Raw genomic sequence first — 114588 nt, 5'->3', positions numbered from 1 at the left:
CGGCGATGAGGCCATGACAGGCGACATGGATGTTGCCTGCCTGGCCGCCATCGCCGGCAAGCCGGCTCCTACAAGGGGTGCAGAGTCAGGCAGTGGCAGCCATGGCGTGCCGGCGATGGTGAACGTCGAGCTGGTCCTTGATCACGCGCAGCACCTTGGCTTCGTGCTCATGGATGAAGAAGTGACCGCCGGCCAGCATGTCCACGGAAAAACTGCCGTAGGTTTCCTTGCTCCAGCCGATCAGCTGTTCGGTGGTTGCGCGATCCGCCTTGCCGCCGAGCACGTGCACCGGGCATTTCAGCAGCGGACGCTGGATCGGCTCGAAACGGCCGCACAGCAGGAAGTCCGCACGCAGGATTGGGAGCGTCAGGCTCATCAGCTCTTCATTGGCCAGCACTTCTTCACTGGTGCCATTGAGGGTGCGCAGTTGCTCGATCAGCTCGGCATCGGTTTTCGGATCGGCGAAACCCTGATCGTAATCAGCCCGCATTGTCGGTGCAGCGGTGCCCGAAGCGAACAGCGCCACTGGTTCCGGGCAACCCAGCGAGCGCAAGGCATGGGCCATTTCACAGGCCAGCAACGCGCCGAGACTGTGACCGAACAGGGCGTACGGCGCCTTGAGCGTGGCTTTCTGTTCCTGGGCGAGTTGCAGCGCCAGGCGCCGCATGTCGGTGTGCAACGGCTCGCCGAACCGCGCGCCACGGCCCGGCAGTTCCACCGGCTGCAGCTTGAGCCACTCCGGCAGTTTGCGCCGCCAGCGGCTGTAAACCATGGCGCTCGCGCCTGAATAGGGCAGGCACAGCAATGTCAGCTGGGTCACCGGGCTTACCTCGAAAAGTTGTCTGTAAAGAGAACGGATGAGGTCCGCCGGGAATTAGTCGACGGTGATGACGCCTTCGCGGGCAAGCCTCGCTCCTACGGGACGCACTGAAGCCTGTAGGAGCGAGCGGGCGGCGATCCGACTTGCCCGCGAAGAAGACACAGAGAAGTCACTGAATGAATACTTACCTAAGGTGGCGATAGCTGGGAATTGCCGAGCCCAGCACCACCGCCCCCGCCGCAATCGCCACCCAAAACCCGCTACGCGCGCCAAACGCATCCACCAGCCAACCCGAGCTGGCCGCGCCAATCGCCACGCCGATGCTCATCCCCGTCACCAGCCAGGTCAGGCCTTCGGTGAGTTTGGCCGGCGGCACGATGCGTTCCACCAATGCCGTGGCGACAATCAGCGTCGGCGCAAAAGACAGACCCGCGACGAACACCGCCAGCGCCAACCCGACAATATTGGTCGCCAGCAGCAACGGCAACGTGGTCACCGCCGTCGCCACCCCACCGTACAGAAACAGTCGCGGCAGCGGCACTTTCGAGCGCAACGCGCCGAACGCCAATCCGGCCAGGCATGAACCGATGGCATACACCGACAACACAATGCTCGCCGCCGCCGGTTGCCCTTGATGCTGGGCGAAGGCCACGCTGACCACATCGACCACGCCGACAATGGTGCCCATGGCAACCATCAACAGCATCAGCAACTGAATCTCGCTGGAACGAATGATCGAGCCCTGATGGTGTTCTTCATGGGGATGAATCGCCGGTTCGGTGTCCCGTTGCAGGACGAACGCCGTGACGCCAATCGCCAGCATCAACAGTGCCGCCAATGGCCCCGCTTCGGGGAACACCACCACGCACAAGCCTACCGACAGCGGCGGCCCGACAATAAAACAGACTTCGTCGAGCACCGATTCCAGGGCGTACGCGGTTTGCAGTTGCGGCTGACCGCGATAGACCTCGGTCCAGCGCGCCCGCACCATCGCCGACATGCTCGGCATGCAACCGGCCAGCGCGGCGAACACAAACAGTGTCCATTGCGGCGCCTGCAAACGCGTGCACAACAACACCAGCAACAACGCACCGCCACCGATCAGTGCCGACACCGGCAAGATCCGACGCTGCCCGAAACGGTCCACCAGCCGCGAAACCTGCGGCGCGCAAAACGCCGTGGCCAAGGCAAACGTCGCCGCCACCGCACCGGCCAGTCCGTAGCCGCCCTGCAATTGCGAGAGCATGGTGATCAGGCCGATGCCGGTCATGGAAATCGGCATGCGCGCGATCATCCCGGCCAGCACAAAGGCTCGGCTGCCCGGGGCTTTGAACAGTTCGCGGTAGGGGTTGGCCATGGCTCGGCTCTCGACAAGGGCCTGCAAGTTGCCATATGGCCGCTTAAGGTGGAAGGGGCGAAATGTTGGTTGAATGTGAAGGCCCTATCGCCAGCAAGCCGGCTCCTACAGTGAAACGCGATCAATTGTAGGAGCCGGCTTGCCGGCGATCGAACGTTAACGCGGTCCGCCTGCTTAAACACTCAGGCCCTGTAGGCCACACACCTACAAGCACTAAACAAAACCGCACCGCCCCTGGAAAATCGTTTGTTGCCACTCATTACATCCCCACCTAACATCCCTCCTCAACGGGTACAGCGGAGCTGTCCAACAAAACCCGAATTCAAGGAACCTGAATGAGCCAGCGCATCCACCGCAGCATCGACACCCCACTCCGATCCGGCCTGAACCGCGATGAACTGTGGGAAGGCCCCGACAAAGGCCTGATCAAATGCTGGGAAATCGGCCGCCAACGCGCCGCCCGTTTTCCCGAAATGGCCCAACAATGCCTGGCCGGTGAACTGCCGGTGCTGGGCTGGAAAGGTGGCGTCAGCCGCAGCCTGAAGAAACTCGAAAAGTACGGATCCCTCAAGTACCTCGCCCAGTGGCAAGGTTTGCGCGGGGAAGACCTGGACGTTGACCTGGCTGAAGAACGGGCATTGACCTGTTCGCGGACCGGGATGGTGGTGACGTTTACGCCGGATCGGGCGAAGTATTTCAATCAGGTCATGGAAGCGGAAGCTTGATCTGCCTCGGAACTCACCGAAAACCGCTCGCGATACGCTTGAGGCGTCACGCCCATCGCCCGCAGGAAACTGCGCCGCAACGTCTCTTCGCTGCCAAACCCACACTGCACCGCGACCCGTTTGATCGGCACGCCGGTATCGCTGAGTAACCGCCGCGCCGTTTCGACCCGAATCAGTTCGATGGCCCGCGCGGGCGTCTGGCCGGTGTCGGCGCGGTAGTGACGGACAAAGCTGCGCTCGCTCATGCCAGCCTGCAAGGCGAGGGTTGGAACGCCCAGATCCATGGTGAGGTTTTCGCTGATCCAGGCGTGAAGATCGTCGAAACGGTTGCCTTCCTTTTGCAACGACAGGGTCACGCTGAATTGTGATTGACCGCCCGGACGCTTCAAAAACACCACCAACTGCTGCGCCACTTCAAGCGCCATGGTGCGACCGAGGTCCTCTTCGACCATGGCCAGCGCGAGGTCGATACCGGCGGTGACGCCGGCCGAGGTCCAGACCGGGCCGTCATTGATAAAGATCGGATTGGGTTCGACACGCAAACGTGGGTGTTTTTGCGCCAACAGTTCGCAACGGGTCCAGTGAGTAACCACCCGCCGGCCATCGAGCCAACCGCTGGCCGCCAGCAAAAATGCCCCGGTACACACCGATGACACCCGCCGACACCCCGCCGCATGCTCACGCACCCAAGCCACCAGCGCCTCATCCTCCGCCGCCGCATAAACGCCCCAGCCGCCGGCAATGATCAGTGTGTCGCTGCCCTGCCCGGGCAATGATTCGGCCAGCAGCGCCAAGCCCGCCGACGACATCACCGCCCCACCGCAGCTGGCAATCACCGTCGGCGCGTAAGGCGGCGGCCAGCCTTTCTGGCGGGCAATGTCATTGGCCGAGGCGAATACCTGCAGCGGCCCGGTGACGTCGAGCAGTTGCACGTTGGTGAAGGCAAGCACATGGATAGTCTTGGGCATGTTTGGCGTAATTCGTGGGGTAATTGGCGTATACGCCAAATCCTACGAGCCTACAGTGAAGCCGTCCACCCACTTCACGAGAAAAACACCATGACGTTGCAGATCGGTTTTCTGTTGTTCCCGCAGGTTCAGCAACTGGACCTGACCGGCCCTTACGACGTACTCGCCTCGCTGCCGGACGTGAAGGTGCATTTGATCTGGAAAGACCTGATGCCGGTCACCGCGAGCACCGGCCTGGTGCTCAAGCCCACCACCACATTCGACGATTGCCCGGCGCTGGATGTGATCTGCGTTCCCGGCGGCAGCGGTGTCGGGCCGTTGATGGAGGATGAGCAGACGTTGGCGTTCATCAAGGCGCAGGCGGCCAATGCGCGGTATGTCACCTCGGTGTGCACCGGCGCGCTGGTACTCGGCGCGGCAGGTTTGCTCAAGGGCAAGCGCGCCACCACTCACTGGGCGTATCACGAATTGCTTGGACCGTTGGGTGCAATCCCGGTGAAGGATCGGGTGGTGCGCGATGGCAATCTGCTGACCGGTGGCGGGATCACCGCCGGGATCGACTTTGCCCTGACCCTGGCGGCTGAGTTGTTTGATAAGGACACGGCGCAATTGGTGCAGTTGCAGCTGGAGTACGCGCCGGCGCCGCCGTTTGAATCTGGCAGCCCGGAATCAGCGCCTCAGAGTGTTTTGGCAGAGGCTCATCGGCGTACGGCGCCATCGTTGCAGCAGCGGACGCAGATCACCGAACGGGCCGCAGCAAATCTCGGTTTGTAGGTAATCAACTGTAGGAGCCGACTTGCTGGCGATGGCGGCGGGTCAGCAAACACGTTTATCGCCTGAACGGGCGCTATCGCCAGCAAGCTGGCTCCTACAGTTGATGTGTGTGATGGCTGAATCACTTTTCTACGGGCGAAAAAAAACCCGCCAGAGGCGGGTTTTTCCCAAGACCATTGTCGACTCCCTGTCGGTAGCGAATCCTTGCTGATGGTCGATCATCCGTGATCCTGAAGCGCTTCCTGTGCTTCAGTTGATGTGGCTAGATTACGCATCGGATCCAATGTGCAATAGACGACATAGCTACCATCGCGTGTAAGACATTCGCTATACCAGCCCTTCCGAAAACCCTTAGGCGCCTCAGGTGTCGAGCGCTCAAGCCCCGAGTTTCGCGGCCTGCAGCGGAGCTACGGCAGACAGCGCCTGCGCCATGGTGATCATTCTTCCTGTCTCACCCGGGCTTTGGCGGTATCAGCCAAAAACTGTTCAATGTTGTTCATCTGTTCCTCCCAGCCCCTGCTGTCCATCCGGAAAGCCTTTTCCCGACGCGACTGGGGGACGTGATCGAAACCGGACTCGGACACCTTGAGCAACGTACCTTCCTCATGGTCCTCCAGCTCGAACTTCACCAGCGTGGTGGGTTCCTGGGAATAGTCGACATCCGCGCGCACCGCGTAGGGGTGCCAGCGAAACGAAAACACTCGCTCCGGCTCGACCCGCTCCACCAGCACATTCCACAAAACGTGCTCATAACCGGGGTAAGTGACCTGCCCCTGAGTCCACTCACCGGCGACAAAACGCTTGCCTTCCAATGCCACGCCAAACCACTGCCCGAACGCTTCGGCATGGGCCAGCACACGCCAGACCTGCGAACGCGGCGCTTTAAGCAGGATCTTCCTTTCGATGCGATCTGATGCTGGGTTCATAAGTCACCTCCTGTACTGAACAGTAGGCCTGTGTGACCACAAGTCCAACCCTAAAGTTGTACCAATCGGGCCTCTCAATCAACCTGCCTGAAATATTCGGCCGCACATCCGCGCCAAAGTTCGGCGCTGAGAACAAGAGTCAACGGGCGGGAGCTGCTACCGTTTGCAGGGACGACATTGACCGGACAAGGAAGATTCATGCCCCCCTCACTCACGGAACGTTATCGCGGCGCCCTGCTGGGCCTGGCTTGCGGCGATGCCGTCGGCACCACGGTCGAGTTTCAGCCACGCGGCTCGTTCAGGCCCCTGACCGACATGGTGGGCGGCGGCCCATTCAACCTGAAACCCGGGCAATGGACCGATGACACCTCAATGGCGTTGTGCCTGGCCGAAAGCCTGCTGAGCAAAAACGGCTTCGATGCCGCCGACCAGATGGGCCGTTACCTCAATTGGTGGCAATCGGGTTACCTCAGTTCCACCGGAGAATGTTTCGACATCGGCATGACCGTGAGCGAGGCCTTGGCCCGGTATCAGCAAACCGGCGAACCCTTCGCGGGTTCAACCGATCCCTATACGGCAGGGAACGGTTCGTTGATGCGGCTGGTGCCGGTGGTTTTGTATTACTTCCCCGACCGCGACCGGATCAGGGCGTTTTCCACAAACAGTTCCCGCACAACCCACGCGGCGCCTGAAGCCGTTGAGTGCTGCCAGTTGTTCGCCGAGCTGATAGGTCACGCGTTACAGGGCGCGGCCAAAGCGGATTTACTCAGCTTGCCGGCGACTACATTCCTGGAACTCAAAGTCGCAGCCATCGCGCGTGGCGATTACCTCGTCAAACCCGAAAGCGCTATCCGAGGCAGCGGTTACTGCGTCGCCTCGCTGGAAGCGGCGCTGTGGTGTTTTCACCACACCGACAGTTTCGAAGCCGCCATCCTGAAGGCCGCCAACCTGGGTGATGACGCCGACACCACCGCCGCCATCGTCGGGCAGTTGGCCGGGGCTTTCTACGGTGTCCAGGACATTCCCGAACGTTGGCTGGCGAAGTTATACCTGCGCGAAGACATCGAGGCTTGCGCTGATCAATTGCTCAAGGCTTCAGGCGCTGACACCGCAAGTGAATGAGGCTTCGCTACACTGCACCTCTTCTTTTCCTGCCACAGCGAGTTTCCCCATGTACTCACGCGTGCTCCTGGCGCTGACGCCGTTGTTGTTCACCACCGTTGCCCATGCCGTCGATTGCGACAATGCCACCGACCAGGCCACGATGAATCAATGCGCGGCGCAGCAGAACAAGGCGGCGGACAAGGAGTTGAATGCGCTTTACCAGCAGATCACCGCTCGGTTGAAGGACAGCCCCGAGAGCAAGAAGCAGTTGATTGGCGCACAACGGGCGTGGATCGGGTTCCGGGATGCCGAGTGCAAGTTTTCGGCGTCCGGGGTTGAGGGCGGGAGTGTTTATCCGTTGATCTACAGCAATTGCATCACGGACCTGACCAAGGCTCGGGTGGAGACCTTCAAAAATTATTTGAAGTGCCAGGAGGGGGATATGAGTTGCCCGGTGCCAGGGCAGTAATTTCTCGATTGGCTTCATTGGCCTCTTCGCGGGCAAGCCTCGCTCCTACAAGGGATCACCGAAACCCGTAGGAGCGAGGCTTGCCCGCGAAGGCGTCCTTTCAAACGCCGCGATTACCGGACGAAAATCTGCGCCGTGGTAATCGCCATATCCCCACCCGGCAACTTGATGCTGCCCACCGGTTTCAGGCTGTCGGCATCAAAAATCGCCACATCGTTAAACGTCCCCGCCAGGTAAATCTTGCTGCCGTCCTTGTTGAAGGAAATGCAGTAGTAGGAATGATCCAGCGTCGCCGACTGGAGCATTTTCTTTTCCTTGATGTCGTACTTCGCCAGGCGATTGAGCACGCCGAACATCAGGTTCGGGTCCTTCGGCGAGCGCATGCCGCTGAAGTAGATTTCCGTCAGCGGGCCGAAGTCGGTGGTTTCAGTCTTGCCGGTTTTCAGATCGATGCTGAACAGCCCGTACAGGTACTCGGCGGTCAACGGATCCTGCTTCTTGTCCTTGAACTTTGCCGCGGTGTAGAGCAGCGAGAAGTCATGGCGATAGGTCTGCTGGTTCCACACGTAGAGCACGTCCGGTGCGCTGTAGTTCGCCCGTTTCCAGTGACGGCTAGGGATCAACACGTCGAATTTTCCGGTTTTCACATCGACTTTGTAGACGTCCGCCCCGGCAACATAAAGCGTACCGTCGTCGCCACTCTGCATGATGGTCAGCTGCCGTGGCGCCGGGAAACTGCGCACGGGTTTGGCATCCATGCCGGCGTCGGTGGCGTAGACATCCAGTCGCGGCTGCTGAACTTCGTAGCGGTCATTGAGCATCAACGTCGGGTTGGCAACGGTGAACAGTTCCTTGCCGTCATGGCTGAGGGTGAAGGCGAACATCGACTTCGCTTTCTCCCCCGGCTTCTGGGTGATGCTGGCGTGGAACACCTGTTTGCAGCTGTCCAGTTCGACGCCGTAGACATCCGCGTAGTGATTGTTCAGCACGTAAGCGGTCTTGCGGTCCGGCGACAACTGGACGGTGCCAGGACCAAAGGCATCGGGCATTTTGCAGGTCTTGAACAGCGTGTCCGTGGCCAGGTCGATCACGTGCAGGTTGTTCGGGTAATTGGTGGTCAACATGTACTCGTGACCGTCTTGCAGAGCAGTGTTTTCATCGGCCAGAACAGTGAGCGAACAGGTGCTCAGGACGGCAAACGCGGCCAAGCCGCAGGCTTTGATGCTAGGCATGCTGGAATCCTTCTTCTCTGTCCGATCACTTGTCTTTAGGGAAGACAGTGCCAAGGTTGCGCCAGTTGTCGTTGGACGCCTGGGCATCCTTGTTCCAGTCCGGGTAGGTGCTCATCATGTCCGGCACCTGGGCCGGCCACCAGCAAGGGTCGGAGCAACCATAAAGGTCGGCTTCCATCGGCTGGCACAGCGACGACACACCGCCAAACGCATCGATTTCCCAGCCCGGGTCGGTGGTCGAAGCGCAGCCCGCGACAGAGCTCATCGCCACCACTTCTTCGATGCGGTTCTCGGCCGCGGCTTCATCGAGTTTCAACGCTTTGTTATTGATTGCCTTGAGATGTTTCATATCAGTGAGCCTTGCGCGGAGTGATGTAGCTGCTGATAAACGCAGGGTTGTTGGCCATGATCCGGGTGTAGACCTCGATGCCGAAGTCGACCCAGTCACGCATCAGTTCGCAGTAGTGATAGGTCGGGTGGGTCGGGTCGCCGTAACGGGCGTAACTCTCGTGGTAGCAGCCGCCGGAGCAGAGGTTGCGGATCTGGCAGTCTTCGCAACCGGTGTTGGTGCGGTCCAGCCGCTGGGACAGGAAGTCGTTCAACTCCACCTGTTTCACACCGCTGTGCACGTTGCCGAAGGTCGGCAAGGACGAGCCAGTGAAGCGGTGGCACAGGTTCAGTTCACCCTTGTGATCCACCGCCAGCATCTTCAGGCCCGCGCCGCACGGCAGGGCTTTTTTGTGGCCTTCGTGGATGTCGGTGATCAACTGGTGAAGGTTGGAAAAGCCGATGTTGCGGTGCTCCAGCGCCGCTTCCAGATAACGCCGACCGAGCTTCTTCATGTTGGCGAAGACTTCGATCAGCTCATCGCTGGTCAGGTTGAAGGTGCTGATGTCGCCGGAAGTCACCGGAGCAAAGCCGACTTCGGCAAACCCCAGTTCGTTGAACAGGTGGTCCCAGATGGTTTCGACGTCGGTGACGCCGGTGGTCAACGTCACTCGCGCGCCAACCGGACGACTGTTGTAGCGCGACAGCAGCATCTCAGCCTTGCGCCGCACCACATCATAGGTGCCCTGCCCGCCCACGGTGATGCGGTTGCGGTCGTGCACGGTTTTCGGCCCGTCGATACTGACGGAGAGCCCGAAACGGTGAGCGTTGAGGTAGTCCACGGTTTCTTCGGTGAGCAGCGTGGCGTTGGTGGTCATCACGAACTCGACGAACTTGCCGGCCTCGCGAAAACGTTTCTCACAGTAATCGACCATGTACTCGATCAGCTTGCGATTGCTCAGCGGTTCGCCGCCGAAGAACACCACGGTGAAGCGCTCTTCGTCCGGGGATTCGCGCAGCAGCATTTCCACTGACGCAATCGCCGTTTCAACGTCCATTTTCTTGCCCGCCGACGGCTTGTCGAGGTCTTCCTTGTAGCAGTAGGTGCAGCTCAGGTTGCAGCCGGTGTTGACGTTGAGCACCACGGTATTGATCGCGGTGCGCTCGACCCGTTTGGTGCCGATGTCCGGGGTCAGCGGCGAGCCGTCGCTGACCAGTTCCAGCGAGATCAGCTCGCGCAGGGTCTCGGTGATTTCTTCGCCGTTGAAACGTGCGGCCAGGCGCTGGATCAGGTCGTCCGACGAACAGCCTGGACCGCGCAAGGTATCGATGATGGTGCCCGTCAGCTCATCGCTGGCGAACAGCGAACTGCTGGGAATGTGGAACAGCATGCGGTCGGCGTCGACGTGCACTTCGTGCAGATTCCGCTCAACCAGATTCAAAATAGCGCCCATTGCAACCTCCTGTGCAGACCTCTTTTACGAGGCCTGCGGTCATTCCAAAAAGTGTCTGAAACGGTTAACGGTCAGCCAACTCATGGAATGGGTGGATTGTTCCAGCGTTGCACGGTGACGATCATGTGGCCCTCGCCGGTCAGGGATTTCCCTGCGTCGTCGACGGCGGCGATCACCTTGAGGTTGCCGGCATTGTTGGTGGACATTTTGCGTTGCGGGTTCGGCCCGGCATCGCCCGGTGTGAACACGCCGCTGTCAGCCTGCATGGTGCCGGCGAACTTGACGTCTTCGTCTTCCTTGGCGCGGTCGTCGAAGGCTTCGACTTTCCATTGCGCCGGGAACACGCCGATGCGATACGGTTTGCCGTCAGCGCCCTTGCCCCAGGCTTCGGCGTCAAAACGGCCCTGGACTTTCGGCGTCGAACCACCGCCCTCGCCGATCCGCGCCACCGAGAACTCGGGCACGACTTTGACTTCGGCGATTTTGCTGTAGACCGACAGGGTCGGGCCTTTCAGCGCGCCGACGGTGACGTTGCGCAGCCCCGGTTGGGCGTTGGCGGCAGCCTTGAGCTTGACGCGAATACGCTGCGGACTTTGCTCCAGCACTTCGACCACTTCCACGCCTTTGCCGAAGTTCGGTTTACCGCTGAGACCGCTACCGATCAGAGTGACTTCCGTTTCGGCGCCAGCCTTCAAGTAACCCGGTTGAACGGCCAGCAAACGACTGCTGCCCTGCTTGGCCGCGACGAAGTCCAGCCCCCGCTCATCGTGCTCGGCCTCGAACATCCGGCCTTGCATCGCATTGCCTTGGGCGGCGAACACCTGGCGCATGGTCACACCGTCGATGGTCACGTTGCCGCGCCATTCGTAGCCGGTGTAGAGAATCGCGCTGCCGTCGCCATTGAACGGCGTGCCGTCGGCGTATTGGCCTTTGACGCTGACCTTGAAGGTGTCATCGCCAGCGGTGGTCACGCTCATCACCCCGGCCAGTTCACCTTTGCCCGGCAAGTGGCCGCTGAAGCTCCAGTCACCGGCAAACGCTTCGGCTTTGGGTGCTGCGCTCAGCCATTTTTTCCAGGCCGGGTTGTCCAGCGGATAACGCTTGGCCAACAGCGGCACCATGTCTTTGCGGGCAATGTCGAACCAGTCGCGGTCGCGGGCCAACGCCTGGTATTCGAGGGACGGCCATTGACCGAGGTGGAAGTTCACCAGGCGCTCCCATTCCTGGGCCGGGCGCCGTTGCAAGGCGACCCGCGCACCGGAGTGGCAGCGACCGCACATCTGGCTGGTCTGGTCGTCGAACTTCTCGACGGTATTGAGTCGACGCTCCAGCGCGTAACGCACGCCGTCCGTCTCGCTCGGCGCCAGGCCCTGGGTGTCGGCCAGGTATTTGACCAGCGTACGGCGGTCGTCATCGCTGATCTGCAAACCGTGCATGGTCTGCATCCGGGCGATGCTCATCAGCCAGCCTTCCGGGGTTTTGCGCTGGTGGCTCATGCGGCTCAGGGCGTTTTCGGCTTCAGGGGTGTGACAGCCCTGACAGGTTTCCTTGAGGATGGTCTGGGCGTCGCGGGCTGCCAGGCTGTCAGGCGAATGCAGCGCCACACAGGCGGCCACGGCCAGCAGACTGACGCTCAGGCCTGATCGGAGTTTTCTCTTCATCAACGTCGAACCTCGCACGGTGCTTTCTTATTTTTGTGGCTTATCGTTTTTATGGTTTCTGCCGCCGGCGGCGCACCGCAGACGGAGGCAAGAGAAACGTCTGCGATGAGCAATACACGGAGCGTGCCAGCTTGCCGATTACCTTTTTTATCAAGCGCTTGCGTGAAGTTGACTGCGATTGGCCATGCTTGATCGAGAGCGCGTGCGTCTAATATCGCGACAGTTGTTGCAGTCTGAGACAAGCATAGATGCCTTAACCGGGACAGCTCATCGCCCGACGATTGACGACAGTCCCGTGCGGGGGCGAAATGGTTGTTCACCAATTGCCGTTCAGGGGATAACGAAATGGCAAACATCACTGTCCTGGCGGGGGACTTTCTGCAGGGTGACGGAGAGTACAGAGACGGCGTTTTCACCTTGAGAACGTCGCTTCACCCGTGGCCCGGCATCACCCTGCCACTCTCCTCGTTCAAAAGCGTGGAAGTCGCCAACGAAGAGTCGATCAACAACATCAAGGACGCCATCGGCTTCGGCGTCGCCGGCGCCATGCTGCTGGGGCCCATCGGCGCTATTGCCGGTTTCATGCTGGCCGGAAAAGAAACCGAAGTGACCTTTCTGGCAACGCTGAAAGACAACAAAAAACTGCTGGCCGCCGTGGATGGCAACACATTCGACGAGATTTCCCGGAAAATAGCAGCCTGATTGCCGGGCGCGGGCCGCACCGGCCTTCAACGGTGCGGCTTGACGTCGGTTCAGATGGAATAGGTGGGATGAATGCTCTTGTGCGCCTCGATTTCCTGGCGCATGTCCGCCACCAGCGTGGCGATGGCATGGGGACTGTCCAGTGTCCATACCGGAACGTGGGTGGCGATCAGGTCCACTTTGCCCGTCATGCAGTCACAGACCCGGATCGTCAGGGACTGGTCCGCTTCCATGTTGCAGGTGCAGACGGCGGGTAGAAAACTGTGTTCGATGATGCTTTGAATTTCCAGGGTTGAAAGGAACATCGCAACCTCCCTTACGCCAGATGTATAGCAGGGGAAATACTCCGTCATTTCACCACCGAGCCTGAAAATTCTATTCCCCAAAAGTGAGGGGCTCAAGGGCGCAACCCGGTTGCTCGTCGTCTCGACGGGTGGTCATCGGCGCTCAAGTTATCGCGCTTTGCGTCGATAACCTGCCTACACCAAACGTTAAGGGAATGACGATATGGCAATTTCTTTGAACGCAGCCTTGATCCAGCCATCGGCCGCTCAGCTCAGCCAGTCCAGCCAACCATTGACCGCGAAAACGCTGAGTGAAGACCTGCTGAAAACAGCGGTCAACATCAATCCGGCAGCGATTTACCATCCAAGCGATGAAGCCCCGGCACCCGGTCCGACCATGGAATCGATCGAGACCTGGATCGGTCGATCCCAGTCACCTGACTTCCCGCAGGTTGCCGAGCGGCACAAAAACGCCCATCAATCGCTGAAATACTCCTTCGAAGAGTTCCAGTCAGCGTTGGCCCACGCCTATCCGGATCTCGCCGACAAAAAATTTGGCTTCACCATTCAAGCGGATGGAAGCCTCAAAGCCCTCAACAGTTCAGGCCAGCTCAGCTCTTCCGATATGAATCGGCTGAACAATCTGCTGAATGCCTCCAGTTCGCTGAAATCGGCAGCGAGCAGTTACCGCGACGCCTCCATCGATCTGGTGGCCGCCGACTCCGTATGGGGTGGCAGCTACGTGGGCGGGTACAACCTGAACAAGGAGAACTTCGCCAGCACCATCGATCTGGGCGCCCTGTTCTTGAAGAAAGGCTCGGTGCCAAACGCTGAAACCCTCAACGGCTTCTTCTCTTCCCAGTTGTGGAGTAAAGGCGAGCGGATGACGCAGGAGACGGAAACGGTGATGCTGGCCGAGCGCAATAAAGTCGACGTGAAAGCCTGATTCCAAACAGGCCCGGATTGCCCGAATCAGCTCAGGTCACATCGTTGGCCTGAGCTGCAAAACCCGTCTCTTGAATCTCAGTCGCCGTCGCGATTTGCGACAACACGACAGAACCCGACGGCCCCGAATTTCATCCCACGCCCGCCACCAAAGGGCTGTCCGGCCCTTCCGGACAGTTGGCACAGCCATTGCGAAAGCCTCGTTCTCACGAACAACAAGAGGCCTCGCCATGACGCTCCCCTACCTGCTTCCCGCCACCTCGGCGTTCATCCAGCGCGCCCCGCGCATGCTTATCGGCGGCGACTGGGTCGAGGCTGCCGACGGTCAGACCATGCCACTGCACAACCCGGCCACCGGCGAAGTGCTGTGCGTGGTGCCGCGGGCCACGCCCGAAGACGTTGACCGTGCGGTGCTCGCGGCGCGTCAGGCGTTCGATGATTCCGCCTGGACCCGCACCCGCCCCCGCGAGCGGCAGAATTTGCTGTGGAAACTCGCTGACCTGATGGAACGCGACGCCGAACTGCTGGCGCAGCTGGAATGCCTGAACAACGGCAAGAGCGCGGCGGTGGCCCAGGTAATGGACGTTCAGTTGTCCATCGATTTCCTGCGCTACATGGCCGGTTGGGCGACCAAGATCGAAGGTTCCAGCGTGGAAGTGTCGTTGCCGCTGATGCCAAACGATCAGTTCCACAGTTTCATTCGTCGCGAAGCGGTGGGCGTGGTCGGCGCTATCGTCGCCTGGAACTTCCCGCTGCTGCTGGCCTGCTGGAAACTCGGCCCGGCCCTGGCCACCGGTTGCACCGTGGTGCTCAAACCCGCCGACGAAACCCCGCTGACCGCCTTGAAACTCGCTGAACTGGTGCTGGAAGCGGGTTACCCCGAAGGCGTGTTCAACGTGGTCACCGGCACTGGCATCACCGCCGGTTCGGCGCTGACCCACAACCCGCTGGTGGACAAGCTGACCTTCACCGGCTCCACCGCCGTCGGCAAGCAGATCGGCAAGATCGCCATGGATTCCATGACCCGCGTCACCCTGGAACTGGGCGGCAAATCGCCGACCATCGTCATGGCCGACGCCGACCTGAAGACCGCTGCCGCAGGCGCTGCCAGTGCGATTTTCTTCAACCAGGGTCAGGTCTGCTGTGCCGGTTCGAGGCTGTATGTGCAGCGCAAGCATTTCGACAATGTGGTGGCGGACATCGCCGACATTGCCAACGCCATGAAGCTCGGCAACGGGCTGGACCCGAGTGTCGAGATGGGGCCGCTGATCTCGGCGCGCCAGCAGGAACGGGTTTACGGGTACATCGAAAAGGGTCGGGAAAGCGGAGCGACGATTGCCTGCGGCGGTGAACAATTCGGGCCGGGATTCTTCGTCAAACCGACAGTGATCGTTGATGTCGACCAGAAGCACTCGCTGGTGCAGGAAGAGATCTTCGGGCCGGTGCTGGTGGCCATTCCATTTGATGATGAAGCCGATGCGTTGCGCATGGCCAACGACAGTCCCTATGGGCTTGGCGCGAGCATCTGGTCGAATGATCTGGCGGCGGTGCACCGGATGATCCCGCGGATCAAATCCGGTTCGGTGTGGGTCAATTGCCACAGCGCCCTGGACCCGGCGCTGCCGTTTGGCGGGTACAAGATGTCTGGGGTCGGGCGGGAGATGGGGTATGCGGCGATTGAGCATTACACCGAGTTGAAGTCGGTGTTGATCAAGCTTTGATTTTCAGCGTTCTTTAGGCCGCCTTCGCGGGCAAGTCGGATCGCCGCATCGCTCGCTCCTACAGGTTTTCGCGCCCTTGTAGGAGCGAGGCTTGCCCGCGAAGAGGCCAGCCCAGTCACCACAAATTCAGGGCTTGAACCCCTGCCCCAACAACCAACTGCGAACCATCCTGCCCTGCTCCATCGTCAACCCGGCTAATGCTTGTTCCGCCGGTTCAGTGCGCAACCGCCGCACAAGAGGCGCCAACTCAACCCCCTGCACATGCCAGATCCCCAACGGCTGATCCGCTGTGATCACCACCTCGGCCTCATCCACAAACCCATCCTTCAACACCGGCGCCCGCTCGATCCGCAGCGCAGCAAAATCCGCCTCGGCATGCGCCACCTCGGCATCCGGCCACTGCCGCCGCGCCTGCCAGAATGGTTGATCCAGCCAACGCTGCTCATCGGCATAAAAATCCCGCCCGATCCGCGCAAAACGCAAAAACAACTGCTCTACCCGCTGCTGATGAAAACGTTGGGCCAACGCCGCCCGCTCAGGTTTTCGCAACAACGTGTTGATCACCGTCGGCGCCTGCAACGCCGAGGACAAGGACTGAAAGATGCCATTGCCCGACAGCGGGTCCACCGCCATCGCCGCATCGCCGACCCGAATCCAGTTTTCGCCGCACACCTGCGGGCTCAGAATCGCGGTGCTGCTGCGGGCGTGCAGCTGTAGATCGACCTCATGTTCGACACCAAAGAACTCACGCGCCAACGAGGAACCCTGGCGCTGCTGGCGACAGTATTCGAGCAACTGCGCCTTGCCCGGCAGCTCGGCGCTGGCCACGTCCACCGTCCACTGCCAATAACACTGACCGTCCGCCCGTCGCGCCATCCACGCCCAGCCATCCGCAAGGCTTTCCACGGCACTGGCGGTGTTGCCCGGCGCGCCTTGCCAGCGATTGAGCAGGCTGACCGTCTCCGGCCCGCGCAGCCCCTTGCCGAGTGCCGGTGCCTGGCGTCCGCGCGCCTCCACCAGAAAATCGGCAACCAACGCTTCGTGCCCTTCGATCTCGACCCGATGTCCCTCAGCCGAGGTCTGAACGCTCAGCACCCGACCTTCAATCAGCTCAACGCCCGCCAGGCGCAGGTCCTCGCGCAGACCTCGATCAAAGCTCGGACGGTCCAGCAGGAATTCGATGTTTTGCGCATGCTGCTGACCGTTCCACGACACCTGGCGCTGCGACGGCAACGCCGCATCCGCCAGCGCCTGATGCAGACCGGCACCGCGCAAGGCCTCCAGCACCCGCAGCGAAACGCCTTCCAGCGCGGCGAACCGGCGCCACTCGCTGACCAGCGTCACGGGGTAACCGAGCCGTCGCAAGCCCAAGGCAACCGCCGCCCCCGCCGGCCCCGCACCCAGAATCAGGATCATGCTCCGAAGCGCCGTTCAGGACCGCGATAACGGGCATTCTTGCGCAGCCAGTCGATGATCTGTTCGTTGCTCGCCTCGGGCTGTGAAACCAGGAAACCGGCAATGTGCCCGCTCAACGCCGCGCAGCCCAGACTGGCACCGGACTGCCCCGGATACGTCCCGTGCACGCACGCCGCGAAATCCGCCTGAGCGCTGTTGAGCCAAGACCATTCCTGTTCGGCGCAACGCGCATCGCCGGTCACTCGCAGCACCTGTGGATAATTCGCCGGGAACACGCCCTCGCCCTGCGCCGGGCTCGACGCACACAGCAGAATGCCTTGCGCTACCGCTGCCGCGCAGGCTTCGCGCAATAGGCTGCGGTCCTGGCGCAAACCAAGGCTCAGATTGATCAGCCGTACGTCCTGCGCCACCAGCCAGTCAATCGCCGTGGCGATCTGCAAGGCGCTGGTGACGCCACGCTGGTCGAACACCTGAGCCACGCAGAACACAGCCGAAGGGGCCCGATGACTGATGGCTTCGATCACCGCGCTGCCGTGGCCGAGCGGGTCGTCGCGCAAGTCACTTTCGGCCAGGCCGTCCGCCAGCAACGAGAACCGTCGCCCGGCGATCACCTGCACCCGCTGCGCCGCCGAATGGCCGCTGTCCACCACACCGATTCGCAGTTCAGACTTCATGCTGCACCGTTTTCGACGTGAGCACGCCGTCGAGCAATTCGAAGCGCAGGTCGGCATCGGCCAGGGTTGAGGGGCGATGACTGATGAGGATGCGCGTGCGTCCGGTAAACAGTCGGTCAATGGCCTCGATCACTTCACGCTCGGTGGCTTCATCCACCGCCGAAGTGGCTTCGTCGAGCACCAGAATCAGCGGGTCCTGCAACAGTGCCCGGGCGATGGCGATGCGCTGTTTCTGCCCGCCGGACAACTGCTGACCGCGTTCGCCCAACGGACTGTCGAGGCCTTCGGGCAAAGAGTCGATCAGGCTGTCGAGTTGCGCCAGCCGTGCTACTTCGGCGATTGCTTCGCGGCTGGCATCGGGCACGGCGTAAGCCAAGTTGTCGGCGAGGCTGCCGCGAAACAGCACGATGTCCTGACTGACCACGGCAATCCGCCGGCGCAACTGGAACAGGTCCAGTTCCCGCAGGTCGACCTCGCCGAGCAGCACCCGCCCGGACTGTGGATCGTGATGCCGTTGCAGCAAATCGATCAGCGTCGATTTGCCGACGCCAGAGCCGCCACTCAGGGCGACTTTCAAACCGTAGGGAATCCGCGCTTCGATGCCGCGCAAGGTGCTCGGCCGACCAGGGTGGCTGAAGTGCACGTCGTCGAAACGCAGTTCGCCAGAGGTCGGCATTGGCCGGGGTTCAACGGGGGTCAACACGGTCGGTTCTTCACCGCGTAATTCCATAACGCGGCCGAGACTGACCGTCATCCGCTGAATCGCCACGTAGAGTCCAAGCAGGCTCTGAACCGGCCCGACTGCCATGCCCAAATAAGTGGAAAACGCGATCAGCGCGCCCAGTTGCCAGGTCCCCTGCACCACCCAATAACCGCCAATCAAAAACGCACAGGCACGGGACAGCGAGGTCAGCGTGCCCGGAACCGCCTGGGTGAAAAACTCGGTGACTTGCAGGCGCAGCAATTGACTCATGTAGCCTTGCCCCAACGCCTCCAGACGCCGCGACTCACGTTGCTGCTGACCGGCCGACTGAATGAATTTCATCACCGGCAGGGTCTCGACCATGAACGACGACATGTCCGCCGAACGCTCGCGCAACTGGCGCACATCGCGCTCGACCTTGCGCCGCATCCAGCGCAGCCAGAGCACGTCGAGGGGAATCAGCACCAACGCCAGCAGCGACAACTTCCACGACAACGTCAGCAGCATCGCCACGGCGACCACCAGGCCGATCACGCTCGACACTGCCGAGAACAGCGAGTCCACGGCGAAGCGCTGGATCTCGGCGACGTCGCCATCGAGGCGCGACATCAAATCACCGATGCGCCGTTGCCCGTAGAAGCTCGGCGACAGGGTTTGCAGATGCCGATAAAGGTCGTCGCGCAGCGAGAACAGAATCCGCCCGGACAGCCGCGTGTGCAGGTAACGATTGATCCCCGAGAGCGCCGTGCCGAGCAGCCCGGCGACGATCATCAACCCGGCGATCAGCACCAGCATGGGGAAGTTGCGGGCCAGCAAGCCATCGTCGATCAACAGCTTGGTCAGCCAGGGTTGCACCAGCACCAGCGACGAGGCGCAGACCGACAGACCGAGCAGTCCGGCAATCGCCAGACGATGCGGGCGCACAAAGCTGTAGAGCCAGCGCAACGCCGCTTGCAGGGCTTCGGGATTCTGGCTGTCGATCAGCCGAACGATCAGGCGCTGCATCACGAACGCAACTGTTTGAGCTTGCGGTACAAGGTTGCGCGGCTGATGCCCAAGGCGTCGGCGGCGGCCGAGACGTTGCCCTGATGGCTGTCCAGGGACTGGCGAATCAGCTCCAGTTCGTTTTCGCGAATGCTCCCGGATGCAGGCCGCTCACTGGCGTTCAGTTCATCGAGCATGCTGTCGGGCAAGTGATCGAGGGTGAGGACGGTGTCCCCCGGTTCGCGCATGGCCAGCGCCGTGCGCAAGACCATTTCCAGTTGGCGGATGTTGCCCGGCCAGTGGTAACCCGCGAGCAAGCGGTTCAAGTCGTCATGCAGGAGCATGGCCGGTGCGTCTAGCCTGGCCAACAGACGACCGACCAGCGCGCTGAAATCGTCGCGTTCGCGTAGGGCCGGCAACATCACGCTGATGCCGTTGACCCGATAGAACAGGTCTTCACGGAAGTGTTTTTCTTCGACCAGACGTTTGAGGTCGCGGTGGGTCGCGCAGATCAGGGCGACGTCGATGTCCTGTTCTTCGCCAGCGCCCAAAGGCGCGACTTTACGGTCCTGCAATACGCGCAGCAGACGCGCCTGCAAGGCCAGCGGCATGTCGCCGATTTCGTCGAGAAACAACGTGCCGCCATGGGCCTGTTGCAAACGCCCGATCATGCCGCCGCGACGGGAACCGGTGAACGCGCCTTCACGGTAACCGAACAGTTCCGACTCGATCAGGCCTTCGGGGATCGCCGCGCAGTTCACCGCGACAAAGGGCTTGTCGCAGCGGCTGCCGGCCATGTGCAAGGCGCGCGCGATCATTTCCTTGCCGGTGCCGGTTTCGCCGAGCAGCAACACCGGCAACTCGTTGGCCAGCCCCTGACGGGCCATGCGCAGGGCGCGGGCATAACGGACGTTGCTGCCGGCCAGGGAATCGAGATCCGGTTGAGGTTTGGCGGTTTTCGCCGGGCTGCGCGGCGGCGTGCTGACGTTGATCGAGCGCTGCGGTGCGCGCAGGGTTTTATAGAAAAATTCGCCTTTGGCGGTCTGCAAACTGCCGACGCCGCCCTGATGCAAACGCGACAACAGTTGCAAGCCATCGACGCCGAGAAACTCTTCGCAACGGCGACCGACCAGCGCCGAGCGTTCGGCATGGAGCAACTGACACGCCTGGGCGCTGACCGCAAGAATCTGCCCGCCGAGGCTTACCGCCAGCAAACCCTGCCAAGGGGATTCGAGGTACTGCCGACGGCTGTGGAACGCCAGCACGATCTGGTCAGGGAAACTGGCGTTGAACACCCGGCTTTCAATCTGGCTGACCGCCATGGCCAACAGCGCGGTGCTGTCGTGAACGCGGCCGAGCGGGCCTTCGCGGGTCAGGTCGAGGACGCCGAGGATGTCGCCTTGCGGGCAATAAATCGGCACTGAGGTGCAGGAGAAATCGGTCAGGCGATCAAGGTAATGCTCGCCGCAATCGATCATCGTCGGCCGGGCTTCCACCAGTGCGGTGCCCAGTGCGTTGGTGCCGCGAGCGGCTTCGCTCCAGCAAGCCCCAAGGGTGATGTCTTGCAGGCCGCTGCCCTTGAGGCGATCGGCACGGCCTTCGACCGCGAGGATGGTCGCGTCGGAATTGGCGAGGATGATCAGGCCTTCCTTGCCCTGGCGGTCGGCCAGGTAATCGATCGCCGGCAATGCCGCGTCGATCAGCAGGCGATTGTTCGCCAGCAACACGTCGAGGCTCGCGCTCGATTCCAGCGCCAGTTCATGTTTGCTGTTGAAATGCACGCCATGGCTGAGGCTGCGTCGCCACGATGCATCGATTTCCGCCCGCAACACGCCATCGGGGACTTCACCCTCAAGATGGAGTTTTTCCCGGGCGAGCCGGGCTTCACGGTGCAGCTTGGGGGAAGTTGTTTTTATTAGCGTCATCAAGCGCTCCGGATCGGTCCGCCCTGCGCTTTTTTAAGTTCAGCGCCCTGCCGCAATCTTTACGTTAACGTCAGGGCGATGGCAAGTGTGTTTCATCCGTTGCACCGCGTTATCGTTCTTCGCGAGCAGGCTCGCTCCCACAATGGCAGGTGTTGACCGAAAATCTTCAATTCCACTCGTTCAATTGTGGGAGCGAGCCTGCTCGCGAAGCGGTCTTCCATACAACCCAATGCTCAGAACTGCCACACCTCGGGCCCGACAAAAAACGCCCGTGCATTGTCCTCAAGACTCTCCAAGTGATACCCACCCTCCTGCACAATCAGGCATGGCAACCCAAGGCTGCGAATCCGCTCACCCAGCCGCGCAAACCCTTCCCGCGTCACCGCCACTTTGCTCTGCGGGTCCAGCTCGAAAATGTCGAAACCCAGGGACAGCACCAACACCTCGGCCGCGAAATCCTTGACCGCCGCCAGCGCCACCTCCAGTTGCCCAAGAAAGTGCGCCTCACTCGAACCATGGGCCATCGGCAAGTTCAGGTTGAACCCCTCGCCCGCCCCGGCACCGCGCTCATCCGCAAACCCGGCAACCCCCGGATAGAAGTTGGTCGGATCGCCATGCACCGAGACATACAGCACATCATCGCGGTCGTAGAAAATCTCCTGAATCCCCTGACCGTGGTGCATGTCAGTGTCGAGCACCGCAACGCGTTCAAACCCGCCGCGCAACACCTGCGCCGCCACCGCCGCGTTGTTCACATAGCAGAAACCACCGGCCGCTTCGGCTCGGGCGTGATGCCCCGGTGGACGGCACAACGCGTAAGCCGCCGGCTCGCCATCAAGCAACGCCTGCGCCCCGGCCACTGCGCTTTGCGCCGACCAATAGGCCGAACGCCAGGTCTGTTCACCCACCGGGCAACTGCCATCCGCGAGATAACGTGCGGCCTGAGCCAGGATTCCGCGCAGAGCGTTTGGCTCACGGACGAAGATGTTCGACATCACTTCGTCGCCCCAATCCTCGGGGATTTCCTTCCAGCGCTGATGCGCTTCCTGGAGAAACGCCAGGTACGGCGCACCGTGCACCGCCAGCAGCGGATCAAGTCCGGCATCCACCGGCTGCTCGACTTTGAAGCCCAGCGAGCGAGACGCCTGCACCAGTCGCTGCGCACGCTCCGGCACTTCCTGCGGCGTGCGCATCTGTCCGCGGGAGTAATAGCTGCGTGGATGGTGAAGCAATTGTTCGGGATGGAAAAAACTGCGCATGGGATTGATACCTGTCAGTTAACGTAAATCTTCAAACCGGGCATGTTCAATTGTGGGAGCGAGCCTGCTCGCGAAGGCGGTGTGTCAAACAACATTGGCTTCGACTGACACGCCCTCATCGCGAGCAGGCTCGCTCCCACAGGGGTTTGGCGTTTATTCAGCTTTACCGGCGCGGGACAGCACGGCGTTGAGCAGCACGTCGGTGCCTTGCCGCACGTCTTCCGGCAGCACGTCTTCCGCTTCGTTATGACTCAAACCGCCCACGCACGGGATGAACACCATCGCCGTCGGACAGAACCGCGCCAGGTGAATCGCGTCATGCCCGGCACCGCTGACAATCGATTGCTGAGCGTAGCCCAGGGCATCCACAGCGTACTGCACCGCCGCCACGCAGTCCGCGTCGAACGGTGTCGCCGGGCTGATCCAGTGCGGGGTGATCGTCAGGTTCAGGCCGCGACCGTCGGCAATCGCCTGCAGCCGCGCGCGCACTTGCTGCTCCATCGCGTCGATGGCGTCGTCGCGGTGATGACGCAGGTCGACGGTAAAATTCACCAACCCCGGAATGGTGTTGCGCGACGACTTGTTGATGCTCAACTCACCGACGGTGGTCAGGCCCTCCGGGGCGAAATCGGTGGCCAGACTTTCAATCGCCTGAATCATCCGCGCCACGCCGTACAGCGCGTCCTTGCGCAGTGGCATCGGCGTAGTGCCTGCGTGAGCGGCCATGCCTTCGACCCGCACGTCGAGCCAGCGAATCGCCTGGCCGCCGCTGACCACGCCGATGCTCTTGGCGTTGTCTTCAAGGATCGGGCCTTGTTCGATGTGGGCTTCAAAATACGCATCCACCGCGCCGCCCAACGGACGCTCGCCGGCATAACCGGTACGCTTCAGCTCATCACCGACGCTGATGCCATCGACATCCCGCACCGCCAGCGCCGCGTCCAATTGCATGATGCCGGTGAACACCGCCGAGCCAAACATCGCCGGGGTGAAGCGCGCGCCTTCTTCGTTGGTCCACACCGCCACTTCCAGCGGCTTGCGGGTCTGGATGCCGAGGTCGTTGAGGCACCGCACCACTTCGAGGCCGGCGAGCACGCCGTACACGCCGTCGAAGCGTCCGCCTTCAGGCTGTGTGTCGAGGTGGCTGCCCATCATCACGGGCGCAGCGTCCGGGTCAGTGCCGGCGCGGCGGGCGAACAGGTTGCCGATGGCGTCCACGCTCAGGGTCATGCCGGCTTCGCGGCACCAGTGGGCAAACAGTTCGCGACCTGCTTTGTCTTCATCGCTCAAGGCCAGTCGGCAACTGCCGCCACGGGCGGTCGCGCCGATTTCGGCCATCGCCATCAGACTCGCCCACAGGCGTTCGCCATTAATCTTCAACATGAGGTTCTCCAAGACAATTCAAATCCCTGTAGGAGCCGGCTTGCCGGCGATGGGGCCTTCAAGACATGCACTAATCTTTCGGACGCCATCGCCGGCAAGCCGGCTCCTACAGGTTCGGTTGTGCGTAATTGATCGGTGTCAGGCGTTGGCTAGTTCGACGCGTTCAGCGCTGGCATGGCGACGGGCAAGGGACAGGACGCAGATCAGCGAAGTCGCAGCAATCAGGCTGTAGAACAGCGCCATCGGCCACCATTGACCGGCGAATTTATGCGCCAGCAGCGTGCCGATCAGTGGCGTCAAACCACCGGCCACGGCGCCACAGATCTGATACGCCAGTGAAATCGCCGTGTAGCGCACGCGGGTCTCGAACATGCCGCTGACGTACCCGGCGATCACCGCGTAGAACGACGCCATGCACACCACCGCCAGCGCGATGCCAAGGATGATCAGTGGTGCCTGGCCCGAGCTGACCAGCACGAACATCGGGTACGGCGAGGCCATTGCCAACAACGACACCAGGCACAGGAAACGCGTGGCGCCGATTTTTTCCGCGAGCCACGCCGCCAGCGGCTGAATGCAGAACTGAATGATCGCCACCACAAACAGGCACTCGAGGATCAGCGAGCGCGGCAACTGCAGTTGCTGGGTGGTGTAGGCGATCATGAAGGTGTTGGTGAAATACACCCCGGCAATCCCCAGGGTGTTGGCGCCGATGCACAGCAACAGCGGGCGCCACGCGGTGCGCAGGACTTCCATGACCGGCGCCTGCTCTTTACGCGTGCTCTTGGCGGCAAGTTCACGACTGGCGAGGAATTCCGGTGACTCGTTCACGCCCAGTCGAATCGCCAGCCCCACCAGCAACAGCAACGAACTGGCGAGGAACGGCAGGCGCCAGCCCCAGCTCATCAAGTCTTCTTCCGGCAAACGGGTGACTGCGCTGAATGCCAGCAGCGACAGGATCAAACCGGCCGGGCTGCCAAGTTGCGCGAAGGACGCAAAGAAATTGCGCCGACCTTTCGGCGCATGCTCGCCGGCCATCAAGACCGCCCCGCCCCACTCGCCACCCACGGCAATGCCCTGGACGATGCGCAGCAGAATCAGCAGTACCGGCGCTGCGGCGCCGATCTGTGCATAAGTCGGCAGCAAACCGATGCAGACCGTGACCACGCCCATCATCAGCAAGGTGATGATCAGCGATTTCTTGCGCCCGATGCGGTCACCGATGTGGCCGAAGATGATCCCGCCCAACGGCCGCGCAAAGAAGCCCACGGCGAAGGTGCCGAACGCGGCCATGGTGCTGAACAGTTTGTCGTCGGAGGGGAAGAACAGCGCGCCGAACACCAACGCGGCGGCGGTGGCGTAAATGTAAAAGTCGTACCACTCGATCATGGTGCCGATGAAGGCTGCGGCTGCCGCACGGCGCGGCTGGGAAGAAGCTGGGGGCTTCATGGTTCGGACTCCATTGATTGTTTTTTTGGCAGGAGAAAAGCAGTAAATCCAAGGCACTCTGACGGCGCCTGTCTGGGAGTGATTTATCGTCCCGGGGCTATGATTAGTCAATTTTCTATTTATTATGCGTAGTATTACGACAGCTTATAATCGAGAGCCACATGGCCGAACGCGATGTGCAACGCCTGCTCAATGACCGACTGGACTGGAACCTGCTGCGCACCTTTCGGGTGATCGGCCAGGAGCTGAGCATCAGCCGCGCCGCCGCCCGCCTGCACCTGACGCAACCGGCCGTGAGCCAGGCATTGAAGCGTCTGGAAGAACAACTCGGCCGCCAACTGATCGCCCGTCGCGGGCCACGTTTTGCCCTGACCGAAGTCGGCGAGCAGATCTTCGCACTGGCCGGGGAAATCTATGGGCAGATGTCCCAGGTCAGCAGCGTGCTGGAGCAACCGGCCGACGAAGTGATCGGCAAGGTGCGCCTGTTGATCATCAGCCGGATCTACTCGGAACGCTTCGATGACTTCCTCGCGGACTTCCATCGGCAGCACCCGCGGGTCGATCTGGAGGTGGACGTGATGCGCAGCTCCGACATCGTCAGCGCGCTTCAGGAAAAAACCGCGACGCTGGGGCTGAGCCTCAATCGCCGTCCGCAACCGCGCTTGGAGCAACGGTTGTTCCTGCGTCAGCGCTATGCGTTTTTCTGCGGCAAGCATCATGCGATGTTCGGCCAGCAGAACGTCGACCAAGGGGATTTGCAACGGGAGAATTTCGTCAGTTTCACCAGCGACCAGATCGGCGGCATGCTCTCGCCGCTGACGATTTTTCGCGATCAGCAGGGCTTCAGCGGACGCATCGTGGCGTCGTCACCGAGCCTGGAAGAAGTGCGGCGACTGGTGATCGCCGGGTTCGGTATCGGCTGTTTGCCCGAGCACGTAGTGGCGGCGGACGTCGACGCCGGATTGCTCTGGCGCCTGCCGCCCCACGAAGGGATTGCCGACGTGGACATTCATTTGCTGTGGAACCGCGAGCAGCGCATGAGCCGGGCCGAGACGATGTTCATCGAGAGCCTGCAACGCTGCCTGACGGCTTAGACGCGCAACACCTGCGCGACCGGTTCACCGGCGCGCAAACGTTCGAGCAAGCGCGGTTCGGCATGATCGGACGCCAGCGCCTGCTCGATGACACCGGCCGCGGTGTGCCAATCGAGAAACAGCACGCCGTTGTCGTCCGCCAGCACCAGATCACCCGGCTGCACCGTGACGCCTGCACAGTGAATCGGCTGGTTGATCTGGCTGTCGCCGCGACCGTGCAGCTTGGTGGTCAGCAGGCTCGTGCCGCGAGCGAAGACCGGTAATCCGCCCTCACGCAGCTCCAGCAAATCAGTCACGGCGCCGTCGACCACGATGCCCGCCGCCCCGGCACAACTCGCAGCACAACTGGTCACCGCGCCGACCGGTGCGTGTTGCCAGTCGCCGCCGGTGTCGATCACCAACACGTCGCCCGGCTTTATCAGCGCCAACGCCTGGTTGACGGCAATGGCATCGGCGCCCACCAATTTCAGTGTCAGTGCACGGCCCACCAGTTTCACATTGGGCACCATCGCCCGCAGTTGCGAATCGGCAAAACCCGCCTCCAGAAAATGGCCAAGGGTTGGAAAGCTCACCGCTTTGAACTGCTCGATCAACTGTGATTTATCCATGCTGCGGCTCCCTGGCAATCACCTCGGCCACACAGTCGATTTCCAGCGACACGCCCCACAATGCCACGCACACCGTGGTTCGCGCCGGCGGCGCATGGCCGAGAAACTCGCGATACACCGCGTTGAACGGCTCCAGTTGCGCGGGATCGGTGAGGTACGCGTTGACCTTGATCACGTGGCTGAAACCCGAGCCGGCTTCAATCAGGATCGCCTCGAGATTGCGCAAGGTTTGCCGCACCTGTTCGGTGAAATCGGCGGGCTGCTCATCGAGTGTGCTTTGGGCCGGAATCTGCCCGGCGGTGAACACCAGATGGCCGCTGACCACCGCTTGAGAGTAAGGCCCGACCGGGCCGATGAAGCCCGGAGCGGATTGAATTCTGCGCATGCTGTTGAGCTCCATGAATCACGCCGCAGCCGATTTGAAAGGTTTGCGAACGGGTTGATCGGCGGCCGGACCCGCCGCCGGGATTTCGCTGATGTCGCGCTTGAACGTCTCGGTCAGCAGCAACAGCGCCAGCAAGGAAATCAGCGCCGCGCCGATCATGTACCAGGCCACCGACGAGCCTTTGCCGGTCGCGGCGAGCAACGCAGTGGTGACGATGGGCGTTGCGGCGCTGCCGAGCAGGCCGGACAGCATGTAGCTGATCGACAGTCCCGAATAACGCACGCGGGTGCCGAACAACTCCGCCAGGAAGGTCGCGATCGGCCCGTAGTTGGCGGCGAATGCCGTCATCAACAGCAAGTAGCCGAAGATCACCAGCGACAGCTCCTTGGTGTCCATCAGCCAGAACATCGGGAACGCGACCAACGCCTCGGCAACGATGCCGGCGACAATGATCGGCTTGCGGCCGAACCGGTCCGACAACGCGCCGAACACCGGCAGCATGACGATGCACCAGGCGCAGGACAGCAGCACCACGCCCAGCATCACGCTGCGACTGAAACCGAGATTCTGCGTGCCGTACGTCAGGCCGAACGCGACGATGATGTTGAACGACGCGCCGGTCGACATCGTCGCAATACCGCCGAGCACCACTTGCTTCCAGTACTTGCGGAAGACTTCGGCCAGCGGCATTTTCACCTGCACTTCCGCTTCCTTGACCTTGTTGAAGGCCGGGGTTTCCGCGATGTTCAAGCGGATATACAAACCCACGGCGATCAGCAGCACGCTGGCCAGAAACGGAATGCGCCAGCCCCAGGCCAACAGGTCTTCAGGCGACAGCCACGCGGCAATCAACAGAAACGCCAGGTTGGCAATCATGGTCCCGGCCGGGACGCCGATCTGCACCCAGGAACCGTACAGGCCGCGCTTGTTGGCCGGCGCATGTTCCACCGCCATCAACACCGCCCCGCCCCACTCACCGCCCAGCGCCAGGCCTTGAATCACCCTCAGCAATAACAACAGGATCGGCGCCCATATCCCGATGGCCGCGTAATTGGGTAACAAGCCGATCGCGAACGTGGCGGCGCCCATGGTCAACAGCGAAATCAACAACATCGACTTGCGACCCAAGCGGTCACCGAAGTGCCCGAACAACGCGGCACCGACTATTCGGGCGACATACGCTGAAGCGAAAGTACCGAACGCCAGCAACGTACCGATCAAGGGCACGAAGTCCGGAAAGAACACCTTGTTGAATACCAGCGCCGAAGCGGTGGCAAACACAAACAGGTCGTACCATTCAACCGTGGTGCCGATGACACTGGCCACGGCGACTTTTTTCATGCTGATTGCAACTTCCGGTGGGGCACCGGACTTTTCTGCGGACGATAGATCGCTCATCACTGACTCCAGGAATTCTTCAAGAACTCGTTTATTTAATTGTTTTGACTGGCAGTAAATCGTTTGAGAGTGAGGGATTGTTGTTATGTATCGCCCAACTGAGTGGGCGAGTTTTTATATTCAGTAACCCAGTAATCGGTCCGCGTTATTCAATAAAGATTCGCCGGCATTTAAGCGGCGAAAGTTCTCCGCAACTTGTTCGGCAATGCAGTCGTGGGAGGCCGCCGAAGCCATGTGCGGTGTGATCGTCACGCCGGGCATTGTCCAGAGACGGTGATCAACCGGCAGTGGTTCTTGCTCGAAAACATCCAGCAGCGCGCCACGCAGTTTTCCTCGTTTCAGGGCGTGTTCGAGGTCGTCGATATTGAGATGACCACCCCGGCCGCAATTGACCAACGCAGCGCCATTGGCCAATTGTTCGAAAGTTGAATGACCAAGAATGCCGCGAGTTTCGCTGGTCAGCGGCAACAAGTTGATCAGCAACTCCACACCCTCAAGAAACGGTTTCAGGTTTGCCGCACCGGCGAACGTCTGCACGCCGTTTATCGTCTTGTCACTGCGCGCCCAGCCACGAACGTCATAACCGGAAGCGGCCAGATCCTGAGCGATGGCGCTGCCCAGCGATCCCAGCCCCATCACACCCACCTTGAATTGCCCCGCCGCCCGTTGCAGTGGCCGTTCCCAGCGCTGCTCCTGTTGCTGCAACAGCACATGATCGAAACCACGGTGATAGTGAATCACCGCCCAGCGTACGTATTCGGTCATGCCCTGACGGTGACCGGGATCGACCACCCGGCACACCGGCAGATCCGGGCAGGACGGGTCGTGATCGAGGTGATCGATGCCGGCCGCCACCGAGTGAATCACCTGAAGGTTCGGTAACGCGGCGAGGCTGCCCGGCAAAGGGAACCAGCACGCCGCAATCTGCGCATTTTTGGCCAGCGGATCATCCGCCAGCACGGTGGTGAGCTGCGGTGCGCTGCGGGCGAACGCGGCTTGCAGTTGTTTGAGCAGCAAGGTGTCGCGGGACAGCAAAACCACGGTGTTCATGACAGATAGGACTCACGCTGGGATTCGATCAGGGTCAGTGCGGCCTCCCAGGCCAGGTCGATGATGTTGTCCTGCTCATCGCGGTCAAACTGCTCGGCAGTGTGTGCACACACTTCCGGCGACGGGTAATGCAACGCTGAACCGCCGGCCAGCGCCGCCACCTGCGCCTGACAGGCCCGCTCCAGAAAGTGGATCTCCTGGAACGCCTGGGCCACGCCGGAGCCGCCGACCAGCAAACCGTGATTGCGCAGGATCATTGCCCGGTGCGGCCCCAGATCAGCAATCAACCGCTCGCGCTCATCCAGCGACAACGCAATGCCTTCATAGGTGTGATACGCCAATTTGCCGTAGAACTTCAGCGCGTGCTGACTGATCGGCAGCAAGCCCTGTTTCTGCGCCGCAACGGCCATGCCGGCGGCGGTGTGAGTATGGATCACGCAATTCAGGTCCGGACGGGCCATGTGGATCGCCGAATGAATGACGAACCCTGCGGCGTTGACCCGATGACCTTCGTAATGCGGGTCGACGACTCGCCCTTCCTGATCGATGCGCACCAGATCCGAGGCGCGCATGCGGTCGAAAATCACCCCGTAGCGGTTGATCAGAAAGTGATGTTCAGGCCCTGGAATCCGCAGGGTGATGTGGGTGTCGATCAAATCGGTCATGCGAAAGTGCGCGACCAGCCGATACAGCGCAGCCAGTTCGCAACGGGCCTTCCATTCAACCGGGCCGATGTGTTCAGGTTTACTCACGAATACACCTCTTTAGCAGCGTGGGTGACGACCGGGTTGGCGCGCAGGCGGGCCAGCCCGCAAACACCGATCAGGGACAGGGCCGAGAGCAAGGTGAAGAACACCGCCAACGGCAGCCATTGTCCGGAAAACTTGCTCGCCAGCAGCGTGCCGATCAGCGGCGTGGTGCCGCCGGCCAGTGCACAGCTCAATTGGTAAGCGATGGAAATGCCCGAGTAGCGCAGGTGCACCGGGAACGCCTGGGTCATGTAACCGGCGATCACCGCGTACAGCGCCGAAAGGATCACTACCGCGAGGGCGATGCCGAGGGTCATCAACAGAATGTTTTGCGTGCCCACCAGCAAGAACATCGGGTACGGCGTGACCATGCACAGCAGCGCAACGAGCTTGAGAAAACGACCTTCGCCTATGCGCTCGGCGAGCAGTGCGCTGAGCGGTTGCGAGAGCAACTGAATGACGGTCACCAGGAACAGGCAATCGAGAATCGTCGAGCGTGCGATGCCCTGATACTGGGTGACGTAGGTGATCATGAAAGTGTTGGTGAAGAAGAACCCGGCCGAGCCGATGGTCACTGCGGCGGCAGCGAACAGGATCTGCCGCCAGCACGTGCGGATCACTTCCTTGACCGGGTACCTGGCGGTTTCGTTGTTGTCTCGCGCCTTGGCGAATTCCGGCGACTCATGAACGCCGGAGCGGATCATCAGGCCGACCATCATCAGCACACCACTGGCGAGGAACGGCAGACGCCAGCCCCAGGCAAGGAAGTCTTCGGGTTCGAGTGATGTCACCAGGCGAAAAGCAATCAACGCCAGTAACAAACCGGCCGGGCTGCCGAGTTGGGCGAATGACGCGTAGAAGGTTTTGCGCTTGGCCGGCGCGTGTTCGCTGGCCATCAACACCGCCCCGCCCCACTCGCCGCCGACGGAAATGCCCTGGATCAAACGCAGCACGATCAGGCCGATCGGTGCCCAGATGCCGGCGCTAGCGTAACTCGGTAACAGGCCAATGCCGGCAGTCGCCACGCCCATCAGCGCCATCGTCACCAGCAACATTTTCTTGCGGCCCAGACGATCGCCCAGATGTCCGAAAACCATGCCGGCCATGGGACGGGCGATGAAGCCGACGGCGAAACTGCCAAAAGCCGCCAGGGTACTCATCACCGGGTCGCTGCTGGGAAAGAACACTTGCCCAAGCACCAACGCCGCCGCGGTGGCGTAAATGTAAAAGTCGTAGAACTCGATGGTCGTGCCAATGAAGGCAGCGGCCGCCGCTCGACGCGGCTGTGCGGTGGTGTGCATGCAAGGACCCTGTGTATTTATAGTTTTGGGCAGGTACTGAAGGCTGTTTGCGGTTGCGCTCTGTGGCGCTTGTGGGCTTTATCGCTTCCATGCCAGAATTAGTCAATTTTCATATTCTTATCTTTACTATTAGCGCTGCTACTACATGGGATTGTCATGACTTCCACTAACCCCTGGGTGGGCCGACGTTTTCTGAATGATCGCCTCGACTGGAACCTGCTGCGCACCTACCTTGTGATCGGCCAGGAAGGCAGCATTAGCCGTGCCGCAGCGCGGTTGCACATCACGCAGTCAGCCGTCAGCCAGGCGTTGAAACGGCTGGAAGAACAACTGGAATGTGTGTTGATTGCCCGTAGCGGGAGACGGTTTGACCTGACGGAAACCGGGGAAGAAGTCCTGCGCATTGCGACGGATATCTACGGCGACATTTCGCGATTGGGCACGGTGGTGGAGAGTCGTCACGATGACGTGGTGGGCAAGATCCGCATCCTCACCGTCAGCGGTGTGCAGGCGCGGCATTACGACGAGTTCCTCGCCGATTTCCATGAAACCCACCCGAAAATCGAGCTGGAAGTCGAGGTGATGGGCAGCTCGAACATCATCAGTTCGTTGCTGCAAAAGACCGCGACCATTGGCGTCGGCCTGTGTCGTTTACCGCAGCCGCGGCTGGAACAGCGAGTGCTGTTCCGCGAGCGTTATGCGTACTTTTGCGGGCAGCGTCATCGGCTGTTCGGACAAGAGAATCTGACGCTGGAACAGCTCGCCGCAGAAAACTTCGTCAGTTTCACCAGCGACCAGCTCGGCGGAAATCTTTCGCCGCTGACGCTGTTTCGCGACCAGCAGGGTTTTACCGGCAAGATCGTTGCTTCATCGACGAGCTTCGAAGAGATTTACCGATTGATTTGCGCTGGCTACGGGATTGGCTGTCTGCCCACGCATTTGGTGAAAAGGGATGTCGAGCAAGGGTTGCTGTGGCGGTTGCCGCCGGAGGATGGGGTGGTGGATTTTGATATTCAGTTGCTGTGGAATCGCGAGCAGAAGATGAGTCAGGCGGAAACCGTGTTCCTCGAAAGCTTCCAGCACATGCTCAGCATTCGTGAGCCTGTGCTGTGAAGCCTTGATCGATTAAACGTGAGGATCACCGGGTGGTTTGCTCGGCGTGGCATATTGCGGTTTCAGGTGGCCGTCCTGATCGAGTAACCAGGCGTCCATGATCTGTCGCACCACAGGCCCGGCGACGCGACCTCCGGCCTCGCCGTTTTCGATCATCACCGAGATGACAATCTTCGGGTGCTCGGCCGGCGCGAAGCCGACAAACAAGGCGTTGTCGCGGTTCCGCTCCAGGGTTTTCGCCCGGTTGTAGCGCTCACCCTGTTTGATCGCGACCACTTGCGCGGTACCACTTTTCCCGGCGATGCGGTACTGGGCGCCTTGGGCCGCCGCTCGGGCGATGCCGCGAGCGTCGTGCATGACCATTTGCATGCCATGGTTGACCTGTTCCCAGTCACGCGGGTCTTTCAACAGGATGTTTGGCATCGGATGCTCATCCACTGGCGTCACACCATCCACGGTCTTGGCCAGATGCGGACGGTTCCATACACCTTTATTGGCGATCAGCGCGGTGGCTTGAGCCAGCTGCAGCGGCGTGACCTGCATGTAACCCTGGCCGATGCCGAGGATCACCGTTTCGCCGGGGAACCACGCCTGACGGCGCGTGGCGCGCTTCCAGGCCTGAGACGGCATCAAGCCGGCAGACTCTTCGAACATATCCAGCGAGACCTTCTCGCCAAGCCCGAACATCGCCATGTAGTCGTGCAGGCGATCGATGCCCAACTTGTGCGCCAGGTCGTAGAAGTAGGTGTCGTTGGAGCGCATGATCGCTGCGTCCATATCCACCCAACCGTCGCCGCTGTGGTTCCAGTTACGGTACTTGTGATCGAAGTCCGGGAGCTGGTAATAACCCGGGTCGAAGACGCGGGTTTGCGGGGTCACGACACCCGCATCCAGGCCGGCAATCGCCACTTCGGGCTTGATGGTCGAACCCGGCGCGTAGAGACCGCGCAGCACGCGGTTGAACAGCGGCCGGTCGATGGAGTCATGCAGTGCCGCGTACTCCTTGAAGCTGATCCCGGTCACGAACAGGTTCGGGTCAAAGCTTGGCTTGCTGACCATGGCCAGCACTTCACCGGTCGATGGATCGAGCGCGACCACTGAACCGCGACGATCACCCAACGCTTCTTCGGCGGCTTCCTGAAGTTTGACGTCGAGGCTCAGGACGATGTTTTTACCAGGCACCGGATCGGTGTGCTTGAGCACTCGCAGCACGCGACCCTGGGCGTTGGTTTCGACTTCTTCGTAACCGACGTGGCCGTGCAATTCTGATTCATAAAACTTTTCAATCCCGGTTTTTCCGATGGATTGGGTGCCTCGATACTCGACAGTATCCAGGGCCTTGGATTCTTTCTCGTTGATTCGACCGACGTAGCCGATGGAATGGGCGAAGTGCGCGCCCAACGGGTAATGGCGAACGAACTGCGGCTCAACGTCGATTCCGGGCAGGCGGAATTCGTTGACGGCGAGTACGGCGATTTGCTCTTCGCTGAGTTCGTAGAACAGCGTGACGGGCACAAAGGGGTGGCGCGCCTGCTTCATCGCCTTGTCGAACAGCGTCCGGTCCTCTAAGGGCAGGTGCAGGAGATTGACCACCTCATCCAGTTCTTCTTTGACGTCAGCAGCGCGTTCACGGGTGATGGTCAGGTTGAAACTGGGGCGGTTGTCGGCGAGGACCACGCCGTTGCGGTCGTAGATCAATCCGCGCGTGGGGGTGATGGGCAATACGTGGACGCGATTGTTTTCGGAGATGGTCGAGTGATAGTCAAACTCGACCACTTGCAGCACGTACATGCGCACCACCAGTGCGCAGGTGATAGCGACGACGAACAAGGCGCAAGCCATCAGTCTTTTGTTGACCAGGCGCGTCTCTTTTTCGTGGTCCTTGATCGGGATCGGTTGAGGCATTTCTGCAGCTGCTCTTTAACTAAAAAGGGGCGCCGATCCGTAGGCTTGAAATCAGTCCGTTAAAAAAACGAGCTGCACCATACCAAAAACCGTGCGGTCACTTTAGTGCGATTTCCTCTAACGGTTGTCCTTGAGGGCCAAAACGACGGTTGGTTTTTTCTGACTCGTGCGATTTGTTCAAAATTGATATTCCGATTCATGCATTTTTCTTGCAGATAGGCCTGTGGATACTGGGTGCATGTCATTCCCTTTTTGGAGTCTTTTCATGCACCCACGATTTACACGATTGCTCGGTTCGAACGGTTTTTCCATTGGGCTGGAGCTGCCACTGGATAACGATTGGTCCAGCGACGGCCAGCGCCGACGAATTGCCGAGGATCGCCCTTTCGGTGTTCCGGATCTGAAGCAACATGCAGCGATGGCGAGGCTGGCGGACAAGGCTGGGTTCCGTGCTCTGTGGGTCCGCGATGTGCCGGTTTACGACCCGAATTTCGGCGATGCCGCACAGGTTTTCGAAACCTTTTCCTACCTTGGGTACCTGGCCGGAATTACCGACAACATCATGTTGGGTACGGCGGCGGTTGTACTTCCATTGCGTCAGCCTTGGCTCACCTTGAAGTCAGCAAACAGTGTTGATGAGTTGAGCGATGGGCGTTTACTGCTTGGCGTGGCCAGTGGTGACCGGCCTATGGAATATCCGTTGTTTGGGGTCGATTACGATCAGAGGGGAGAAATATTTCGCGATACGGTGGAGTTGTTGCGCGACCAGGGTGAAGGCCGTCTGCCTGAAGGTGCGCACTTGCTTCCGCAGCGCGATGAAGCGGCTCCATTGTTGGTGGCAGGTCTTGGCCAGCAATCACCTGCATGGATTGGTGAACACATGGATGGCTGGCTCGCCTACCCGGGTACGCCAGATGAACATCGGCGCCGGGTCGGGTTGTGGCGCGAGGTGGGTGGGGATAAGCCTTACATCAGCTTCGTCCACCTTGATTTGGCCGCCAATCCTCACGCCCCGATGCGACGTGTGCGTTTCGGCGGCATTTGCGGGCGGTTGGCGCTGATTGATGAGCTTCAGGCATTACGTGAAGCCGGGGTACAACATGTTGGCCTGCATGTGCGTCGTAGCGAACGCCCGGTTGCCGAGGTTATTGAAGAGATTGCTGAATACGTTCTGCCAATGTTTCACTGACAATGCAGTGCCTTACAGGGCAGCCAGTGTGGCTGCCCTTATTTTCGCCACTTTCCTGCGGGCAAAACAAAACCCCAACTGCTTTCGCAATTGGGGTTTCGGAATTTAATCTTGACGATGACCTACTCTCACATGGGGAAACCCCACACTACCATCGGCGATGCATCGTTTCACTGCTGAGTTCGGGATGGGATCAGGTGGTTCCAATGCTCTATGGTCGTCAAGAAATTCTTGAGCTGACGCGTCTTGCGACGTTCCAGCGAATTGGGTATGCGATAGTTTGTGTGTTGCTCTCGAACTTTCGGTTCATTGCGTCTTCACACACCGCAATCTGATGCTCTTTCGAGTAGTCAAATTGCTTGGGTGTTATATGGTCAAGCCTCACGGGCAATTAGTATTGGTTAGCTCAACGCCTCACAGCGCTTACACACCCAACCTATCAACGTCGTAGTCTTCGACGGCCCTTCAGGGGACTCAAGGTCCCAGTGAGATCTCATCTTGAGGCTAGTTTCCCGCTTAGATGCTTTCAGCGGTTATCTATTCCGAACATAGCTACCCGGCAATGCCACTGGCGTGACAACCGGAACACCAGAGGTTCGTCCACTCCGGTCCTCTCGTACTAGGAGCAGCCCCTCTCAAATCTCAAACGTCCACGGCAGATAGGGACCGAACTGTCTCACGACGTTCTAAACCCAGCTCGCGTACCACTTTAAATGGCGAACAGCCATACCCTTGGGACCGGCTTCAGCCCCAGGATGTGATGAGCCGACATCGAGGTGCCAAACACCGCCGTCGATATGAACTCTTGGGCGGTATCAGCCTGTTATCCCCGGAGTACCTTTTATCCGTTGAGCGATGGCCCTTCCATACAGAACCACCGGATCACTAAGACCTACTTTCGTACCTGCTCGACGTGTCTGTCTCGCAGTCAAGCGCGCTTTTGCCTTTATACTCTACGACCGATTTCCGACCGGTCTGAGCGCACCTTCGTACTCCTCCGTTACTCTTTAGGAGGAGACCGCCCCAGTCAAACTACCCACCATACACTGTCCTCGATCCGGATAACGGACCTGAGTTAGAACCTCAAAGTTGCCAGGGTGGTATTTCAAGGTTGGCTCCACGCGAACTGGCGTCCACGCTTCAAAGCCTCCCACCTATCCTACACAAGCAAATTCAAAGTCCAGTGCAAAGCTATAGTAAAGGTTCACGGGGTCTTTCCGTCTAGCCGCGGATACACTGCATCTTCACAGCGATTTCAATTTCACTGAGTCTCGGGTGGAGACAGCGCCGCCATCGTTACGCCATTCGTGCAGGTCGGAACTTACCCGACAAGGAATTTCGCTACCTTAGGACCGTTATAGTTACGGCCGCCGTTTACCGGGGCTTCGATCAAGAGCTTCGCGTTAGCTAACCCCATCAATTAACCTTCCGGCACCGGGCAGGCGTCACACCCTATACGTCCACTTTCGTGTTTGCAGAGTGCTGTGTTTTTAATAAACAGTCGCAGCGGCCTGGTATCTTCGACCGGCATGAGCTTACGGAGCAAGTCCTTCACCCTCACCGGCGCACCTTCTCCCGAAGTTACGGTGCCATTTTGCCTAGTTCCTTCACCCGAGTTCTCTCAAGCGCCTTGGTATTCTCTACCCAACCACCTGTGTCGGTTTGGGGTACGGTTCCTGGTTACCTGAAGCTTAGAAGCTTTTCTTGGAAGCATGGCATCAACCACTTCGTGTTCTAAAAGAACACTCGTCATCAGCTCTCGGCCTTAGAATCCCGGATTTACCTAAGATTCCAGCCTACCACCTTAAACTTGGACAACCAACGCCAAGCTGGCCTAGCCTTCTCCGTCCCTCCATCGCAATAACCAGAAGTACAGGAATATTAACCTGTTTTCCATCGACTACGCTTTTCAGCCTCGCCTTAGGGACCGACTAACCCTGCGTCGATTAACGTTGCGCAGGAAACCTTGGTCTTTCGGCGTGGGTGTTTTTCACACCCATTGTCGTTACTCATGTCAGCATTCGCACTTCTGATACCTCCAGCAAGCTTCTCAACTCACCTTCACAGGCTTACAGAACGCTCCTCTACCGCATCACCTAAGTGATACCCGTAGCTTCGGTGTATGGTTTGAGCCCCGTTACATCTTCCGCGCAGGCCGACTCGACTAGTGAGCTATTACGCTTTCTTTAAAGGGTGGCTGCTTCTAAGCCAACCTCCTAGCTGTCTAAGCCTTCCCACATCGTTTCCCACTTAACCATAACTTTGGGACCTTAGCTGACGGTCTGGGTTGTTTCCCTTTTCACGACGGACGTTAGCACCCGCCGTGTGTCTCCCATGCTCGGCACTTGTAGGTATTCGGAGTTTGCATCGGTTTGGTAAGTCGGGATGACCCCCTAGCCGAAACAGTGCTCTACCCCCTACAGTGATACATGAGGCGCTACCTAAATAGCTTTCGAGGAGAACCAGCTATCTCCGAGCTTGATTAGCCTTTCACTCCGATCCACAGGTCATCCGCTAACTTTTCAACGGTAGTCGGTTCGGTCCTCCAGTTAGTGTTACCCAACCTTCAACCTGCCCATGGATAGATCGCCCGGTTTCGGGTCTATTCCCAGCGACTAGACGCCCTATTAAGACTCGCTTTCGCTACGCCTCCCCTATTCGGTTAAGCTCGCCACTGAAAATAAGTCGCTGACCCATTATACAAAAGGTACGCAGTCACCCAACAAAGTGGGCTCCCACTGCTTGTACGCATACGGTTTCAGGATCTATTTCACTCCCCTCTCCGGGGTTCTTTTCGCCTTTCCCTCACGGTACTAGTTCACTATCGGTCAGTCAGTAGTATTTAGCCTTGGAGGATGGTCCCCCCATATTCAGACAAAGTTTCTCGTGCTCCGTCCTACTCGATTTCATGACTAAGAGATTTTCGCGTACAGGGCTATCACCCACTATGGCCGCACTTTCCAGAGCGTTCCGCTAATCTCAAAGCCACTTAAGGGCTAGTCCCCGTTCGCTCGCCACTACTAAGGGAATCTCGGTTGATTTCTTTTCCTCAGGGTACTTAGATGTTTCAGTTCCCCTGGTTCGCTTCTTAAGCCTATGTATTCAGCTTAAGATACCTAACTTATGTTAGGTGGGTTCCCCCATTCAGACATCTCCGGATCAAAGTCTGTTTGCCGACTCCCCGAAGCTTTTCGCAGGCTACCACGTCTTTCATCGCCTCTGACTGCCAAGGCATCCACCGTATGCGCTTCTTCACTTGACCATATAACCCCAAGCAATCTGGTTATACTGTGAAGACGACATTCGCCGAAAATTCGCGATTAAACTCACAAATTTTACCTTAGCCTGAATAAACACCAGTGAAAGTGCTATCCAGTCTATCTTTCTATCACATACCCAAATTTTTAAAGAACGATCTAGCCAAAGACTAGAAATCAACATTCACCACCATCACGATGGAATGCTCATTTCTAAGCTTTATACAATCAGAAGCAGTAGTGGTGGAGCCAAACGGGATCGAACCGTTGACCTCCTGCGTGCAAGGCAGGCGCTCTCCCAGCTGAGCTATGGCCCCGTATTGCTACAGGATCCCACACAAAAATTGGTGGGTCTGGGCAGATTCGAACTGCCGACCTCACCCTTATCAGGGGTGCGCTCTAACCAACTGAGCTACAGACCCAATTTCGGGCTGCTTCTTATCGTCTTCTTCAATGAATCAAGCAATTCGTGTGGGAACTTATGGAGCAGCTGATGTCGTCGATTAAGGAGGTGATCCAGCCGCAGGTTCCCCTACGGCTACCTTGTTACGACTTCACCCCAGTCATGAATCACACCGTGGTAACCGTCCTCCCGAAGGTTAGACTAGCTACTTCTGGTGCAACCCACTCCCATGGTGTGACGGGCGGTGTGTACAAGGCCCGGGAACGTATTCACCGCGACATTCTGATTCGCGATTACTAGCGATTCCGACTTCACGCAGTCGAGTTGCAGACTGCGATCCGGACTACGATCGGTTTTATGGGATTAGCTCCACCTCGCGGCTTGGCAACCCTCTGTACCGACCATTGTAGCACGTGTGTAGCCCAGGCCGTAAGGGCCATGATGACTTGACGTCATCCCCACCTTCCTCCGGTTTGTCACCGGCAGTCTCCTTAGAGTGCCCACCATTACGTGCTGGTAACTAAGGACAAGGGTTGCGCTCGTTACGGGACTTAACCCAACATCTCACGACACGAGCTGACGACAGCCATGCAGCACCTGTCTCAATGTTCCCGAAGGCACCAATCCATCTCTGGAAAGTTCATTGGATGTCAAGGCCTGGTAAGGTTCTTCGCGTTGCTTCGAATTAAACCACATGCTCCACCGCTTGTGCGGGCCCCCGTCAATTCATTTGAGTTTTAACCTTGCGGCCGTACTCCCCAGGCGGTCAACTTAATGCGTTAGCTGCGCCACTAAGAGCTCAAGGCTCCCAACGGCTAGTTGACATCGTTTACGGCGTGGACTACCAGGGTATCTAATCCTGTTTGCTCCCCACGCTTTCGCACCTCAGTGTCAGTATCAGTCCAGGTGGTCGCCTTCGCCACTGGTGTTCCTTCCTATATCTACGCATTTCACCGCTACACAGGAAATTCCACCACCCTCTACCATACTCTAGCTTGTCAGTTTTGAATGCAGTTCCCAGGTTGAGCCCGGGGATTTCACATCCAACTTAACAAACCACCTACGCGCGCTTTACGCCCAGTAATTCCGATTAACGCTTGCACCCTCTGTATTACCGCGGCTGCTGGCACAGAGTTAGCCGGTGCTTATTCTGTCGGTAACGTCAAAACAGCAAAGTATTAATTTACTGCCCTTCCTCCCAACTTAAAGTGCTTTACAATCCGAAGACCTTCTTCACACACGCGGCATGGCTGGATCAGGCTTTCGCCCATTGTCCAATATTCCCCACTGCTGCCTCCCGTAGGAGTCTGGACCGTGTCTCAGTTCCAGTGTGACTGATCATCCTCTCAGACCAGTTACGGATCGTCGCCTTGGTGAGCCATTACCTCACCAACTAGCTAATCCGACCTAGGCTCATCTGATAGCGCAAGGCCCGAAGGTCCCCTGCTTTCTCCCGTAGGACGTATGCGGTATTAGCGTCCGTTTCCGAGCGTTATCCCCCACTACCAGGCAGATTCCTAGGCATTACTCACCCGTCCGCCGCTCTCAAGAGAAGCAAGCTTCTCTCTACCGCTCGACTTGCATGTGTTAGGCCTGCCGCCAGCGTTCAATCTGAGCCATGATCAAACTCTTCAGTTCAAACATCTTTGGGTTTTTAAGAAACCCTAAACTTGGCTCAGCAATCGTTGGTTACATCTTTGATTTCTCGCGGAGTAACTTGTGATGCTGATAATCTTGTTGACTATCAGTCTGACCCCACAAGCACCCACACGAATTGCTTGATTCAGTTGTTAAAGAGCGGTTGGTTAAGATCTTTCGTCTCAACCGAGGCGCGCATTCTACAGCGTCCTCTGTATCTGTCAAGCGGTTATTTTCAGAAGTTTTCAAAGTTTCCTTTGCAACTTCAACCACTTGCGCTTCCGATCTCTCGTTAGCGGGAGGCGAATTCTACAGCGTTACTCGCTGCTGTCAACACCTCTTTTTCTCCGCTTTCGACCGAGAAGATCGAACCGTCAATCAAGCCGCACAACACCGCTTAACCAACTCCTTCTGGGCTTCGATAACCTGAAGCAACTCGCTGTCGAAAACTGCGTAACTCTTTGTTTACCAAGGAGTTTTCCGTTTAGACTGCGCCGGAAGTGGGGCGAATTATAGACTTCCAGAATCTGCCGTCAACCCCTAATTTAGCCTTTCTATCAGGATACTCAAAATCAATGCTTATATATAGACGCGAACACCTTGAATGCGCAGTATATTGCCCAACACTAGAACAATACGTTCGTTTCCTGCCTTGGACGATGCCACGCAATGAATGACCAGCCCCGCAGCCTTGCCTCGACCCTGTTCTCGGTTGGCCTGCTATTGATAGCCATGGCGTCGATCCAGTCCGGAGCCTCCCTGGCCAAAAGCATGTTCCCGGTTATCGGTGCGCAAGGGACAACGACCCTGCGGTTGATTTTCGCCAGCGTAATCATGCTGGTACTGCTGCGCCCATGGCGCGCGAAGCTCACCGCGAAATCCTTGCGCACCGTCATTGTCTACGGGATGGCACTCGGCGGCATGAACTTCCTCTTCTATATGTCCCTACGCACAGTCCCATTGGGAATCGCAGTAGCGCTGGAGTTCACCGGGCCGTTGGCGGTCGCTATTTATGCCTCACGTCGCGCGATCGACTTTTTATGGATCGCACTGGCCGCCATCGGGTTGCTGTTGTTGATACCCACGGGAGCTACGACTGCCGGTATTGATCTGGTCGGTGCGGGTTATGCCTTGGGGGCCGGAGTCTGCTGGGCGTTGTACATTCTATTCGGCCAGAAGGCCGGCGCAGACAATGGCGTACAGACTGCTGCACTGGGCGTCATGATTGCCGCACTGTTCGTAGCGCCTATCGGTATTGTGCATGCCGGCGCCGCACTGCTGACGCCATCGCTGATTCCCATAGCGATCGGCGTCGCCCTGTTGTCCACTGCCCTGCCCTATACGCTGGAAATGGTCGCCCTGACTCGAATGCCAGCCCGGACCTTCGGCACGCTGATGAGTATTGAACCCGCGTTCGGTGCCCTGTCAGGTCTGTTGTTCCTCCATGAATACCTCTCACTGTCACAGTGGATGGCCATCATGTGCATCATTCTGGCTTCCGTCGGCGCGACCATGACCATGAGCGGTGCCGCCAAACCCGCGGTTGCGGCGGATTGATACAGGATTTGACGAAGGTCTGGTATTTGCCGCGCATTTAGGCCATGTTTAGGCCCGCAACCCAGTGTCAGACATGGATTTTTCACGATAGGGATATAAGAACGCTTCAAGCTAAAGCGAACACGGCCAGACCCGGGCGCAAAGATCCGGGAACGCTATAAGGACAGCAATGAAACGAATTTTGATACTGATCGCCGTACTTGCAGTTGCGGGCTGCGCGGCGACTTCGGAAACTCATACCAAACGTGGCAAGAAAGGATTGCATATCAACTGTTCCGGGCTGTCGTCATCCTGGGACAAGTGCTACACCAGCGCAGCCAACTCCTGTGCGCCCAAGGGATACAAGGTCATCGCGAAATCAGGGGATGGCGTGGAAGAACCTGGCGATTATCCGTTTGGTCTCAACCCGGCCGGCTATACCAGCCGCAGCATGATCGTCATCTGCAAATAGGCCGTCTCTTCAGGTCCGCGGACCGGCGATCTGACGGCTGATTTCATCGTAACTGGACTTCAGTACTGTGCGCTGGATGTCAGGGGTAGCGAGCATTCGCGCCACAACCAACGCACCGATGCATTGCGACAGAATCGCCCATGCCAGGCTGTCGCTCTCCAGAATCCGCGCCCAGCTCTCTTGCAACCGACAAATCCAGTTCTCCGCCTGCTGCCGGACCAGCACGTCTGAACGGGCTATTTCGGCGCCCAATGCCGGCAAGGCGCAACCCGACTCCGGGTGTTCGACATGGGACATGCTCAAATAATGCTTCAGGCAGCGCTCGAGCCTGTCACGGTCCTGATCCGCCCCTAATCGCTCCAGACTTTGAACCAGCTCACGCTCGACAATTGAAGCGAACAGCTCATCCTTCGACGAAAAGTGGCTGTAGAAAGCCCCACCACTCAAGCCGATCGCTTTCATCAAGGCGTCGACACCGACTGTTGCGAAACCCGACTTCTTCGCCGACAACGCACTGCTTTCCAGCAGCTTCTGTTTGGTTTCCAGTTTGTGATTGGCCGAGTAACGCATTGCCTTGCCCTCTGTATTGATCATCTTGACGCCTGCCGAATCGTAGCATAACGTTCGTTTAGTTAACGATCGTTTAGCAAAGAGAGCACCTCATGAATAATAAGAAGGTCGTACTGGTTGTCGGCGCCGGTGATGCTACTGGTGGAGCTATTGCCAAACGTTTTGCTCAAGAAGGATTTGTCGCCTGTGTCACCCGGCGCAGTGCAGACAAACTCCAGCCATTGGTGGACGCCATCAAAGCCGAGGGCGGTGAAGCCCATGGTTTTGCCTGCGATGCGCGCAAGGAGGAGGACGTGATTGCGCTGGTCGAGCAGATTGAAAGCCAGATCGGCCCCATCGAAGCGTTTGTGTTCAACATCGGCGCCAATGTGCCGTGCAGCATTCTCGAAGAAACCGCTCGCAAGTATTTCAAGATATGGGAAATGGCTTGCTTCTCAGGCTTTCTCAATGCCCGTGAAGTGGCCAAGCGCATGGCCAAGCGTCAGCGGGGCACGATTCTGTTTACCGGCGCAACCGCCGGCCTGCGGGGTGCCGCCGGATTTGCAGCATTCGCCGGCGCCAAGCACGGCATTCGCGCACTGGCTCAAAGCATGGCCCGCGAACTGGGGCCGATGAATATTCACGTCGCCCACGTCGTCGTCGACGGCGCTATCGATACCGACTTTATCCGCGACACCTTTCCCGAGAAGTACGCCACCAAGGATCAGGATGGCATCCTCAATCCCGAGCACATTGCCGAGAACTACTGGTACCTGCACAGCCAGCCCCGTGACGCCTGGACCTTCGAGCTGGACCTGCGCCCCTGGAGCGAACGCTGGTAAGCCCTCCCCAATAACAATAAACAGAGCGCATTGAACATGAGCAAAACCGTTGAGTTCTACTTCGACCTCGGCAGCCCTGCCACCTACCTGGCCTATACCCAACTGCCGAAAATCTGCGAGCAGACAGACAGCCGACTGGTCTACATCCCGATGCTGCTGGGCGGCGTTTTCAAAGCCACCGGCAACGCTTCCCCCGCGACCATTCCGGCCAAGGGCCTCTATATGTTTCAGGACCTGGACCGCTACGCCAAACGTTATGGCGTGCCACTGAAGTTCAATCCGCACTTTCCCATTAATACATTGATGCTGATGCGCGCCGTCACTGGCATGCAGTTACGCCATCCCGAACGCTTTCAGGCATTCATCGATTGCCTGTTTAAAGCGCTTTGGGTCGAGGGACGCAGCCTCGATGACCCGGCGACCGTCGCTTCAGTGTTGACGCAGAACGGCTTTGACCCCAACGAAGTGCTGGCCCTGACCGCCGATGAAGACGTCAAGGCAGCGCTCAAGGACAACACCGAGAAAGCGGTGCAACGCGGCGTGTTCGGCGCCCCCAGCATGTTCATCGATAACCAGCTGTTTTTCGGCCAGGATCGATTGGACTTCGTCATTGAAGCCCTGCGTTAAATCTCGATGACTAACCGCCCTTGAGCCGCCCCGGAAACCAGCAGCTCATGGGCGGCCTCGGCGGTTTGCAGGGTGAACGCCCGAGGATCCATTAACGACTTCAGCTTGCCCGCCTCGATCAAGCGAGCCGCCTCACGAAGAATCTCCCCGTGACGCTCGCGCCCCACACCGGTGAGCAACGGCAACAACGTGAACACGCCGGAATAGGTAGCCCCACGAAACGAGAGCGGCGCCAAGCTGTGTTGCCCCCAACCGAGGCAACTCAACACATGACCGTGATAAACCCGTACAGCCTTGAATGACGCATCCAGGGTCTCACCGCCCACCGTGTCGTAGACGATATCGAAGCCCTCCCCATCCGTGTGTTGCGCTACATATTCCTCGACCGAAGACTGGCGATAATCGATAAACGTCGCGCCGAAGCCTTCGATGATTGCCTGATGCCTGGCAGAACCGGTGGCAAACACCTGGGCACCGAAGGCGCGGGCTATTTGCACCGCCACATGCCCCACACCACCCGCACCGCCATGTATCAGAACCTTCTGCCCCGAACGAACCCGCGCCCGGTCCACCAACCCTTCCCACGCCGTAATCAACACCAAAGGCAACCCCGCCGCCTCACGCATGCTCAAATTGCCTGGCTTGCGCGCCAGCAGTCTGGCATCGACTGCTGCGTACTCCGCCAACGAACCCTGCGCCCCGCCAATTCCGGTGGCCATGGCATAAACCTCATCGCCCGGCCGCCATCCACTGACCCCCTCCCCCAATGCCTCGATGGTTCCCGCCAGATCAATGCCCAACACCGCCGGTAATGGTTGACGCGCATGGGCGGCCTGGCCCGAACGGATTTTTCCGTCCAGTGGATTTACCCCGCTGGCTTTGATCCGGACCAATACCTGCCCCGCTTCCGGCACCGGCCGTTGAATGGAAGCCAAGCGTAGCGGCGCGTTGGCCGAGTCGACAATCAGAGCGCGCATTTCAAGTGAGTCAGTCATTTCGCATATTCCCGTCAGAGGTGGCTGTGGGATAAATCTTCGGCCAACCGACTCATGCTGATAAGACGCTAAATAGCTATAGTGACCATGCCTATTTGGCATCAACGAGAAATTCCGTGGACAAACTCAATGCAATGGCGATCTTCGTAAGGGTCGTCGAGCGCGGCAGCTTTTCTGCCGTTGCCCGAGAGATGCAGACCAGCCAGCCCACCATCAGCAAAGTACTCAAGGCGCTGGAGGCCGGGCTGGGCGGAAAACTGATTGCCCGCAGCACCCGTCAGCTTTCCCTGACGGATGAAGGCCAGCGGTACTACAACGAATGTCGACAAATCCTCGCAGCCGTCGATGCGGCCGAGCACAGTTTCCAGTCCGGCAGGGAGCGCATTGCCGGTCACCTGCGCATCGGCTCCTCGGTCAGCTTCGGGCGTTTACAGATTGCCCCGCGCCTGGCGCAATTCCTTGAGCGTCATCCCGACATAGAAATCGACCTGCAACTGAGTGATCAAAACCAGGACCTGGTCAGCGAAGGACTGGATGTCACCTTCAGAATCGGTGAGCTGAATGACAGCGGCCTGATCGCCCGCCACATAGGCATCACCCACCGCGTAACAGTCGCAGCGCCCGCCTACCTCAAAAAACACGGCCAGCCACACACACCGGCAGAACTGGGCGGGCACAACTGCCTGCAGTTCAATCTGTTGAACAGTCAGAATCTATGGGTTTTCGAGAAAAACAATCAACGCCACGAGGTGCGGATCAAGGGCAATGCGCAAAGCAACAACTCGGAGGCGATTCGCGAGATGGTGCTGGGGGGACTGGGGATTGCGTTGTCGCCGGTGTGGCTGTTCAGCGAAGACTTGAAAGCCGGGCGAGTGACTGCGATTTTGCAGGACTACATCGCGCAGTCACTGCCGATGCATGCCGTGTCCCCGGCGAATCGTCGCCAATCCGCCAGGGTCAAAGCCTTTGTCGACTACATGAGCCAGGCGCTGGAAGCAGCGCCTGAACTCAAGCCGATCAGATAGCAGCGGTTCGAGTGTTCAGCCACTCAAGGGCTGCACCGTCGACCAGTGGGCTCAAGCGTTCGCGCACTTCGGCGTGATACGCGTTGAACCACTGTTTTTCGTCCTGAGTCAGCAACGACGCTTCCAGGCAACGCGTGTCGATCGGGCACAGGGTCAGGGTTTCGAATTTCAGGAACTCACCGAATTCGCTTTTGCCCACTTCACGGTTCAACACCAGGTTCTCGATCCGCACGCCCCAGCGACCCGGACGATAGGTGCCCGGTTCGATGGAAGTGATCATGCCCGGCTGCATCGCGGTTTGCGGCGCAGCAACAGCTTGATAGGCAATCACTTGCGGGCCTTCGTGAACGTTGAGGAAGTAGCCGACGCCGTGCCCGGTGCCGTGACCGTAATCAACGTTTTCCGCCCAGATCGGCGCACGGGCGATGGCGTCCAGCAACGGCGACAAAATGCCCCGAGGGAATTGCGCACGGGACAGCGCAATGACGCCTTTGAGCACTCGCGTGCAATCGCGCTTCTGCTCATCGGTTGGCGTACCGACCGGCACCATCCGCGTGATGTCGGTGGTGCCGCCCAGGTATTGGCCGCCGGAGTCGATCAGCAACAGACCGTCGCCCTCGATCACCGCGTGCTCTTCTTCGGTCGCGTGGTAATGCGGCATCGCCCCGTTGGCGTTGAACGCGGCAATGGTGTTGAAACTCAACGACACGTAATCCGGACGACGCGTGCGCGCTGCGGTCAGGTGTTCGTCGATGGTCAGTTCGGTGATGCGTTCGCGGCCCCACGCCGACTCCAGCCAGGCGAAGAATTCGCACAGCGCCGCGCCGTCCTGTTCCATGGCCTGACGGATATGCTCGGCATCGGCCAGGCTTTTCTGCGATTTGGCCAATGTCGTCGGGTTCAGGCCTTCGACCAGTTTCACGCCGCTGTTCAGGTTATCCAGCAAACCGGCGGTGACGCGTGCCGGATCGACTTGCAGGCTCGCGCCGTTCGGCACTGCGCGCAAGGCATCGGCCACTTCGCTGTAATCGCGCAGGGTCACGCCGTCCTGTTCGAGGATCGCGCGCAGCTCGGCGCTGACTTTGCTCAGGGCCACGAACAGGGTCGCCTGCTGTTGACTGATCAACGCGAAAGAGACAAACACCGGATTGAACGACACATCGCCGCCACGCAGGTTGAACAGCCAGGCGATGTCGTCCAGGGTGGCAATGAAATGCCAATCGGCGCCGCGCTCTTTCAACACCTCGCGCAGGTTGGCGAGTTTTTCGCCACGGCTGACCGTCGCCTGAGGCGGCAGGTGCTGATAGATCGGCTCGTTCGGCAGCGTCGGGCGATCGCTCCAGACTTCGCTCAACAGATCGATGTCGGTGCGCAGACGGGCGCCGCGCTCTTCGAGCTTGCTACCCAATGTACGTGCCGAGGCCACGGCCATCACCGCACCGTCTACCGCGACGACGCCGCCTTCAGGGGTTTGCTCGGCCAGCCAGTCCAGCGGGCTGGGTTGACCCGGTTGCAGCTTGACCAGTTCGATGCCGCTGCCTTTAAGCTCCTTGGTCGCTTGCTCCCAATAACGGCTGTCGGCCCAGACGCCGGCGAAATCCGGCGTGACGATCAGCGTGCCCACCGAGCCATGAAAGCCCGACAGCCATTGCCGTCCTTGCCAGTAGCCCGGCAGGTATTCCGACAGGTGCGGATCGGCCGACGGCACCAGCAGGGCGTGAATGCCCTCCCGGCTCATCAGCTCGCGGGTGTGCGCCAGGCGCTCGGGCACCGACCCATTGATCGAAGGCTGCGTACTCATCATGTCTCCTGCTAATCACTTCATCATTATTGTTGAGTGCCGATCAACGTCGGCACTTAAGGCCTTATTGCCAGAATGCCGGGGCACTGGCGCAGGCCGCTTTAATCAGTTGTGCCGCCTGGTCGATGTCCTGCTCGGTCGTGAAACGCCCCAGGCTCAAGCGAATGGTGCGGCTTGCCGAGCGGGCGTCATGCCCCAGTGCCAGCAGCACATGGGACGGCGCATTGCTCGCGGAATTACAGGCCGAGGTCGCAGAAAACGCAATCGATGCGCTCAACGCCGCGGAATTGAACTCGCCTTCACTGAAGGTCAGGCTCAAGGTGTGAGGGATGCGCTGGGTCGCGCTGCCATTGAGGCGAACGCCGGGAATGCCCGACAGGTGTTCGAGCAAGCGCTCGCGCAGACGCGCAATCGTGGCTTTTTCTTCATCGAACAGTTGCGCGGCCAAGGCGAACGCCACGCCCATGGCGGCAATCTGGTGAGTCGCCAGGGTCCCGGAACGCAAGCCGCCTTCATGGCCGCCCCCGTGAATCTGCGCCTGCAAACGCTGTTGTGCGCGAGGCCCGACATACAGCGCGCCGATGCCTTTGGGACCGTAGATCTTGTGCGCCGAAAACGACATCAGGTCCACCGGCAATCGCGCCAGGTCGATGGCCACTTTCCCCGCGCCCTGGGCCGCATCGACATGGAACAACGCCTCGCGGGCCCGCACGACCTCACCGATGGCCGCGATGTCATTGACCGTGCCCAACTCGTTGTTGACCAGCATCAGTGACACCAGAAAGGTGTCCTCGCGCATCGCTTCGCTGACGGCTTGCGGGGTAATCAGACCTTGCGCGTCGGGCACCAGATACGTCACGGCAACACCGGCATCCTGCAATTGCCTTGCGGTGTCGAGAATCGCCTTGTGTTCTATCTGGCTGGTGATGATGTGACCACCGGGCACCCCGCGAGCCTGGGCCACGCCCTTGAGGGCGAGGTTATTCGATTCGGTGGCGCCGGAGGTCCAGACGATCTGGTCCGCTTGCGCCCCCACCAGCCCGGCGACTTGCTGTCGCGCCTGCTCGACCGATTGCCGGGCCTGTTGGCCGAATGCATGGGAGCTGGACGCAGGATTGCCGAAGTTCCCGGCAAACCCCAGACACTCGACCATGACCTTGATGACCCGCTCGTCCACCGGCGTGGTGGCGGCGTAGTCGAAATACAACGGACGTTTATTCATAAAAGACTCGCAGAGCTTGTTCCGGGATCAGGTGCTGGCACCCGTGCACCAGCAATACCTGATCGGATGCGTTAAGAAAGTACGACTTCACTTGAAAGTGCGTAGGAACGCTCCTGAAGTCGAGCTTAACAGGCATCGGGCAACCGGTTGAAGCAATGCGTCAGCTAAAGCTTTCCAGCATCAACGGATACAGCGAAACCACCAGCAACGCGGCCATGCCCCAATTGAACACGCGCAACCAGCGGCGGTCCTTGAGCACATTGCGCAGCAGCGTGCCGCACGCGGCCCAGACGCCGACGCTCGGCAGGTTGATCAGGGCGAAAACCGCCGCAATCACGATGACGTTGGTGAAATAGCCCTGCATCGGCGTGTAGGTGCTGATTGCACCGATGGCCATGATCCAGGCCTTGGGGTTGACCCACTGAAACGCGGCCGCGCCGAGGTAGCTGATCGGTTTGCTTTCACCGTTCTCGCCGTCTGATACCGGCCCGGAATGCGCGATCTTCCATGCCAGGTACAACAAATACGCCGCGCCAACGTAACGCAGCACGGTGTAGAGCAACGGATAGCTTTGAAACACTGCACCCAGCCCAAAACCCACCGCCACCACCAGTACGAAAAAGCCGCAGGTTATGCCAAGCATGTGGGGGATGGTGCGGTTAAAGCCGAAGTTCACGCCCGATGCCAGCAACATCGTGTTGTTCGGGCCGGGGGTGATCGAGGTAACGAGAGCGAACAGGGCGAAGCCCAGCAGCAGATCGAGCGAGAGCGTCATTGGTGGCAGTCCGTCAGGGTCAGTCAGGTATTGACCCTATCGCACGCCTGCCGGGAAACCCATGGACAGTTGGGTGAAACTTCGAGCAGTACAGTCGCTCAGCTTGGGCGACCGTGCAGTTGAACAGTGCGCTCGGCGTTCATTTCGCCTTGTTTGTCGAAGCTGAAGGATTTCTGCGGTTGGCCGAGCAATTCAGCTTTTTTCGCGTGGTACTCATCGAAGGACAAACCGCGACGATTCAACGACTCCAACGCCAGTTCCCGGGTTTCCTCGGCGGTGTAGGGCCGCAGTTCCGGGGATACGTGGCTGGCACATCCGGCGAGAACGGAGACGGCGAGCATCAGGAAAGTGGCGAGTAGAGGTTTCATGGTCTGGCGTCCTGGCATCTGGGTTCGGGGCAATGAACACAGGCTACTCGCGCCTTTGGATGGGCAGAAATCAACGCTCTCGATAGTGGGTATTGAAGCCGAATTACCACACCTTGTAGGAGCCGGCTTGCTGGCGATGACGACCGTAAGAACACCGTATGACTCACGGGCCTCATCGCCGGCAAGCCGGCTCCTACAAGGGCGTTCATATTTCCAAATGATCTATAAATATCCTGCAATGATCTTTTGAGGAATAACAAACAGCCTTTATAACAACCCCATCGCCTTACACAACTGTTGCCCACGCAACTGTTTGCCAGGCAACAGTCATTCAACAAACAGTCCTTAAAATCGAACAGCACGCAGTCATCAATACGCTGCAAGCCACGTAAATCGTGGGCTCGAAGGATTGGTACAGCTCTTGCTCAAGCCCTGTGACTACTCACTGCTCGCTGAGCAACTGTTTAAAAAGGAACTGATCATGTCGCGTCCATTGAAAGTCGTTGCCCTCTCCGGCGGTACCTGGCGTCCGTCCCGCACGTTGGTGCTGACCCAAGCGCTGTTGGCCGAACTGGCCGGGCAATTGCCGATCGAGAGCAAGCTGATCGAACTGGGCGACATCGCCCGGCCACTGGGCGCTGCCCTGTCACGCCAGGAACTGAGCGCCGACATCGAAGCCGAGCTGCAAGCCATCGAAAACGCTGACCTGCTGATCGTCGCCGCGCCGGTCTATCGCGGTTCCTATCCGGGCCTGCTTAAACACCTCTTCGACCTGATCGACTTGAACGCGCTGATCAATACGCCGGTGTTGCTCGCCGCCACCGGTGGCAGCGAACGGCATGCGCTGGTGCTCGATCACCAGCTGCGCCCGCTGTTCAGTTTCTTCCAGGCGCTGACCCTGCCGATCGGCGTCTACGCCACCGAAGCCGATTTCGCCAATTACCAAATAACCAGTGAGCCCTTGAAGGCCCGCATACGCCTTGCTGCAGAACGCGCCGCGCCGTTGTTCGGCGTGCACCCCAAAAATCTGCTGAAAATCGCTTAAGGATCTTTTCATGGATGTTTTCTGGTTTCTGCCGACCCACGGCGATGGCCATTACCTGGGCACCACCCAGGGCGCTCGCCCGGTGACGCTCAACTATCTGAAACAAGTGGCGCAGGCCGCCGACAGCCTCGGCTACCACGGCGTGCTGATTCCTACCGGGCGTTCCTGCGAGGATTCCTGGGTCATCGCTTCGGCGCTGGTGCCGCTGACCGAACGCCTTCGTTATCTGGTGGCGATTCGTCCGGGGATTATTTCGCCAACCGTCTCGGCGCGTATGGCCGCGACGTTGGATCGTCTGTCCAACGGCCGCTTGCTGATCAACGTGGTCACCGGTGGCGACCCGGACGAAAACCGTGGCGACGGGATCTTCCTCGATCACAGCGAGCGTTATGAAGTCACCGACGAATTCCTGCAGATCTGGCGTCGCGTGCTGCAAGGCGAAGCGGTGGACTTCGAAGGCAAACACCTGCAAGTGCAAAACGCCAAGGCCCTTTATCCTCCGGTGCAAAAACCCTATCCACCGTTGTACTTCGGTGGTTCGTCCGAAGCTGCCCATGAACTCGCCGCCGAGCAGGTTGATGTCTACCTGACCTGGGGCGAACCACCGGCCGCCGTGGCGGAAAAACTCGCTGATGTGCGCGAGCGCGCAGCACGCAACGGGCGCACGGTGAAGTTCGGGATTCGCTTGCACGTGATCGTTCGCGAGACGGCCGAAGAGGCGTGGAAAGCCGCCGACAAACTGATCGAACACATCAGCGACGAGACCATCGCCGCCGCGCAAAAGTCATTCTCGCGCTTTGACTCCGAAGGCCAGCGGCGCATGGCGGCGTTGCATGCCGGACGACGCGACAATCTGGAAATCGCCCCCAACCTGTGGGCCGGTGTCGGCCTGGTGCGCGGCGGTGCCGGTACGGCGCTGGTGGGTGATCCGCAGCAAGTGGCGGCGCGGATCAAGGAGTACGCGGACCTGGGGATCGAGAGCTTTATCTTCTCCGGTTATCCGCACCTTGAAGAGGCGTATCGCTTTGCCGAGCTGGTGTTCCCGCTGTTGCCTGAACCGTACGCGAGTCTGGCGGGGCGTGGCGTTACCAACCTCACCGGGCCGTTTGGCGAAATGATCGCCAATGATGTGCTGCCCGCCAAAGCCACGGCCTGACCCACCTACTACCTGTAGGAGCGAGGCTTGCCCGCGAAAGCGTCCGGACATTCAACATGGATGTTGGTTGATACGACGCCTTCGCGGGCAAGTCGGACCGCCGCACCGCTCGCTCCTACAGGGAATCGGTGTTGAATTTATTGAGGACCCCCCGCGTGACTGCCAAGCCGCTAAGCACCTTGATTTCCCCCCTGCAAACCGCCCGCCAGTTGGCCGCCGAGTTTGCCTTGACCGCGGTCGAGCGCGACGAACGTGGCGGTACGCCGAAAGCCGAGCGTGATGCCCTGCGCCAAAGCGGTCTGCTCGCGTTGAGCATTCCCACCCAGTACGGCGGCCTCGGCGCCAGCTGGAGTGAAACCCTGACCATCGTGCGCGAGTTCGCCAAGGTCGACAGTTCGATTGCCCACGTCTTCGGTTTTCATCACCTGATGCTCGCCACCGTGCGCCTGTTCGCCCGACCCGAGCAGTGGCAGCCGTGGTTCGAACAGACCGCGCGCAAGAACTGGTTCTGGGGCAATGCCCTCAACCCGCTGGACACCCGCACCGTGGTGAAAAAACTCGGTGGCTGGCGCGAGTTTTCCGGCAAGAAAAGTTTCTGCTCCGGCGCCAGCGATTCGGAAATGCTGATCGCCTCGGCGGTGGATGAAAGCGCTGGCGGCAAGTTGTTGATAGCGGCCATCCCCAGCGGTCGCAGCGGCATCACCCTGCACAACGACTGGAACAACATGGGCCAGCGCCAGACCGACAGCGGCAGCGCTTCGTTCGAACGGGTGCGGGTCGAAGAATCGGAACTGCTGCTCGACCCGGGTCCGCTGAGCACACCGTTCGCCTGCCTGCGGCCATTGATCGCGCAGCTGACGTTCACGCACATGTTCCTTGGCATTGCCGAAGGTGCCTTTGAAGAGGCGCGGCAATACACCCTCACCGAAACCCGGCCGTGGCATAAATCAAGCGCCCAGGATGTGCGTCAGGACCCGTATGTGCTGGGCCATTACGGCGAATTCTGGGTCGCGCTCGAAGGCGTTCGCTTGCTGGTGGAGCGTGCCGCCGACCTGCTCGACAAGGCCTGGGCGAAAGGCCCGAACCTCAGCGCCGAAGAACGTGGACACCTCGCCACCGCGATTGCCACGGCCAAGGTCGCCGCCACGCGCAACGGCCTCGAACTCTGTAGCCGGCTGTTCGAAGTAACCGGTGCGCGCTCGACCCACGCCTCGCTGCGGCTCGACCGCCACTGGCGCAACCTGCGCACGCAAACCCTGCACGACCCGGTGGATTACAAACTCCATGAACTGGGCGACTGGGCGTTGAACCAGTCCCTGCCGATTCCGACTTTCTATTCATAGCCTTCTCATGGAGCCTGCCCCATGCAACTGCTGACCTTACCGCCCTCGCCCGCCCTGGCCACGTCGATCCGCGCCACCGCGCAAGTGTTCGAAGACCCGAAATCCCAGGCCTTGCTCGCGCATTTGCAGCAGGTCGCGCCGAGTGAAGCCAGCGTGCTGATCATCGGCGAAACCGGCACCGGCAAGGAGCTGGTAGCGCGGCATATCCACAACCTCAGCGCCCGGCGCAACCGCCCGTTCGTGGCGGTGAACTGCGGAGCGTTCTCTGAATCCCTGGTCGAGGCCGAGTTGTTCGGCCACGAAAAAGGTGCGTTCACCGGTGCCTTGAGCGCCAAGGCCGGTTGGTTCGAAGAAGCCAACGGCGGCACTTTGTTCCTCGATGAAATCGGTGATCTGCCGATGGCGATTCAGGTGAAGTTGCTGCGGGTGTTGCAGGAGCGCGAAGTGGTGCGCCTGGGTTCGCGCAAAAGCATTCCGATCAACGTGCGCGTGCTGGCGGCGACCAACGTGCAACTGGAAAAAGCCATCAACGCCAGGCATTTCCGCGAGGACCTGTATTACCGCCTCGACGTGGTCAGCCTGGAACTGAGCCCGCTGCGTGATCGCCCCGGCGACATCCTGCCGCTGACCCGTCACTTCGTCGAAGCCTACAGTCAACGCCTCGGCTACGGCACCATCACCATCAGTAAGGAAGCCGAACTGAAACTGCGCAGTTACAGTTGGCCGGGCAACATCCGCGAACTGGAAAACGTCATTCACCACACCTTGCTGATCTGCCGTAACGGCGTGATCGAGCGCGATGACCTGCGCCTGTCGAACATGCGCATCGAGCGTCAGGACGACTATCACAGCCAGCTCGACGACTCACCGGAAGCCTTGCTCGACCGCGCGTTTCAAAAGCTGTTCGAGGAACAGGCCGGCGCGCTGCACGAGAAAGTCGAAGACGCCTTGCTGCGCGCGGCTTACCGCTTCAGCCATTACAACCAGGTGCACACCGCCGCGCTGCTGGGCTTGAGCCGCAACGTGACGCGCACGCGCCTGATCAAGATCGGCGAACTGGCGGTGAACAAGCGCCGCCCCACGGAAAACGTGCAGGGCGAGCGCTTGATGCAGCTGTCGATTTAGCCCACTAAATTGCAGTGCAACGCGTTGTCGTGGCTGCGTTCCAGGCTGTGCAGCACCTGGAACGAGCCGAACGTCACGGTTTTCGCCTGATGGGCGCGGATCAGTTGCCAGAAGTCCTGCTCGCCGCTTTCAAAACTCTGAAACGCGGCTTCCCCCGCCTCACGCGTTTGCCATTGCAGGTAATTGAGCACCCGCCGGCCATCGTCGCTGGCCTGGATGCTCGCACTGAGAAAACCGCTGTAACGCTGAGCCAGGCGTTCGGTCTGTAACGACAGCGCCGACACCAGGGCGGCCTGTTGATGGGGTTCGATCTCGAATTCGATCAATTGGGTGAAGCTGCGATTTTTCTCTGGCGCTTGCATGAAGAGTCCCCACTGACGTGTAAGCCGGATCTTGCGATCCGAAGGCCTGCAGGGTAAAACCTCGAGTTAACTAGAGGTCAAGGGGCATTTTTCACATGATCACCTCGCAACAACTGCATAAAGAGCTCACCGTCGGCCAGGTCGCCGCCCGCAGCGGCGTGGCGGTCACGGCGCTGCATTTTTATGAAGCCAGGGGTTTGATCAAAAGCACGCGCAATCAGGGCAACCAGCGACGTTATCCGCGTGAAGTGTTGCGGCGGGTGGCGTTGATCAAAGTGGCGCAGCGCTTGGGGGTTCCGCTGGCGGAGATTGGCGAGGCGTTGAAAACCCTGCCGGATAACCGCGCACCAACGGCGGCGGACTGGAAGGTGTTGTCGGCGCAGTGGAGTCGAGAACTGGATGAGCGGATCAATCAGTTGACCTTGCTGCGGGACACGCTTAATGGCTGCATCGGCTGTGGGTGTTTGTCGATGGAGGCGTGTCCGTTGCGTAATTTTGGTGATGTGTTGGGGGATCGGGGGCCGGGGGCGCAGCTGCTGGAATCGGGGGTTGATCCGGAATAGCGGTGCGGCCTTCGCGGGCAAGCCTCGCTCCTACAAGTACGGCGGTGCTTTTGTAGGAGCGAGGCTTGCCCGCGAAGGCGTCCTCAAAAATGGCTAGAGATCAGAAGCCCGGCGCAATCTGACCTTTGTAGCGGGTCAGGATGAACTGCCGCACTTCATCGGAATTCAACGCCTTGGCCAGTTTCTGCAAACCCGGGTCGTTGATGTTGTCCGGGCGGGCCACCAGGAATTCGATGTACAGGCTCTTGCCCTTCTCGACGATCAACGCGCTGTTGGTGTCGATCCCCGCTTCCAGGGCGTAGTTGGCGAACACGAACGCCAGGTCCACCTGACTCACCGAACGCGCCAGCAACGCACCTTCCAGTTCACGAATCTTCAAATGCTTCGGGTTTTCGGCGATGTCGCGCTGAGTCGCCAGGGTGTTGCTCGGGTCCTTGAGTTTGATCAGTCCGGCTTCGTGCAGCAGCACCAGTGCGCGGCCAGTGTTCACCGGGTCGTTGGGGATGGAAACGGTGGCGCCATCCATCAGTTCGGCGATGTTTTTGATCTTGGTCGAATAGGCCCCGAACGGTTCGATGTGCACACCGACGACCGGCACCAGATCGGTGTGACGGGTCTTGTTGTAGTCATCGAGAAACGGACGGTACTGGTAATAGTTGGCGTCGAGGTTCTTCAGTGCAAGCTGCTGGTTGGGCTGGATGAAGTCAGTGAAGACCTTGATGTCCAGGTCCACGCCTTCCTTGGCCAGGGTGGGTTTGACGAACTCGAGGATCTCCGCGTGCGGCACCGGCGTGGCGCCGACGGTGAGTTTTTCGTTGGCGTGAACGCTCAACGACACAAGGGCAGCCAGAATGGCCAGGGTCTTTTTCATGTTGTGCTCCTAGGCAGATTGAGTGGCCGTCGTGGGGCGGACGTAAGGCCTGAGTTTTTTTGTTGAATCGAATGTTTATCGTCGGCTGTAGCGCGCCACCAATCGGTCGCCGGTCATTTGCAGGGCCTGGACCAGGATCAGCAAAAGCACCACGGTGACCACCATTACGTCGGTCTGGAATCGCTGGTAGCCGTAGCGGATCGCCAGGTCGCCCAGGCCACCGCCGCCAATCACCCCGGCCATCGCCGTGTAATCCACCAGCACGATTGCGGTGACGGTGACCGCCGCCAGCAACCCGCCGCGAGCCTCGGGCAACAAGGTATGGCGGATGATTTGCCAGGTGGTGCCGCCCATGGCCTGGGTCGCTTCCACGACGCCGCGATCGACTTCGCGCAAGGCGGTTTCCACCAGCCGCGCGAAGAACGGCGTGCAGCCAACCACCAGCGGCGGAATGGTCCCCGGCACGCCCAGCGAAGTGCCGACCAGCAGCGTTGTCAGCGGAATCAACACAATCAGCAAAATGATGAACGGCAGCGAACGCAGCATGTTCACGATCACCGACAACACCCGGTAAACGCCAATGGCTTCGTGCAACTGGCGCTTACCAGTGAGGAACAGCACCACCCCCAGCGGCAACCCCAGCAGCACAGTAAAACCGAGGGCGGCTCCAAGCATGCTCAAGGTGTCGAGACAGGCCTGGCCGATGTCGGCCCAGTAAATGTTCTTGAACCATTCAGCCATGATCAGGACCAGTCGTGACGCGGCGGTTTGACGCCGTTTAGCAGCCAGTTGCCGACCACGTGGTATTTCCAGCGCACCGGGTCATGCAGGGTGTGCACCCGTGCGTTGCGCCAGTGCCGGTCGAAGTTGTGCTTCTTCAAGGTCGAACGGGTGCCACCGAGTTCGAACAGTTTATTGGTGGCTTCGATGGCGATTTCGGTGGTCAGCACCTTGGCTTTGGCCACCGCGAGGGACGCTCGGGCAACGTTGTCTTCATCGGGTGCCGGGCGCGCCGCATCCAGCGCCCAACCGGCACGTTCCAGCAAGGCTTCGGCAGCTTCCAGGCGAATCTCCAGGCCTCCGACCTGAATGATGGTCAGCGGATCTTCACTGGCCTTTTCCACACCCGCATCGATCCACGGCCGGGCGAATTGCTGCACGAAGGCGATGGTGTCACGCAGCGCTGCGCGGGCAATGCCGGCGTCGATGCCGGCTGTGGTCAATTGCGCGAACGGCCCGGCCAGGGTCGGGCTTTCATAGGAGCGATAAGTCGGGAACACGTTGAACGCCGGGACGTGCAGGTCCTCGGCCAGCACCGTGCCGCTGGACGTGGTGCGCTGACCGATGCTGTCCCAGTCGTCGACGATCACCAGCCCTGGGGTGCCGCGTTCGACGAAAGACAACTGGCCCCTCTGCTCTTCATCCAGCGCCAGCACCGCCAGCCAGTGGGCGTAAAGCGAACCGGTGCAATAGCCCTTGCGACCGTTGATCACATGCCCGTCGCCATAACGGCGAATGGTCGCCTGAATGTCCTGCACGTTTTTGCCGCCGGTTTCCGACAACGCATTGGCAAAGCGATGACCTTGCAGTGCCAGGCCGAAAAAATGTGCCTGCTGCTCGGGCGTGCCTTGCAGGCGGATGTCTTCCAGCAGGCAATAGTGGTTTTGCGGGATCTGCCCCAGCGACGGATCGGCCGCCGAGATGATCGCAATGACCTGCGCCAGCACCGCGTAGGACACCTGCGCGCCACCGAACTCCTTCGGCACGCTGATGCCCCACAAGCCACTGTTGGAATACAGGTCGACGATCTCGGCAGGCACCTGGCGCGTACGGTCGCGCTCGGCGTCCTGTTCCAGCAAGACCGCGGCGACGCGCTCGGCCACACGCAAGGCTTCGGCTTCATCGGCGATCCGATGGGCGGCCGGCGGGTTGATCGGATAAACGGCAGATTCAGGCATACAGGTCTCTCGGCAACAGTGTTTACCGGAGGACATTGCAGCTTCTGTGCCTGACCGCCCGGCCCCGTGTTTTCGGGCAGTTGCGGGAGTTTTCAACGGTTATTCAGTGAGAAACCCGAGCATTCTGTTGCTTCACTGTTTACGGCTGAACAGTCGCGCTGCTGTTCGTCGGGCACTCGGTTGTGTAACAGATGCTGACCTATAGTCATCCGGCCGGAAAACGGCAAAGGACTACTTTCAACTCAAAACAATAGACAGGGAGAATCGTCATGAGCGTCAAACCCATTCCAGAGGGTAATCACAGCATCACCCCTTATCTGGGCATTCAAAAAGCGGCCGAAGCCATCGAGTTCTACAAGAAAGCCTTCAGCGCAACCGAAGTCATGCGTCTGTCCATGCCCGACGGCAGCATCGGCCACGCCGAACTGCGCATCGGCGACTGCCTGATCATGCTTGGCACGCCGTGCGATCAGGGGCCGTTGAGCAATCCGGACAAGTCACCGTCCGTGGGCTTGCACCTGTATGTGAACGATGTGGACAAGTCATACAAACAGGCGATTGCGGCGGGCGCCACGGTGGTGTCCGAGGTCAAGGATCAGTTTTACGGCGACCGTTCAGGAACGTTGAAAGATCCCTATGGGCATTTGTGGTTTCTGGCCACGCGCAAGGAAGATTTGACCCAGGCGCAGATTGAGCAGCGGGCCAAGGAGATGTTCAATCAGGGTTGAGATTTTCTGTGAGTATCAGGGCCTCTTCGCGGGCAAGCCTCGCTCCTACAAAAGCACCGCCGGACCTGTAGGAGCGAGGCTTGCCCGCGAAGGCGACCTCTGAGACAACACACTTCATGAACAAGCGCACCACGCTTTGCGCCTTGCCGTAGCCGCCGAACAATTTCAGGATGCAGGCAACTACAACAAGGAGTCATCCCATGTTCGCCGGATTCCTCAAAGACCAGCGCCACGTCAACGGTGTGGACATTGCCTACCGCATCGGCGGCAGCGGGCCGGGCCTGCTGTTGCTGCACGGTCACCCGCAGACCCACGTCATCTGGCACAAGGTCGCCGAACAACTGGCCGCGCACTTCACCGTGATCGCCGCCGACCTGCGCGGTTACGGCGACAGCGGCAAACCGCTGGCCAACGACCATCACACCAATTATTCCAAACGGGAAATGGCCAAGGACAGCCTCGAGCTGATGAAGTCCCTGGGCTTCGAGCAATTCTCCGTGCTCGCGCACGACCGTGGCGCCCGGGTTGCCCATCGCCTGGCGCTGGATCATCCGCAGGCTGTGCAACGCATGGTGTTGCTCGACATCGCGCCGACGCTGTCGATGTACACGCAAACCAATGAAGCCTTTGCCCGCGCCTATTGGCACTGGTTCTTCCTGATCCGCCCCGCTCCGTTGCCGGAAACCCTGATCGAGGCCGATCCCGAATCCTATCTGCGCAGCGTGATGGGCAGTCGCAGTGCCGGGCTCAAACCGTTCACCGCCGAGGCCTTTGGCGAATACCTGCGTTGCCTGAAACAGCCGGGCACCGCACGCGGGATCTGCGAGGACTACCGGGCCAGCGCCAGCATCGATCTGGATCACGACCGCGCCGACATCGACGCCGGTCGTCATCTGAACTTGCCATTGCTGGTGCTGTGGGGCGCCGAAGGCACGGTCGGCCGCTGCTTCGAACCGCTCAAGGAATGGCAACACGTGGCCACCGACGTGCGCGGCAAAGCGCTGCCCGCCGGCCATTACATCGCCGAAGAAGCCCCCGAACTGCTGCTCGCCGAAGTGCTGGCTTTCCTGCGCTGACACCTGCACCGCGCTGCGGGGGTGTCGTTGTGGTCAGGGTCAACGCAAAAAAATGTGGCAGCGAGCTTGCTCGCAATGGCGGTGTATCAGTCGCCATCAAGGGTGACAGACACGGCCTCATCGCGAGCAAGCTTGCTCCTACAGGGTTATGTGTTCGCGGGAACGCGAAACATTTACTTTCATATCCTGGTTCGGGATTTCTGATTCTCATTCGTCTTATATAGATGCAGGCGGTTCGCGTAGGCAAAAGCCACGACCGTACTTTTCATGGACCCCACGCTGGGAAGCCCACAGCAGAGGCCCTCAAATCGATACAAGACCTTAATCATGTCGAAGAAATCCCGCTCAAAACTCTGGTTTCTGGTCCACAGCTGGCTGGCCCTGCCCATCTGGTTTTTTGTGCTGATCGTCTGTGTGACCGGCACGCTGGCGGTAATCAGCCAGGAAATCGTCTGGCTGGCCAACCCGCAGATGCGTGCCAGCCAACCTTCCGATGATGCGCCGCTGTTGAGCTATGACCAGCTCATCGCCGCGATCAAGCAGGCCGAGCCGCAGATCCTGGTCGAGAGCATCAGCCGACCTGACGAAACGCATTTCGCCCTGGACGTGGAAGTCACTTACCCCGACGGTCGCTCGGTGGTGGTTTACGTCAACCCGTACAGCGGCGTGATTCAGGGTACGGCTCCGCAATTCAACTTCAGGGCCTTCACCCGCGCCTTGCACGGCTGGTGGCTGGTGCCGTTCACCAATGGCTACAGCTGGGGCTGGTACCTGGTGTCCTTCCTCAGCCTGCCATTGCTGGCTTCGCTGATTACCGGGCTGGTGGTCTACAAGAAGTTCTGGAAAGGGTTTCTGCGACCGACCCTGCGCCTGCGTCACGGCGCGCGGATTTTCTGGGGCGACTTTCACCGCCTCAGCGGCATCTGGTCGATCTGGTTCATCGCGGTGATTTCCATCACCAGCACCTGGTTCCTGATCGAAGCGTTCATGTTCGATAACCAGATTACGATTTCCACCGCCCCGGTGGCGCCGGTGGTCCCGCGTGAGAGCGTGCCCCTCACCGCCGACGGCTCGCCGGCACCGATGATCAGCCTGGAAACAGCAATCCGTGAAGCGAAGGCACGTATTCCCGGCCTCGAAGACAGCTTTATCAGCCTGCCCGCCAATGCCTACAGCTATCTTTCGGTGGGCGGCCGCAGCTGGTATCCGCTGATGTTCCAGACTGCCGAAATCAACCCATATACCGGCGATGTCGCCGTGACCCGCCTGCTCTCGGACCGCTCGGGGCTGGAGCTGGTGACCGAATCGATGCGGCCGCTGCACACCGGCGATTTCGGCGGGATCTGGATCAAGCTGATCTGGTTCTTCTTCGGCCTGCTCCTGAGCATGATGGTCCTCAGCGGCCTGCTGATCTGGACCAAACGCACTGCGTTGGCCACAGCTAACGCCCTCAAGCGCAGCAACAAACGCCCTCGCGCTGCCGATGCCACTCACGTCACGAGCCACGACACCACGGAGGTCAGTCAATGAGCCTGTTCGCCGCCGAAAAACCGGGGTCCAGACTGAGCCGCTTCTGGCACAAATGGCGCTTCCACATCAACGTTTTGCTGTTGCTGGTGCCGCTGGGTTTCATGCCCAAGTACTTTGCCGATGCCGCCCTCTTTCGCGGGGACACTGGCCTGGGCGAACGGGAAATCGGTGAAGTTCAGGTCGGGCCTTGGAGCCTGCGCCTGGCGGAATTTCGCAACGAAGCACCGCGACCCGATGGCCCGGCCGGGTACATGAAGAGTTTCAACGCGGCGCTGTGCGACAGCTGCCGCGAGCAGGTCAAGGCGACTTACCTGCGCATCGGCAAACCGCGCAGCCTGCGCGCCGCCGGGGTGATTTTCTTCGGCACGCCCTACCGCATGGGCGCCATGCTGCCGATCCCGGAAAAAACCAGGGCCGACGCCGAGCTGTGGATCACCATGGAGGGCTGGGACGGTGCGATGCATCAAGCGTCCATCCCGCTGAGCCAGGCATCCCCCGCCACCCTCGAGTGGCTGAACAACCAAGGAGGCAAACCATGAGCAACGCATTTCGCCCTCTCCACGCCGTGTTGCTGGTGCTGTGCGCCGGCTTCAGCGCCAGCGCCCTGGCCCACAACCCGATGTGCGAGTGCAAGGCCATCGACGCCGAGCAGATCCAGTGCACCGGCGGTTTCTCCGACGGCAGCGGCGCACCGGGCGTGACCCTGGATGTGATCGGCTACGACGAAACCATCCTGGTGCCGGGCAAGCTCGGCGCCGATTCCAAATTGACCTTCAAGAAGCCCAGCGCCGAATTTTATGTGCTGTTCGATGCCGGTCCCGGCCACGTCGTCGAGATCGACCAAGCGGACATCCAAGCCCCATGAGTACGCCAACTACCCATGTCGTCCGCCCGGCCGGTGCCGGCCATGAAACCCTGTATGTGTTGCTGCTGTGCCTGATGATCCTGGCGGTCGCCGGTTCGGTGGTCGCCTGGCGCCACGAGTCCCAGGAAATCGGCACCGTCAGCAGCCATCAACTGGATGCCCGCCGCGACCTGAGCGCCTCCGAGCAAGGCATCTACGCCGACCTGCGGGTGACGCTGGACGAGATTCACCTGCTGCGTCAGGAACAGCAAACCCTGCCGACACCCGAAGCCCTGGCGGACGAAGGTTTTGCGCCGTTTGCCCAGGACGCCAGCTCCGTCAGCCGTGGCGCTCATGCCTGGCAATTGCTCGACGCCAAGGCGTATTTCGGCCAGAGCCAGACGTACGCCGTGGCCGGCTCGTTTCTGATGCGCCTGACCGTCGGCGACGATGCGCCAGACATCTGGCTCAACCGTGGCGCCGAACTCAAAGCCCCGGCCGACCTCACGGACGCCGCGCTCGAAAGCGCTGGCTGGCAGCAGATCGTCGCGCAATTCGATGCCGGCGTGACCCGCCAGCACCGGCACTGAACCCTCGCCTTCACCCGAGAGAAGACCGCTTTCCCATGCCTATTTCATCTCAACGTTCATTCTTGCGACCGCTGCTGATCGGCCTGCTTGCCTTGCTGCTGACGCCACTGGCCAGCGCCGACGAAGCCAAGCGCCTGCGCATCGGCATCACCCTGCACCCTTATTACAGCTACGTGGCCAACATCGTCGGCGACAAGGCCGAAGTGGTGCCGCTGATTCCGGCCGGCTTCAACCCGCATGCCTACGAGCCCCGCGCCGAAGACATCAAGCGCATCAGCGGGCTGGACGTGATCGTGCTCAACGGCGTCGGTCATGACGACTTCGCCGATCGCATGATCGCCGCCAGCGAAACGCCGAACGTGGCCGTGATCGAAGCCAACGAAAACGTACCGCTGCTGGCCGCCACCGGTGTTGCCGCACGCGGTGCCGGCAAAGTCGTGAACCCGCACACTTTCTTGTCGATCAGCGCCTCCATTGCCCAGGTCAACAACATCGCCCGGGAACTCGGCAAGCTCGACCCGGCCAACGCCAAGACCTACACCCAAAACGCCCGCGCCTACGGCAAACGCCTGCGGCAGATGCGCGCCGATGCCCTGGCGAAACTGACCCAGGCGCCGAACGCCGAACTGCGCGTGGCCACGGTTCACGCGGCGTACGACTACCTGCTGCGTGAATTCGGCCTGGAAGTGACCGCCGTGGTCGAGCCGGCCCACGGCATCGAACCGAGCCCGAGCCAGCTGAAAAAGACCATCGATCAACTGCGCGAACTGGACGTGAAAGTGATTTTCTCGGAGATGGATTTCCCCTCCACCTACGTCGAGACCATCCAGCGTGAATCCGGGGTGAAGCTGTACCCGCTGTCGCACATTTCCTATGGCGAATACACCGCCGACAAGTACGAAAAGGAAATGACCGGCAACCTCAATACCGTGGTCCGGGCGATTCAGGAGTCTGGCCAATGACTGCTAAAGAAACACTCAGTGAGTCCCCTGTGGGAGCGAGCCTGCTCGCGAAGGCGTCGAATCAGCCGACATCATCGTTGAATGACACACCGCTATCGCCAGCAAGCCGGCTCCTACAGGGTGCGGGGCCAACCTTGGGATTTGCGGAGGTTAGTTTGACGCTGGGGCGCACGACGATCCTTGACCAGGTCACCTTCCAGGTCCAGCCCGGCAGCGTGCATGCGCTGGTCGGTCCCAACGGTGGCGGCAAGAGTTCGCTGATCAAGACCCTGCTCGGGCAGATGCCGCATCAGGGTCGCTTGAGCCTGCAATGGCCCGGCGAACCCGGCACCATCGGCTACGTGCCGCAAGCGCTGGAGTTTGATCGCGGCTTGCCGATGACCGTCGACGATTTCATGGCCGCGATGTGTCAGCGACGCCCGGCGTTCCTCGGGTTGAGCAAGCATTACGCGGCAGCGATTGGCGAAGCGCTGGAACGGGTCGGCATGCAGGACAAACGCAAGCGGCGCATGGGCGCCTTGTCCGGTGGCGAGCGTCAGCGCGTGTTGCTCGCGCAGGGGCTGATTCCGGCGCCGCAATTACTGGTGCTCGACGAGCCGATGTCGGCCCTCGATGAGGCGGGCATTCAAGTGTTCGAACGGTTGCTCGGCGACTGGCGTCAGAGCGGGATCACCGTGCTGTGGATTGAGCATGATCTGGAAGCGGTCGGTCGACTGGCGGATCGCGTTACCGGGCTCAATCGCCGGGTACTGTTCGATGCCACGCCGAAACAGGCGCTGACCCCGGAGCGTTTGCTGACCCTGTTCTCGACCCATCCACGGAGCGCTGTCTGATGAGTTATGAAGCCTTTCGTTTGATGGTTCAGGGCTGGGCGTCTTCGGGTTATCTGCCTGAGGCGCTGGCGTATGGATTTGTGGTCAACGCGCTGCTCGCCGGTTTGCTGATCGGCCCGGTGCTGGGCGGTCTGGGCACGCTGGTGGTGGTCAAGCGCTTCGCGTTTTTCTCCGAAGCGGTGGGTCACGCGGCGCTGACTGGCGTGGCCATCGGCATTCTGCTCGGCGAACCCTACACCGGGCCCTATGGCAGCTTGTTCGGTTACTGCCTGTTGTTCGGCATTTTGCTGAATTACCTGCGCAACCGCACGGGTCTGGCGCCAGATACCTTGATCGGCGTGTTCCTGTCGGTGTCACTGGCGTTGGGCGCGAGCCTGCTGCTAATTCTGGCGGGCAAGATCAACGTGCACATTCTGGAGAACGTGCTGTTCGGTTCGGTGTTGACCGTCAACGGCAATGACTTGCTGGTGCTGGCCATCGTCGGTTCGCTGGTGATGGCGCTGGCCTTGCCGCTGTACAACCGCATCATGCTCGCCAGTTTCAACCCGCAACTGGCGGCGGTGCGCGGCGTCGCGGTGAAGACCCTGGATTACCTGTTCGTGATTCTGGTGACGCTGATCACCGTGGCGGCAGTGAAAGTCATCGGGGCGATTCTGGTCGGTGCGCTGTTGGTGATTCCGGCAGCGGCAGCGCGGTTGCTCAGCCAGTCGCTCAAGGGATTCTTCTGGTGCTCGGTACTGATCGCCACGGTCAGCACGCTGTGCGGGATTCTTGCGCCGATTGTGTTCGACCTGCCGATCCCGTCCGGCGCCGCGATCATTCTGGTGGCCGGTATCGCCTTCGCCCTCGCCGCCATTGCGCGCGGCGTCGTCCCCAGCCTGAAAGGGAACCTCGGATAAATGTCATTTTCTCTGCGTCAACTGACCCTCGCCGTCGCCCTGTGCGGGCTGGTCAATACCTCGTTTGCGGCGGACAGCGCCAAACCGTTGCATGTGCTGGCGTCCTTGCCGATCACTTATGGTCTGGGCGAAGTGTTGCTCAAGGGCACCAACGTCAACCTTGAACGCGCGGCACCGGCGAACCTGCCCGGCAGTCGTCAGACGGCTTACTTCACCGGGCGCGGCGCGCCGGCATTGGCGAAACTGGCGACCGACGCCGATGCGGTGATTGGTCTGCGTTCGTTGTGGGCGGATGATCCGCTGTACCCGATCGCGCGACGCAGCAATATTCGTATCGTCGAAGTCGACGCCGCACGCCCGGTGGACGGCGCCCTGCCCGGCATTGCCGTGCAGCCGGGCAACAAGGTCGATGGCTTGAACAGTCAGCCATGGTTTTCCAGCAACAACATGGGGCGCATGGCGGATGTGATGGCGGCGGACCTGGTGCGCCTTGCACCTGCTGCAAAGCCTGTGATCGAGGCCAACCTTGCGACACTGAAACAGCGTCTGCTCAAGTTCAGCGCCGACAGCGAAGCGCGGCTGGCCAGTGCTGACAATCTGAGCGTGATGAGCCTGAGCGATCACTTCGGTTACCTGATTGGCGGGCTCAATCTGGAGCTTATCGGTCTCGATGCGCGGCCTGACGCCGAGTGGACACCGGAGGCGCTGAAGCAATTGGGCGCGACGCTCAAGGACAATGACGTGGCGGTGGTGTTGCATCATCGGCAGCCGTCGGACGCGGTGAAAGCGGTGATTGCCGAAGCCGGGAGCCGGTTGGTCGTTTTGAGTGTGGACGCGGCGGACCCGGTGGCCGAGCTGGAGGGGAATGTGGATTTGGTGATCAAGGGGTTGAGTGGGGCTTAGCGTCGGCTGGACCGCGTTATCGTTCTTCGCCAGCAAGCCGGCTCCTACAATGTGCGTTACGCAAATCCCCTGTAGGAGCCGGCTTGCCGGCGATGGCGACCTGACAGCCGGCCATTTTCTTTCAGGTGTGCATATCCATTTCTTCGGTAACGGCTGATATTGGTTTCGCCCTTACGGCGAGTCACTTGGAGAAGCGCCAAGTAACCAAGCGCTCTTGCCCCTTTCGTTCGGTGGCTCGCTAATGCTCGCCATGCCCTCGCTCCGGTCCTGCTCCGTGGGCCCGCCGCCATCGGCCATCCATGGCCGGGGGCGGCTAACCCGGCATCCATGCCGGGTTGCCCACTGCGCAGAACCTCCACTCGGCCTCTCGAGGGGGCGCTCAGATCAAAAGCTGAAGGCGAGCTAACGCTCGACCTGATGAGTGGTGGAAATCAAAAGCGTATGGGATTCCCTGTAGGAGCCGGCTTGCTGGCGATTGCGGTGGGTCAGGCAATGAATGTGTTGGCTGGACGGACGCCATCGCCAGCAAGCCGGCTCCTACACGGGGATTGGGTTCACACGATTCAAAATTGTAGGAGCTGGCTTGCCAGCGATGGGCGTCAACGATAACGCGGATTGTCTGAATGAACGCGGTGTCTGGGCGTTTTTCGCCGGCAAGCCGGCTCCTACAGGGATCGGCGTACGCTTTTGATTTTCACCACTCATCAGGTCGAGCGTTAGCTCGCCTTCCGCTTTTGATTTGGCTTTTGAGGTACACGCCCCGTCGGGAGGCCGAGTGGAGGTTCTGCGCAGTGGGCACCGCGGCAAGGATGCCGCGGTAGCCGCCCCCGGCCATGGATGGCCGATGGCGGCGGGCCCACGGAGCAGGACCGGAGCGAGGGAACCCTGAGCCTAGGCGAAGGGCCGTACGTCAGGGGCAAAGCCTTTTGGTTCCTTTTTGGCGTTTGAAAAAGGGACTCGCCGTAAGAGCGAAACCATTAGCGGCCGTTACCGCAGGAATGGATATGTACACCCTCAAAAAAGGCGCCTGATACATAGCCATCGCCAGCAAGCCGGCTCCTACAGGTTCCGCGCTCGACGTCACAACATGCAGACGCAAAAAAGCCCGCTGACCTTCTCGGTCCAGCGGGCTTCTCTTTGCGCGAAGACTTCAGTGAGCCACAGCCGCCTGCTCTTCCATCTTCTTGCGCAAACTCAACGGACGCATATCGGTCCAGGTTTCTTCGATGTAAGCCAGGCATTCCTTTTTCAAGCCACTCTTGCCCACGGTGCGCCAGCCCTCCGGCACGGCCTTGTAGTCGGGCCAGATCGAGTACTGCTCTTCGTGGTTGACCACGACCTGAAAGAGGATGTCCTCGCGGTCGAATACTGACGTCATGGTGTCTCTCCATCGCTGTAAGGGTGGGCTGCACTGCGTGCGCAGCCGTTATGTAGAAAGAACGTTGCGGGGCCCTGAAAATTTAGAGGCTGGCAGTGGCAGCAGCCATCGCCCGGCCAAAAATCTCCGCCACCCGATCGATTTCCGCAGCGGTAATCACCAGCGGTGGCAGGAAACGCACCACGCCGCCATGCCGACCGCCGAGCTCAAGAATCAACCCACGCTTGAGGCATTCACGCTGCACCAGCGGCGCCAGTCGAGCGAAGATCGGTGGATGTCCCTGCACGTCCGGCACGCCGGTCGGGTCAACCAGTTCGACGCCAAGCATCAAGCCACGACCGCGAATATCGCCCAATTGCGGGAAGTCCCGCTGAAGAATGCGCAGGTGTTCACTCAGGCGCTCGCCCATGGCGGCAGCGTGTTCGCAAACCTTGTGTTCGACCAGATAACGCATCACCGCGGAGCCCGCCGCCATGGCCATTTGGTTACCACGGAAGGTCCCGGCATGCGCGCCCGGCAACCAGGTGTCGAGCCAGTCGCGATACACCACCACCGCCAGCGGCAAGCTGCCGCCGATGGCCTTGGACATCACCACCACGTCCGGAATGATCCCGGCGTGCTCGAAAGCAAACATCTTGCCGGTGCGGGCGAAACCGCTCTGGATTTCGTCGACGATCAACGCCACACCCGCCTTTTCGGTGATGCGACGCAGGCCGCGCAACCAATCGAGATCGGCCGGGATCACCCCGCCCTCGCCCTGAACAGCCTCGACAATCACTGCCGCCGGCAATTGCACACCAGCCTCGGGATCGTTCAGCAGGTTTTCCAGGTAGTTCAGGTTGACCTGCACACCTTGCGCGCCGCCGAGGCCGAACGGGCAACGGTAATCGTAGGGGTACGGCATGAACTGCACGCCACTGCTGAGCAATGCGCCCAACGGTTTTTTCGGCCCCAGGCTGCCCATCAGGCTCAGCGCACCCTGGCTCATGCCGTGATAACCGCCCTGAAACGACAGCACAGTGCTGCGCCCGGTGGCGGTGCGCACCAATTTCAAAGCGGCTTCCACGGCGTCGGTGCCGGTCGGGCCGCAGAACTGGATTTTCGCTTGCGCAGCCAGGGCTGGCGGCAGCAGACCGAACAGGTCCTGGACGAATTGATCCTTGACCGGGGTGGTCAGGTCGAGGGTGTGCAACGGCAGTTCATCGGTCAGCACTTGCTGGATCGCTTCGATCACCACCGGATGGTTATGCCCCAGGGCCAGCGTTCCGGCGCCGGCCAGGCAGTCGATGAAGCTGCGGCCTTCGACGTCTTCGACATAAATGCCCTTCGCGCGCTTGAGTGCCAGGGGAATGCGTCGCGGGTAGCTGCGGGCATTCGACTCCTGCTGGCTCTGACGCGCCAGCAATGGCGATTCGTTGAACTGATAAAGCGTTTCGGCCGGCGCCGGAGCGATCCGGGCCGACTGATCTTCCATAAGGCTGGTAGCGACTGACATCTCTCGACCCCTCAATAAGGTTTTCCTGTTCTGGAAACGCATCAGGGCGCCGAGGATTTAGACCCTTGCCCGGCTTTCTATGAAGGCGGGGTCAGGCCCTTGTACATGGGGATGGCACGAAGCCCGGCTACGGTGAAGGTTTCAGCGCAAGGCTGATAACCCAGATGCCGGTAAAAGGCTTCACTGGTCCGTGTGCTATTGAGTCGAACCTGAGCCAACCCGTTATCGATCAGCCAGCTTTCAAGGTCGCGCACCAGCGCTTGCCCGACGCCACGACGAAACCATTCCGGCTGCACGTAACAGAAGGCAAGCTTGCCGCTGATCGCCGCCATCGCGACGCCGACCGGTTTGTCCTGCAACAGGGCGATGTTCAGGTACAGCCGTTGGTCGGTCAGCCACGGTTGAATGTGTTCGACGGTTTTGTTGTGGGTCCAGGTGGCGACGGTTTGCGGGTCATTGCGATGGTCGAGCGCGCAGCCGACGCGGATGGAACGCTCGACGATCCGGCTGATGATCCCAGCGTCGGCGGGGCTTGCCTTGCAGATGTGTATGGGGGCTTCCATGGCGCTGTAACCTCAATCCATTGAGAAAAAGCTGCCGGGGACGATAGCGCTGGTTGAGGCCGGATGGCTAATGGAGAGACGTTACATTTGATGAACAACACACCCCCTGTAGGAGCAGAGCTTGCTCGCGAAGACGTCCGTACATTCAACGTTGATGTTGACTGTACGGACGTCTTCGCGAGCAAGCTCTGCTCCTACAAGGATGTATGTCGTTTGTTAGACCGTTTGCAACGGCATCGTCAGCTCAACCCGCAAGCCATCCGGCCGGCTGTCGAAATGCAGCGTGCAGCCGCAACGCTGAACAATCGCCTGGACAATCGCCAACCCCAGACCGCAACCGGTGCTCTGTCCGTTGCGCCAGAAGCGTTGGGTCAGGTGTTGCATATCGTCCTCGGCAATGCCCGGTCCATGGTCGCGCACGACGAACTGCACGCGGTTGCCGGTGGTTGCCAGGCTCAGTTCTACCGCGCCGTCGTTCGGGGTATGGCGCAGCGCGTTGTCCAGCAGATTGCGCAGCGCGGCAATCGACAGCACGGCGGGCATTTGCACCGGCGCGTGGGAGAGCTTCGGCGGCAGCTTGAATTGGATCCGCTGACGATCACCACTGGCGGCATCCTGAATCGCCAGTTTCGCCACTTGCTCGGCGCTGCATTGCACACCGTCGTCGAACGACAGACTGCCCTCGACCCGTGCCAGCAATAACAATTGCTCAAGCGTGCGGTGCAGGCGGTCGGCGCCCTCTTCGGCCCGTGCCAGGGACTGATCCCGTGCCGCGCCATCGGTCATGCGTGCCACTTGCAGGTGGGTTTTGATGGCCGTCAGCGGGCTGCGCAGTTCGTGGGCCGCGTCGCCGGTCAGACGGCGTTCGCGCTCGATGGTCTTGCCGATGCGCTGGAACAGCTGGTTCTGAGTATCCAGCAACGGTTGCAACTCACTGGGCAACGGCTGAATCTGCAAGGGTTCCAGCGAGTCGGCGCTGCGTCGCATCAAGGCATCGCGCATACGGTTCAGCGGCGCCAGGCCCTGGCCGATCCCCAGCCACAGCAGGCACAGGCAACCGAGCAACGCCACGCCCACCGGCACCGACGCCGCGAGCAGGATCGACATGTTCAACGCTTCGCGCTCGATCTGCCGATCCGCCGTGGTGATGCGCAGATCGCCACGGGCCAGGGTGAAACTGCGCCACGGCGCGCCATCGATCATCTGATCGTGGAAGCCCATTTTCTCGGCTTGCAGTGTTTGTTGTGGATCGGTGTGGCTGCGGGCGAGGATTTCGCCGCGCAGCGAGCTGACCTGACACGCCATGCCGCCCGGAATGTTCAGTTGTTCCGCACTGAAATGGGTGCCCTCGCCCTTGGTCGGCAACGGCGGCAGTTGCTCCATCAGGCCGGCGACCATGCGCGCCGACGCCACCAGCCGCTGGTCGAGGGAAAACATCATCTGGTTGCGCAGGTCGCTGAGCATCCAGGCCGCTGCCAAGGCCCAGATCAGCGCAAATGCGGCGCCGAGCGTCAGGCTCAGGCGCAAACGCAGGCTCATCACTTTTTCACTTCCTCTCCATCATCGGCCGGCCCCAGGCGATAGCCCAGGCCGCGCACGGTCTCGACAATGCCATTACCCAGTTTGCGCCGCAGGTGATGGATATGCACGTTGAGGGCGTTGCTTTCCAGTTCGTCGTTGAACCCATAGACGCTGTCTTTCAACTGCTCGGTGGACAGCACCCGGCCACGGTTGTGCAGCAAGGCTTGCAACAGTGACTGTTCGCGACGGGAAAGGTCCACTGGCTGACCGCCAAGCATGGTTTCGCGGCTGCTCGGGTCGTACGTCAAGCGGCCATGTTCGATCAGGTTGACGCTGCGCCCCGCCACCCGTCGCAACAACGTGTGCAGGCGTGCGGCGAGTTCGCGCAGGTCGAACGGCTTGAGCAGGTAATCGTCGGCCCCCGCTTGCAGGCCGTCGACGCGGTCGGTCACCGAATCCCGGGCGGTGAGGATCAGCACCGGAATCTCCAGGCCATGATGGCGCAACTGCTGCAATAGCTTGAGCCCGTCTTCATCCGGCAGACCGAGGTCGAGCACCATCACGTCGAACTCGGCGACCTTGAGCATGGCCCGGGCCTTCGAGGCAGTGTTGACGTGCTCCACCGTCAGGCCCTGAGCAGTGAGGCCGGCGACAATGCCGCTGGCGATCAGCTCATCGTCTTCGCAAACCAGTACGTGCATGGTGAGACCTGTTGAAAAAAAGGTGATTAGGCCGGTGGCCGATTAAGCGGACATTATGCCGCAAGTGCCTTTGTCACAAGGCCGTCACGGTTAATCATCGGTTAATCGCCGCCCCACATTGTGCACCTCACTTGCACAGGGACAAGGCTTACCCAATGCGTCGATTGTTTTTGTTTTTTGCTCTCTTGATCTCGGGTCTGGCCCAGGCAGGGACCAATCCGTTCGAAACCAAACCTGAATTCCTGCCAGTGGAAAAAGCGTTCGTCTTCACGTCCGAGCGCCTTGAGTCGGGTGAAACGCAACTCTATTGGCAGATCACCGACGGTTATTACCTTTATCAGAAACGCCTTAAGTTCGATGGGTTGCCCGCTGAGCAGCATCCTGCGTTGCCCGAAGGCGAGTCTCACAGTGATGAATTTTTCGGTGAACAGCAGGTTTATCGCCAGGGCCTGGAGCTGAAGATCCCGGCGGGCGCGACCGGCCAGATCAAGGTCGGCTTCCAGGGCTGCGCCGATGCCGGATTGTGTTATCCGCCGCAAACCCAGGTCGTGGACCTGGGCGGCAGCGTTGTCGCTTCGGCGGCCAATGAAGCGCCGGATCAAGCCCTGGCCAGCAGCCTGCAACAACGGGCGTTGGGCTGGAGCTTGTTGGTGTTCTTCGGTCTGGGCCTGCTGCTGGCCTTCACCCCTTGCTCGTTGCCGATGCTGCCGATTCTGGCCGGAATGATTGTCGGCAGTGGCGCAACGCCCAAACGCGGATTTGCCTTGGCCACCAGCTATGTCGTGAGCATGGCGCTGGTGTATGCGGCGATGGGCGTTCTGGCGGCGCTGCTCGGCGCGAACTTGCAGGCACTGCTGCAAAACCCTTGGTTGCTGGGCAGTTTCGCCGCCGTGTTTGTGCTGCTGGCGTTGCCGATGTTCGGCTTCTTCGAGCTGCAACTGCCGGTCGCCGTGCGCGATCGGCTGGAGAACGTCTCGCGCAATCAGCGCGGTGGCAGCCTGATCGGCGCTGGTGTGCTGGGCGCGCTGTCCGGTCTGCTGGTCGGTCCGTGCATGACCGCCCCGCTGGCCGGCGCCCTGCTCTACATCGCGCAAAGCGGCAATGCGCTGCACGGCGGGTTGATTCTGTTTGCCATGGGCATCGGCATCGGCGTGCCGCTGCTGTTGCTGGTGACCGTCGGCAACCGCTTCCTGCCCAAACCCGGGGCCTGGATGAACCTGCTCAAAGGCGTGTTCGGCTTCCTGTTCCTCGCCACCGCGTTGTTGATGTTGCGGCCGGTACTGGATGAATCGCTGTGGATCGGTCTGTGCGGTGCGTTGTTGCTGATTGCCGCCTACAGCGCCTGGAAGCAGTCGCAAGGTTTCGGACGCGTCGCGCATCTGTTCGGAGCCAGCTCATTGTTGCTCGGCTTGTGGGGCAGTCTGTTGATGATCGGTGCGGCGGGCGGCAGTGATGACCTGTTGAAACCGCTGCAAGTCTATAGCGCTGCCAATGCGGGCAATGTCGCCCGTCCGGTCGGCCATGAGGCTTTCACCACCATCAAGGACCCCGCCGCTCTGCAACGGGAGCTCGATGCCGCACAAGCTCAGGGCCAATGGGTGCTGCTGGACTACTACGCCGACTGGTGTGTGTCGTGCAAGGTCATGGAAAAACAGGTGTTCGGCCAACCCCGCGTGCTCGACGCCTTGAGCGATGTGCGCTTGCTACGGCTGGACGTCACCGCCGACAATGCCGCCAGCCGCGAACTGCTTGGCCGCTATAAAGTGCCGGGGCCACCGAGTTTTCTGTGGATCGGCGCCGATGGCATCGAGCGTCGCAGCCAGCGCATCACCGGCGAGGTCGATGCCGACACCTTCCTGCAACGCTGGACCACCACCCGAGACGCCCGTTAATGCTGACTTTTACCCTCGGCACGTTTGCCATCGCGCTTAACCACTTGCTGCTGATCAGTGCCCTGGCGCTGGCGACGTTTGTCGGCTGGCGGGCGGCCAAGCGTGGCGGTGAAAATCCCGAGTCGGCGCTGTTCAGCCTGTTCCTGCTGGGCATGCTGGCGGCCCGAATCAGTTTCGTCGCGCTGTACTGGAAGCACTATCGCGACGATCCGTGGCAAGTCATCGACCTGCGCGACGGTGGCTTTCTCGCCTGGCCGGGTGTGATCGCGCTGCTGCTGGCCGCGGTGTATCGAGGCTGGCGTCGTCCGGGGTTGCGCCGTCCGCTGGGCTTTGGCGTGGCCAGTGGCCTGGCGTTCTGGCTGCTCGCGACATTCTCCCTGAGCATTTACGAACAAGGCACGCGCCTGCCGGAAATCACCCTGCGCAATGCCGCCGGTGAAACGGTGCAACTGGCCGATTACAAGGGCGGGCCGCTGGTGATCAATCTCTGGGCCACCTGGTGCCCGCCGTGTCGCCGGGAAATGCCGGTGCTGGAAAACGCTCAGCAACACCGACCGGACCTGACCTTCCTGTTCGTCAATCAGGCGGAAAGCATGCAAAGCGTCAGCACCTTTCTGGAAACCCAGGGCCTGAGCCTGTCCAACGTACTGTTCGACGGCAGCGGTCGATTGGGTCAGGCCGTCGGTTCGATGGCATTGCCGACTACGCTGTTCTATAGCCCTGACGGTCGCCTGCTGGGCAGTCACCTGGGCGAACTGTCGGACGCCAGCCTGGCCCGCGCCCTGGAAAACTTTGACACCCCGAACCCGGCCACACCGTCCACTTCTTCAAGGAAACTGCCATGCCCCGCCTCCGCCACCTGCTGACGCTGACCCTGGGCGCCGCCCTGCTGCACCTGCCGTCGGTACAGGCTGCCGAAGAATTGCCCGAAGCGATCAAGAAGATCGAAGCCAAGGGCGCGAAAATCGTCGGCCAGTTCGACGCGCCCGATGGCTTGCGCGGTTATGCCGCGCAGTACCAGAACCGTGGCATGGCGCTGTACCTGACGCCGGATGGCAAACATGTGTTGCTGGGCAATTTGTACGACGCCGACGGCAAAGACCTGAGCAGCGCGCCGTTGCAGAAACTGGTGTATGCGCCGATGGCCAAGGAAATCTGGGGCAAGATGGAAGCGAGCAACTGGATCGGTGACGGCAACAAGGATGCGCCGCGCGTGGTGTACCTGTTCAGCGATCCGAACTGCCCTTACTGCAACCTGTTCTGGGAACAGGCGCGGCCGTGGGTGAAGGCCGGCAAGGTGCAACTGCGGCACATCATGGTCGGCATCATTCGTGAAGACAGTCCGGGCAAATCCGCGGCATTGCTGGCCGCCAAAGATCCGCAAAAAGCCCTGCAAGACCACGAAGGGGCCGGCAAGGCCAGTACGCTCAAGGCGCTGAAAGACGTACCGCCGGCGATTCAGGCGAAACTGGCGGCGAACATGCAATTGATGGAAGACCTGGAATTGCAGGCCACTCCGGCGATTTTCTACATGGACGACAAGGGCGAGCTGCAACAGCAGCAAGGCGCGCCTTCGCCGGACAAGCTAGTGAAAATTCTCGGGCCGAAGTGAATTTTTCATACGACGTGTGGTGATCTCACCGACGCCATCGCTGGCAAGCCAGCTCCTACAGGGTTTGAATCGCTCACAAATGTTGCGGTCGACTCAAACCCTGTAGGAGCTGGCTTGCCGGCGATGGCGTCAGCATGACCTATTAATTTCTTTCAGCCAAAAACGCCAACAACACCTCGGTCACAAACGCCGGATTCTCCAGATTGGAGATATGCCCCGCCTCCGGCACCAGCACATACGGGCAACCGATCAACTCAGCCATTTCAATGGTTTCCGACGGTGGTCGCGGCTTGTCCTGATCACCACACATCACCAGCGTGGCCTCAGCATCCAGCTCGCCCAGTCGCGGCAACACATCATCGCGCCCAAATGTGATCCGCCCCATCGGCACGATACTTTCGCGCAGACGCTCTGGCTGTAGCGCAGCCAGTTTCGCGCGAAAATCCTGATACAGCGCCGACTGCGGGTCGATGCCCGGACGGAAGAAAATCGGCACGACGATGTCGAGCAGTTGCGGTGCAATCACGCCGCTGTCTTCGATCTGTTTGAACAGCGAGAAATAGTATTGGCGGGTGGGTTCAGGTTCGACGCCGACGTAAGTGTCCATCAGCACCAGGCCGTTGATCCGCTGTGGAACCGACAGCGCCAGACGCACGCCCCACATGCCACCGACGGAAAGACCGACCAGCGTGACACGGTCGATGTGCAGATGATCGAGCAAGGCCAGCGCCTGACGTGCAATGTCATCCAGCGATTGTGTGCCTTCGGGTAGCGAGCCTGACTCACCGTGGCCCCACAGGTCCAGGGCGATGACCCGGTATTGCTGCGACAGGGCGGCGATCTGCGGCGCCCACATGGCTTGGTCCCAGAGGTAGCTGCCGGCGAGCAATACGGCAGGGCCGGTGCCTTGATCGATGTAGTGAAGGGGTTGTCCGTCAATCGTAACGAAGGGCATCAAACTGTCTCCTCTGCCAAAAAGGGAGCGGGCAGACTGAGCCGGTACGACTGGACAGTCAACGCGGAAATTGTGACGACAGTTCTGGCGCCTTCGCTGGCAAGCCAGCTCCTACAGGTCCCGGTTGGTCACAACAATTGCGATCAACACAAAACTGTAGGAGCTGGCTTGCCAGCGATGAGGCCAGGACAGACGCTAGAGAATCAAAGCCCCTCCAACTCCGCCATCAAGTCATTCAACCGATCGACCTTGTCCTCGGTGATATCACTCACCGCCAACCCGTCGATGTACTCAGCCAATTCCTCCACCGTGCTGCACTCGAACATCGCCCGCAGCGGCACATCCCGTTGCAGCGATTTTTGCACCCGCGACGCAATCTGCGTCGCCAGCAGCGAATGCCCGCCCAACTCGAAGAAGTTGTCGCGCACACCGACCTTTTCGACCTTCAACACCTCGGCCCAGATACCCGCCAACGTCTGCTCCAGCTCATTGCGCGGCGCCTGATAATCCTGGCTCTGCAACTGGCCGATCTCCAGCGCCGGCAGTGCCTTGCGGTCCAGTTTGCCGTTGGCATTGAGCGGCATCCGCTCCAGCCACAACCAGTGCAGTGGCACCATGTATTCCGGCAGCTCGGCGCGCAAGCGTTGCTTGATGCGCTCCAGGCGTTCGGATGGATTGAGTGAAGAATCAGTCGCGACCAAATAGCCAACCAGATGCTTGCCGTTCACGCCTTCCTGCACACCAACCGCCGCTTCGCGCACCTCCGGTTGCTCATGCAGACGCGCTTCGATTTCACCTAGTTCGATGCGGTAGCCGCGAATCTTCACTTGATGGTCGATGCGCCCAACGTACTCCAGCACGCCGTCACTGCGACGACGGGCGAGGTCGCCGGTGCGATACAAACGATCGCCCGGCGCGCCAAACGGGTTCGGCACAAACACCTGCGCGGTACGCAACGGATCGCTGACATAACCGCGCCCGACGCCGGTGCCGGCCACGCACAGTTCGCCCACCGCACCCAACGGCACCAGGTCCAGCGCGCCATCGAGCAGGTACAAACGGTTGTTGTCGGTCGGCGTGCCAATCGGCAAATAGCTGCCGCGAGTCGAGGCCATGTCGACACGGAAGAACGCCACGTCGTCCGAACATTCCGCCGGCCCGTAGGCATTCACCAGCCCAATGTCCGGGTAGCGCAGCAACCATTGATGGGCGAGTTCCGGCGGCATCGCTTCACCGGTCGGCAGCATCCAGCGCAGGCCGTCGAGGCTCATGCGTTCCTGGGCGAGCATGCCCTGAATCAGCGACGGCACGCTTTCCAGCACGGTGATGCCCTGGGCCGACACATGCGCCAGCAAGCCTTGCGGATCGTGGGCAATGGTGTTCGGCACGATGTCCACCCGTGCACCGAACAACGGTGCGGCAAGGAACTGCCAGACCGAAATGTCGAAGCTTTGCGAAGCGGTCTGGGCGATCACATCGGCATCGCTGAGGTTCAGGTACGGCAGCTTGCTCAATTGGTTGTTGAGCATGCCGCTCTGTTCGACCATCACACCTTTGGGCAAGCCGGTCGAACCCGAGGTGTAGATCACGTAGGCAAGGTTGTCCGGGCCGCTGTAGATGCCCGGATTCGCCACCGACACTTCACTCGCCTGCACCTCCTCCCACACCAGCAACCGTGGCCGATTGGCGCAACCGAATTCCTCCAGCAACGCCACCGCCTGTTCGCGACAGGCCTGGGTGCAGACCAGCAACGGCGTACGGCTCAGGTCGATGATCCTGCTCAAGCGCTGACTTGGCAGCCCCGGATCCAGCGGCAGATAACCCGCACCGGCCTTGAAGCTGCCGATGATCATCCCGAGCAGATCGAGGTTACGTTCGGCCAGCAACGCCACCGGCTGATCCAGCCCGACACCGGCTGCCGTCAGCGCATGACCAAGACGGTTGCTGCGCTGGTTCAGTTCGGCGTAGCTGTGTTGCTGATCGAGGCAACTGGCGGCGATCCGTTGCGGATGCTGCGCAACCTGCGCTTCAAACAACGCAACGTAGCTCTGCTCCAACGGGTAATCGTGTTCGCTCTGGTTGCAGCCGTGGATCAGGAAATCCTGTTCCTCGGCACCCAGCAATGGCAAGTCCGCCATGTCGCCATGGAAACCTTCGACCAGTGCCAGCAACAGGCGCTTGAACTCACCGAGCATGCGCTCAACGGTCGACTCATCGAAATAACGCTGGTCGTAAGACAGGTGCAAGCCCAGGTCATCGCCCGGATAGCACACCGCCGTCAGCGGGAAGTTGGTGTGGGTGCGGCCCGAATCCGAGGTCGCGTTGAGGCTCTGTGCACGGTCCAGTACCGAGACTTCCACCGGCGCGTTTTCGAACACGAACAGGCTGTCGAACAGCGGTTGGCCCTTCGGCAATTCGCTGTTTTCCTGAATGCTCACCAGCGGCAGGTATTCGTACTCGCGCAGTTGCATGTTGCTGTCGAGCAAGCCGCTCAGCCACTGGCGAACGCTGCAACGCTGATCGTCTTCCGGCATCTTCACCCGCAGCGCGATGCTGTTGATGAACAGCCCGACGGTGCGTTGCATCTCCGGCATTTCCACCGGGCGCCCGGCCACCGTGACGCCGAACAGCACGTCGCGATCACCGCTCAAACGCCGCAGCACCAAGGCCCACGCCGCTTGGGCGAAGGTGTTGATGGTCAGCTGATGGGCCTGCGCCAGTTCACGCAGTTGCGCACCGTCGCGAGCATCAAGTCGGGTGTAGCGGTCGCCGACGATCATGCCGCCGCTGTCGCCGGCATGTTCACGCAGGAACGGCCGGTCGCTCGGGATCGGCGTGGTCCGTTCGAAGCCTTGCAGGTTGGTTTTCCACCACTGCCGCGCCTCGGCCAGGCTCTGGCGTTGCAGCCAGCCGATGTAGTCGCGGTAGCGCGGCGGCACAGCCAGTTGGGCTTCGCGACCTTCACCCAGCGCGGTGTAGATTTCGAAGAAATCGTTCATCAGCAACGAGCGGCACCAGGCATCGATGAGGATGTGGTGGTTGCTCATCATGAACCAGTAGCGCGCTTCGCCAACCTTGATCAAACGCAGGTGGAACGGTGCCTGATTAAGCAGATCGAACCCGGCTTCACGCTCGCTTTTCAGCAACGCCTGCAACTTGGGCTCTTGCTCGTCCTCGGCGATTGCCGTCCAGTCGAGGGACTCGATCGGCGTGCTGCCCGGCTTGTGGATAACCTGCAGCATGTCTTCACCAACGTTCCAGCAGAACGATGCACGCAAGGCTTCGTGACGGGCGATCACCGCTTGCCAGGCCTCGGCAAAACGTTGCGGATCGAGCGCGCTGTTGATGCGGTAGCGGTCCTGCATGTAGTAGAGGCCGGTGCCCGGTTCGAGCAAGGTGTGCAGCAGCATGCCTTCCTGCATCGGGGTCAGCGGGTAGACGTCTTCGATGGCAGCGGCCGGAATCGGCAGTGCATCGAGTTGCGGCTGGGTCAGTTTCGCCAGCGGGAAGTCCGACGGCGTCAGGCCGCCCGCCTCGTCACGCAGGCAATGCTGAATCAGGCTCTGCAATTCGCCGAGGTAGGCGTCCGCCAGTTCGCTGATGGTTTGCGGATCGTGGCGCTCGGCGCTGAAGGTCCAGCGCAGCACCAATTCGCCGCCGTAGACCTGACTGTCAACGCTCAGCTCGTTGGGCAGCGGCGCTTTCGGATCGTGGGCGGCACCGACCGGTTCATCCAGTGGACGGAACAACGCGTCCGCGCCAAAGCTCTGGTCGAACTGGCCGAGGTAGTTGAAGGTGATCGGCGCCACCGGCAACGCGGCCATGGCTTCGCGGCACAGGTCGTCGGCGAGGTAACGCAACACGCCATAGCCCAGGCCTTTGTGCGGCACGCCGCGCAGTTGTTCCTTGATCGCCTTGATCGAAGCGCCCTGGCCGGCGGCTTCTTCGATGTTCTGCGGGGTCAGGCGCAGCGGGTAGGCGCTGGTGAACCAGCCGACGGTGCGGGTCAGGTCGATCTCGTCGAACAGCGCCTCGCGACCGTGGCCTTCAAGTTGGATCAGCGCTGATTCATTACCGCTCCAGCGGCACAGCACGCGGGCCAATGCCGTCAGCAACAGGTCGTTGACCTGGGTGCGATAGGCGCTCGGTGCCTGTTGCAGCAACTGGCGAGTGAGCTCGCTGTCGAGGCGTACGCTGACGGTTTGCGCATGACGATTCTGCCGACCGCCCTCAGGGCGATCACACGGCAATTCGACGCTCGGCCCGGCCAGCTGCGACTGCCACCAGCCCAGTTCTTCACGCAGGGATTCGCTGCCGGCATACGCCCGCAAGCGGGCCGCCCAGTCCTTGAAGGCGCTGGTTTTCGCCGGCAGTTTCACCGACTGCCCAGCCGCCAGTTGGCGATACACCGTTTGCAGATCGTCCAGCAATACACGCCAGGAAACACCGTCCACCACCAAGTGATGGATCGCGAAGAACAGCCGTTGCTGGCCCTCGGGACCATCGACCAGCAGCACGCGCATCAACGGCCCCTGTTCGAGATCAAGGCTGCGCTGGGCATCGGCAAACAGCGCCGCGCATTTATCCATCGCCGGCACGCGCACTTGCCACAACACGGGGGCGCCTCCCACCTTCTGGTGCGCCGCCGTCCATGCGCCGCCGGCCTCGGTGAAGCGCAGGCGCAAGGCGTCGTGCTGTTCGATCACCGCCAGTAGCGCTTGCTCCAGGCGATGAGGTTCCAGCGCAACGGTCGGTTCCAGCAACAACGCCTGGTTCCAGTGCTGACGCTCGGGCATGTCGGTGTCGAAAAACCAATGCTGGATCGGGGTCAGACGCGATTCGCCGGTGAGCAAACCCTGCTCGGCCGTAACCTGCTCGGTGCGGCTGGCCACGGCGGCGAGTGTTTGAACAGTCTGGTGCTGGAACAGGTCACGCGGGCTGAAGTGAATGCCCTGCTGCCGCGCGCGGCTGACCACCTGGATCGACAGGATCGAGTCGCCACCCAGTTCGAAGAAGTTGTCGTTGAGACCGACCTGCGCGACGTTCAGCACTTCGCACCAGATCTGCGCCAACGTCAGTTCCAGCTCGTTGCTTGGCGCCACATAGTCCTGACGATTCAGCTCGGGGTCCGGCGCCGGCAGTGCACGGCGGTCGAGTTTGCCGTTGGCAGTCAGCGGCATGCTCGCCAGCAGGATCAGGTGCGTCGGCACCATGTATTCCGGCAATTGCGATTTCAGGTGAGCCTTGAGGGCTTCACGCAATTGGGCTTGTTGTGTTTCGTCCTGCTCAGCCACGTCGGTGACCAGATAGCCGACCAGTTGTTTGCCGCTTGGGGCGTCCAGTGCCAGGACCACGGCTTCACGGATCGATTCATGGTCCAGCAGACGGGTTTCGATCTCGCCCAGTTCGATGCGGAAACCGCGAATTTTCACTTGATGGTCGATGCGGCCGAGGTATTCCACCAGGCCGTCGGCGCGCTGCCGCACCAGGTCGCCGGTGCGATAAATCCGCCCGCCATCCGCTGCAAACGGGTTGGCCACGAAGCGTTCCGCCGTGATGCCCGGACGGTCGTGATAACCCTGGGCCAGACCGGCACCGCCGACGTACAACTCACCGGTTGCGCCTTGCGGCACCAGTGCCAGGTCGGCATCGAGAATGTAGGCCACACGAGCGCCAATGACGCTGCCGATCGGCACACTGCCCAGCCCTTCTTCAAGCTGCTGCGGTGCAAGACTGGCCAACGGCATGACCACGGTTTCCGTCGGGCCGTAGGCGTTGAAGAACAGGCTCGGTTTGAACGCCGCACGAATGCGCTGCAAGTGCTCGCCGGTCAGGGCTTCGCCGCCGGTGATGCACATGCGCACCGGCAAGGTTTCGCCCTGAGTCGCCAGCCACTGCGCCAGTTGGCTGCCGTAGCTTGGGGTAAAACCGAGGATGTTGATGTTGTGGCGACGGATCAATCCGCAGATTTCTTCTGCGTCCCACTGCCCTTGAGCACGCAAGACCACTTGCGCACCGCTCAACAACGGCACCAGCAGACGCTCGGTCGCGGCGTCGAAATTGATCGAATAGAAGTGCAGTTCGCAGTCGTCCGCACGCATGCCGAAACGCTCGATTACCGCGCGGCAGTGCATGGCGATTTCACCGTGGGACACCACCACGCCTTTCGGCTTGCCGGTGGAGCCGGAGGTGTAAATCAGGTACGCCTGATGCTGCGGCAGGCTGATGAACGGCAGCTCGGTGGCCGGGTAGTTGGCCAATTCGGCAGCGTCATCTTCGAGGCACCAGCGACTTACGGTTGTCGGCAGATCACCCAGGGCTTGGAACATCGCCGCATCGCTGAGCAACAAACCGATACCGCTGTCCTCGATCATGTAATGCAGGCGATCGAGCGGGTATTCCGGATCGAGCGGCACATAAGCGCCACCTGCCTTGAGGATCGCCAGCAGGCCGATGACCATTTCCAGCGACCGTTCAAGTGCCAGTCCAACGCGAACCTTTGGCCCGACACCCCGCTCGCGCAGCATCCAGGCCAGGCGATTGGCGCGGCTGTCGAGCTCGGTGTAGCTCAGGGTTTGCCCGGCGAATGTCAGCGCCGGCGCATCCTTGCGCACCAGCGCCTGTTCGCTGAACAGGTGATGAATGCACTGATCCAGTCGATGTTCACCCGGTTCGATGCCCAGGCTGTCGAGCAGCTTTTGCTGTTCCATGACTTCGAGCAACGGCAGTTCACTGAGGCGCTGTTGCGGATCGGCCAGCAACGCTTCCAGCAGATTACGCCAGTGCCCGGCCATGCGCGCAATGCGCGGTTCATCGAACAGGTCGGTGCTGTAAGTCAGGCAGCAACCCAACCGATGATCGAGGTCGGTGACTTCCAGATTGAGGTCGAATTTGGTCGCTCGCGCATCGTTCGCCAGGTATTCGACCGTCATGCCGGCCAGCGTGCGGCGCTGCTGGAATTCCCAACGCTGCACGTTGCACATCACCTGGAACAGCGGGTTGTACGCAGCGCTGCGCGGTGGCTGCAACGCTTCAACCAAATGATCGAACGGCAGGTCCTGATGGGACTGGCCTTCGATCACGGTGTGGCGCACCTGCTCGAACAGTTCGCCAACGGACATCTGCCCGTCGAGCTGGCAACGCAGCACTTGGGTGTTGAGGAACGCACCGATCAGCCCTTCGCTTTCCGGGCGAATGCGGTTGGCCACCGGCGCGCCGATGCGCAGGTCGGTCTGGCCGCTGTAGCGGTAAAGCAGCACGGCCAGCGCGGCGGTCATGGTCATGAACAGGGTCAGGCCGTTTTGCGCGTTGAAGGCGCGGACCCGTGCGGCGAGATCATCGCTCAGGTCGAAACGGAACAGCTCGCCCTGATGGCTTTGCACTGCTGGACGCGGACGGTCGGCGGGCAATTCCAGCAGCGGATGTTCGCGCCCCAGTTGCGCAGTCCAGTAGTCGAGCTGACGCTGGCGTTCGCCGGACTCCAGCCACTGGCGCTGCCAGACGCTGTAATCGAGGTATTGCACCGGCAGCGGCGCCAGTGGCGATTCGCGGTCATCGACGAATGCTTCGTAAAGCGCACTGAGTTCCCGGGCGAAAATGTCCATCGCCCAGCCTTCGGTGACGATGTGGTGCAGGGTCAGCACCAGGTAATGTTCCTGCTCGGCGGTCTTGACCAGGCAGGCGCGCAGCAGCGGGCCGGTTTCCAGATCGAAGGGCTGATGCGCTTCGCTGTCGGCCAGTGCCTGCACCCGCTGTTCGCGCAAGTCGGCGTCCAGCGCGGAAAAATCTTTCCAGTCCATGCGCATCCCGGTTTCCGGGTGCACGCGCTGTTGCGCCACGCCGTCGATGCTCGGGAACGTGGTGCGCAAGGTTTCGTGACGCATGATCAGCGCTTGCAACGCCGTCTCGAAGCGCCCGATGTCCAGCACCCCGCGAAACCGCGCCATGCCGCCGACGTTGTAGGCCGGGCTGTCCGGCTCCATCTGCCAAAGGAACCACATGCGCTGCTGGGAATAGGACAGCGGCACCGGTTGGCTGCGGTCGACCTTTTCAATCGGCGGTTGTTTGTTGGTGTTGCCGCTGGCCTGAATCCGTTGCACCTGCTCGGCGAACGCGCCCAGTTCACTGTTTTCAAATAACGCGCGCAGCGGCAATTCGACGTCGCAGGCCTGACGGGTGCGGGAGATGATTTGCGTGGCCAGCAGCGAGTGGCCGCCGAGGGCGAAGAAGTCGTCGCGCAGACCGATCTGCTTCAAGCCCAGCACTTCACGCCAGATCGCGGCGATCTGCTGTTCAAGCTCAGTGACCGGCTCAACGTGTTCGCGCACCTGCCATTGCGGTTCCGGCAAGGCGCGGCGGTCGAGTTTGCCGCTTGGGCTGAGGGGCATTTTGTCGAGACGCATCAACTGCGCCGGGACCATGTACTCCGGTAGCTCGGCCGCCAGCGCGGCTTTCAGGCGAGCGGTTTGAGTGTCTTCGGATTCACTGGTTTCGATGGCCGTGTAGTAACCGATCAACTGCCCGCCAGCGGCGGTTTCGCGCACCAGCACCACGGCTTGCGCGACACCGTCCTGCGCCAGCAGACGCGCTTCGATTTCTTCCGGTTCGACGCGGAAGCCACGCAGTTTGACCTGCTGATCGAGACGGCCGAGGTATTCGATCACGCCATCGGCAGTCCAACGCGCACGGTCGCCGGTGCGATACAAACGTGCCCCCTGCTCGCCCAGTGGATCGACGACAAAACGTTCAGCCGTCAGAGCCGGACGCCCCAGATACCCCCGGGCCAGACCGATGCCGCTGATGCACAACTCACCGGGCACACCAGCCGGCATCGGGTTGAGCTCGCTGTCGAGCACGCGGCAGATCACGTTGCCTAATGGACGGCCAATCGGCGAGCGCTCGCCATCGGCCGTGCGGCAATGCCAATGAGTGACGTTGATCGCCGTTTCAGTCGGACCATAACGGTTGTGCAGTTGCACGGCCGGCAGTTGCTCCAGCACGCGGTTGCGCAACTCGGCAGGCAAGGCTTCGCCGCCCGAGAACACACGACGCAGGCTGGTGCATTCGGCGGTGAGCGGCTCGTCGATGAACAACGAAAGCAGCGGCGGCACAAAGTGCAGCGTGGTCACCCCGTATTCCTGAACCAGTTGGGCAATGCGGTGCGGATCGCGATGCTCGCCGGGCGCGGCAATCAGCAAACGCGCCCCGGTGATCAGCGGCCAGAAGCATTCCCACACCGACACATCGAAACTGATCGGTGCCTTTTGCATCAGCACGTCGGTGTCGTTCAGGCGATAGGTGTTCTGCATCCATTGCAGGCGTTCGGCGAGGGCCGCATGGGTGTTGCCGACGCCCTTCGGCTGGCCGGTGGAACCGGAGGTGTAAATCACATACGCGAGGTTGTCGCCGTGCAGATGCAGGCCCGGCGCCTGGCTCGGCCAGCTCTCCAGGTGCAGCGCATCCATGGCGATTACGCTGACGCCATCGGTGGCCGGCAGCCGGTCGAGCAATTCGGTTTGGGTCAGGAGCAATTCGACGCCGCTGTCGCTGAGCATGTACGCCAGGCGTTCGGCCGGATAATCCGGGTCCAGCGGCACGTAGGCACCACCGGCCTTGATGATCGCCAACAGGCCGATCAACAGTTGCGGCGAACGCTCGGCGGCGATGGACACGCAAACGTCCGGGCCGACGCCTTTGTCGCGCAGGTAATGCGCGAGGCGGTTGGCCTGGACGTGCAGTTCGGCGAAGTCCAGGCTGCCGCCGTCCCACAGCAGCGCGGTGCGCTCCGGGGTCAGGCGTGCCTGTTCGTTCAGCAGTTCCGGTAGCCATTGGCTGGCCGGTGTGCACGGTGCGACGCTCCACGAGGCTTGCTGATCGCGCTCGCTCGCGGTCAACAGTTGCAGGTCGCCGACGGTGGTGGTCGGCTGCTCGCAAATGACCCGCAGCAGGTTGCAGAAATGCTCGGCCAGGCGCTCGATGGTGGTGGTGTCAAACAGCTCGCTGGCGTAGTCGAACGACAGGCTCAGGCGACCGTTACGGTCTTCCTCGCTGTGCAATTGCAAGTCGAACTTGGCTTCGCGGCTGTGCCACGGCAGTTCTTCGGCGAGCAACCCAGGCAAGCGACGCAGTGCGCTCAGGTCCCGTTGCTGATGGTTGAACATGACCTGGAACAAGCCTTGTTCGCGGGCCTGCGGGAACGCTTCCAGCAGCTGCTCGAACGGCAAGTCCTGATGCGCCTGGGCGCCCAAGGCCGCCTGGCGGGTTTGCGCCAACAGTTCAACAAATGGCAACCGCGAATCCACCTCGGCGCGCAGCACCTGGGTGTTGATGAAGAAGCCGATCAGGCCCTGGGTTTCCAGGCGTGGACGGTTGGCGTTCGGCACGCCAACGCGGATGTCGGTTTGGCCACTGTAGCGGTGCAGCAGGCTCTGGAACGCCGTAAGCAACAGCATGAAAGACGTGGCCTCGTGGGCCTGGGCAGTCTGGCGAATCGCCTCGCTGAGGGGCGCGGCCAAACGCACGGTGTGGCGCGCGGCGCTGTGACGGTGTTGCGCCGAACGCGGGTGATCGGTGGCCAGGTTCAGGGTCGGATGCTCATCACCCAACTGCGTTTTCCAGTAGGCCAGTTGCCGCTCGCCCTCACCTTGCGCCAGCCATTGACGCTGCCAGCTGCCATAGTCGGCGTACTGGGTCGGCAATGGCGCGAGCGATGCCGTTTGCCCTTGGGACGCAGCGGCATACAGGCGCGAGAATTCGTCGATCAGCACGTTCAGCGACCAACCATCGGCAATGATGTGGTGCAGCGTCACCAGCAACTGGTGATCCTCATCATCGAGGCGCACCAGCGTCACCCACAGCAGCGGCCCCTTTTCCAGGTCGAACTGGGTGTGCGCTTCGTCCTCGCGGATTTGCTGCGCGCGAGCTTCACGCTCGGCGACGGGCAAATCGCTGATGTCGATCTGTTGCAGGTTGAATTCGCCAGCGGCAATGACCTGTTGCAGCGCCACGCCGTCACGTTCGAAGAAGCGCGTGCGCAGGGATTCGTGGCGTTCGATCAGGTGCTGGAAGCTGGCGCGCAGGGCGTCTTCATCCAGCTCGCCACACAAACGCAAGGCGCCGGGAATGTTGTAGGCGCTGCTTTGCGGATCGAGCTGCCAGGTAATCCACAAACGGTTTTGTGCGAGGGATTGCGGCATCGCTTCGCTGCGCGACAGCGTGCTGATCGCGCCTTGGGCCAGGCCGCCATCCTGTTGTTGCTGCGCGACCACGGCGGTAAATGCACCGAGGGTCGGCGCTTCGAACAGCAGGCGCAGGTTCAGCTCCAGACCCAGTTCTTCACGCAAACGAGCAACCACTTGAGTGGCGGCGATGGAGTTGCCGCCGAGCAGGAAGAAGTGGTCATCGGCGCTGACCTGTTTCACCTGCAACTGCTCGGCCCAGATCTCGCCGATCAGGCTTTGCAGCTCGGAACCCGACTCGGTTTTGGTCTGGTTTTCAGGGGCCGCCGACGGGAACAGTGCGTAGCTGTCGAGGCTGCCATCCGCCAGCCGATTACGGCACGCCGAACGTTGCAGTTTGCCGCTGGACGTCTTGGGCAATGCGCCCGGATTGAGCAACACCACCACGCTCGGTGCTTCCTGATACGCCTCGGCCACCGCCTGGCGGATGGCTTTGATCAGCGCCTCGGGCGGCAGGATTTTCTGCACGCTGCGGCTGATTTCTGCGGCGATGCCGATGCCTTCCTGACCGTCGATGCTCACGGCGAACGCGGCGACGCGACCTTTGCGCACCACTTCCACCTCACGCTCGATGGTCTGCTCGATGTCCTGCGGGTACAGGTTGTGACCGCGAACGATCAGCATGTCTTTCAGGCGACCGGTGATGAACAGCTCGCCGTTGCGCATGAAACCCAGGTCGCCGGTGCGCAGCCAGGTTTTGCCGGCGTGTTGAACGAAGGTCTTGGCGCTGGCCTCGGGGTTGCGCCAGTAGCCATGGGCGATGCTCGGCCCGGTGGCCCAGACTTCGCCGACCGCGTTGTCGGCCAGTTCGGTTAGCGCCAATGGATCGATAATCAGCACCGCGTGATCCGGCTGGCTGATGCCGCAACTCATGATCGCGCTCCCCTCACCCACTTCGGCACGGTTTTGCGCCAACGCCTGATCATCCACGCGCAGGTTGCCGATGCCTTGGCCACGGGGTGTACCGGCGACGAACAACGTGGCCTCGGCCAAGCCGTAAGACGCCATGAAACTGTCCGGGGTGAAACCACAGGTCGCGAACTTCTCGGCGAAACGGTCGAGGGTGTCGAGGCGAATCGGTTCGGAACCGGAATACGCCACGCGCCAGCCGCTGAGGTCGAGGCGTTCCAGCGCCGATTCGCTGACACGTTCGCTGCACAGGCGATAGGCAAAATCCGGCCCGCCGCTGATGGTGCCGCCGTACTCGCTGATCGCTTCGAGCCAGCGCAGCGGTCGACCGAGGAAGTACGCCGGCGACATCAACACGCACGGCACGCCGCTGAAAATCGGCTGCAACAAACCGCCGATCAAACCCATGTCGTGGTACAGCGGCAGCCAGCTGACGATCACGTCGTCAGGGTTCAGGTCGATGCCGAAACCGTGACGAATCAGCAACTCATTGGCGACCAGGTTGCCATGGCTGACTTGCACGCCTTTTGGTAACGCGGTGGAGCCCGAGGTGTATTGCAGGAAGGCAATGTGGTCGCCTTCGAGATTCGGTTCAGTCCACTTTGCGGCCAGTGCACTGTCGAGGGTGTCGACGCACAGCAGCGGCGGCGCGCCTTCGATTTGCAGCAACGCATCGCGCAGGCCGGCGCTGGTCAGCAGCAGGCGCGGTTCGGCGTCGCTGATGATCGACAGCAGGCGCTCCTGATGATGACGCTTCGCCGACTCCGGCGGATAAGCCGGCACCGCGATCACGCCCGCATACAGGCAACCAAAAAACGCCGCGACGTAATCCGGACCGCTGGGAAACAGCAGCACCGCGCGATCACCAAAATCAGTTTCGGCCTGCAACGCGCCGGCAATGGTGCGCGCCCGCTGATCCAGTTCGCGATAACTGAGCACCACCGTCTGATCCGGGGTTTCGGCGAGAAAACGCAAGGCCACCCGATCCGGCGTCAGGGCCGCGCGGCGCTGAAGGGCTTGGACCAGTGTGCCAGGTATTTTGAACGCGTCGGTCATGAGGTTTCCTGCCTGAATTCGGCTTGCAAGTGGAATCGGTTTTCTGCTTTCACGCCCCTTCAGGGGCATGCAGGACGCGGTCTTCGCCGACCGCGCGAGGCATTGGGAATGCTGTTTTGGCCGGGGCTTGCGCCCGGAGCCATTCACCAATGAGAACGGATGACGTCTTGAAATAATTAGTCGGCAGGCTTGATCGCCAACGGGGGCTGAGTGCGGCAGCGTGTCGCAGTTCTCACTGCGCACCTCAGAGAAGGATTAGTTCTCTTTCTCAATTGACAATCATTATCATTCAGAATAATTTGTCGCTCGATGTGTAGGACGGCTCCGATTCTCTTGTCGTCCCACGACCCCATTTGCAGCAAGGTGATTTCCATGACGGAACAAGTATCCACAAGCAGGTGCGATTCACCGCTACTTCAGGCATTCGTGGACAATCGACTGATTCTGGTCAAGATTGCCGCCCGTATTACCGGCTGCCGGTCACGTGCCGAAGATGTCGTTCAGGATGCGTTCTTCCGCCTGCAATCGGCGCCGCAGATCACCTCCTCGATCAAGGCTCAGCTCAGTTACCTGTTCCAGATCGTGCGCAACCTGGCGATCGACCATTACCGCAAACAGGCGCTGGAGCAGAAGTATTCGGGGCCTGAAGAAGAAGGGCTGAACGTGGTGATTCAAGGCGCTTCGCCGGAAACCTCGCACATCAATTTTTCGACCCTGGAAAACATCGCCGACGCGCTGACGGAGCTGCCGAGCCGCACCCGTTATGCCTTCGAGATGTACCGCCTGCACGGCGTGCCGCAAAAGGATATCGCCAAGGAACTGGGTGTTTCGCCGACCCTGGTGAACTTCATGATTCGCGACGCGCTGGTGCATTGCCGCAAGGTGTCGGGCAGTCGCGCAGATACTTTCTCCCGCCGTTAAAAGCTTCGCGGGCAAGCCTTGCTCCTACAGGTCCGTGTCGCTCCCCAAAACGACACTAACCTGTAGGAGCGAGGCTTGCCCGCGAAGGCGGACTCAAGACCACAACCGATCTTGAACCCTACGAATCACGCCAACACACACCGCTCAAAAAACCGCTCCCGCCCCAACACCATCAACGCCGCGCGCTTGTGCGGGAAGTCGAACTCTTTCTCGCAATGAAAGCGCTGCCCCTGCATGTACCCGATCATCTTCGCGTTGTCGGCACGCGGCTCTGCAACCACCCGCCGGGTGCGTGGATCATCGAGAAACAGGTAGTGCGTCAACGCCGATAACCAGCTCGCCACCTTGTGCGGACCGCGATGGTTTTCCTCGCCGACCAGCATGTGAATGCCACGGTCGTAATCATCGACATCGTAGAACGGCGCAATGCGGTCTTCCTTGGCCCAGTAGGCTTCGAAATAAGCAAATGGCTGGTCATCGAAACATCCGATCAACGTCACCGTGTGGGGATCGGCGTCGAGTTTGCTCAGGTATTCGCGATGCTGTTCAAGGCTGCCCTCTTCCTGCCAGAAACTCGCCACCCGCGCACTGTTCTGCCAGCGATTGAACCGCGTCAGGTCCAGGTCGATGTCCAGCGTACGCAGGGAAATCCACGCACCCAGCCGCGCATCGAAACGTCGATAGACTTCACCGCGCGGTTTCACCGGGCGCAATGGATGACGCTTGCCAGCGCTGATCACCATTTGCTGTGGGTAGCTGCGGGTCAGCGACGTCCCCAGCCAAGGCTGCGGCAACTGCCAGAACAGCGTGCGCTCGCAGCGATACTGGTCGGCGAGTTCGGTCGACACCAGCAAACCGCTGAGCAAGGCTTCGGCAGGTGCTTCATCGAGGTGCCAGGTCAGGCGCTGGCAAGCCGGGTCACGGGCAAACAGCCAATAACCGGCGGCCCACACGGCCTGAGTGTCGACGCGCGCCTCGACGTGCACGTGCAACTCGGGCTCACGGGTCAGCCGCAGGGTAATCAGCGGTTGCGCGTCCAGGCTCAGGTTCAGGCGGTTTTCGGTTTCATCCGCCACAAGGCGGTTGCCTGAAGGCAAAGCCAGGGCAGTCAGGTCATTCAGATTGGGCATGGGTCGGGCTCACGATAATCGTCGACAGTTCAACGAAGTGACGTGAGCCAGCGCGGGAAATTTAAGGAAGGTCGGCAAAAACGCTGCCCGGCGACGCGATCTCAGCTGCCCGGAATCGGCACCACGGCGATTTTGTACGGATCGAAAATCTTCAGCATCTGGCCGTTGTCCCGCAACCCTTGCAGCAACTTGCCGAACGCAACACCACTGATGGGCGCCGTCGGGCGGAGAATGGCGTAATGGTGATAGACCTGATCGATGCGCTCGGACACCAGCAACTGATCGGCGACCTTCTCGTTACGCAGCAGGTAATCGCTCAGGTAGGAGCGCGTCACCAGGGCAATGTCGGCGCGCCCGCGCAGCACCATCAGCAGGTTGCTGTCATGGGAATAGGTCAGCGTGGCGTTGTAGTTTTGCGCGAGGACTTTGGGGTCGGCATTGAAGTTGGCGAATTCGTAGTGATAGCCGCTGAACAGCGCCAGACGCTTGCCGGCGAGGTCGGCGAAATAGTTCTGCTGACGATTGGGAATCCGCTGCGCGACAAAAATCTCGGCATCTTCCAGACCCATGTCGACGCTAACGTGGGGAATGTCCTTCCAGCCCCAGTTCGGGTTCTCGAAAATGGCCATGTCCACCCGGCTCTGCTTGAAGTCACCGAAGCGACGCGGAATGGACGTCGGCACGAGCACAAACTGATAGTCGGTTTGCAAGGCATTGAGCGCCTCCACCAATTGCGGCAGAAGCCCGGTGTCAGCACCGGATTCCGGGCGTACGGTGTACGGCGGAAAATGCGCAGCACCGACCCGCACCAGTTGAGCCGCCGGAGACGGCAACACCCAAAGCGCCGCAAGCGCCGCCAGAAAAAGCCGCGAGGCCGTCCGAATTGGCGAAGAAATCAAAACAACCCACTCCCCAAAAAAGTACGCATCAATTCATTCAAGCTAGGCGGTTTCGGCCACTTAGCCAGTTTCCTGCGGCTCCGAGCAACACTATTGTTTTTCTTCGAGCACCAGAATCAACGCCTCATCGGCCAATTGATCGAGTTTCACGCTGCCATCCGGGCGATACCAGGTCGTGGTCCAGGACAGCGCACCGGTCAGAAAACGCCGGGTGATGAACACGTCCCCGCGGATGAATCCCGCGTCCTTGGCCTCCCCCAGCACCTGCAGCCAGAGGTCTTCATAGATGTCGCGCAACGCCAACACCTTCGCTTGTCCGTCTTCGGACAGCGAGCGCCATTCGTACACCAACACCGCCATGGCCTCGCCGCTGCCGCCCATGATCGACTGCAACTCACAGCGAATCAGCGCCAGTACCCGTTCGCGCACGTTTTCGGCTTCGGCGATCGCCGCACGCATCAACGCGGTGTTGTAGCGAATGGTTTCCTCCATCACTGCCCGCAGGATCTCGTCCTTGCTTTTGAAGTGATGAAAAATACTCCCCGACTGAATGCCCACCGCGCCGGCCAGATCACGCACCGTGGTGCGCTCATAGCCTTTGTTGCGGAACAGGTGAGCCGCCACTTGCAGCAGTTTGCCACGGGCGCTGTCCGGGTCGGTCAACTGGCCGTTGTCGACCAATTCGCGCATTACCCTCAGGGCTTTTTGCTCGTCCAACCGTTCTCTCCTACAGTCGTACTCACCGCTAAAACAGCGGGGTTGCGCGGGCAATTTAAGCTGACGAAGGCAACCAAGCAAGCGCTCGGGCAGAAGATATTTAAGTCGTTTACAAACCAAGCGCTTGCTTGGTAGTCTCGATACACGTCTGAGGGAGGTGGCTATGGAAAGGGCTGTGCCTGAAACTGTTCGCATCGGTTGCGCCAGCGCCTTCTGGGGCGACACCTCGACCGCCGCCGCGCAACTGGTGGAAGGCGGACGCCTGGATTACCTGGTGTTCGATTATCTGGCCGAGATCACGATGTCGATCATGGCCGGTGCGCGAATGAAAGATCCTCAGGCCGGCTACGCCAGCGACTTCATCGAAGTGCTCAGCCCGCTGCTCACGCAGCTCGCCGCACAGAACATCCGCGTCATCAGCAACGCCGGCGGCGTCAACCCACAGGCCTGTGCCGCTGCCCTGCAAGTGGCCTGCGACAAGGCCGGCGTGGCGCTGAAAATCGCCGTGTTGCTGGGTGATGACCTGCAACCACAGTTCAAACACCTGAGCACCCGCGGCCTCCACGAAATGTTCAGCGGCGCGCCCTTGCCGCCGATGTGCGTTTCCACCAACGCCTACCTCGGTGCACCCGGCATCGTCGAAGCCTTGCGCCTGGGCGCGGACATCGTCATCACCGGGCGCGTGGTCGACAGCGCCGTGGTCAGCGCTGCACTGGTGCATGAATTCGGCTGGTCCTGGCACGACTACGACAAACTCGCGCAAGCCGCACTCGCCGGTCACATCATCGAATGCGGCGCCCAGTGCACCGGCGGCAACTTCACCGATTGGCGCGACGTGCCCGACTACGAACACATCGGTTTCCCCATCGTCGAAGTCAGCGCCGACAGCCAGTTCATCGTCAGCAAACCCGAAGGCTCCGGCGGCCTGGTCACGCCACTCACGGTCGGCGAGCAGATGCTTTATGAAATCGGCGACCCGCAGGCCTATCTGCTGCCCGATGTGATCTGCGATTTCACCCAGGTCAAACTTCAGCAACAAGGCAAGAACGCAGTTCAGGTACACGGCGCCAAAGGCTTGCCGCCCACCGGCCAGTACAAGGTCAGCGCGACATATCCGGACGGTTTTCGCTGCACCGCCAGTTGCCTGATCGCCGGGATCGACGCAGTGGACAAGGCGCGGCGTGTCAGCGAAGCGATCATCAACAAGACTTCGGAAATCTTCAGTCAGCGCGGTTGGCCGCCCTACAGCGAAGTCAATATTGAACTGCTCGGCAGCGAGGCCACGTACGGCCCCCATGGCCAGCGTCAGGACAGCCGCGAAGTGGTGATCAAACTCGCCGTGCGCCACCCGAACAAACAGGCGCTGATCGTGTTCTCCCGGGAAATCGCCCAGGCCGCCACTGGCATGGCGCCGGGGTTGACCGGGATCGTCGGCGGACGGCCGACGGTGTATCCGCTGATCCGGCTGTTCTCGTTCCTCATCGACAAATCCGCCTGCACGCTGGACATTGATCTCAATGGTCAGCGTCATCCGTGCGCCCTGCCCGCCCTCGACGCGCTCGCCACCGCGGACCTGCCGGTGCCGTACGACCCACCGAAACCCACCGGTCGCGCCGATGCCAGCGTGGCCCTGATCAAGCTCGCGGTCGCACGCTCGGGTGACAAGGGCAATCACAGCAACATCGGCGTCATGGCGCGCGAGCCGGAGTACCTTCCGTGGATCGCCGAAGCCTTGACCCCGGAAGTGATGGTCGACTGGATGAGCCATGTGCTCGACCCGGTTCACGGGCGCGTCGAGCGCTGGTACTTGCCCGCGACCCACAGCCTGAATTTCTTGCTGGAAAACGCCCTTGGCGGCGGTGGCGTGGCCAGTCTGCGGATCGATCCGCAAGGCAAAGCCTTCGCCCAACAACTGCTGGACATCCAGATTCCGGTGCCGCAGCGCATCGCCGACCAGGTCAACTAGAGGACTGCCGCCGTGGCCTACGATTCGATTTTCAAAGCCGATCTGTTTGCTGGCCAAACCATCATCGTCACCGGCGGCGGCAGCGGCATCGGTCGCTGCACCGCCCATGAACTGGCGGCCCTCGGCGCCCATGTGCTGTTGATCGGGCGCAAGGCCGACAAACTGAAATCCGTGGTTGCCGAGATTACCGAGGATGGCGGCAAGGCCGATTGGCAGACCTGCGATATTCGCGACGAAGAAGCGGTCAAGCATCTGGTCAGCGAACTGATCCGCAAGCACGGTCCGATCCACGGACTGGTCAACAATGCCGGCGGCCAATTCCCCTCACCACTGGCCTCGATCAACCAGAAGGGTTTCGAAACCGTGATGCGCACCAACCTGGTGGGCGGTTTCCTGATGGCCCGGGAAGTGTTCAATCAATCCATGAGCCAACACGGCGGCGCCATCGTCAACATGCTCGCCGACATGTGGAACGGCATGCCCGGCATGGGCCACTCGGGCGCGGCGCGCTCGGGCATGGACAACCTGACCAAGACCGCTGCGTTCGAATGGGGTTACGCCGGGGTGCGGGTCAATGCAGTGGCGCCGGGCTGGATCGCCTCCAGCGGCATGGACACTTACGAAGGCGCGTTCAAAGCCGTGATTCCGACCCTGCGCGAACACGTACCATTGAAACGCATCGGCACCGAGTCGGAGGTCAGTGCAGCAATCGTATTCCTGCTCAGCCCCGCCGCGGCGTTCGTCAGCGGCAGCACTTTGCGCATCGACGGTGCCGCCAGCCTGGGCGGTCGGGCGTGGCCGATCCATAAGGCCAAGATCAGTGAGTCGTACAACGGTTTCCATCGCGCGTACTTGCCGGACGTGCTCAAGGACAAGGAATAAGTCATGCCGGTGATTCAGTCGCAAGTCGACCCGTTCAGCGACCAGTTTGCCCAGAACCGTGCAGCGATGCTGGCCGGGATCGAGCAAGTCCGTCAGCTCGAACAGAACCTGCTGAACAAAGCGGCCGAAGCCAAACCGAAGTTCGACAAGCGCGAGCAATTACTGCCCCGCGAACGCCTCAACCTTTTGCTCGACCCCGGTGCACCGTTCCTCGAACTGGCGAGCCTGGCCGGCTACAAATTGCATGACGACAAAGACGGCAGCTCAGCCGGCGGCGGCTTGATTGCCGGGATCGGTTACGTGTCCGGCGTGCGGGTTCTGGTCGTGGCGAACAACAGCGCGATCAAGGGTGGGACGATTTCCCCCAGCGGTTTGAAAAAGTCCCTGCGCCTGCAACAGATCGCCATGGAGAACAAACTGCCGGTGATCACCCTCGCCGAAAGCGGCGGCGCCAACCTCAATTACGCAGCGGAGATTTTCGTCGAAGGCGCGCGCAGTTTTGCCAATCAGGCGCGGATGTCAGCCATGGGGTTGCCGCAGATCACCGTGGTCCACGGTTCGGCCACGGCGGGCGGCGCTTATCAGCCAGGGCTCTCGGATTACACGGTAGTGGTGCGTGGCAAAGCCAAACTGTTTCTCGCCGGCCCGCCATTGCTGAAAGCCGCGACCGGAGAAGTGGCGACCGACGAAGAACTGGGCGGTGCCGAGATGCACGCGCAAACCGCCGGCACCGCTGAATACCTGGCCGAGAACGATGCCGATGGCGTGCGCCTGGTGCGCGAGATTGTCAGCCTGTTGTCATGGAACGAGCAGTTGCAATGGTTGCCCGAACGGCAGTGGAAAGACCCCCTCTACCCTATCGACGAGCTGCTGGGGCTGATCCCGGACGATCCGAAAAAGCCCTACGACGTGCGCGAAATCATTGCGCGGATTGCCGACGGCTCGAACTTCCTTGAGTTCAAGGGTGAGTTCGATCAGCAAACCATTTGCGGCCATTTGCACATTCAGGGGCGCGCCTGCGGATTCATCGGCAACAACGGCCCGATCACTCCCAAAGGGGCGAGTAAAGCTGCGCAATTCATCCAGCTCTGCGATCAGAGCCAGACGCCGCTGCTGTTCTTTCACAACACCACCGGGTTCATGGTCGGCACCGAGTCGGAACAGCAAGGCGTGATCAAGCACGGCGCGAAGATGATTCAGGCGGTGGCAAACGCCCGCGTACCGAAACTGACCATCGTCGTCGGCGGCTCTTATGGCGCCGGCAACTACGCGATGTGCGGTCGCGGCCTCGACCCGCGCTTCATCTTCGCCTGGCCCAACAGCCGCACGGCGGTGATGGGCGGCGCGCAGGCCGGCAAGGTGCTGCGCATCGTCACCGAAGCCAAACAGCTCAAGGACGGCCTGGTACCCGACCCGAAAATGCTCGACATGCTGGAGCAGGTCACCGCACAGAAACTCGACAGCCAGTCCACCGCGCTGTATGGCAGCGCCAGTCTGTGGGACGACGGGCTCATCGATCCGCGGGACACCCGGACCCTGCTCGGTTACTTGCTGGACATCTGTCATGAGGCCGATGTGCGGCCGCTGCAAACCAACAGTTTTGGCGTAGCCCGGTTCTGAACCGGCCAGAGGAGAACAATAAAAATGATCTTCACCCAGGAACACGAAGCACTGCGCCGCACCGTTCGTCAATTCGTCGAAAACGAGATCAACCCGCACGTCGAGGCATGGGAAAAGGCCGGGCGCTTTCCCATCCACGAAATTTTCCGCAAGGCCGGTGACCTGGGCCTGCTGGGAATTTCCAAACCGGAAAAATTCGGCGGCATGGGGCTCGACTACAGCTATTCGATTGTCGCCGCCGAGGAGTTCGGCACCATTCATTGCGGCGGCATTCCGATGTCCATCGGCGTGCAGACCGACATGTGCACCCCGGCGCTGGCGCGTTTCGGTTCCGATGAACTGCGTGAAGAGTTTCTGCGCCCTGCCATTACCGGCGAACAGGTCGGTTGCATCGGCGTTTCCGAAGTCGGCGCCGGTTCCGACGTGGCCGGGTTGAAAACCACCGCCCGCAAGGACGGCGACGACTACGTGATCAACGGCAGCAAAATGTGGATCACCAACTCGCCAAGCGCCGATTTCATTTGTCTGCTGGCCAATACCTCGGACGACAAACCGCACATCAACAAGTCGCTGATCATGGTGCCGATGAACACGCCGGGGATCAGCCTCAGTTCGCACCTGGACAAGCTCGGCATGCGCAGCTCGGAAACCGCCCAGGTGTTTTTCGACAACGTGCGCGTGCCGCAACGCAACCGCATCGGCCATGAAGGCGCGGGCTTCATGATGCAAATGCTGCAGTTTCAGGAAGAACGCCTGTTCGGCGCGGCGAACATGATCAAGGGCCTGGAATACTGCATCGACAGCACCATCGAGTATTGCAAGGAACGTAAAACCTTCGGCAATGCGCTGATCGACAATCAGGTCATCCACTTTCGCCTCGCCGAATTGCAAACCGAAATCGAATGCCTGCGGGCACTGGTCTATCAGGCCACCGAGCAGTACATCAAAGGTCAGGACGTCACGCGTCTGGCGTCGATGGCCAAACTCAAGGCCGGGCGACTGGGCCGCGAAGTCAGCGACAGTTGCCTGCAATATTGGGGCGGCATGGGCTTCATGTGGGACAACCCCGTGGCCCGCGCCTACCGCGATGTGCGGCTGGTGTCGATTGGCGGCGGCGCCGACGAAATCATGCTGGGGATCATCTGCAAACTCATGGGCATCCTGCCGGGGAAAAAGAAATGAGCACCCTGCCGGATTGCCAGACGTTATTGCTCGAACCGCATAACGGCGTGCTGCACATCACACTCAACCGACCGGAAAGCCGCAACGCCATGAGCCTGCTGATGGTCGCTGAACTGCGTGCGGTGCTGTTGGCCGTGCGCGATGACCGTGCGATACGGGCCTTGGTGATCGGCGGTGCCGGTGGACATTTCTGTGCCGGTGGCGACATCAAGGACATGGCCAACGCCCGTGCTCAGGGCGCGAACGCCTTCCGCGATCTGAACCGTGCGTTCGGCGCGCTGCTGCAAGAGGTGCAACACGCACCGCAAGTGGTGATCACCGTGCTGCAAGGCGCAGTGCTTGGCGGAGGTTTGGGCCTGGCCTGCGTCAGCGATGTCGCGCTGGCGGATCATCAGGCGCAATTCGGGCTGCCGGAAACCAGCCTCGGCGTACTGCCCGCGCAGATCGCGCCGTTTGTGGTCCAGCGCATCGGTTTGACTCAGGCCCGGCGCCTGGCGCTGACGGCGGCGAGATTCGATGGCACCCAGGCGCGGCGCATGGGGCTGGTGCATTTTGTCGAGCATGACGCGCAAGCCTTGGCCGAGCGTCTCGGTGAAGTTCTGGCGCACGTGCTGTGCTGCGCGCCGGGGGCCAATGCGACGACCAAAAAACTGTTGCTGGCGAGTACCGGCCAGCCTTCGGGCGCACTGCTGGATGAAGCGGCCGAGTGGTTCAGCGAAGCGGTGACCGGAGCGGAAGGCGTCGAGGGCACGATGGCCTTCGTGCAGAAGCGTAAACCGGGATGGGCGCCTTAAAAGGCTTCGCGGGCAAGTCGGATCGCCGCACCGCTCGCTCCTACAAGGTTTTTGGTGACCACTGTAGGAGCGAGGCTTGCCCGCGAAGAGGCCATCACTTTCACCGCAAAAACCAAGGGAATAAACCATGCCCGCCCTGAAAAAAATCCTGATCGCCAACCGCGGTGAAATCGCCTGCCGTATCCAGCGTACCGCCCAAGCGTTGGGCTACCGCACCGTCGCCGTGTTCAGCGACGCAGATGCGGATGCCTTGCACGTACAAATCGCCGACGAAGCCGTCAACATCGGCCCGGCCCCGGTGCAGCAGTCGTACCTGAACATCCCGGCCATCCTCGACGCCGCCCGCCGCACCGGTGCCGATTCAATCCACCCCGGCTACGGCTTCCTCTCGGAAAATGCCGAATTCGCCCGCGCCTGCCAGCACGCCGGCCTCACTTTCATCGGCCCCAGCCCCGAAGCCATCGAACTGATGGGTAGCAAACGCCTGTCGAAACTCGCCATGCTCGATGCCGGTGTGCCCTGCATCAAAGGCTATCAAGGCACCGGGCAGGACGACGCGACCCTGAGCCGCGAAGCCGAACGCATCGGCTTTCCGCTGATGATCAAGGCCAGTGCCGGCGGTGGCGGGCGCGGCATGCGTCTGGTACACGATGCAGGGGATTTGCTCGCACAGATTCGCACCGCGCGCTCCGAGGCATTGCACGGGTTTGGCAGCGACGAACTGATCCTCGAGCAAGCGCTAATCGATCCGCGTCACGTTGAGGTTCAGCTGTTCGGCGACCAACACGGCAACCTGATTTACCTCGGCGAACGCGACTGTTCGATCCAGCGTCGCCATCAGAAAGTCATCGAAGAAGCGCCCTGCCCGGTCATGACCGCCGAGCTGCGCCAGGCCATGGGGGAAGCGGCGCTCAAGGCCGGTCGCGCGGTGAACTATGTGGGCGCTGGCACTGTGGAGTTTCTGCTGGATGCGCACGGGCAGTTCTACTTTCTGGAGATGAACACGCGGTTGCAGGTGGAGCACCCGGTGACTGAATTGATCACCGGTCTCGATCTGGTGGCCTGGCAGTTGCACGTCGCCGAAGGGCTACCGTTGCCGTTGCGCCAGGAACAGGTGCAACTCAACGGCCACGCCATGGAAGTGCGCCTGTATGCCGAAGACCCGACCCAGGGGTTCCTCCCGCAGACCGGGCGCATCACCACCTGGGAACCGGCTTTGCAGAGTGGAGCGCGGATCGACCATGGGTTGATCGAAGGTCAACACGTCAGCCCGTTCTACGACCCGATGTTGGGCAAAATCATCGCCCACGGCGGCACGCGCGAAGAAGCCCGGCGCAAGTTGCTGCGCGCGGTGCAGGACAGCGTGCTGTTGGGCTTGCCGAGCAATCAGCGCTTGCTCGCCAGCCTGCTGGAACATCCACGCTTCATCAGCGGCGAGTTCAGTACCGGGTTCATCCCGACGCATTTCGCCGACCATCCTTGTTTGCATCCGCATAGCCCGAGTGCTGAAGAACTGGCGATTGCGGCGGCGCTGTTTTATCAGGCTTCAGCGCAGGCTCATCCCTCCGCGCTGGCCGGCTGGCGCAACAACGCCAGTGTGCCGCTGCACTATCGCATCGGCCTGGAGGATCGGGACTGGCCAGTGCAATTGAACGCGGTGCCGGGCGAACCGTACCGGATTGAAGTCGCCGCACAGGCCTTCGAGCTGAACGTCATCCAGTGCGACGGACGCTGGGCCACCCTGGACATCAACGGCATCCGCCAGCGTCATGCCTATCGCCTGGAGGCCGGACAACTCTGGCTGTTCACCCGCCCCGGTAGCCTGCGCCTGGAGGATCGCACGCAAGCGCTGGTCAGCGGCCAGGCCAGCGTCAGCTCAGGCACGCTCAAGGCGCCAATGGACGGCGCGATCGTCGACGTGCTGGTCGCGCAAGGCAGCCCGGTCAGTAAAGGCCAGCTGCTGGTGGTGCTGGAAGCAATGAAAATGGAGCATCCGCTAAAGTCTGGCATCGACGGCGTGCTCAAACGCTTGCAGGTCAAGGTCGGCGATCAGGTAAAAAATCGTCAGATTTTGTTGGAGGTCGAATAAGCCGCTAGGCGGATCCGTCGGGTTTGGCTACGCTCAAGCCCTATCAGGATGCGGATACCGGGAACCCTTCAATGCCTCACTGGCTGGTGATCGATCTGGAAGCCACCACCGATGAGGGTGGCTGGCCAGTTACGGAAATGGAAATCATCGAAATCGGCGCCACGCTGGTGGACCGCCAAGGGCGTGAGCAGGACCATTTCCAGCGCTTCGTGCGACCGTTGCGACGGCCCCTGCTCACGCCGTTTTGTCGTGAGCTGACGCGCATCACCCAGGCCAATATCGACAGCGCACAGGCGCTGACCGAGGTCTGGCCGGCTTTCGAGCGCTGGCTCGGCCAACATCATTCGCGGCTGGAAGGTTGGGCCAGTTGGGGCGATTACGATCGCAAGCAATTGCTTCAGGAATGGGAGCGCCTGCAACTCGACAGCCAACTGAGCCGCGTGCCGCACATGAACCTCAAGCAGCGCTTTGCCAAGGCCCGACGGCTGGAACGCCCGCTGGGACTCAATGGCGCCCTGCAACTGGCCGGCATGCAGTTCACCGGTCAGCAGCACCGGGCACTGGAAGATGCGCGCAATACAGCGCGTCTGTTGCCGCTGATTCTCCCGCTCTAGAGAGGTGACGGCGCCAAGGGCCTTGTGCATACTGGCCGGCCCTTTTTAGCCCTTTTCGAGGAATCGCCCATGTTTAAAGTCAACGAGTACTTCGACGGCACCGTCAAGTCGATCGCCTTTGGCACCGCTGAAGGTCCGGCGACCATCGGCGTCATGGCTCCGGGCGAATACGAATTCGGCACCAGCCAGCGTGAAATCATGCACGTGGTGACCGGCGCCCTGACCGTCAAACTGCCAGACAGCACCGACTGGGAAAGCTTCGCCGCCGGCAGCCAGTTCAACGTGCCAGCCAACAGCAAATTCCAGCTGAAAGTGGCCGTCGACACCGCTTACCTGTGCGAATACCGCGGCTAAAACCCCGGGTTTTCACAGCGCAAAAAAAATGCCCGTGTCCTTGGACACGGGCATTTTTCATTCAGGGTCGCTTATTCCAGGATCGTGACCGGCATGCCGACTTCGAGCTGGCCGTTGCCGTCATTGACCAGATTCTGGCCAAACATCGCACCGTCTTCCTGGGCACGATATTTCTGCAAGGTTGCGAGCGGTTCACGATCATCGCTGCGCTCGCCGGTCTGCGGATCGATGGTGGTCAGAATGCAGCGCGAACACGGCTTGACCACACGAAACTCGACGTCGCCGATACGAATACGCTTCCAGCCGTCCTCGGCATACGCCTCGCTGCCCTCGATCACCAGATTTGGTCGAAAACGCAGCATCTCCAACGAACGCCCGACTTTTTGCGACAGATCCTCAAGGGACGCCTGCCCGATCAGCAACAACGGGAAGCCATCGGCGAAGGCCACCTGATCGTCGTCCTTGCCATAACCGGCCTGTGTGGTACGAGCGCGATCAACCGGCACTTGCACCAGGCGAGTCGGCTTGCCAATGAATCTACTGACCCAGGCCCCCGCCTCGTCACCGGCATCAGGCACACGCAAGGTGTCGCGCCAGATGGTCACGCCACGCAGTTCAGCGTCGCTGGCAGGCAAGGCAATATCGATCGGCATGTGGCCCGGAGCGCTGAGGGTCAAACCGCCCTGAGCATTCCACAACGCCGACAGCTGACTCATCTGCGCCACCGCACGTTGGGTCAGGAAGCGCCCGCTGGCCTCGTCCACCAGCATCCAGCGTCGATCCCCGTCCAGCCCCAGTTTGTCGAGACTGACCTGTTGCAGGGTCTCGCCCTTGCCGGATTTCAACGGATAACGATAAAGCGCGCTCAGACGCAGCATGACCAGCTCCCTGGAGGACAAAAATGCCACCCTATACGAGCTTGATCGCCGAATCAAAGACTGCGAGCTGGATTGCCCACCCTGTGGGAGCGAGCAGGCTCGTTCCCACAGGAAACTGTATCGTGATCAGGCAGGCACTTCGTCGAGCATCAAGCGCTGACGCACCACATCGACCAATTTGTCCGGCTGGAATTTGGAGAGGAAGTTGTCACAGCCGACCTTCTTGACCATCGAGTCGTTGAAACTGCCGGACAACGAGGTATGCAGAACCACGTAGAGGCCGCGCAGACGCGGATCGTTACGGATCTCGGTGGTCAGGCGATAGCCGTCCATTTCCGGCATCTCGGCGTCGGTGAAGACCATCAGCAATTTGTCGGTCATGTTCACGCCGGTATCCGCCCAGCCCTTGAGCATGTTCAGCGCTTTCAAGCCATCGCTGGCAATGTGCATCTTCACGCCCAACTGGCCGAGGGTGTCGCGCAACTGCGAAAGCGCCACGTTGGAGTCGTCTACCAGCAGCACTTCACGGCCACGGGCGCGTTCCAGTACTGGATCGTCGAGTTTGTCGCGGGACACCTTGGCGTTGTACGGAACGATTTCGGCGAGGACTTTTTCGACGTCGATAATCTCTACCAACTGATCATCGACCTTGCTGATGGCAGTCAGGTAATGCTGACGGCCGGCGCTGGTCGGCGGCGGCAGAATGGCTTCCCAGTTCATGTTGACGATGCGGTCCACACCGCCAACCAGGAAAGCCTGCACGGAGCGGTTATACTCGGTGACGATGATCGTGCTGGTAGGGCTCGGCACCAGCGGACGCATGCCGATGGCCTGGGACAGGTCGATCACCGGCAACGTCTGGCCACGCAGGTTGACCACGCCGCAGACAAACGGATGGCGCTGGGGCATCAGGGTCAGTTTCGGCAGTTGCAGCACTTCCTGCACTTTGAAAACGTTGATCGCAAACAATTGCCGCCCAGCCAGGCGGAACATGAGAATTTCCAGGCGATTCTCACCCACCAGTTGCGTGCGTTGGTCTACCGTGTCGAGAATGCCGGCCATCAATGACTCCTGGTCTTGTTCTGATGAATTCACTAAAGAGGGTTATCGGCTGTTTTTTCAGGACCTTGACCCCGATGCAAAATGCCATGCTCAGGCATTGATGTCACATTAACATCATGCTTTACTGGCGCCATCACTTCATCTGCTTCACTCCCTGCGGCGCGACCCTGTTTCGTCCATTAGGTTCCCGTGCGTAAGGGATTCCCCTAGTAACAATCAGGCCCAACCTGATATTCGCAATATCCAATAGCCATTAATGTGACGCCATTCTCATTGCATGAACGGAGTCAGGCTTTTGTGTGCGATCGCAGGTCAGTGGCCATCCACCCTCTTGAACTCCTCCGCCAGCAGACAGCCCGGCTGGAGCGCGATCTCACGACGGCACGGCAACGCCATGGCGCAGATCATTCTCGCCGACACACACGACATTCCCTCATTTGACATGACGTTGTGGAGATAAGCATGCCGAACGACCGTAACGAGTGGGCCAAGCGGTTCCCGGAGTTTCTCGCCGAAGCTGAAACACTCCTGGCCAAATCCGAGGAGTGCCTGAGTCATTTGCAACTGATCAGCAATGACAAGGACGCCATCGAATGCATGCTCAGCACCCTGCTCAAGCTGGCCAACAAGGCCGATGCCCTCGCCCTGGTCGCCGTTTCGGAGTTTTCGCTGCATATCCATGGCTTGCTGAACCATGCCCAAAACCACGTCGACCTGCATGCTCAGGCATTGGGGGCGTTGAAAGACTGTTTCACATTGATGGCCTGGCAACTCGAACTGATCGATCAGACCACTGGCCAACTCAGCCTCGACGACAGTGAACAAACCTCGTTGATCGAAGCCTTTGCCTATCAGGTCGGGCAGAACCAGTTTCAGCCGCCGGTTAATTCAAAACCGTTCCGGCTCGTTTCCTTTTCAGAACGGCAGGCTTAATTTCACCCGATAATTACGCCGTGGTTCGTATTCATATTGCCAAGATGTCACTCTGTAACTTGATCACGCTCATGTCGCAATTGAATATTTCATGCCTATCAACGACAGCCCGATACAAGTAACTATTCCCTTCCTGCCGATAAACTTTTCCATTGTGGAACTATCGTCCAAAACCTTTATTTCCTGACTCTATAGACATATATACCGAACGCGACCAACGGTATGTTAAGTGGTATTATGCCGACCATTAGTTGACGTCAATTAATGGCAGAGTGACTCAGACAGAGACCCGTCAGTCCATTAGACCGGTCTACCCCGCAGCGAACATCCATTGGCTCCATCCGTTATGTACGCCAGCCTCAAGTCAATCACCATGTGGCCCCCCTCCCGAGTAAACGCGCGTCGGTTCACGCTTTTGTTGTGTACCTGCTCGGCGCTCGGCAGCCTGCTGATCTATGGTCTGTCCACGCGCTTGCCGTTAAGTCTGCTGGTGCTCAATATTGCAGCGCTGACGTGTGTCTGGGTGCAGCATCGCCTGTCGCGCAAGTCGATAAAGTTCGAGCCTCAAGAGCTCGCCGACCGTTTATTGAAGGTTCAGGAGAACGAACGCCACCGGCTCAGTCGTGAACTGCATGACGATATTGGCCAGTTATTGACCGCGGCAAAACTTCAAAGTGATTGGCTCAGACGCCGAATGCCCGAAGAACTGCAAGAGCAATGCGCGGCGCTCTGCGACACGCTGGAAGAAACCCTGACCAAAGTGCGTGACGTATCAGCCATCCTTAACCCCAGACAGCTGACCAGCCTGGGGCTGGAAGCCAGTCTGCGTGCGCATTTGCTCAAGACACTGGGCAATACGACGGTGAACTGGAGCCTGGAATGCCATTCACGCTTGACCGGCATCCCCGAAGAAATGGCGGTGGCCGCCTTTCGAATCACTCAGGAAGCGGTGACCAACATACTGCGCCACGCCGAGGCGAAAAATCTGTTGGTCCGCCTGCAACGCCAGCCTCAAGGCTTGACGCTGTTGATCAGCGACGACGGCCTGGGTTTCGCGCCGGCGACGGATCCGGGTCGTGAGGGCCAGCGCGGAATGGCCGGAATGTCGGAACGTATCGATCAGTTGGGCGGTACATTGACCGTCACCAGCGAACCGGGCAAAGGTACTCAAATCGAAGCTCTCTTCCCCTGGGCGCCACGTGCGCTCGAACGGGCCAGTACGAATAAGGTTATGCGTTGACTTGTAACTTACTTCTAGTGGATGACCACTCGCTTATCAGGGCTGGCGTGCGCGCTCTGGTGCTGGATATTCCCGGCTACGCCGTCATCGGCGAGGCCAATGACGGCTCGCAGCTGCTCGAAATGGTCGAGCATCTGTCCCCGGACATCGTGTTGCTGGATATTTCCATGAAGGAAACCGGTGGCCTTGAAGCCTTGCAGCGCCTCAAGCGCGTACGCCCGCAAAGCAAGGTACTGATTCTGTCGATGCACACCGACCCGGCGCTCATCATGCAGGCACTGGAATCCGGCGCTCACGGTTACCTGCTCAAGGACACCACGGCCACCGAACTCGAACATGCCCTGGATGCCCTGCGCAACAACGAGCGCTACCTGAGCCCGGCCATCGCCCATACGGTCATCAACCAGGCGCTGACCCGCAACCAGAAACATCAGCCGGAACCCGCGGACTCGCACAACCTGACGGCACGTCAGCTGGAAATCCTGCGGCTGATTGTTCGCGGAAAATCCACCCGGGAAATCGCCAACGGCCTGGGTTTGAGTATCAAGACGGTCGAAACCCACCGCTCGCAAATCATGAAGCGCTTGCAGATTTACGACGTGGCAGGCCTGGTGCTGTTCGCCGTGCGCGAGCAGATCATCAGTCTGGACGATTGATCATTGCCGGAACGCTCAGCAGCGGCGAGTCCTCGGGCAAATGTACCCGCAGTGCTGCCGGGCGCGCCGAGAAACGCAAGCTGTCGCCTTCCAGTGGTTCACCATCGAGATTGATGTAAAGCCCTTCCGAGACCTTGATCTCGACCCATGGCAGACGGGCGCGCACAAACATGCTGTCGATACCGAAGCCGTCGGCGAGCAAGCTTTTCAACGTACCCACCACTTCCTGCGGTGCAGGCAGAATACTGATATCCAGCAGGCCGTCATCCGCCAGCGCCTGTGGGCACAGCACGTGACCACCGCCCGCCTGTCGGCCATTGCCGATGCCCAGTGCCAGCAGCTCGCCACTCCACTGAAAATCCGGGCCATGCAGCTCGCCATAGGCCGCATGCAACTCGCTGAAACGTGACAACCCCGTGAACAGGTAGGCCGCACCTCCGAGCACTTTCTTCAAGTCCTCTGAGGTATTGGCCGTGACCTGACTGCCGAAGCCGCCCGTGGCCATATTCAGAAACACCTGCCCGCCGACCTCCCCCAGGTCGATGGCACACGGTTCAGTATCCAGAAGATTCAAGGCTTGGGCGGGTTCCAGAGGCACACCGGCAGCGCGCGCGAAATCGTTGGCGGTTCCCAACGGCATCAGCACCAGGCTGGCCTGCGTCGACTGCGCAGCCATGGCTTCAGCAATATCACGCAACGTTCCGTCACCGCCTCCAGCGATGACCTGTCTGTAGCCCGCCGCCAGCGCCTCATCCACCAGGCGCCGTGCGTCGCCGGCCTCCCAGGTCAATCGAACAGCCAACTCCCAACCTTGTGCGCGTTTGCCCTCGACCGCCGCACGAACCTCCTCGTTGAGCGCCTGCTTGCCATGCAGAATCAACAGTGCCTTACGTTCGCTCATTGTGATAACCCCCATGTTTGCATTTCGCATGGGAGATGTTGACCGCGATGCGCACCATAAAAGTCGCAGGAAACTTAATTATTTCAAGGAGACCGGGATTGAGGTCCTACAAGGCGGGATTTTTTCTTACAAAACCTGAGGAATCGGCTCAATTGACCCACCCGTTTGATTGGTACACCTTGGTGGCTGCGGTTTATCAGTCATCAGCAGGAATTACAGGGACGTACCATGCAAAGCCATGACATCAGGTTACCGGGCATTCCGGTTGCACCACTCGCGGAAAGACGGGCCAAACAGCAAGCCGAATTCAATAAAAGCGCAATACCCACTGGAGAAGCCGAAATGGAACCTCGCGTCGTCGAACTGGAAACGCACCTCGAATACATCCGAAGAGACATGGATGAAGTCCGCAGTGACGTCAAATCGATCAAACACAGGCTTGCCTATTCCGCCGGTGGCACAGCCGTGGTGCTCGGCCTTCTGGGCTGGATCGCCAACAGTCGTTTCGACCAGGTCGTGGCACTCATCGCACATTAAGCGTCAGCCATCAACGCAAAACCCGGTTCGATCAACCGGGTTTGCGTGGCCAGCGTGAGGCAGGTATTAACCCAGAACTTCGCTCATCGGGATGAAATACACGCTGTCACCTTCGATCAGCGTACGATCCTCCAGTACTTCAACCAGACCATCGGCCCAAGCTGCGCTGCGCAGCACACCTGAACTCTGGTTTTTGTAGATGATCGCCCGGCCGTTTTCCAGACGTCCACGCAAGTACTCGCGTCGACTGCCGGCTTTGGGCCAGTTAAACCCCGCCGGCACCTGAAATTTCAGCGGCTCAACCACTTTTACGCCTTGGCGGCGCAATAGATAGGGCCTTGCCAACAAGGCAAAGGTCACCAGGGTCGACGCCGGGTTACCGGGTAAACCAATGACCGGAACCCCACGAAAATGTCCGAAGGTCAGAGGTTTGCCCGGTTTGATCGCGAGTTTCCACAATGTCAGCTCGCCCTCCTCCCGTAAGGCAATGCCCAGAAAATCGGCCTCACCCACCGATACGCCACCGGTCGAGAGGATCAGGTCGACGCTTGCCAAACTGGCAAGACGGACACGAGTGGTCTCGAGGTTATCCGGGAGAATACCGGCGTCGATCACCTCACAACCCAATCGCTGCAACCAGCTGCAGAGCAACACACGATTGCTGTTGTAGATCTGGCCAGGTCCCAGCGCCTTACCCGGTTCAACCAATTCATCACCGGTGGACAAAACGGCGACGCGAACTTTGCGAATCACCTCCAGCTCTGCGCATCCCAGTGAGGCAGCCAGGCCCTGCTCAATTGGCCCAAGCCGTGTGCCGGCTGGCAGAATCAGTTCACCGACGGTGGTTTCCTGGCCTTGTGGCCGGATGTTTTGCCCTGGCGCCAGGGCTTCGGTGAAACGGACTCGTTCATCCGCCTGGATTTCGGCGTTTTCCTGCATCTCGACGCAGTCGGCCCCAGCAGGAACCGGCGCGCCGGTGAAGATTCGCGCACAGGTGCCGGGCGTCAAAGGCTGCGGAGCGTTGCCTGCAAAAATCTTCTGGCTGACCACCAACGGCTCTCCCGTCCAGTCGGCCGCGCGCAACGCATAACCATCCATTGCACTGTTGGGCCACGGAGGAAGATCAAGCGTCGAGATCAGGTCATCGGCCAGAACACGACCCTCAACCTGCGCCAGGGGCAGGCGCTCACGCTCACGAATCGGCGTGGTTTCAGCCATTTCCAGCAAGCGCGCCAGTGCGACTTCGACAGCCATCAGGCTGCCTGTCTTGCCCGGCTTACCCACGGGATTCACAGGGCTGCGCCTGTTTCAGATGAGGCACGAAATTGCATGGGCGGTGCCGCGAATCCAGTTGCTCAGCGAGAATACCGTCCCAACCGGTTCGCACAGCGTTGGTCGAACCGGGCAAGCAGCAGACCAACGTGCCATTGGCCAAACCGGCCAAGGCGCGGGACTGAACAGTGGAGGAGCCAATATCCGCCACCGATATCTGCCGGAAAAGCTCGCCAAATCCATCGACCTGCTTGTCCAGCAGGCAGCTCACCGCTTCGGGCGTGCTGTCGCGCCCGGTGAATCCCGTGCCACCCGTGATCAGGACAACCTGCACCACATCGTCGGCAATCCAGTTGGCGACTTGCGCGCGGATTTTGTAGAGGTCATCTTTGAGCAGAACCCGAGAGGCCAGGTTATGGCCAGCAGCGATCAAGCGGTCAACGAAGACCTGGCCTGACGTGTCGGTTTCCAGAGTACGGGTATCGCTGACAGTCAGCACCGCGATGTTGAGCGGTGCGAAAGGTACATCAGCCTTGGCTTTCATAGGCTCGTCCAGTTGTAGGAGAAACAGCCCGGTGTTATATCACAGCGCCTCCTTTTTTCGCCGCCCCCATGGAGACCTGCCATGACCTCGAATACACATTTGCCACCCTGTTCCATTCTGCTCCTGGCAGGGGGGCGCGGCCAACGCATGGGCGGCCAGGACAAAGGGCTGATCGAGTGGCACGGCGAGCCACTGATCGCGCATTTGCATCGCAAGACCCGTCCGCTGAGCGATGACCTGATCATCTCCTGCAACAGGAACCTGGAAAAGTATGCGCCCTACGCCGACCAGTTGGTCCATGACGACGAAGGCGATTTCCCTGGTCCGTTGGCTGGCATGCGTGCAGGCCTGAAGGCCGCTCGTCATGCGAATCTGCTGGTATTGCCTTGTGACGTACCGCGCATCGATGCCGCGCTGCTCCACAGCATGCGCGAGACCGCCAGCCAGCATCCGGACAAACCGCTGATGCTGCGCCATGACGGACACTGGGAACCCTTGCTGTGCATCATTCCGGTTGCCCTGCGAGAAGCGTTCGAAAGTGCCTGGAATGACGGCGAACGCAGCCCGGGGCGCCTCATGCGCAAACTGGGCGCCACGGCGCTGCAGTGCCCCGACAACGATCCTCGCCTGGCCAACCTCAATACACCGGAACTGTTAAGTGCCCACAACACTGTGTCAGACTGACACGAGAATGAACTTGCGCGTGTCGCGAACGTCTCAAGCTCAGTTACCAAAAGAATTCATATTCGGAGACACACACATGACTCAACGGACCATCGCCGCTTTCATGCTCGCACTCGGCCTCGCGACCCTTGCCGGTTGCGCATCGCCTGCAGTGATCACCTTGAATGACGGTCGCGAAATCCAGGCTGTCGACGCGCCAAAATACGATAAGGAATCGGGCTTCTACGAATTTGAACAGTTGGACGGCAAACAAACCCGCGTCAACAAGGATCAAGTTCGTACCGTCAAAGAGCTGTAATCTTTGCGGCACCAACCGGATACAGAAAAGCCCGCTTTATGCGGGCTTTTTCGTGGCTGAAAAACAGCCATCACCATTGCAGGGTGATAGCGCTTTCGAAGTCTCTTTCCTCACCCGTGACCGGGTCCACAAACCGAAGCCCTTGTGCGAGCAACTTCAACGGATTGGCATAGTCGTCTTCGACATCCTTGAGCACTTGCGGATAGAACGGGTCATTGCAGATGCTGGCCCCCAGAGCCGTCATGTGCACCCGCAACTGATGTTTCTTGCCTGTCACCGGGTAAAGCGCATATCGCCAGAGATCGCCGTTCTTCTCCCTGACCTCGACGGCCGTCTCGGTATTGCTGGCGCCCGGCCCCTCTTGCATGCGAAAGAAAGGCTCGCCATCGACGAGCCGACTCTTATGGACCAAGGGAAAGGTCAGTTCCGGCAATGCCCTGGCAATAGCCTCGTAGCGCTTTTCGATCTGCCGCGTTGGAAACAACGACTGATACGCGGAACGGCTCTGAGGATTGGCTGAAAACAGCACCAGCCCCGCCGTATGCCGATCAATGCGATGCAACGGCACCAGGTGCGGGTTATCCAGTCGACGGATCAACCGTCGTAGCAGCGTCTGCTCGACATATTCACCCGCTGGCGTCACAGGCAGGAAATGCGGCTTGTCAGCCACCACAAGGTGCTCGTCCGCGTACAGAATCGACTCGACCACAGGGATCGGCTTTTCGTCCGGCACTTCCCGAAAGT

Annotated in this window: 97 protein-coding genes, 2 tRNA genes and 3 rRNA genes (1 of these 102 only partly in view); 48 read left to right on the top strand and 54 right to left on the bottom strand. The window is 60.4% G+C overall.

All coding sequences use genetic code 11. The features are described from left to right. Positions 1 to 85: 85 nt before the first annotated feature. Both ACYZUC_RS29210 and ACYZUC_RS29205 read right to left on the bottom strand, forming a co-directional pair. The gene (locus tag ACYZUC_RS29210) at positions 86 to 820 is read right to left on the bottom strand and encodes a thioesterase II family protein (protein WP_461992081.1); all 735 of its coding nucleotides are present in this window, start codon (positions 818 to 820) and stop codon (positions 86 to 88) included. A 184-nt stretch (positions 821 to 1004) separates the two neighbouring features. Beyond that, positions 1005 to 2177: an MFS transporter gene (locus ACYZUC_RS29205; RefSeq protein ID WP_461992079.1), complete on the bottom strand. Its 1173-nt coding sequence runs from the start codon at positions 2175 to 2177 to the stop codon at positions 1005 to 1007. Positions 2178 to 2512: 335 nt separating this feature from the next. Here ACYZUC_RS29205 and ACYZUC_RS29200 point away from each other — a divergent pair, with 335 nt between their 5' ends. Beyond that, entirely contained in the window at positions 2513 to 2902 is a 390-nt protein-coding gene (locus ACYZUC_RS29200; RefSeq protein ID WP_461992077.1) for a hypothetical protein, read from the top strand. On the opposite strand, the gene ACYZUC_RS29195 is transcribed toward ACYZUC_RS29200, so the two are convergent. Further along, entirely contained in the window at positions 2878 to 3870 is a 993-nt protein-coding gene (locus ACYZUC_RS29195; RefSeq protein WP_461992075.1) for a GlxA family transcriptional regulator, read from the bottom strand. The genes ACYZUC_RS29200 and ACYZUC_RS29195 overlap by 25 nt on opposite strands. 90 nt (positions 3871 to 3960) lie before the next feature. Here ACYZUC_RS29195 and inhA point away from each other — a divergent pair, with 90 nt between their 5' ends. Further along, positions 3961 to 4644: an isonitrile hydratase gene (gene inhA / locus ACYZUC_RS29190; RefSeq protein ID WP_461992073.1), complete on the top strand. Its 684-nt coding sequence runs from the start codon at positions 3961 to 3963 to the stop codon at positions 4642 to 4644. Positions 4645 to 5081: 437 nt separating this feature from the next. Here inhA and ACYZUC_RS29185 read toward each other — a convergent pair whose 3' ends face one another. Next, positions 5082 to 5570 carry an SRPBCC family protein gene (locus ACYZUC_RS29185; RefSeq protein ID WP_461992071.1) on the bottom strand — a complete coding sequence of 163 codons (489 nt, stop codon included), beginning with the start codon at positions 5568 to 5570 and terminating at the stop codon, positions 5082 to 5084. A gap of 198 nt (positions 5571 to 5768) precedes the next feature. Between ACYZUC_RS29185 and ACYZUC_RS29180 the strand changes: the two genes are divergently transcribed. Continuing rightward, the gene (locus tag ACYZUC_RS29180) at positions 5769 to 6692 is read left to right on the top strand and encodes an ADP-ribosylglycohydrolase family protein (RefSeq protein ID WP_461992070.1); all 924 of its coding nucleotides are present in this window, start codon (positions 5769 to 5771) and stop codon (positions 6690 to 6692) included. Positions 6693 to 6741: 49 nt separating this feature from the next. Beyond that, the gene (locus tag ACYZUC_RS29175; protein WP_461992068.1) at positions 6742 to 7143 is read left to right on the top strand and encodes a lysozyme inhibitor LprI family protein; all 402 of its coding nucleotides are present in this window, start codon (positions 6742 to 6744) and stop codon (positions 7141 to 7143) included. A 113-nt stretch (positions 7144 to 7256) separates the two neighbouring features. Here ACYZUC_RS29175 and peaD read toward each other — a convergent pair whose 3' ends face one another. The 4 genes from peaD to peaA all read right to left on the bottom strand — a co-directional run bounded on the left by peaD (position 7257) and on the right by peaA (position 11817). Then, complete coding sequence (gene peaD, locus ACYZUC_RS29170) at positions 7257 to 8375, bottom strand: quinohemoprotein amine dehydrogenase subunit beta (RefSeq protein ID WP_461992065.1); 1119 nt, start codon at positions 8373 to 8375, stop codon at positions 7257 to 7259. Between the two features lie 25 nt (positions 8376 to 8400). Continuing rightward, the gene (gene qhpC / locus ACYZUC_RS29165) at positions 8401 to 8724 is read right to left on the bottom strand and encodes a quinohemoprotein amine dehydrogenase subunit gamma (RefSeq protein ID WP_008027961.1); all 324 of its coding nucleotides are present in this window, start codon (positions 8722 to 8724) and stop codon (positions 8401 to 8403) included. A gap of 1 nt (position 8725) precedes the next feature. Then, positions 8726 to 10156 carry a quinohemoprotein amine dehydrogenase maturation protein gene (peaB, locus tag ACYZUC_RS29160; RefSeq protein WP_046032632.1) on the bottom strand — a complete coding sequence of 477 codons (1431 nt, stop codon included), beginning with the start codon at positions 10154 to 10156 and terminating at the stop codon, positions 8726 to 8728. Positions 10157 to 10236: 80 nt separating this feature from the next. Beyond that, on the bottom strand, positions 10237 to 11817 hold the full coding sequence (peaA, locus tag ACYZUC_RS29155; protein WP_461992063.1) for a quinohemoprotein amine dehydrogenase subunit alpha: 1581 nt from the start codon (positions 11815 to 11817) through the stop codon (positions 10237 to 10239). A gap of 345 nt (positions 11818 to 12162) precedes the next feature. Between peaA and ACYZUC_RS29150 the strand changes: the two genes are divergently transcribed. After that, positions 12163 to 12519 (top strand): hypothetical protein, encoded by a 357-nt coding sequence (locus ACYZUC_RS29150; protein ID WP_461992061.1) that lies wholly within the window; start codon positions 12163 to 12165, stop codon positions 12517 to 12519. A gap of 50 nt (positions 12520 to 12569) precedes the next feature. On the opposite strand, the gene ACYZUC_RS29145 is transcribed toward ACYZUC_RS29150, so the two are convergent. Next, positions 12570 to 12824 (bottom strand): DUF1652 domain-containing protein, encoded by a 255-nt coding sequence (locus ACYZUC_RS29145; RefSeq protein ID WP_017339917.1) that lies wholly within the window; start codon positions 12822 to 12824, stop codon positions 12570 to 12572. A 202-nt stretch (positions 12825 to 13026) separates the two neighbouring features. Here ACYZUC_RS29145 and ACYZUC_RS29140 point away from each other — a divergent pair, with 202 nt between their 5' ends. Beyond that, positions 13027 to 13749 (top strand): hypothetical protein, encoded by a 723-nt coding sequence (locus ACYZUC_RS29140; protein WP_461992059.1) that lies wholly within the window; start codon positions 13027 to 13029, stop codon positions 13747 to 13749. A 229-nt stretch (positions 13750 to 13978) separates the two neighbouring features. Continuing rightward, positions 13979 to 15469, top strand: coding sequence for an aldehyde dehydrogenase family protein (locus ACYZUC_RS29135; RefSeq protein WP_008039918.1), 1491 nt, complete (start codon positions 13979 to 13981; stop codon positions 15467 to 15469). 126 nt (positions 15470 to 15595) lie between these two features. On the opposite strand, the gene qhpG is transcribed toward ACYZUC_RS29135, so the two are convergent. The 7 genes from qhpG to ACYZUC_RS29100 form a co-directional block, all read right to left on the bottom strand. Next, complete coding sequence (gene qhpG / locus ACYZUC_RS29130) at positions 15596 to 16885, bottom strand: flavin-dependent monooxygenase QhpG (RefSeq protein WP_461992057.1); 1290 nt, start codon at positions 16883 to 16885, stop codon at positions 15596 to 15598. Continuing rightward, positions 16882 to 17559, bottom strand: a complete 678-nt coding sequence (qhpE, locus tag ACYZUC_RS29125; RefSeq protein WP_008027979.1) for a subtilisin-like serine protease QhpE — start codon at positions 17557 to 17559, stop codon at positions 16882 to 16884. Before qhpE ends, qhpG begins: the two co-directional genes overlap by 4 nt. Continuing rightward, a complete protein-coding gene (locus tag ACYZUC_RS29120; protein ID WP_461992054.1) occupies positions 17549 to 19267 on the bottom strand; it encodes an ABC transporter ATP-binding protein in 1719 nt (572 codons plus the stop codon). Before ACYZUC_RS29120 ends, qhpE begins: the two co-directional genes overlap by 11 nt. Continuing rightward, entirely contained in the window at positions 19267 to 21171 is a 1905-nt protein-coding gene (locus ACYZUC_RS29115) for a sigma-54-dependent Fis family transcriptional regulator (protein ID WP_461992052.1), read from the bottom strand. The genes ACYZUC_RS29120 and ACYZUC_RS29115 overlap by 1 nt, the downstream gene beginning before the upstream one ends. Positions 21172 to 21404: 233 nt before the next feature. Continuing rightward, positions 21405 to 22430 (bottom strand): histone deacetylase family protein, encoded by a 1026-nt coding sequence (locus ACYZUC_RS29110; protein ID WP_461992050.1) that lies wholly within the window; start codon positions 22428 to 22430, stop codon positions 21405 to 21407. Between the two features lie 153 nt (positions 22431 to 22583). Continuing rightward, positions 22584 to 23813: a Zn-dependent hydrolase gene (locus ACYZUC_RS29105; protein WP_461992048.1), complete on the bottom strand. Its 1230-nt coding sequence runs from the start codon at positions 23811 to 23813 to the stop codon at positions 22584 to 22586. Positions 23814 to 23951: 138 nt separating this feature from the next. Continuing rightward, a complete protein-coding gene (locus tag ACYZUC_RS29100; protein WP_461992047.1) occupies positions 23952 to 25262 on the bottom strand; it encodes an MFS transporter in 1311 nt (436 codons plus the stop codon). 161 nt (positions 25263 to 25423) lie between these two features. Here ACYZUC_RS29100 and ACYZUC_RS29095 point away from each other — a divergent pair, with 161 nt between their 5' ends. Then, the gene (locus ACYZUC_RS29095; RefSeq protein WP_192228852.1) at positions 25424 to 26356 is read left to right on the top strand and encodes a LysR family transcriptional regulator; all 933 of its coding nucleotides are present in this window, start codon (positions 25424 to 25426) and stop codon (positions 26354 to 26356) included. Here the strand turns inward: ACYZUC_RS29095 and ACYZUC_RS29090 are convergent. The 6 genes from ACYZUC_RS29090 to ACYZUC_RS29065 all read right to left on the bottom strand — a co-directional run bounded on the left by ACYZUC_RS29090 (position 26353) and on the right by ACYZUC_RS29065 (position 31847). Further along, positions 26353 to 26964 (bottom strand): RraA family protein, encoded by a 612-nt coding sequence (locus ACYZUC_RS29090; RefSeq protein WP_008027996.1) that lies wholly within the window; start codon positions 26962 to 26964, stop codon positions 26353 to 26355. The genes ACYZUC_RS29095 and ACYZUC_RS29090 overlap by 4 nt on opposite strands. Continuing rightward, entirely contained in the window at positions 26957 to 27349 is a 393-nt protein-coding gene (locus ACYZUC_RS29085) for a RidA family protein (RefSeq protein ID WP_223437932.1), read from the bottom strand. Before ACYZUC_RS29085 ends, ACYZUC_RS29090 begins: the two co-directional genes overlap by 8 nt. An 18-nt stretch (positions 27350 to 27367) precedes the next feature. Further along, entirely contained in the window at positions 27368 to 28747 is a 1380-nt protein-coding gene (locus ACYZUC_RS29080) for an MFS transporter (protein WP_461992044.1), read from the bottom strand. A 120-nt stretch (positions 28748 to 28867) separates the two neighbouring features. Continuing rightward, positions 28868 to 29797, bottom strand: coding sequence for a 2-hydroxyacid dehydrogenase (locus ACYZUC_RS29075; RefSeq protein WP_461992042.1), 930 nt, complete (start codon positions 29795 to 29797; stop codon positions 28868 to 28870). Then, positions 29794 to 30549, bottom strand: a complete 756-nt coding sequence (locus ACYZUC_RS29070) for a class II aldolase/adducin family protein (protein ID WP_008045063.1) — start codon at positions 30547 to 30549, stop codon at positions 29794 to 29796. Before ACYZUC_RS29070 ends, ACYZUC_RS29075 begins: the two co-directional genes overlap by 4 nt. After that, the gene (locus tag ACYZUC_RS29065) at positions 30546 to 31847 is read right to left on the bottom strand and encodes an MFS transporter (protein WP_461992040.1); all 1302 of its coding nucleotides are present in this window, start codon (positions 31845 to 31847) and stop codon (positions 30546 to 30548) included. The genes ACYZUC_RS29070 and ACYZUC_RS29065 overlap by 4 nt, the downstream gene beginning before the upstream one ends. A 156-nt stretch (positions 31848 to 32003) precedes the next feature. Here ACYZUC_RS29065 and ACYZUC_RS29060 point away from each other — a divergent pair, with 156 nt between their 5' ends. Next, the gene (locus ACYZUC_RS29060; protein WP_461992038.1) at positions 32004 to 32960 is read left to right on the top strand and encodes a LysR family transcriptional regulator; all 957 of its coding nucleotides are present in this window, start codon (positions 32004 to 32006) and stop codon (positions 32958 to 32960) included. 12 nt (positions 32961 to 32972) lie between these two features. Here ACYZUC_RS29060 and mrdA read toward each other — a convergent pair whose 3' ends face one another. Then, positions 32973 to 34865, bottom strand: coding sequence for a penicillin-binding protein 2 (mrdA, locus tag ACYZUC_RS29055; protein ID WP_461992036.1), 1893 nt, complete (start codon positions 34863 to 34865; stop codon positions 32973 to 32975). Positions 34866 to 35130: 265 nt separating this feature from the next. On the opposite strand from mrdA, the gene ACYZUC_RS29050 reads away from it, so the two are divergent. Next, positions 35131 to 36054: a TIGR03571 family LLM class oxidoreductase gene (locus ACYZUC_RS29050; RefSeq protein WP_461996782.1), complete on the top strand. Its 924-nt coding sequence runs from the start codon at positions 35131 to 35133 to the stop codon at positions 36052 to 36054. A 109-nt stretch (positions 36055 to 36163) separates the two neighbouring features. Here ACYZUC_RS29050 and rrf read toward each other — a convergent pair. The 5 genes from rrf to ACYZUC_RS29025 form a co-directional block, all read right to left on the bottom strand. Next, a 5S ribosomal RNA gene (rrf, locus tag ACYZUC_RS29045) occupies positions 36164 to 36279 on the bottom strand. Between the two features lie 145 nt (positions 36280 to 36424). Further along, a 23S ribosomal RNA gene (locus ACYZUC_RS29040) occupies positions 36425 to 39316 on the bottom strand. A 236-nt stretch (positions 39317 to 39552) separates the two neighbouring features. Next, a tRNA-Ala gene (locus tag ACYZUC_RS29035) sits at positions 39553 to 39628 on the bottom strand. A 28-nt stretch (positions 39629 to 39656) separates the two neighbouring features. Further along, positions 39657 to 39733: transfer RNA gene (locus tag ACYZUC_RS29030), tRNA-Ile, on the bottom strand. 82 nt (positions 39734 to 39815) lie between these two features. Then, positions 39816 to 41352, bottom strand: a 16S ribosomal RNA gene (locus ACYZUC_RS29025). The 16S, 23S and 5S rRNA genes sit together here with 2 tRNA genes alongside, the layout of an rRNA operon. 669 nt (positions 41353 to 42021) lie before the next feature. Between ACYZUC_RS29025 and rhtA the strand changes: the two genes are divergently transcribed. Continuing rightward, the gene (rhtA, locus tag ACYZUC_RS29020; protein WP_461992035.1) at positions 42022 to 42909 is read left to right on the top strand and encodes a threonine/homoserine exporter RhtA; all 888 of its coding nucleotides are present in this window, start codon (positions 42022 to 42024) and stop codon (positions 42907 to 42909) included. A 169-nt stretch (positions 42910 to 43078) separates the two neighbouring features. Continuing rightward, positions 43079 to 43360: a hypothetical protein gene (locus ACYZUC_RS29015; RefSeq protein ID WP_192419429.1), complete on the top strand. Its 282-nt coding sequence runs from the start codon at positions 43079 to 43081 to the stop codon at positions 43358 to 43360. Between the two features lie 9 nt (positions 43361 to 43369). Here ACYZUC_RS29015 and ACYZUC_RS29010 read toward each other — a convergent pair whose 3' ends face one another. Beyond that, on the bottom strand, positions 43370 to 43930 hold the full coding sequence (locus tag ACYZUC_RS29010) for a TetR/AcrR family transcriptional regulator (protein ID WP_008032598.1): 561 nt from the start codon (positions 43928 to 43930) through the stop codon (positions 43370 to 43372). Between the two features lie 92 nt (positions 43931 to 44022). On the opposite strand from ACYZUC_RS29010, the gene ACYZUC_RS29005 reads away from it, so the two are divergent. After that, on the top strand, positions 44023 to 44751 hold the full coding sequence (locus ACYZUC_RS29005) for an SDR family oxidoreductase (RefSeq protein ID WP_008032599.1): 729 nt from the start codon (positions 44023 to 44025) through the stop codon (positions 44749 to 44751). Between the two features lie 36 nt (positions 44752 to 44787). Beyond that, positions 44788 to 45378, top strand: coding sequence for a 2-hydroxychromene-2-carboxylate isomerase (locus tag ACYZUC_RS29000; RefSeq protein WP_008032600.1), 591 nt, complete (start codon positions 44788 to 44790; stop codon positions 45376 to 45378). Here the strand turns inward: ACYZUC_RS29000 and ACYZUC_RS28995 are convergent. After that, entirely contained in the window at positions 45375 to 46373 is a 999-nt protein-coding gene (locus tag ACYZUC_RS28995) for a zinc-dependent alcohol dehydrogenase family protein (RefSeq protein ID WP_461992033.1), read from the bottom strand. The genes ACYZUC_RS29000 and ACYZUC_RS28995 overlap by 4 nt on opposite strands. 116 nt (positions 46374 to 46489) lie before the next feature. Between ACYZUC_RS28995 and ACYZUC_RS28990 the strand changes: the two genes are divergently transcribed. Next, positions 46490 to 47398 carry a LysR family transcriptional regulator gene (locus tag ACYZUC_RS28990; RefSeq protein WP_461992031.1) on the top strand — a complete coding sequence of 303 codons (909 nt, stop codon included), beginning with the start codon at positions 46490 to 46492 and terminating at the stop codon, positions 47396 to 47398. Here ACYZUC_RS28990 and ACYZUC_RS28985 read toward each other — a convergent pair. The 4 genes from ACYZUC_RS28985 to ACYZUC_RS28970 all read right to left on the bottom strand — a co-directional run bounded on the left by ACYZUC_RS28985 (position 47391) and on the right by ACYZUC_RS28970 (position 51564). Next, positions 47391 to 49199 carry an aminopeptidase P family protein gene (locus ACYZUC_RS28985; protein ID WP_461992029.1) on the bottom strand — a complete coding sequence of 603 codons (1809 nt, stop codon included), beginning with the start codon at positions 49197 to 49199 and terminating at the stop codon, positions 47391 to 47393. The two genes, ACYZUC_RS28990 and ACYZUC_RS28985, sit on opposite strands and share 8 nt — an antisense overlap. A 64-nt stretch (positions 49200 to 49263) precedes the next feature. Continuing rightward, positions 49264 to 50421 (bottom strand): cysteine desulfurase family protein, encoded by a 1158-nt coding sequence (locus ACYZUC_RS28980; RefSeq protein ID WP_461992027.1) that lies wholly within the window; start codon positions 50419 to 50421, stop codon positions 49264 to 49266. A gap of 160 nt (positions 50422 to 50581) precedes the next feature. Next, the gene (locus tag ACYZUC_RS28975) at positions 50582 to 51196 is read right to left on the bottom strand and encodes a LysE family translocator (protein ID WP_008032608.1); all 615 of its coding nucleotides are present in this window, start codon (positions 51194 to 51196) and stop codon (positions 50582 to 50584) included. A gap of 98 nt (positions 51197 to 51294) precedes the next feature. Further along, positions 51295 to 51564, bottom strand: a complete 270-nt coding sequence (locus ACYZUC_RS28970; protein ID WP_008043025.1) for a hypothetical protein — start codon at positions 51562 to 51564, stop codon at positions 51295 to 51297. A 481-nt stretch (positions 51565 to 52045) separates the two neighbouring features. On the opposite strand from ACYZUC_RS28970, the gene msuE reads away from it, so the two are divergent. From msuE to ACYZUC_RS28950, 4 genes are all read left to right on the top strand, one after another. Next, positions 52046 to 52609 (top strand): FMN reductase, encoded by a 564-nt coding sequence (gene msuE, locus ACYZUC_RS28965; protein ID WP_008032612.1) that lies wholly within the window; start codon positions 52046 to 52048, stop codon positions 52607 to 52609. Between the two features lie 10 nt (positions 52610 to 52619). Beyond that, a complete protein-coding gene (gene ssuD, locus ACYZUC_RS28960; RefSeq protein ID WP_461992025.1) occupies positions 52620 to 53765 on the top strand; it encodes an FMNH2-dependent alkanesulfonate monooxygenase in 1146 nt (381 codons plus the stop codon). A gap of 155 nt (positions 53766 to 53920) precedes the next feature. Then, complete coding sequence (locus tag ACYZUC_RS28955; RefSeq protein WP_461992023.1) at positions 53921 to 55108, top strand: acyl-CoA dehydrogenase family protein; 1188 nt, start codon at positions 53921 to 53923, stop codon at positions 55106 to 55108. 21 nt (positions 55109 to 55129) lie between these two features. Further along, on the top strand, positions 55130 to 56233 hold the full coding sequence (locus ACYZUC_RS28950; protein ID WP_461992021.1) for a sigma-54 interaction domain-containing protein: 1104 nt from the start codon (positions 55130 to 55132) through the stop codon (positions 56231 to 56233). Here ACYZUC_RS28950 and ACYZUC_RS28945 read toward each other — a convergent pair. Next, on the bottom strand, positions 56230 to 56595 hold the full coding sequence (locus ACYZUC_RS28945) for an antibiotic biosynthesis monooxygenase (protein WP_461992019.1): 366 nt from the start codon (positions 56593 to 56595) through the stop codon (positions 56230 to 56232). The two genes, ACYZUC_RS28950 and ACYZUC_RS28945, sit on opposite strands and share 4 nt — an antisense overlap. A 95-nt stretch (positions 56596 to 56690) precedes the next feature. On the opposite strand from ACYZUC_RS28945, the gene soxR reads away from it, so the two are divergent. Then, complete coding sequence (gene soxR / locus ACYZUC_RS28940) at positions 56691 to 57158, top strand: redox-sensitive transcriptional activator SoxR (protein ID WP_461992017.1); 468 nt, start codon at positions 56691 to 56693, stop codon at positions 57156 to 57158. A gap of 100 nt (positions 57159 to 57258) precedes the next feature. Here the strand turns inward: soxR and ACYZUC_RS28935 are convergent, their stop codons facing one another. The 3 genes from ACYZUC_RS28935 to ACYZUC_RS28925 form a co-directional block, all read right to left on the bottom strand. Then, on the bottom strand, positions 57259 to 58029 hold the full coding sequence (locus tag ACYZUC_RS28935; protein WP_461992015.1) for a MetQ/NlpA family ABC transporter substrate-binding protein: 771 nt from the start codon (positions 58027 to 58029) through the stop codon (positions 57259 to 57261). A gap of 75 nt (positions 58030 to 58104) precedes the next feature. Next, the gene (locus ACYZUC_RS28930) at positions 58105 to 58770 is read right to left on the bottom strand and encodes a methionine ABC transporter permease (RefSeq protein ID WP_008032624.1); all 666 of its coding nucleotides are present in this window, start codon (positions 58768 to 58770) and stop codon (positions 58105 to 58107) included. Between the two features lie 2 nt (positions 58771 to 58772). Continuing rightward, positions 58773 to 59987 (bottom strand): SfnB family sulfur acquisition oxidoreductase, encoded by a 1215-nt coding sequence (locus tag ACYZUC_RS28925; RefSeq protein ID WP_461992013.1) that lies wholly within the window; start codon positions 59985 to 59987, stop codon positions 58773 to 58775. Between the two features lie 269 nt (positions 59988 to 60256). Here ACYZUC_RS28925 and ACYZUC_RS28920 point away from each other — a divergent pair, with 269 nt between their 5' ends. The 10 genes from ACYZUC_RS28920 to ACYZUC_RS28875 all read left to right on the top strand — a co-directional run bounded on the left by ACYZUC_RS28920 (position 60257) and on the right by ACYZUC_RS28875 (position 68352). Continuing rightward, positions 60257 to 60715: a VOC family protein gene (locus ACYZUC_RS28920; protein ID WP_461992012.1), complete on the top strand. Its 459-nt coding sequence runs from the start codon at positions 60257 to 60259 to the stop codon at positions 60713 to 60715. A gap of 200 nt (positions 60716 to 60915) precedes the next feature. After that, the gene (locus ACYZUC_RS28915; protein WP_461992010.1) at positions 60916 to 61791 is read left to right on the top strand and encodes an alpha/beta fold hydrolase; all 876 of its coding nucleotides are present in this window, start codon (positions 60916 to 60918) and stop codon (positions 61789 to 61791) included. Between the two features lie 327 nt (positions 61792 to 62118). Then, entirely contained in the window at positions 62119 to 63321 is a 1203-nt protein-coding gene (locus ACYZUC_RS28910; RefSeq protein ID WP_461992008.1) for a PepSY-associated TM helix domain-containing protein, read from the top strand. After that, positions 63318 to 63860, top strand: a complete 543-nt coding sequence (locus ACYZUC_RS28905; protein ID WP_461992006.1) for a thiamine pyrophosphate-binding protein — start codon at positions 63318 to 63320, stop codon at positions 63858 to 63860. The genes ACYZUC_RS28910 and ACYZUC_RS28905 overlap by 4 nt, the downstream gene beginning before the upstream one ends. Then, positions 63857 to 64186, top strand: a complete 330-nt coding sequence (locus ACYZUC_RS28900; RefSeq protein WP_008032642.1) for a hypothetical protein — start codon at positions 63857 to 63859, stop codon at positions 64184 to 64186. The genes ACYZUC_RS28905 and ACYZUC_RS28900 overlap by 4 nt, the downstream gene beginning before the upstream one ends. Next, a complete protein-coding gene (locus ACYZUC_RS28895) occupies positions 64183 to 64755 on the top strand; it encodes a DUF6162 family protein (protein WP_461992004.1) in 573 nt (190 codons plus the stop codon). Before ACYZUC_RS28900 ends, ACYZUC_RS28895 begins: the two co-directional genes overlap by 4 nt. Before the next feature lie 35 nt (positions 64756 to 64790). Further along, positions 64791 to 65717, top strand: a complete 927-nt coding sequence (locus tag ACYZUC_RS28890) for a metal ABC transporter substrate-binding protein (protein WP_008043036.1) — start codon at positions 64791 to 64793, stop codon at positions 65715 to 65717. Next, the gene (locus ACYZUC_RS28885) at positions 65714 to 66550 is read left to right on the top strand and encodes a metal ABC transporter ATP-binding protein (protein ID WP_461992002.1); all 837 of its coding nucleotides are present in this window, start codon (positions 65714 to 65716) and stop codon (positions 66548 to 66550) included. Before ACYZUC_RS28890 ends, ACYZUC_RS28885 begins: the two co-directional genes overlap by 4 nt. Further along, on the top strand, positions 66550 to 67449 hold the full coding sequence (locus ACYZUC_RS28880) for a metal ABC transporter permease (protein ID WP_003226663.1): 900 nt from the start codon (positions 66550 to 66552) through the stop codon (positions 67447 to 67449). Before ACYZUC_RS28885 ends, ACYZUC_RS28880 begins: the two co-directional genes overlap by 1 nt. Next, positions 67450 to 68352: a metal ABC transporter substrate-binding protein gene (locus tag ACYZUC_RS28875; protein WP_008032651.1), complete on the top strand. Its 903-nt coding sequence runs from the start codon at positions 67450 to 67452 to the stop codon at positions 68350 to 68352. 1150 nt (positions 68353 to 69502) lie between these two features. On the opposite strand, the gene ACYZUC_RS28870 is transcribed toward ACYZUC_RS28875, so the two are convergent. The 5 genes from ACYZUC_RS28870 to ACYZUC_RS28850 all read right to left on the bottom strand — a co-directional run bounded on the left by ACYZUC_RS28870 (position 69503) and on the right by ACYZUC_RS28850 (position 74010). Continuing rightward, the gene (locus tag ACYZUC_RS28870) at positions 69503 to 69730 is read right to left on the bottom strand and encodes an MbtH family protein (RefSeq protein WP_008033724.1); all 228 of its coding nucleotides are present in this window, start codon (positions 69728 to 69730) and stop codon (positions 69503 to 69505) included. Between the two features lie 82 nt (positions 69731 to 69812). After that, positions 69813 to 71225, bottom strand: a complete 1413-nt coding sequence (locus ACYZUC_RS28865; RefSeq protein ID WP_461991999.1) for a diaminobutyrate--2-oxoglutarate transaminase — start codon at positions 71223 to 71225, stop codon at positions 69813 to 69815. A gap of 77 nt (positions 71226 to 71302) precedes the next feature. Further along, positions 71303 to 71788: a GNAT family N-acetyltransferase gene (locus ACYZUC_RS28860; RefSeq protein WP_461991997.1), complete on the bottom strand. Its 486-nt coding sequence runs from the start codon at positions 71786 to 71788 to the stop codon at positions 71303 to 71305. A 216-nt stretch (positions 71789 to 72004) separates the two neighbouring features. Continuing rightward, positions 72005 to 73330 carry an ATP-binding protein gene (locus ACYZUC_RS28855; protein ID WP_461991995.1) on the bottom strand — a complete coding sequence of 442 codons (1326 nt, stop codon included), beginning with the start codon at positions 73328 to 73330 and terminating at the stop codon, positions 72005 to 72007. Next, entirely contained in the window at positions 73327 to 74010 is a 684-nt protein-coding gene (locus ACYZUC_RS28850) for a response regulator (protein ID WP_008033711.1), read from the bottom strand. Before ACYZUC_RS28850 ends, ACYZUC_RS28855 begins: the two co-directional genes overlap by 4 nt. A gap of 155 nt (positions 74011 to 74165) precedes the next feature. On the opposite strand from ACYZUC_RS28850, the gene dsbD reads away from it, so the two are divergent. The 3 genes from dsbD to dsbG are packed head-to-tail and all read left to right on the top strand — an operon-like array spanning position 74166 to position 77514. Further along, positions 74166 to 75902 (top strand): protein-disulfide reductase DsbD, encoded by a 1737-nt coding sequence (gene dsbD, locus ACYZUC_RS28845; RefSeq protein ID WP_461991993.1) that lies wholly within the window; start codon positions 74166 to 74168, stop codon positions 75900 to 75902. Beyond that, positions 75902 to 76768, top strand: coding sequence for a TlpA family protein disulfide reductase (locus ACYZUC_RS28840; RefSeq protein WP_461991991.1), 867 nt, complete (start codon positions 75902 to 75904; stop codon positions 76766 to 76768). Before dsbD ends, ACYZUC_RS28840 begins: the two co-directional genes overlap by 1 nt. Then, entirely contained in the window at positions 76744 to 77514 is a 771-nt protein-coding gene (gene dsbG, locus ACYZUC_RS28835; RefSeq protein WP_461991989.1) for a thiol:disulfide interchange protein DsbG, read from the top strand. Before ACYZUC_RS28840 ends, dsbG begins: the two co-directional genes overlap by 25 nt. Positions 77515 to 77656: 142 nt before the next feature. Here dsbG and ACYZUC_RS28830 read toward each other — a convergent pair whose 3' ends face one another. Together ACYZUC_RS28830 and ACYZUC_RS28825 are read right to left on the bottom strand one after the other, a co-directional pair. Then, entirely contained in the window at positions 77657 to 78469 is an 813-nt protein-coding gene (locus ACYZUC_RS28830) for an alpha/beta fold hydrolase (RefSeq protein ID WP_461991987.1), read from the bottom strand. A gap of 203 nt (positions 78470 to 78672) precedes the next feature. After that, a complete protein-coding gene (locus ACYZUC_RS28825; protein ID WP_461991985.1) occupies positions 78673 to 91671 on the bottom strand; it encodes a non-ribosomal peptide synthetase in 12999 nt (4332 codons plus the stop codon). A gap of 372 nt (positions 91672 to 92043) precedes the next feature. Between ACYZUC_RS28825 and ACYZUC_RS28820 the strand changes: the two genes are divergently transcribed. Further along, complete coding sequence (locus ACYZUC_RS28820) at positions 92044 to 92592, top strand: RNA polymerase factor sigma-70 (RefSeq protein ID WP_008030278.1); 549 nt, start codon at positions 92044 to 92046, stop codon at positions 92590 to 92592. Positions 92593 to 92717: 125 nt separating this feature from the next. Here the strand turns inward: ACYZUC_RS28820 and ACYZUC_RS28815 are convergent, their stop codons facing one another. The 3 genes from ACYZUC_RS28815 to ACYZUC_RS28805 form a co-directional block, all read right to left on the bottom strand. Then, entirely contained in the window at positions 92718 to 93722 is a 1005-nt protein-coding gene (locus ACYZUC_RS28815) for a GNAT family N-acetyltransferase (protein ID WP_461991983.1), read from the bottom strand. Positions 93723 to 93823: 101 nt separating this feature from the next. After that, on the bottom strand, positions 93824 to 94618 hold the full coding sequence (locus tag ACYZUC_RS28810; protein WP_461996781.1) for a substrate-binding periplasmic protein: 795 nt from the start codon (positions 94616 to 94618) through the stop codon (positions 93824 to 93826). Between the two features lie 93 nt (positions 94619 to 94711). Beyond that, positions 94712 to 95338 carry a TetR/AcrR family transcriptional regulator gene (locus ACYZUC_RS28805; protein ID WP_461991982.1) on the bottom strand — a complete coding sequence of 209 codons (627 nt, stop codon included), beginning with the start codon at positions 95336 to 95338 and terminating at the stop codon, positions 94712 to 94714. A 175-nt stretch (positions 95339 to 95513) separates the two neighbouring features. Between ACYZUC_RS28805 and ACYZUC_RS28800 the strand changes: the two genes are divergently transcribed. The 8 genes from ACYZUC_RS28800 (at position 95514) to ppnP (ending at position 104839) form a co-directional block, all read left to right on the top strand. Further along, entirely contained in the window at positions 95514 to 97304 is a 1791-nt protein-coding gene (locus ACYZUC_RS28800; protein WP_461991980.1) for an acyclic terpene utilization AtuA family protein, read from the top strand. A 12-nt stretch (positions 97305 to 97316) separates the two neighbouring features. Then, on the top strand, positions 97317 to 98186 hold the full coding sequence (locus tag ACYZUC_RS28795; protein WP_461991978.1) for an SDR family oxidoreductase: 870 nt from the start codon (positions 97317 to 97319) through the stop codon (positions 98184 to 98186). A 3-nt stretch (positions 98187 to 98189) separates the two neighbouring features. After that, the gene (gene atuC, locus ACYZUC_RS28790; RefSeq protein ID WP_461991977.1) at positions 98190 to 99806 is read left to right on the top strand and encodes a geranyl-CoA carboxylase subunit beta; all 1617 of its coding nucleotides are present in this window, start codon (positions 98190 to 98192) and stop codon (positions 99804 to 99806) included. Between the two features lie 24 nt (positions 99807 to 99830). Then, a complete protein-coding gene (gene atuD, locus ACYZUC_RS28785) occupies positions 99831 to 100988 on the top strand; it encodes a citronellyl-CoA dehydrogenase (RefSeq protein WP_008044426.1) in 1158 nt (385 codons plus the stop codon). Further along, positions 100985 to 101782: an enoyl-CoA hydratase/isomerase family protein gene (locus ACYZUC_RS28780; protein WP_461991975.1), complete on the top strand. Its 798-nt coding sequence runs from the start codon at positions 100985 to 100987 to the stop codon at positions 101780 to 101782. The genes atuD and ACYZUC_RS28780 overlap by 4 nt, the downstream gene beginning before the upstream one ends. Before the next feature lie 127 nt (positions 101783 to 101909). After that, a complete protein-coding gene (locus tag ACYZUC_RS28775) occupies positions 101910 to 103871 on the top strand; it encodes an acetyl/propionyl/methylcrotonyl-CoA carboxylase subunit alpha (RefSeq protein ID WP_461991973.1) in 1962 nt (653 codons plus the stop codon). Positions 103872 to 103942: 71 nt separating this feature from the next. Then, positions 103943 to 104485 (top strand): 3'-5' exonuclease, encoded by a 543-nt coding sequence (locus tag ACYZUC_RS28770; RefSeq protein WP_461991972.1) that lies wholly within the window; start codon positions 103943 to 103945, stop codon positions 104483 to 104485. Positions 104486 to 104554: 69 nt separating this feature from the next. Beyond that, positions 104555 to 104839 (top strand): pyrimidine/purine nucleoside phosphorylase, encoded by a 285-nt coding sequence (ppnP, locus tag ACYZUC_RS28765; RefSeq protein ID WP_461991971.1) that lies wholly within the window; start codon positions 104555 to 104557, stop codon positions 104837 to 104839. A 71-nt stretch (positions 104840 to 104910) separates the two neighbouring features. On the opposite strand, the gene ACYZUC_RS28760 is transcribed toward ppnP, so the two are convergent. Next, positions 104911 to 105717, bottom strand: a complete 807-nt coding sequence (locus ACYZUC_RS28760) for an MOSC domain-containing protein (protein ID WP_461991969.1) — start codon at positions 105715 to 105717, stop codon at positions 104911 to 104913. 126 nt (positions 105718 to 105843) lie between these two features. Then, positions 105844 to 106779 carry a chemotaxis protein CheV gene (locus ACYZUC_RS28755; protein WP_084321141.1) on the bottom strand — a complete coding sequence of 312 codons (936 nt, stop codon included), beginning with the start codon at positions 106777 to 106779 and terminating at the stop codon, positions 105844 to 105846. Positions 106780 to 107241: 462 nt separating this feature from the next. On the opposite strand from ACYZUC_RS28755, the gene ACYZUC_RS28750 reads away from it, so the two are divergent. The 3 genes from ACYZUC_RS28750 to ACYZUC_RS28740 all read left to right on the top strand — a co-directional run bounded on the left by ACYZUC_RS28750 (position 107242) and on the right by ACYZUC_RS28740 (position 109608). Then, positions 107242 to 107712: a hypothetical protein gene (locus ACYZUC_RS28750; protein ID WP_461991967.1), complete on the top strand. Its 471-nt coding sequence runs from the start codon at positions 107242 to 107244 to the stop codon at positions 107710 to 107712. A 346-nt stretch (positions 107713 to 108058) separates the two neighbouring features. Continuing rightward, complete coding sequence (locus ACYZUC_RS28745) at positions 108059 to 108952, top strand: sensor histidine kinase (RefSeq protein WP_461996780.1); 894 nt, start codon at positions 108059 to 108061, stop codon at positions 108950 to 108952. Beyond that, complete coding sequence (locus tag ACYZUC_RS28740) at positions 108949 to 109608, top strand: response regulator (RefSeq protein WP_253404499.1); 660 nt, start codon at positions 108949 to 108951, stop codon at positions 109606 to 109608. Before ACYZUC_RS28745 ends, ACYZUC_RS28740 begins: the two co-directional genes overlap by 4 nt. Here the strand turns inward: ACYZUC_RS28740 and yegS are convergent. After that, positions 109592 to 110509 carry a lipid kinase YegS gene (gene yegS, locus ACYZUC_RS28735; protein ID WP_461991965.1) on the bottom strand — a complete coding sequence of 306 codons (918 nt, stop codon included), beginning with the start codon at positions 110507 to 110509 and terminating at the stop codon, positions 109592 to 109594. The genes ACYZUC_RS28740 and yegS overlap by 17 nt on opposite strands. Positions 110510 to 110737: 228 nt before the next feature. Here yegS and ACYZUC_RS28730 point away from each other — a divergent pair, with 228 nt between their 5' ends. Further along, the gene (locus ACYZUC_RS28730) at positions 110738 to 111046 is read left to right on the top strand and encodes a hypothetical protein (protein ID WP_461991963.1); all 309 of its coding nucleotides are present in this window, start codon (positions 110738 to 110740) and stop codon (positions 111044 to 111046) included. A 66-nt stretch (positions 111047 to 111112) separates the two neighbouring features. Here ACYZUC_RS28730 and ACYZUC_RS28725 read toward each other — a convergent pair whose 3' ends face one another. Beyond that, on the bottom strand, positions 111113 to 112300 hold the full coding sequence (locus ACYZUC_RS28725; RefSeq protein WP_461996779.1) for a molybdopterin molybdotransferase MoeA: 1188 nt from the start codon (positions 112298 to 112300) through the stop codon (positions 111113 to 111115). Positions 112301 to 112322: 22 nt separating this feature from the next. Continuing rightward, positions 112323 to 112862 (bottom strand): molybdenum cofactor biosynthesis protein B, encoded by a 540-nt coding sequence (gene moaB, locus ACYZUC_RS28720; protein ID WP_008030315.1) that lies wholly within the window; start codon positions 112860 to 112862, stop codon positions 112323 to 112325. An 81-nt stretch (positions 112863 to 112943) separates the two neighbouring features. On the opposite strand from moaB, the gene mobA reads away from it, so the two are divergent. After that, positions 112944 to 113546, top strand: coding sequence for a molybdenum cofactor guanylyltransferase MobA (gene mobA / locus ACYZUC_RS28715; protein WP_461991961.1), 603 nt, complete (start codon positions 112944 to 112946; stop codon positions 113544 to 113546). Between the two features lie 76 nt (positions 113547 to 113622). Beyond that, positions 113623 to 113844 (top strand): YgdI/YgdR family lipoprotein, encoded by a 222-nt coding sequence (locus ACYZUC_RS28710; RefSeq protein ID WP_461991959.1) that lies wholly within the window; start codon positions 113623 to 113625, stop codon positions 113842 to 113844. Positions 113845 to 113914: 70 nt separating this feature from the next. Here the strand turns inward: ACYZUC_RS28710 and ACYZUC_RS28705 are convergent, their stop codons facing one another. After that, a protein-coding gene (locus ACYZUC_RS28705) for a pseudouridine synthase (protein WP_032828803.1) crosses the window boundary here: on the bottom strand, positions 113915 to 114588 show its 3' portion. The gene runs 217 nt beyond the window's last position; 674 of the gene's 891 nt are visible here — the last part of the coding sequence; its start codon lies off the right edge, out of view — the gene reads right to left on this strand; its stop codon occupies positions 113915 to 113917.

The sequence above is a fragment of the Pseudomonas sp. GT1P32 genome (assembly GCF_054897805.1).
This window is presented reverse-complemented; position numbering and strand designations above follow the sequence as displayed.

What these genes read in the sequence shown, in the direction of transcription:
- ACYZUC_RS29205 (WP_461992079.1), bottom strand. Translation starts at nt 2,177, where the DNA reads ATGGCCAACCCCTACCGCGAACTGTTCAAAGCCCCGGGCAGCCGAGCC.
- ACYZUC_RS29200 (WP_461992077.1), top strand. Translation starts at nt 2,513, where the DNA reads ATGAGCCAGCGCATCCACCGCAGCATCGACACCCCACTCCGATCCGGC.
- ACYZUC_RS29195 (WP_461992075.1), bottom strand. Translation starts at nt 3,870, where the DNA reads ATGCCCAAGACTATCCATGTGCTTGCCTTCACCAACGTGCAACTGCTC.
- inhA (WP_461992073.1), top strand. Translation starts at nt 3,961, where the DNA reads ATGACGTTGCAGATCGGTTTTCTGTTGTTCCCGCAGGTTCAGCAACTG.
- ACYZUC_RS29185 (WP_461992071.1), bottom strand. Translation starts at nt 5,570, where the DNA reads ATGAACCCAGCATCAGATCGCATCGAAAGGAAGATCCTGCTTAAAGCG.
- ACYZUC_RS29180 (WP_461992070.1), top strand. Translation starts at nt 5,769, where the DNA reads ATGCCCCCCTCACTCACGGAACGTTATCGCGGCGCCCTGCTGGGCCTG.
- ACYZUC_RS29175 (WP_461992068.1), top strand. Translation starts at nt 6,742, where the DNA reads ATGTACTCACGCGTGCTCCTGGCGCTGACGCCGTTGTTGTTCACCACC.
- peaD (WP_461992065.1), bottom strand. Translation starts at nt 8,375, where the DNA reads ATGCCTAGCATCAAAGCCTGCGGCTTGGCCGCGTTTGCCGTCCTGAGC.
- qhpC (WP_008027961.1), bottom strand. Translation starts at nt 8,724, where the DNA reads ATGAAACATCTCAAGGCAATCAATAACAAAGCGTTGAAACTCGATGAA.
- peaB (WP_046032632.1), bottom strand. Translation starts at nt 10,156, where the DNA reads ATGGGCGCTATTTTGAATCTGGTTGAGCGGAATCTGCACGAAGTGCAC.
- peaA (WP_461992063.1), bottom strand. Translation starts at nt 11,817, where the DNA reads ATGAAGAGAAAACTCCGATCAGGCCTGAGCGTCAGTCTGCTGGCCGTG.
- ACYZUC_RS29150 (WP_461992061.1), top strand. Translation starts at nt 12,163, where the DNA reads ATGGCAAACATCACTGTCCTGGCGGGGGACTTTCTGCAGGGTGACGGA.
- ACYZUC_RS29145 (WP_017339917.1), bottom strand. Translation starts at nt 12,824, where the DNA reads ATGTTCCTTTCAACCCTGGAAATTCAAAGCATCATCGAACACAGTTTT.
- ACYZUC_RS29140 (WP_461992059.1), top strand. Translation starts at nt 13,027, where the DNA reads ATGGCAATTTCTTTGAACGCAGCCTTGATCCAGCCATCGGCCGCTCAG.
- ACYZUC_RS29135 (WP_008039918.1), top strand. Translation starts at nt 13,979, where the DNA reads ATGACGCTCCCCTACCTGCTTCCCGCCACCTCGGCGTTCATCCAGCGC.
- qhpG (WP_461992057.1), bottom strand. Translation starts at nt 16,885, where the DNA reads ATGATCCTGATTCTGGGTGCGGGGCCGGCGGGGGCGGCGGTTGCCTTG.
- qhpE (WP_008027979.1), bottom strand. Translation starts at nt 17,559, where the DNA reads ATGAAGTCTGAACTGCGAATCGGTGTGGTGGACAGCGGCCATTCGGCG.
- ACYZUC_RS29120 (WP_461992054.1), bottom strand. Translation starts at nt 19,267, where the DNA reads ATGCAGCGCCTGATCGTTCGGCTGATCGACAGCCAGAATCCCGAAGCC.
- ACYZUC_RS29115 (WP_461992052.1), bottom strand. Translation starts at nt 21,171, where the DNA reads ATGACGCTAATAAAAACAACTTCCCCCAAGCTGCACCGTGAAGCCCGG.
- ACYZUC_RS29110 (WP_461992050.1), bottom strand. Translation starts at nt 22,430, where the DNA reads ATGCGCAGTTTTTTCCATCCCGAACAATTGCTTCACCATCCACGCAGC.
- ACYZUC_RS29105 (WP_461992048.1), bottom strand. Translation starts at nt 23,813, where the DNA reads ATGTTGAAGATTAATGGCGAACGCCTGTGGGCGAGTCTGATGGCGATG.
- ACYZUC_RS29100 (WP_461992047.1), bottom strand. Translation starts at nt 25,262, where the DNA reads ATGAAGCCCCCAGCTTCTTCCCAGCCGCGCCGTGCGGCAGCCGCAGCC.
- ACYZUC_RS29095 (WP_192228852.1), top strand. Translation starts at nt 25,424, where the DNA reads ATGGCCGAACGCGATGTGCAACGCCTGCTCAATGACCGACTGGACTGG.
- ACYZUC_RS29090 (WP_008027996.1), bottom strand. Translation starts at nt 26,964, where the DNA reads ATGGATAAATCACAGTTGATCGAGCAGTTCAAAGCGGTGAGCTTTCCA.
- ACYZUC_RS29085 (WP_223437932.1), bottom strand. Translation starts at nt 27,349, where the DNA reads ATGCGCAGAATTCAATCCGCTCCGGGCTTCATCGGCCCGGTCGGGCCT.
- ACYZUC_RS29080 (WP_461992044.1), bottom strand. Translation starts at nt 28,747, where the DNA reads ATGAGCGATCTATCGTCCGCAGAAAAGTCCGGTGCCCCACCGGAAGTT.
- ACYZUC_RS29075 (WP_461992042.1), bottom strand. Translation starts at nt 29,797, where the DNA reads ATGAACACCGTGGTTTTGCTGTCCCGCGACACCTTGCTGCTCAAACAA.
- ACYZUC_RS29065 (WP_461992040.1), bottom strand. Translation starts at nt 31,847, where the DNA reads ATGCACACCACCGCACAGCCGCGTCGAGCGGCGGCCGCTGCCTTCATT.
- ACYZUC_RS29060 (WP_461992038.1), top strand. Translation starts at nt 32,004, where the DNA reads ATGACTTCCACTAACCCCTGGGTGGGCCGACGTTTTCTGAATGATCGC.
- mrdA (WP_461992036.1), bottom strand. Translation starts at nt 34,865, where the DNA reads ATGCCTCAACCGATCCCGATCAAGGACCACGAAAAAGAGACGCGCCTG.
- ACYZUC_RS29050 (WP_461996782.1), top strand. Translation starts at nt 35,131, where the DNA reads ATGCACCCACGATTTACACGATTGCTCGGTTCGAACGGTTTTTCCATT.
- rhtA (WP_461992035.1), top strand. Translation starts at nt 42,022, where the DNA reads ATGAATGACCAGCCCCGCAGCCTTGCCTCGACCCTGTTCTCGGTTGGC.
- ACYZUC_RS29015 (WP_192419429.1), top strand. Translation starts at nt 43,079, where the DNA reads ATGAAACGAATTTTGATACTGATCGCCGTACTTGCAGTTGCGGGCTGC.
- ACYZUC_RS29010 (WP_008032598.1), bottom strand. Translation starts at nt 43,930, where the DNA reads ATGCGTTACTCGGCCAATCACAAACTGGAAACCAAACAGAAGCTGCTG.
- ACYZUC_RS29005 (WP_008032599.1), top strand. Translation starts at nt 44,023, where the DNA reads ATGAATAATAAGAAGGTCGTACTGGTTGTCGGCGCCGGTGATGCTACT.
- ACYZUC_RS29000 (WP_008032600.1), top strand. Translation starts at nt 44,788, where the DNA reads ATGAGCAAAACCGTTGAGTTCTACTTCGACCTCGGCAGCCCTGCCACC.
- ACYZUC_RS28995 (WP_461992033.1), bottom strand. Translation starts at nt 46,373, where the DNA reads ATGACTGACTCACTTGAAATGCGCGCTCTGATTGTCGACTCGGCCAAC.
- ACYZUC_RS28985 (WP_461992029.1), bottom strand. Translation starts at nt 49,199, where the DNA reads ATGAGTACGCAGCCTTCGATCAATGGGTCGGTGCCCGAGCGCCTGGCG.
- ACYZUC_RS28980 (WP_461992027.1), bottom strand. Translation starts at nt 50,421, where the DNA reads ATGAATAAACGTCCGTTGTATTTCGACTACGCCGCCACCACGCCGGTG.
- ACYZUC_RS28975 (WP_008032608.1), bottom strand. Translation starts at nt 51,196, where the DNA reads ATGACGCTCTCGCTCGATCTGCTGCTGGGCTTCGCCCTGTTCGCTCTC.
- ACYZUC_RS28970 (WP_008043025.1), bottom strand. Translation starts at nt 51,564, where the DNA reads ATGAAACCTCTACTCGCCACTTTCCTGATGCTCGCCGTCTCCGTTCTC.
- msuE (WP_008032612.1), top strand. Translation starts at nt 52,046, where the DNA reads ATGTCGCGTCCATTGAAAGTCGTTGCCCTCTCCGGCGGTACCTGGCGT.
- ssuD (WP_461992025.1), top strand. Translation starts at nt 52,620, where the DNA reads ATGGATGTTTTCTGGTTTCTGCCGACCCACGGCGATGGCCATTACCTG.
- ACYZUC_RS28950 (WP_461992021.1), top strand. Translation starts at nt 55,130, where the DNA reads ATGCAACTGCTGACCTTACCGCCCTCGCCCGCCCTGGCCACGTCGATC.
- ACYZUC_RS28945 (WP_461992019.1), bottom strand. Translation starts at nt 56,595, where the DNA reads ATGCAAGCGCCAGAGAAAAATCGCAGCTTCACCCAATTGATCGAATTC.
- soxR (WP_461992017.1), top strand. Translation starts at nt 56,691, where the DNA reads ATGATCACCTCGCAACAACTGCATAAAGAGCTCACCGTCGGCCAGGTC.
- ACYZUC_RS28935 (WP_461992015.1), bottom strand. Translation starts at nt 58,029, where the DNA reads ATGAAAAAGACCCTGGCCATTCTGGCTGCCCTTGTGTCGTTGAGCGTT.
- ACYZUC_RS28930 (WP_008032624.1), bottom strand. Translation starts at nt 58,770, where the DNA reads ATGGCTGAATGGTTCAAGAACATTTACTGGGCCGACATCGGCCAGGCC.
- ACYZUC_RS28925 (WP_461992013.1), bottom strand. Translation starts at nt 59,987, where the DNA reads ATGCCTGAATCTGCCGTTTATCCGATCAACCCGCCGGCCGCCCATCGG.
- ACYZUC_RS28920 (WP_461992012.1), top strand. Translation starts at nt 60,257, where the DNA reads ATGAGCGTCAAACCCATTCCAGAGGGTAATCACAGCATCACCCCTTAT.
- ACYZUC_RS28915 (WP_461992010.1), top strand. Translation starts at nt 60,916, where the DNA reads ATGTTCGCCGGATTCCTCAAAGACCAGCGCCACGTCAACGGTGTGGAC.
- ACYZUC_RS28910 (WP_461992008.1), top strand. Translation starts at nt 62,119, where the DNA reads ATGTCGAAGAAATCCCGCTCAAAACTCTGGTTTCTGGTCCACAGCTGG.
- ACYZUC_RS28905 (WP_461992006.1), top strand. Translation starts at nt 63,318, where the DNA reads ATGAGCCTGTTCGCCGCCGAAAAACCGGGGTCCAGACTGAGCCGCTTC.
- ACYZUC_RS28900 (WP_008032642.1), top strand. Translation starts at nt 63,857, where the DNA reads ATGAGCAACGCATTTCGCCCTCTCCACGCCGTGTTGCTGGTGCTGTGC.
- ACYZUC_RS28895 (WP_461992004.1), top strand. Translation starts at nt 64,183, where the DNA reads ATGAGTACGCCAACTACCCATGTCGTCCGCCCGGCCGGTGCCGGCCAT.
- ACYZUC_RS28890 (WP_008043036.1), top strand. Translation starts at nt 64,791, where the DNA reads ATGCCTATTTCATCTCAACGTTCATTCTTGCGACCGCTGCTGATCGGC.
- ACYZUC_RS28885 (WP_461992002.1), top strand. Translation starts at nt 65,714, where the DNA reads ATGACTGCTAAAGAAACACTCAGTGAGTCCCCTGTGGGAGCGAGCCTG.
- ACYZUC_RS28880 (WP_003226663.1), top strand. Translation starts at nt 66,550, where the DNA reads ATGAGTTATGAAGCCTTTCGTTTGATGGTTCAGGGCTGGGCGTCTTCG.
- ACYZUC_RS28875 (WP_008032651.1), top strand. Translation starts at nt 67,450, where the DNA reads ATGTCATTTTCTCTGCGTCAACTGACCCTCGCCGTCGCCCTGTGCGGG.
- ACYZUC_RS28870 (WP_008033724.1), bottom strand. Translation starts at nt 69,730, where the DNA reads ATGACGTCAGTATTCGACCGCGAGGACATCCTCTTTCAGGTCGTGGTC.
- ACYZUC_RS28865 (WP_461991999.1), bottom strand. Translation starts at nt 71,225, where the DNA reads ATGTCAGTCGCTACCAGCCTTATGGAAGATCAGTCGGCCCGGATCGCT.
- ACYZUC_RS28860 (WP_461991997.1), bottom strand. Translation starts at nt 71,788, where the DNA reads ATGGAAGCCCCCATACACATCTGCAAGGCAAGCCCCGCCGACGCTGGG.
- ACYZUC_RS28850 (WP_008033711.1), bottom strand. Translation starts at nt 74,010, where the DNA reads ATGCACGTACTGGTTTGCGAAGACGATGAGCTGATCGCCAGCGGCATT.
- dsbD (WP_461991993.1), top strand. Translation starts at nt 74,166, where the DNA reads ATGCGTCGATTGTTTTTGTTTTTTGCTCTCTTGATCTCGGGTCTGGCC.
- ACYZUC_RS28840 (WP_461991991.1), top strand. Translation starts at nt 75,902, where the DNA reads ATGCTGACTTTTACCCTCGGCACGTTTGCCATCGCGCTTAACCACTTG.
- dsbG (WP_461991989.1), top strand. Translation starts at nt 76,744, where the DNA reads ATGCCCCGCCTCCGCCACCTGCTGACGCTGACCCTGGGCGCCGCCCTG.
- ACYZUC_RS28830 (WP_461991987.1), bottom strand. Translation starts at nt 78,469, where the DNA reads ATGCCCTTCGTTACGATTGACGGACAACCCCTTCACTACATCGATCAA.
- ACYZUC_RS28825 (WP_461991985.1), bottom strand. Translation starts at nt 91,671, where the DNA reads ATGACCGACGCGTTCAAAATACCTGGCACACTGGTCCAAGCCCTTCAG.
- ACYZUC_RS28820 (WP_008030278.1), top strand. Translation starts at nt 92,044, where the DNA reads ATGACGGAACAAGTATCCACAAGCAGGTGCGATTCACCGCTACTTCAG.
- ACYZUC_RS28815 (WP_461991983.1), bottom strand. Translation starts at nt 93,722, where the DNA reads ATGCCCAATCTGAATGACCTGACTGCCCTGGCTTTGCCTTCAGGCAAC.
- atuC (WP_461991977.1), top strand. Translation starts at nt 98,190, where the DNA reads ATGCCGGTGATTCAGTCGCAAGTCGACCCGTTCAGCGACCAGTTTGCC.
- atuD (WP_008044426.1), top strand. Translation starts at nt 99,831, where the DNA reads ATGATCTTCACCCAGGAACACGAAGCACTGCGCCGCACCGTTCGTCAA.
- ACYZUC_RS28780 (WP_461991975.1), top strand. Translation starts at nt 100,985, where the DNA reads ATGAGCACCCTGCCGGATTGCCAGACGTTATTGCTCGAACCGCATAAC.
- ACYZUC_RS28775 (WP_461991973.1), top strand. Translation starts at nt 101,910, where the DNA reads ATGCCCGCCCTGAAAAAAATCCTGATCGCCAACCGCGGTGAAATCGCC.
- ACYZUC_RS28770 (WP_461991972.1), top strand. Translation starts at nt 103,943, where the DNA reads ATGCCTCACTGGCTGGTGATCGATCTGGAAGCCACCACCGATGAGGGT.
- ppnP (WP_461991971.1), top strand. Translation starts at nt 104,555, where the DNA reads ATGTTTAAAGTCAACGAGTACTTCGACGGCACCGTCAAGTCGATCGCC.
- ACYZUC_RS28760 (WP_461991969.1), bottom strand. Translation starts at nt 105,717, where the DNA reads ATGCTGCGTCTGAGCGCGCTTTATCGTTATCCGTTGAAATCCGGCAAG.
- ACYZUC_RS28755 (WP_084321141.1), bottom strand. Translation starts at nt 106,779, where the DNA reads ATGGCCGGCATTCTCGACACGGTAGACCAACGCACGCAACTGGTGGGT.
- ACYZUC_RS28750 (WP_461991967.1), top strand. Translation starts at nt 107,242, where the DNA reads ATGCCGAACGACCGTAACGAGTGGGCCAAGCGGTTCCCGGAGTTTCTC.
- ACYZUC_RS28745 (WP_461996780.1), top strand. Translation starts at nt 108,059, where the DNA reads ATGTACGCCAGCCTCAAGTCAATCACCATGTGGCCCCCCTCCCGAGTA.
- yegS (WP_461991965.1), bottom strand. Translation starts at nt 110,509, where the DNA reads ATGAGCGAACGTAAGGCACTGTTGATTCTGCATGGCAAGCAGGCGCTC.
- ACYZUC_RS28730 (WP_461991963.1), top strand. Translation starts at nt 110,738, where the DNA reads ATGCAAAGCCATGACATCAGGTTACCGGGCATTCCGGTTGCACCACTC.
- ACYZUC_RS28725 (WP_461996779.1), bottom strand. Translation starts at nt 112,300, where the DNA reads ATGGCTGTCGAAGTCGCACTGGCGCGCTTGCTGGAAATGGCTGAAACC.
- moaB (WP_008030315.1), bottom strand. Translation starts at nt 112,862, where the DNA reads ATGAAAGCCAAGGCTGATGTACCTTTCGCACCGCTCAACATCGCGGTG.
- mobA (WP_461991961.1), top strand. Translation starts at nt 112,944, where the DNA reads ATGACCTCGAATACACATTTGCCACCCTGTTCCATTCTGCTCCTGGCA.
- ACYZUC_RS28710 (WP_461991959.1), top strand. Translation starts at nt 113,623, where the DNA reads ATGACTCAACGGACCATCGCCGCTTTCATGCTCGCACTCGGCCTCGCG.